At 58.9% G+C, this 111995-nt stretch carries 110 protein-coding genes and 2 pseudogenes (2 of these 112 only partly in view); 78 read left to right on the plus strand and 34 right to left on the minus strand.

What is annotated here, in order from left to right:
- The 11 genes from MSNKSG1_RS01290 to pdxJ all read left to right on the plus strand — a co-directional run.
- Positions 1-648, plus strand: partial view of a MucB/RseB C-terminal domain-containing protein gene (locus MSNKSG1_RS01290; protein ID WP_008937422.1) — the 3' portion only. Its footprint begins 375 nt before the window's first position; only the last 648 of its 1023 coding nucleotides appear in the window; its start codon lies off the left edge, out of view; its stop codon occupies positions 646-648.
- Positions 645-1094: a SoxR reducing system RseC family protein gene (locus MSNKSG1_RS01295; protein ID WP_008937423.1), complete on the plus strand. Its 450-nt coding sequence runs from the start codon at positions 645-647 to the stop codon at positions 1092-1094. Before MSNKSG1_RS01290 ends, MSNKSG1_RS01295 begins: the two co-directional genes overlap by 4 nt.
- A gap of 148 nt (positions 1095-1242) precedes the next feature.
- Positions 1243-2655 (plus strand): DegQ family serine endoprotease, encoded by a 1413-nt coding sequence (locus MSNKSG1_RS01300; RefSeq protein WP_040886539.1) that lies wholly within the window; start codon positions 1243-1245, stop codon positions 2653-2655.
- Positions 2656-2777: 122 nt separating this feature from the next.
- Positions 2778-5504 (plus strand): bifunctional diguanylate cyclase/phosphodiesterase, encoded by a 2727-nt coding sequence (locus tag MSNKSG1_RS19625; protein ID WP_008937425.1) that lies wholly within the window; start codon positions 2778-2780, stop codon positions 5502-5504.
- A gap of 105 nt (positions 5505-5609) precedes the next feature.
- A complete protein-coding gene (gene lepA / locus MSNKSG1_RS01310; RefSeq protein WP_008937426.1) occupies positions 5610-7412 on the plus strand; it encodes a translation elongation factor 4 in 1803 nt (600 codons plus the stop codon).
- A gap of 14 nt (positions 7413-7426) precedes the next feature.
- On the plus strand, positions 7427-8242 hold the full coding sequence (gene lepB, locus MSNKSG1_RS01315) for a signal peptidase I (RefSeq protein ID WP_008937427.1): 816 nt from the start codon (positions 7427-7429) through the stop codon (positions 8240-8242).
- 27 nt (positions 8243-8269) lie between these two features.
- Positions 8270-8659, plus strand: coding sequence for a DUF4845 domain-containing protein (locus tag MSNKSG1_RS01320; protein ID WP_008937428.1), 390 nt, complete (start codon positions 8270-8272; stop codon positions 8657-8659).
- Positions 8656-9345, plus strand: coding sequence for a ribonuclease III (gene rnc / locus MSNKSG1_RS01325; protein WP_008937429.1), 690 nt, complete (start codon positions 8656-8658; stop codon positions 9343-9345). Before MSNKSG1_RS01320 ends, rnc begins: the two co-directional genes overlap by 4 nt.
- Complete coding sequence (era, locus tag MSNKSG1_RS01330; RefSeq protein WP_008937430.1) at positions 9345-10262, plus strand: GTPase Era; 918 nt, start codon at positions 9345-9347, stop codon at positions 10260-10262. Before rnc ends, era begins: the two co-directional genes overlap by 1 nt.
- Positions 10263-10271: 9 nt before the next feature.
- Positions 10272-11000, plus strand: a complete 729-nt coding sequence (gene recO, locus MSNKSG1_RS01335) for a DNA repair protein RecO (RefSeq protein WP_008937431.1) — start codon at positions 10272-10274, stop codon at positions 10998-11000.
- Positions 10990-11724, plus strand: a complete 735-nt coding sequence (gene pdxJ / locus MSNKSG1_RS01340) for a pyridoxine 5'-phosphate synthase (protein WP_008937432.1) — start codon at positions 10990-10992, stop codon at positions 11722-11724. The genes recO and pdxJ overlap by 11 nt, the downstream gene beginning before the upstream one ends.
- Before the next feature lie 16 nt (positions 11725-11740).
- On the opposite strand, the gene MSNKSG1_RS01345 is transcribed toward pdxJ, so the two are convergent.
- The gene (locus MSNKSG1_RS01345) at positions 11741-14614 is read right to left on the minus strand and encodes an ATP-binding protein (RefSeq protein ID WP_008937433.1); all 2874 of its coding nucleotides are present in this window, start codon (positions 14612-14614) and stop codon (positions 11741-11743) included.
- 220 nt (positions 14615-14834) lie between these two features.
- Between MSNKSG1_RS01345 and cysM the strand changes: the two genes are divergently transcribed.
- The 5 genes from cysM (at position 14835) to MSNKSG1_RS01370 (ending at position 20745) form a co-directional block, all read left to right on the plus strand.
- Positions 14835-15728, plus strand: coding sequence for a cysteine synthase CysM (gene cysM, locus MSNKSG1_RS01350; RefSeq protein ID WP_008937434.1), 894 nt, complete (start codon positions 14835-14837; stop codon positions 15726-15728).
- A 24-nt stretch (positions 15729-15752) separates the two neighbouring features.
- Positions 15753-17102, plus strand: a complete 1350-nt coding sequence (rlmD, locus tag MSNKSG1_RS01355) for a 23S rRNA (uracil(1939)-C(5))-methyltransferase RlmD (protein WP_008937435.1) — start codon at positions 15753-15755, stop codon at positions 17100-17102.
- A 58-nt stretch (positions 17103-17160) separates the two neighbouring features.
- Positions 17161-19398 carry a GTP diphosphokinase gene (relA, locus tag MSNKSG1_RS01360; protein ID WP_008937436.1) on the plus strand — a complete coding sequence of 746 codons (2238 nt, stop codon included), beginning with the start codon at positions 17161-17163 and terminating at the stop codon, positions 19396-19398.
- A complete protein-coding gene (gene mazG / locus MSNKSG1_RS01365) occupies positions 19395-20264 on the plus strand; it encodes a nucleoside triphosphate pyrophosphohydrolase (RefSeq protein ID WP_008937437.1) in 870 nt (289 codons plus the stop codon). The genes relA and mazG overlap by 4 nt, the downstream gene beginning before the upstream one ends.
- A 136-nt stretch (positions 20265-20400) precedes the next feature.
- Positions 20401-20745 carry a hypothetical protein gene (locus MSNKSG1_RS01370; protein WP_008937438.1) on the plus strand — a complete coding sequence of 115 codons (345 nt, stop codon included), beginning with the start codon at positions 20401-20403 and terminating at the stop codon, positions 20743-20745.
- 66 nt (positions 20746-20811) lie between these two features.
- Here MSNKSG1_RS01370 and MSNKSG1_RS01375 read toward each other — a convergent pair whose 3' ends face one another.
- Complete coding sequence (locus MSNKSG1_RS01375; protein ID WP_008937439.1) at positions 20812-21045, minus strand: hypothetical protein; 234 nt, start codon at positions 21043-21045, stop codon at positions 20812-20814.
- A gap of 103 nt (positions 21046-21148) precedes the next feature.
- On the opposite strand from MSNKSG1_RS01375, the gene ppc reads away from it, so the two are divergent.
- From ppc to MSNKSG1_RS01405, 6 genes are all read left to right on the plus strand, one after another.
- Positions 21149-23794 carry a phosphoenolpyruvate carboxylase gene (gene ppc, locus MSNKSG1_RS01380; RefSeq protein WP_083870906.1) on the plus strand — a complete coding sequence of 882 codons (2646 nt, stop codon included), beginning with the start codon at positions 21149-21151 and terminating at the stop codon, positions 23792-23794.
- 48 nt (positions 23795-23842) lie between these two features.
- Positions 23843-25213, plus strand: a complete 1371-nt coding sequence (locus tag MSNKSG1_RS01385; RefSeq protein ID WP_008937441.1) for an HDOD domain-containing protein — start codon at positions 23843-23845, stop codon at positions 25211-25213.
- 204 nt (positions 25214-25417) lie between these two features.
- Positions 25418-26071 (plus strand): adenylate kinase, encoded by a 654-nt coding sequence (gene adk / locus MSNKSG1_RS01390; RefSeq protein WP_008937442.1) that lies wholly within the window; start codon positions 25418-25420, stop codon positions 26069-26071.
- Positions 26072-26099: 28 nt separating this feature from the next.
- Positions 26100-26798, plus strand: coding sequence for a tRNA (adenosine(37)-N6)-threonylcarbamoyltransferase complex dimerization subunit type 1 TsaB (tsaB, locus tag MSNKSG1_RS01395; RefSeq protein WP_008937443.1), 699 nt, complete (start codon positions 26100-26102; stop codon positions 26796-26798).
- A gap of 89 nt (positions 26799-26887) precedes the next feature.
- Entirely contained in the window at positions 26888-27256 is a 369-nt protein-coding gene (locus tag MSNKSG1_RS01400; protein WP_008937444.1) for a hypothetical protein, read from the plus strand.
- Positions 27256-28080, plus strand: a complete 825-nt coding sequence (locus MSNKSG1_RS01405) for a class I SAM-dependent methyltransferase (protein ID WP_008937445.1) — start codon at positions 27256-27258, stop codon at positions 28078-28080. Before MSNKSG1_RS01400 ends, MSNKSG1_RS01405 begins: the two co-directional genes overlap by 1 nt.
- A 5-nt stretch (positions 28081-28085) precedes the next feature.
- On the opposite strand, the gene plsB is transcribed toward MSNKSG1_RS01405, so the two are convergent.
- A complete protein-coding gene (gene plsB, locus MSNKSG1_RS01410; RefSeq protein ID WP_008937446.1) occupies positions 28086-30557 on the minus strand; it encodes a glycerol-3-phosphate 1-O-acyltransferase PlsB in 2472 nt (823 codons plus the stop codon).
- 141 nt (positions 30558-30698) lie between these two features.
- On the opposite strand from plsB, the gene nudC reads away from it, so the two are divergent.
- Together nudC and murI are read left to right on the plus strand one after the other, a co-directional pair.
- Positions 30699-31517, plus strand: coding sequence for an NAD(+) diphosphatase (gene nudC, locus MSNKSG1_RS01415; RefSeq protein ID WP_227497923.1), 819 nt, complete (start codon positions 30699-30701; stop codon positions 31515-31517).
- Positions 31518-31522: 5 nt separating this feature from the next.
- Complete coding sequence (murI, locus tag MSNKSG1_RS01420) at positions 31523-32365, plus strand: glutamate racemase (RefSeq protein WP_008937448.1); 843 nt, start codon at positions 31523-31525, stop codon at positions 32363-32365.
- Here murI and MSNKSG1_RS01425 read toward each other — a convergent pair.
- The 4 genes from MSNKSG1_RS01425 to MSNKSG1_RS01440 all read right to left on the minus strand — a co-directional run bounded on the left by MSNKSG1_RS01425 (position 32343) and on the right by MSNKSG1_RS01440 (position 38472).
- The gene (locus MSNKSG1_RS01425; protein WP_008937449.1) at positions 32343-33350 is read right to left on the minus strand and encodes a DUF2156 domain-containing protein; all 1008 of its coding nucleotides are present in this window, start codon (positions 33348-33350) and stop codon (positions 32343-32345) included. The genes murI and MSNKSG1_RS01425 overlap by 23 nt on opposite strands.
- Before the next feature lie 42 nt (positions 33351-33392).
- Complete coding sequence (locus MSNKSG1_RS01430) at positions 33393-34046, minus strand: class I SAM-dependent methyltransferase (RefSeq protein WP_008937450.1); 654 nt, start codon at positions 34044-34046, stop codon at positions 33393-33395.
- A 247-nt stretch (positions 34047-34293) separates the two neighbouring features.
- Positions 34294-36468, minus strand: coding sequence for an EAL domain-containing response regulator (locus tag MSNKSG1_RS01435; protein WP_008937451.1), 2175 nt, complete (start codon positions 36466-36468; stop codon positions 34294-34296).
- Between the two features lie 24 nt (positions 36469-36492).
- A complete protein-coding gene (locus MSNKSG1_RS01440; protein ID WP_008937452.1) occupies positions 36493-38472 on the minus strand; it encodes an HDOD domain-containing protein in 1980 nt (659 codons plus the stop codon).
- Between the two features lie 198 nt (positions 38473-38670).
- Here MSNKSG1_RS01440 and MSNKSG1_RS01445 point away from each other — a divergent pair, with 198 nt between their 5' ends.
- The 5 genes from MSNKSG1_RS01445 (at position 38671) to MSNKSG1_RS01465 (ending at position 45955) form a co-directional block, all read left to right on the plus strand.
- Positions 38671-39978 carry an AAA family ATPase gene (locus tag MSNKSG1_RS01445; protein ID WP_008937453.1) on the plus strand — a complete coding sequence of 436 codons (1308 nt, stop codon included), beginning with the start codon at positions 38671-38673 and terminating at the stop codon, positions 39976-39978.
- 179 nt (positions 39979-40157) lie between these two features.
- Positions 40158-41696 (plus strand): fatty acyl-CoA reductase, encoded by a 1539-nt coding sequence (locus tag MSNKSG1_RS01450; RefSeq protein ID WP_008937454.1) that lies wholly within the window; start codon positions 40158-40160, stop codon positions 41694-41696.
- A 285-nt stretch (positions 41697-41981) separates the two neighbouring features.
- Positions 41982-43931: an acetate--CoA ligase gene (acs, locus tag MSNKSG1_RS01455; RefSeq protein WP_008937455.1), complete on the plus strand. Its 1950-nt coding sequence runs from the start codon at positions 41982-41984 to the stop codon at positions 43929-43931.
- Positions 43932-43971: 40 nt separating this feature from the next.
- Positions 43972-44637 carry a response regulator transcription factor gene (locus MSNKSG1_RS01460; protein ID WP_008937456.1) on the plus strand — a complete coding sequence of 222 codons (666 nt, stop codon included), beginning with the start codon at positions 43972-43974 and terminating at the stop codon, positions 44635-44637.
- A gap of 232 nt (positions 44638-44869) precedes the next feature.
- On the plus strand, positions 44870-45955 hold the full coding sequence (locus MSNKSG1_RS01465; protein ID WP_008937457.1) for a fatty acid desaturase family protein: 1086 nt from the start codon (positions 44870-44872) through the stop codon (positions 45953-45955).
- 17 nt (positions 45956-45972) lie between these two features.
- Here MSNKSG1_RS01465 and MSNKSG1_RS01470 read toward each other — a convergent pair whose 3' ends face one another.
- Entirely contained in the window at positions 45973-46953 is a 981-nt protein-coding gene (locus MSNKSG1_RS01470) for a D-2-hydroxyacid dehydrogenase (protein WP_008937458.1), read from the minus strand.
- Positions 46954-47196: 243 nt separating this feature from the next.
- Here MSNKSG1_RS01470 and MSNKSG1_RS01475 point away from each other — a divergent pair, with 243 nt between their 5' ends.
- The 3 genes from MSNKSG1_RS01475 to MSNKSG1_RS01485 all read left to right on the plus strand — a co-directional run bounded on the left by MSNKSG1_RS01475 (position 47197) and on the right by MSNKSG1_RS01485 (position 49288).
- Entirely contained in the window at positions 47197-48423 is a 1227-nt protein-coding gene (locus MSNKSG1_RS01475) for a pyridoxal phosphate-dependent aminotransferase (RefSeq protein WP_008937459.1), read from the plus strand.
- A gap of 5 nt (positions 48424-48428) precedes the next feature.
- Positions 48429-48623 (plus strand): CPXCG motif-containing cysteine-rich protein, encoded by a 195-nt coding sequence (locus MSNKSG1_RS01480; RefSeq protein WP_008937460.1) that lies wholly within the window; start codon positions 48429-48431, stop codon positions 48621-48623.
- Positions 48624-48715: 92 nt separating this feature from the next.
- The gene (locus tag MSNKSG1_RS01485) at positions 48716-49288 is read left to right on the plus strand and encodes a DUF1439 domain-containing protein (RefSeq protein WP_008937461.1); all 573 of its coding nucleotides are present in this window, start codon (positions 48716-48718) and stop codon (positions 49286-49288) included.
- 51 nt (positions 49289-49339) lie between these two features.
- On the opposite strand, the gene MSNKSG1_RS01490 is transcribed toward MSNKSG1_RS01485, so the two are convergent.
- Positions 49340-50494 (minus strand): isocitrate/isopropylmalate dehydrogenase family protein, encoded by a 1155-nt coding sequence (locus MSNKSG1_RS01490; protein ID WP_008937462.1) that lies wholly within the window; start codon positions 50492-50494, stop codon positions 49340-49342.
- Positions 50495-50686: 192 nt separating this feature from the next.
- On the opposite strand from MSNKSG1_RS01490, the gene MSNKSG1_RS01495 reads away from it, so the two are divergent.
- Both MSNKSG1_RS01495 and MSNKSG1_RS01500 read left to right on the plus strand, forming a co-directional pair.
- Positions 50687-51451 (plus strand): EAL domain-containing protein, encoded by a 765-nt coding sequence (locus tag MSNKSG1_RS01495; RefSeq protein WP_008937463.1) that lies wholly within the window; start codon positions 50687-50689, stop codon positions 51449-51451.
- Between the two features lie 33 nt (positions 51452-51484).
- Positions 51485-51841, plus strand: a complete 357-nt coding sequence (locus MSNKSG1_RS01500; RefSeq protein WP_040886516.1) for a hypothetical protein — start codon at positions 51485-51487, stop codon at positions 51839-51841.
- On the opposite strand, the gene MSNKSG1_RS01505 is transcribed toward MSNKSG1_RS01500, so the two are convergent.
- On the minus strand, positions 51838-52731 hold the full coding sequence (locus MSNKSG1_RS01505; RefSeq protein ID WP_008937465.1) for a LysR family transcriptional regulator: 894 nt from the start codon (positions 52729-52731) through the stop codon (positions 51838-51840). The two genes, MSNKSG1_RS01500 and MSNKSG1_RS01505, sit on opposite strands and share 4 nt — an antisense overlap.
- A gap of 143 nt (positions 52732-52874) precedes the next feature.
- Between MSNKSG1_RS01505 and MSNKSG1_RS01510 the strand changes: the two genes are divergently transcribed.
- The 5 genes from MSNKSG1_RS01510 to MSNKSG1_RS01530 all read left to right on the plus strand — a co-directional run bounded on the left by MSNKSG1_RS01510 (position 52875) and on the right by MSNKSG1_RS01530 (position 57838).
- Positions 52875-54086, plus strand: coding sequence for an acyl-CoA dehydrogenase family protein (locus MSNKSG1_RS01510; RefSeq protein ID WP_008937466.1), 1212 nt, complete (start codon positions 52875-52877; stop codon positions 54084-54086).
- A gap of 358 nt (positions 54087-54444) precedes the next feature.
- A complete protein-coding gene (locus MSNKSG1_RS01515; protein ID WP_008937467.1) occupies positions 54445-55266 on the plus strand; it encodes an SDR family oxidoreductase in 822 nt (273 codons plus the stop codon).
- A gap of 30 nt (positions 55267-55296) precedes the next feature.
- Positions 55297-56361: a phosphotransferase family protein gene (locus MSNKSG1_RS01520; protein ID WP_008937468.1), complete on the plus strand. Its 1065-nt coding sequence runs from the start codon at positions 55297-55299 to the stop codon at positions 56359-56361.
- Positions 56361-57050, plus strand: coding sequence for a histidine phosphatase family protein (locus MSNKSG1_RS01525; protein WP_008937469.1), 690 nt, complete (start codon positions 56361-56363; stop codon positions 57048-57050). The genes MSNKSG1_RS01520 and MSNKSG1_RS01525 overlap by 1 nt, the downstream gene beginning before the upstream one ends.
- Positions 57051-57067: 17 nt before the next feature.
- A complete protein-coding gene (locus tag MSNKSG1_RS01530; protein WP_008937470.1) occupies positions 57068-57838 on the plus strand; it encodes an SDR family oxidoreductase in 771 nt (256 codons plus the stop codon).
- 213 nt (positions 57839-58051) lie between these two features.
- On the opposite strand, the pseudogene MSNKSG1_RS19360 reads toward MSNKSG1_RS01530, so the two are convergent.
- Positions 58052-58738, minus strand: a pseudogene (locus tag MSNKSG1_RS19360) (DUF6279 family lipoprotein); the annotation flags it as partial.
- A gap of 96 nt (positions 58739-58834) precedes the next feature.
- Between MSNKSG1_RS19360 and MSNKSG1_RS01540 the strand changes: the two are divergent.
- Positions 58835-60235, plus strand: a complete 1401-nt coding sequence (locus tag MSNKSG1_RS01540; RefSeq protein WP_008937472.1) for a DUF4397 domain-containing protein — start codon at positions 58835-58837, stop codon at positions 60233-60235.
- Between the two features lie 47 nt (positions 60236-60282).
- On the opposite strand, the gene dacB is transcribed toward MSNKSG1_RS01540, so the two are convergent.
- Entirely contained in the window at positions 60283-61851 is a 1569-nt protein-coding gene (gene dacB / locus MSNKSG1_RS01545) for a D-alanyl-D-alanine carboxypeptidase/D-alanyl-D-alanine endopeptidase (RefSeq protein ID WP_083870909.1), read from the minus strand.
- A gap of 307 nt (positions 61852-62158) precedes the next feature.
- On the opposite strand from dacB, the gene MSNKSG1_RS01550 reads away from it, so the two are divergent.
- From MSNKSG1_RS01550 to MSNKSG1_RS01565, 4 genes are read left to right on the plus strand one after another with little or no spacing between them, the layout of a single operon-like run.
- Entirely contained in the window at positions 62159-62638 is a 480-nt protein-coding gene (locus MSNKSG1_RS01550; protein WP_008937474.1) for a sterol desaturase family protein, read from the plus strand.
- A 32-nt stretch (positions 62639-62670) separates the two neighbouring features.
- Entirely contained in the window at positions 62671-63441 is a 771-nt protein-coding gene (locus MSNKSG1_RS01555; RefSeq protein WP_008937475.1) for a glutathione S-transferase N-terminal domain-containing protein, read from the plus strand.
- Positions 63442-63478: 37 nt separating this feature from the next.
- Complete coding sequence (locus MSNKSG1_RS01560; protein ID WP_008937476.1) at positions 63479-64411, plus strand: aldo/keto reductase; 933 nt, start codon at positions 63479-63481, stop codon at positions 64409-64411.
- A gap of 41 nt (positions 64412-64452) precedes the next feature.
- Positions 64453-65115 (plus strand): hypothetical protein, encoded by a 663-nt coding sequence (locus tag MSNKSG1_RS01565; RefSeq protein WP_008937477.1) that lies wholly within the window; start codon positions 64453-64455, stop codon positions 65113-65115.
- On the opposite strand, the gene dkgB is transcribed toward MSNKSG1_RS01565, so the two are convergent.
- Positions 65045-65854 (minus strand): 2,5-didehydrogluconate reductase DkgB, encoded by an 810-nt coding sequence (gene dkgB, locus MSNKSG1_RS01570; RefSeq protein WP_008937478.1) that lies wholly within the window; start codon positions 65852-65854, stop codon positions 65045-65047. The genes MSNKSG1_RS01565 and dkgB overlap by 71 nt on opposite strands.
- A gap of 125 nt (positions 65855-65979) precedes the next feature.
- Between dkgB and MSNKSG1_RS01575 the strand changes: the two genes are divergently transcribed.
- A complete protein-coding gene (locus tag MSNKSG1_RS01575; RefSeq protein WP_008937479.1) occupies positions 65980-66393 on the plus strand; it encodes a GFA family protein in 414 nt (137 codons plus the stop codon).
- A 2-nt stretch (positions 66394-66395) separates the two neighbouring features.
- Here MSNKSG1_RS01575 and MSNKSG1_RS01580 read toward each other — a convergent pair whose 3' ends face one another.
- Complete coding sequence (locus MSNKSG1_RS01580; protein WP_040886545.1) at positions 66396-67517, minus strand: PQQ-dependent sugar dehydrogenase; 1122 nt, start codon at positions 67515-67517, stop codon at positions 66396-66398.
- Positions 67518-67630: 113 nt separating this feature from the next.
- Complete coding sequence (locus tag MSNKSG1_RS01585; RefSeq protein WP_008937481.1) at positions 67631-68089, minus strand: YaiI/YqxD family protein; 459 nt, start codon at positions 68087-68089, stop codon at positions 67631-67633.
- Positions 68090-68355: 266 nt separating this feature from the next.
- Between MSNKSG1_RS01585 and MSNKSG1_RS01590 the strand changes: the two genes are divergently transcribed.
- The 3 genes from MSNKSG1_RS01590 (at position 68356) to MSNKSG1_RS01600 (ending at position 69891) form a co-directional block, all read left to right on the plus strand.
- Positions 68356-68937, plus strand: a complete 582-nt coding sequence (locus tag MSNKSG1_RS01590) for a histidine phosphatase family protein (protein WP_008937482.1) — start codon at positions 68356-68358, stop codon at positions 68935-68937.
- 61 nt (positions 68938-68998) lie between these two features.
- Complete coding sequence (locus MSNKSG1_RS01595; protein WP_008937483.1) at positions 68999-69337, plus strand: zinc ribbon domain-containing protein YjdM; 339 nt, start codon at positions 68999-69001, stop codon at positions 69335-69337.
- A gap of 38 nt (positions 69338-69375) precedes the next feature.
- The gene (locus MSNKSG1_RS01600; protein ID WP_008937484.1) at positions 69376-69891 is read left to right on the plus strand and encodes a phosphate-starvation-inducible PsiE family protein; all 516 of its coding nucleotides are present in this window, start codon (positions 69376-69378) and stop codon (positions 69889-69891) included.
- On the opposite strand, the gene MSNKSG1_RS01605 is transcribed toward MSNKSG1_RS01600, so the two are convergent.
- Positions 69873-70802: a DMT family transporter gene (locus MSNKSG1_RS01605; RefSeq protein ID WP_008937485.1), complete on the minus strand. Its 930-nt coding sequence runs from the start codon at positions 70800-70802 to the stop codon at positions 69873-69875. The genes MSNKSG1_RS01600 and MSNKSG1_RS01605 overlap by 19 nt on opposite strands.
- Positions 70803-70926: 124 nt before the next feature.
- Between MSNKSG1_RS01605 and MSNKSG1_RS01610 the strand changes: the two genes are divergently transcribed.
- The 4 genes from MSNKSG1_RS01610 to MSNKSG1_RS01625 all read left to right on the plus strand — a co-directional run bounded on the left by MSNKSG1_RS01610 (position 70927) and on the right by MSNKSG1_RS01625 (position 73576).
- Positions 70927-71823 carry a LysR family transcriptional regulator gene (locus MSNKSG1_RS01610; protein ID WP_008937486.1) on the plus strand — a complete coding sequence of 299 codons (897 nt, stop codon included), beginning with the start codon at positions 70927-70929 and terminating at the stop codon, positions 71821-71823.
- 126 nt (positions 71824-71949) lie between these two features.
- On the plus strand, positions 71950-72576 hold the full coding sequence (locus tag MSNKSG1_RS01615; protein WP_008937487.1) for an NAD(P)H-dependent oxidoreductase: 627 nt from the start codon (positions 71950-71952) through the stop codon (positions 72574-72576).
- A gap of 54 nt (positions 72577-72630) precedes the next feature.
- Entirely contained in the window at positions 72631-73338 is a 708-nt protein-coding gene (locus tag MSNKSG1_RS01620; protein WP_008937488.1) for an NAD(P)-dependent oxidoreductase, read from the plus strand.
- 4 nt (positions 73339-73342) lie between these two features.
- Entirely contained in the window at positions 73343-73576 is a 234-nt protein-coding gene (locus MSNKSG1_RS01625; RefSeq protein ID WP_008937489.1) for a hypothetical protein, read from the plus strand.
- Here the strand turns inward: MSNKSG1_RS01625 and MSNKSG1_RS01630 are convergent.
- Positions 73573-74394, minus strand: coding sequence for a M90 family metallopeptidase (locus MSNKSG1_RS01630; RefSeq protein ID WP_008937490.1), 822 nt, complete (start codon positions 74392-74394; stop codon positions 73573-73575). The two genes, MSNKSG1_RS01625 and MSNKSG1_RS01630, sit on opposite strands and share 4 nt — an antisense overlap.
- Before the next feature lie 121 nt (positions 74395-74515).
- Here MSNKSG1_RS01630 and MSNKSG1_RS01635 point away from each other — a divergent pair, with 121 nt between their 5' ends.
- Genes MSNKSG1_RS01635 through MSNKSG1_RS01645 form a run of 3 tightly spaced genes read left to right on the plus strand, consistent with a single transcriptional unit; the run spans position 74516 to position 76363 of the window.
- Positions 74516-74971, plus strand: a complete 456-nt coding sequence (locus MSNKSG1_RS01635) for a CopD family protein (protein ID WP_008937491.1) — start codon at positions 74516-74518, stop codon at positions 74969-74971.
- 39 nt (positions 74972-75010) lie between these two features.
- Entirely contained in the window at positions 75011-75475 is a 465-nt protein-coding gene (locus MSNKSG1_RS01640; protein WP_040886548.1) for a MaoC family dehydratase, read from the plus strand.
- Positions 75476-75511: 36 nt separating this feature from the next.
- The gene (locus MSNKSG1_RS01645) at positions 75512-76363 is read left to right on the plus strand and encodes a DUF6544 family protein (protein WP_008937493.1); all 852 of its coding nucleotides are present in this window, start codon (positions 75512-75514) and stop codon (positions 76361-76363) included.
- Here the strand turns inward: MSNKSG1_RS01645 and norR are convergent.
- Complete coding sequence (gene norR, locus MSNKSG1_RS01650) at positions 76350-77912, minus strand: nitric oxide reductase transcriptional regulator NorR (RefSeq protein ID WP_040886518.1); 1563 nt, start codon at positions 77910-77912, stop codon at positions 76350-76352. The genes MSNKSG1_RS01645 and norR overlap by 14 nt on opposite strands.
- Positions 77913-78063: 151 nt before the next feature.
- Here norR and hmpA point away from each other — a divergent pair, with 151 nt between their 5' ends.
- Positions 78064-79239: an NO-inducible flavohemoprotein gene (gene hmpA / locus MSNKSG1_RS01655; protein WP_008937495.1), complete on the plus strand. Its 1176-nt coding sequence runs from the start codon at positions 78064-78066 to the stop codon at positions 79237-79239.
- A 62-nt stretch (positions 79240-79301) separates the two neighbouring features.
- On the opposite strand, the gene MSNKSG1_RS01660 is transcribed toward hmpA, so the two are convergent.
- Both MSNKSG1_RS01660 and MSNKSG1_RS01665 read right to left on the minus strand, forming a co-directional pair.
- Positions 79302-79721, minus strand: a complete 420-nt coding sequence (locus MSNKSG1_RS01660; RefSeq protein ID WP_008937496.1) for a universal stress protein — start codon at positions 79719-79721, stop codon at positions 79302-79304.
- Between the two features lie 127 nt (positions 79722-79848).
- On the minus strand, positions 79849-83550 hold the full coding sequence (locus MSNKSG1_RS01665; protein WP_008937497.1) for a DUF1631 family protein: 3702 nt from the start codon (positions 83548-83550) through the stop codon (positions 79849-79851).
- 121 nt (positions 83551-83671) lie between these two features.
- Between MSNKSG1_RS01665 and MSNKSG1_RS01670 the strand changes: the two genes are divergently transcribed.
- Entirely contained in the window at positions 83672-84001 is a 330-nt protein-coding gene (locus tag MSNKSG1_RS01670) for an antibiotic biosynthesis monooxygenase family protein (protein WP_008937498.1), read from the plus strand.
- Here the strand turns inward: MSNKSG1_RS01670 and MSNKSG1_RS01675 are convergent.
- Positions 83928-84932: a ribonuclease Z gene (locus MSNKSG1_RS01675; RefSeq protein WP_008937499.1), complete on the minus strand. Its 1005-nt coding sequence runs from the start codon at positions 84930-84932 to the stop codon at positions 83928-83930. The genes MSNKSG1_RS01670 and MSNKSG1_RS01675 overlap by 74 nt on opposite strands.
- 59 nt (positions 84933-84991) lie before the next feature.
- Between MSNKSG1_RS01675 and MSNKSG1_RS01680 the strand changes: the two genes are divergently transcribed.
- Both MSNKSG1_RS01680 and MSNKSG1_RS01685 read left to right on the plus strand, forming a co-directional pair.
- Positions 84992-85846 (plus strand): crotonase/enoyl-CoA hydratase family protein, encoded by an 855-nt coding sequence (locus tag MSNKSG1_RS01680; RefSeq protein WP_008937500.1) that lies wholly within the window; start codon positions 84992-84994, stop codon positions 85844-85846.
- Between the two features lie 3 nt (positions 85847-85849).
- On the plus strand, positions 85850-86446 hold the full coding sequence (locus tag MSNKSG1_RS01685; protein ID WP_008937501.1) for a CPBP family intramembrane glutamic endopeptidase: 597 nt from the start codon (positions 85850-85852) through the stop codon (positions 86444-86446).
- A gap of 5 nt (positions 86447-86451) precedes the next feature.
- On the opposite strand, the gene MSNKSG1_RS01690 is transcribed toward MSNKSG1_RS01685, so the two are convergent.
- Together MSNKSG1_RS01690 and MSNKSG1_RS01695 are read right to left on the minus strand one after the other, a co-directional pair.
- Positions 86452-86856, minus strand: a complete 405-nt coding sequence (locus tag MSNKSG1_RS01690) for a DUF2721 domain-containing protein (protein WP_008937502.1) — start codon at positions 86854-86856, stop codon at positions 86452-86454.
- Between the two features lie 61 nt (positions 86857-86917).
- Positions 86918-87796, minus strand: a pseudogene (locus MSNKSG1_RS01695) (LysR family transcriptional regulator ArgP).
- Positions 87797-87884: 88 nt separating this feature from the next.
- Here MSNKSG1_RS01695 and MSNKSG1_RS01700 point away from each other — a divergent pair.
- Positions 87885-88490: a LysE/ArgO family amino acid transporter gene (locus MSNKSG1_RS01700; RefSeq protein WP_008937503.1), complete on the plus strand. Its 606-nt coding sequence runs from the start codon at positions 87885-87887 to the stop codon at positions 88488-88490.
- Between the two features lie 12 nt (positions 88491-88502).
- On the opposite strand, the gene MSNKSG1_RS01705 is transcribed toward MSNKSG1_RS01700, so the two are convergent.
- The 4 genes from MSNKSG1_RS01705 to MSNKSG1_RS01720 all read right to left on the minus strand — a co-directional run bounded on the left by MSNKSG1_RS01705 (position 88503) and on the right by MSNKSG1_RS01720 (position 91341).
- A complete protein-coding gene (locus MSNKSG1_RS01705; RefSeq protein ID WP_008937504.1) occupies positions 88503-88883 on the minus strand; it encodes a ribbon-helix-helix domain-containing protein in 381 nt (126 codons plus the stop codon).
- A 41-nt stretch (positions 88884-88924) separates the two neighbouring features.
- Positions 88925-89494 carry a DJ-1/PfpI family protein gene (locus MSNKSG1_RS01710; RefSeq protein ID WP_008937505.1) on the minus strand — a complete coding sequence of 190 codons (570 nt, stop codon included), beginning with the start codon at positions 89492-89494 and terminating at the stop codon, positions 88925-88927.
- A 99-nt stretch (positions 89495-89593) separates the two neighbouring features.
- The gene (locus MSNKSG1_RS01715) at positions 89594-90265 is read right to left on the minus strand and encodes an SOS response-associated peptidase (RefSeq protein WP_008937506.1); all 672 of its coding nucleotides are present in this window, start codon (positions 90263-90265) and stop codon (positions 89594-89596) included.
- On the minus strand, positions 90223-91341 hold the full coding sequence (locus MSNKSG1_RS01720; protein ID WP_051067752.1) for an alpha/beta hydrolase: 1119 nt from the start codon (positions 91339-91341) through the stop codon (positions 90223-90225). The genes MSNKSG1_RS01715 and MSNKSG1_RS01720 overlap by 43 nt, the downstream gene beginning before the upstream one ends.
- A gap of 94 nt (positions 91342-91435) precedes the next feature.
- Here MSNKSG1_RS01720 and MSNKSG1_RS01725 point away from each other — a divergent pair, with 94 nt between their 5' ends.
- The 10 genes from MSNKSG1_RS01725 (at position 91436) to MSNKSG1_RS01770 (ending at position 98955) form a co-directional block, all read left to right on the plus strand.
- Positions 91436-91753, plus strand: a complete 318-nt coding sequence (locus MSNKSG1_RS01725; protein WP_008937508.1) for a putative signal transducing protein — start codon at positions 91436-91438, stop codon at positions 91751-91753.
- Between the two features lie 42 nt (positions 91754-91795).
- Positions 91796-92467 (plus strand): SDR family oxidoreductase, encoded by a 672-nt coding sequence (locus MSNKSG1_RS01730; protein WP_008937509.1) that lies wholly within the window; start codon positions 91796-91798, stop codon positions 92465-92467.
- Positions 92464-93222 (plus strand): SDR family oxidoreductase, encoded by a 759-nt coding sequence (locus tag MSNKSG1_RS01735; RefSeq protein ID WP_008937510.1) that lies wholly within the window; start codon positions 92464-92466, stop codon positions 93220-93222. Before MSNKSG1_RS01730 ends, MSNKSG1_RS01735 begins: the two co-directional genes overlap by 4 nt.
- Before the next feature lie 5 nt (positions 93223-93227).
- Positions 93228-93794 (plus strand): RNA 2',3'-cyclic phosphodiesterase, encoded by a 567-nt coding sequence (thpR, locus tag MSNKSG1_RS01740; protein ID WP_008937511.1) that lies wholly within the window; start codon positions 93228-93230, stop codon positions 93792-93794.
- Positions 93795-93839: 45 nt separating this feature from the next.
- Positions 93840-95408: a bifunctional GNAT family N-acetyltransferase/carbon-nitrogen hydrolase family protein gene (locus MSNKSG1_RS01745; protein ID WP_008937512.1), complete on the plus strand. Its 1569-nt coding sequence runs from the start codon at positions 93840-93842 to the stop codon at positions 95406-95408.
- Between the two features lie 96 nt (positions 95409-95504).
- Positions 95505-95897, plus strand: a complete 393-nt coding sequence (locus tag MSNKSG1_RS01750; protein ID WP_040886519.1) for a hypothetical protein — start codon at positions 95505-95507, stop codon at positions 95895-95897.
- A gap of 17 nt (positions 95898-95914) precedes the next feature.
- Entirely contained in the window at positions 95915-96523 is a 609-nt protein-coding gene (locus MSNKSG1_RS01755; protein ID WP_008937514.1) for an ABC transporter ATP-binding protein, read from the plus strand.
- Positions 96510-97313, plus strand: a complete 804-nt coding sequence (locus tag MSNKSG1_RS01760; protein ID WP_008937515.1) for an ABC transporter permease — start codon at positions 96510-96512, stop codon at positions 97311-97313. The genes MSNKSG1_RS01755 and MSNKSG1_RS01760 overlap by 14 nt, the downstream gene beginning before the upstream one ends.
- An 8-nt stretch (positions 97314-97321) precedes the next feature.
- Positions 97322-98314: a CobW family GTP-binding protein gene (locus tag MSNKSG1_RS19560; RefSeq protein ID WP_008937516.1), complete on the plus strand. Its 993-nt coding sequence runs from the start codon at positions 97322-97324 to the stop codon at positions 98312-98314.
- On the plus strand, positions 98314-98955 hold the full coding sequence (locus tag MSNKSG1_RS01770; RefSeq protein WP_008937517.1) for a class I SAM-dependent methyltransferase: 642 nt from the start codon (positions 98314-98316) through the stop codon (positions 98953-98955). The genes MSNKSG1_RS19560 and MSNKSG1_RS01770 overlap by 1 nt, the downstream gene beginning before the upstream one ends.
- 22 nt (positions 98956-98977) lie before the next feature.
- Here MSNKSG1_RS01770 and MSNKSG1_RS01775 read toward each other — a convergent pair whose 3' ends face one another.
- Both MSNKSG1_RS01775 and MSNKSG1_RS01780 read right to left on the minus strand, forming a co-directional pair.
- A complete protein-coding gene (locus MSNKSG1_RS01775; RefSeq protein WP_008937518.1) occupies positions 98978-99961 on the minus strand; it encodes a PA2778 family cysteine peptidase in 984 nt (327 codons plus the stop codon).
- Positions 99962-99973: 12 nt separating this feature from the next.
- Entirely contained in the window at positions 99974-100375 is a 402-nt protein-coding gene (locus tag MSNKSG1_RS01780; protein ID WP_008937519.1) for a PA2779 family protein, read from the minus strand.
- A gap of 224 nt (positions 100376-100599) precedes the next feature.
- Between MSNKSG1_RS01780 and MSNKSG1_RS01785 the strand changes: the two genes are divergently transcribed.
- From MSNKSG1_RS01785 to MSNKSG1_RS01795, 3 genes are read left to right on the plus strand one after another with little or no spacing between them, the layout of a single operon-like run.
- Positions 100600-102246, plus strand: a complete 1647-nt coding sequence (locus MSNKSG1_RS01785; protein ID WP_040886520.1) for a serine/threonine-protein kinase — start codon at positions 100600-100602, stop codon at positions 102244-102246.
- Positions 102243-103001 (plus strand): PP2C family protein-serine/threonine phosphatase, encoded by a 759-nt coding sequence (locus tag MSNKSG1_RS01790; RefSeq protein ID WP_008937521.1) that lies wholly within the window; start codon positions 102243-102245, stop codon positions 102999-103001. Before MSNKSG1_RS01785 ends, MSNKSG1_RS01790 begins: the two co-directional genes overlap by 4 nt.
- Positions 103002-103011: 10 nt before the next feature.
- Positions 103012-103362 carry an FHA domain-containing protein gene (locus MSNKSG1_RS01795; protein ID WP_008937522.1) on the plus strand — a complete coding sequence of 117 codons (351 nt, stop codon included), beginning with the start codon at positions 103012-103014 and terminating at the stop codon, positions 103360-103362.
- A gap of 26 nt (positions 103363-103388) precedes the next feature.
- On the opposite strand, the gene MSNKSG1_RS01800 is transcribed toward MSNKSG1_RS01795, so the two are convergent.
- Positions 103389-104132 carry a glutamine amidotransferase gene (locus MSNKSG1_RS01800; protein ID WP_008937523.1) on the minus strand — a complete coding sequence of 248 codons (744 nt, stop codon included), beginning with the start codon at positions 104130-104132 and terminating at the stop codon, positions 103389-103391.
- Between the two features lie 143 nt (positions 104133-104275).
- Between MSNKSG1_RS01800 and MSNKSG1_RS01805 the strand changes: the two genes are divergently transcribed.
- On the plus strand, positions 104276-104881 hold the full coding sequence (locus MSNKSG1_RS01805) for a CAP domain-containing protein (protein ID WP_040886521.1): 606 nt from the start codon (positions 104276-104278) through the stop codon (positions 104879-104881).
- 57 nt (positions 104882-104938) lie between these two features.
- Here the strand turns inward: MSNKSG1_RS01805 and MSNKSG1_RS01810 are convergent, their stop codons facing one another.
- Positions 104939-105676, minus strand: a complete 738-nt coding sequence (locus tag MSNKSG1_RS01810) for a YebC/PmpR family DNA-binding transcriptional regulator (protein ID WP_008937525.1) — start codon at positions 105674-105676, stop codon at positions 104939-104941.
- A 240-nt stretch (positions 105677-105916) separates the two neighbouring features.
- Between MSNKSG1_RS01810 and MSNKSG1_RS01815 the strand changes: the two genes are divergently transcribed.
- On the plus strand, positions 105917-106366 hold the full coding sequence (locus MSNKSG1_RS01815) for a hypothetical protein (protein WP_008937526.1): 450 nt from the start codon (positions 105917-105919) through the stop codon (positions 106364-106366).
- A 39-nt stretch (positions 106367-106405) separates the two neighbouring features.
- Here MSNKSG1_RS01815 and MSNKSG1_RS01820 read toward each other — a convergent pair whose 3' ends face one another.
- The 3 genes from MSNKSG1_RS01820 to MSNKSG1_RS01830 form a co-directional block, all read right to left on the minus strand.
- Positions 106406-107206: an oxygen-binding di-iron domain-containing protein gene (locus tag MSNKSG1_RS01820; protein WP_008937527.1), complete on the minus strand. Its 801-nt coding sequence runs from the start codon at positions 107204-107206 to the stop codon at positions 106406-106408.
- 145 nt (positions 107207-107351) lie between these two features.
- Positions 107352-107780: an SRPBCC family protein gene (locus MSNKSG1_RS01825; protein WP_008937528.1), complete on the minus strand. Its 429-nt coding sequence runs from the start codon at positions 107778-107780 to the stop codon at positions 107352-107354.
- Positions 107781-107874: 94 nt separating this feature from the next.
- The gene (locus tag MSNKSG1_RS01830; protein ID WP_008937529.1) at positions 107875-108795 is read right to left on the minus strand and encodes an AraC family transcriptional regulator; all 921 of its coding nucleotides are present in this window, start codon (positions 108793-108795) and stop codon (positions 107875-107877) included.
- 116 nt (positions 108796-108911) lie between these two features.
- On the opposite strand from MSNKSG1_RS01830, the gene MSNKSG1_RS01835 reads away from it, so the two are divergent.
- From MSNKSG1_RS01835 to MSNKSG1_RS01845, 3 genes are all read left to right on the plus strand, one after another.
- On the plus strand, positions 108912-110405 hold the full coding sequence (locus MSNKSG1_RS01835; RefSeq protein ID WP_008937530.1) for a CoA-acylating methylmalonate-semialdehyde dehydrogenase: 1494 nt from the start codon (positions 108912-108914) through the stop codon (positions 110403-110405).
- 98 nt (positions 110406-110503) lie between these two features.
- On the plus strand, positions 110504-111670 hold the full coding sequence (locus tag MSNKSG1_RS01840) for an acyl-CoA dehydrogenase family protein (protein ID WP_008937531.1): 1167 nt from the start codon (positions 110504-110506) through the stop codon (positions 111668-111670).
- Between the two features lie 30 nt (positions 111671-111700).
- On the plus strand, positions 111701-111995 hold the beginning of the coding sequence (locus MSNKSG1_RS01845; protein ID WP_008937532.1) for an enoyl-CoA hydratase. It continues 485 nt past the right edge of the window; 295 of the gene's 780 nt are visible here — the first part of the coding sequence; the start codon lies at positions 111701-111703; the stop codon falls past the right edge of the window.

Genomic DNA, 111995 nt, shown 5'->3' on the forward strand with positions numbered 1-111995 from the left:
TTCAATCGGAAGTTCATGCCGGTCGGGCGCTGGTATGAAGCCCACATGATGGGACAGGATCGGGTCGCGGGCTACGATGCGGTTCGAATCGCGCTGACCGCGAAAGACAATAACCGGTACAGCTATCAGCTCTGGCTTGAAAAGCGCTCCGGATTGCTGGTCAAGAGTCAGGTTCAGGGGGCGTCCGGGCAGGTCCTGGAACATTTCCAGTTTACCAGTCTCGAGATCACGAATGATATTCACGATGACGAGTTCAAGATCAACACCGAGGGTCGGGAAATTTCCGGAAAGCTTGGGCCGGGTGGCGTCCGGGTCGGAGCGGAATCGAAGCACCGGCTGAACGACTGGGAACTGGGTTGGCGTCCTGCGGGATTCATCGCGTCTGCCATTCCCCAGGCGCCCAAGGGTCATGCGGTTGCATACTCCGATGGCCTGGCGACCTTTTCGGTATTTGTCGAGCCTGCCGGGCACCTCAAGATGCCTCAGGGCGCCTCCCGGATCGGCGCGACGACAGTCTACACACATGATCTGATGTCGGGCGGCAAACAGTTTCTGGTAACGGTTGTCGGGGAAATTCCTCCGGAAGCAGCGCGCAGGGTCGCGGAATCGGTTCGAATGCAGGACCGCACCCAGGCGGGGGCCTCATGATTACCGAAACCGGAAAAGTGATTGCCCTCAACGGGGACCGGGCCTGGGTGCAGACCATCAGTGCCAGTGCCTGCCAGCAGTGCTCAGCGCAAAAGGGTTGTGGTCAGAAAGCGCTGGCGCAGATGTCAGGGGGCAGGGCAAATCAGGTGCTGGTCGCCAACACCGTCAACGCGAAGGTTGGCGACGAGGTGACTCTCGGAATCGAAGAATCGGCCCTGCTGGGCGCTTCGGTCCTGGTCTACGCGGTTCCGATGGTTACGATGTTGTTAGCAACGATTGCCGGGCACAACCTGTCTGTCGGTCAGGATATCGGAGCCATTCTGGGTGCCGCAACGGGTCTGGGGGCGGGGTTGCTGGCTACGAGATTTTTGCAGGGTCGTCGCGGCGAGGCCTATGAGCCGAAGCTGTTGCGGGTGAATCATATCGCGTCTGTAACCTGTCTATAAATCCTACCGTTTTGTAAGTTGAAAACCCCTCATGCGACCTGAAGACTAGATTGACGAGCTCAAATAAAACAGGGGGTTGAACATGTCGAGAACACTGAACGAGGTATCCCGTCCTTTGCCGGCGCTCCGTCCGGACAAGGTTGTCGGGATGTTCCTCATGCTATCGGTAATGGTGGTGGTTTTCTGGAGTCAGAATGTTGCGGCCCGCAGCCTTCCGGATTTCACGGACCTTGTCGAAGAGAATTCCGATGCCGTGGTCAACATCAGTACCACCACAGAGCCCAAGCAGGGCAAGGCGGGTATGGGGCAGATGCCCTTCGACCAGGGCCAGCTTGATCAGATGCCTGAGTTTTTCAAGCGCTTCTTCCAGGGTCCCCAGTCACCCTTTGGCGGCGCGCCGGGCCATGCCCAGCCGCGTCGATCCATGGGATCGGGCTTTATCGTATCCAGCGATGGTTATGTGTTGACCAATAACCATGTGGTGGAGGGCGCTGATGAGATCATGGTCCGCCTCAGTGATCGTCGTGAACTGCCGGCCAAGTTGATCGGCACTGACCCCCGTTCAGACATCGCCGTACTGAAGATCGATGACGGAGACGATCTCCCCGTGGTCGATATCGGTAAGTCCAGGGACCTGAAAGTGGGCGAGTGGGTCTTTGCCATTGGTTCGCCCTTCGGCTTTGATCACACCGTGACAGCGGGCATTGTCAGTGCGCTGGGTCGCTCCCTGCCGACGGAAAACTATGTACCGTTTATCCAGACCGATGTTGCTATCAACCCCGGTAACTCCGGTGGTCCGCTGTTCAACATGGACGGTGAAGTCGTGGGTATCAATTCCCAGATCTATACCCGTTCCGGTGGTTTCATGGGTGTGTCTTTCTCGATTCCCATCGACGATGCCATCAATGTCTTTCACCAGATTCGGGACAAAGGAACCGTTTCCCGTGGCTGGCTGGGCGTCCTGATCCAGGAGGTCAATCGTGACCTGGCCGAGTCGTTTGGTCTGAAGCGTCCGCGTGGCGCGCTGGTTGCGGAGGTGATGGACGGATCGCCGGCGCAGAAGGCCGGTCTGCAGTCCGGGGATATCGTGCTCTCCTACGATGGCGAAGACATCCAGTTTTCCTCGGATCTACCGCCGATGGTTGGCCGGACGCCCGTCGGGGACACCGCCAAACTGAAAATTCTCCGTGGCGGCGAAGAGAAGACTCTGGAGGTGACGATTGGTCAGTTGCCCTCCCAGGACGAAGATCAGGCCCAGGCCGCGCCGGATACCAATAACGGCTCGTCGTCCGCACCACTGGGTTTGTCTGTTGAGCCGCTTCCTTCCGACATGGCCGATTCGCTCGGGCTCAAAGGCGGGGTCGTGGTAACCGGTATCAGCCGGGGGCCCGCGTTCAACGCCGGTATCCGTCCCCGGGATGTGATTACCGAGATCAATCGTCAGAAAATCAATTCCGTGAAGGACTTCGAGGACGTGGTCTCATCCCTGCCGAAAGGCAAGGCTGTCTCCGCCCGAGTGGTCCGTCAGGGGCGGGCGCTTTACCTTGTGATCAAGCCCTGATCTGACCCGGAAACGGAAGGATCCGTTCCAGCAAAGCCCCCTGAGGTGCGCAGACACCTCAGGGGGCTTTTGCTATACTTTTCCGACTCTGAGTGACTCGGCCACGGACTGGACCCAATCGAATGATGGACAAGAAGGATCTTTCCCTCCGCGAACTCCTGAAGTTTCGCAACGGCTGGCTTGCCTGGCTGATTTTTGCGGTCTCGGTGGCCGCCACCCTGATTCTCTGGCAGGTGTCGATTCGCCTGGTGGACGACCGCACCGAAGCCCGCTTCCGCTCACAATCCCTGCAACTGAAAACCGCAATTGAGGAACGGCTGCTCAACTACGAGCAGGTCCTGGCGGGCAGTGCCGGCCTGTTCTCTGTCGCTGGCGAGGTATCCCGGGATGAATGGCGGCAGTATGTCGACAAGGTGGACATCAATCGTTACTACCCGGGTATTCAGGGTATCGGGTTCGTCAAGCGGATCGGTGTCCGGCAAATGGCGGATCACATCGCCTCGGTCCGGGCCGAGGGCATTCACAACTATCTGGTCAATCCGCTGGGTGTCGGGCCTTACTATTACCCCATCGTCTACCTGGAACCCGGTACCGACCGCAATCGACGGGCGCTGGGCTATGATGCTTTCAGTGATCCGGTGCACCGCCGTGCCATGGAACACGCCAGGGATGAGGCCGTGCCTACGGTCACCGGCAAGGTCGTGCTGGTTCAGGAAGAGGTGGACGAGGATCAGGCCAGCTTCCTGATGTACTACCCCGTCTATCAGGGCGGAGTGGTGCCGGAAATCCGCGCGGAGCGAAGGATGATGCTCGCCGGGTACGTGTTCAGCGCGTTCCGGATGAACAACCTGATTGACGGAATTGTGGGGCTTATAGCGCCGTTTCTGGATGTCCGCATCTACGATGAAGGCGCTGTGAACCGGGACAACCTGATGTACGGCTCGAACCTGGGATCGCTGGACAATGATTTCAGTTTCGCCATGAGCCAGACCATCAGTCACGGCGGTCGTGACTGGCTGCTCCAAACCCGGTCCACTCCGGCTTTTGACTATCTCGCGTCCGATCCAAGGCCGCCCATTGTTCTGGGCAGCGGTCTGCTGGTCAGTGTGCTGTTGTTCCTGTTTGTACTTGCCATGATCCGATCCCGTCTGATGGCGCAGGTTACTGCTGGCCATTACCGGGCCATCACGGAGGGTGCCGCCAACGTAACGCTGGTGATGAACCGGGCAGGCAAGGCGCTTTACGCGAGTCCCTCAAGCTACGACATTCTCGGGTTTGACCCTGACAAGGTGTCTCAGCTCGACTTCCAGCAATTGGTGCACGGCGACGACTGGCCGGCCCTCGAACGGGGATTCAGGGATGCGGTTCGCTCGCCCGGCAAGCAGTTGCCCATGATTCGTGCCCGCATTCGGGACGCCGAGGGTCGGTGGCGGGATATGGAGGGCACCTTCACCGCCATGTTGTCGGTTCCGGGCGTAAACGGAGTTGTGCTCAGTCTTCGGGACCTGACCCAGCTCAAGGCGGCCCAGTCTGAACTGCATCGTCTTGCCTTCTATGATCCGTTGACCGGTCTGGCCAACCGCCAGTTGTTCCGTGACCGTCTCAATCACGTTGTGCGTCGGGCCCGTCGCAGTGGCGAATCGGCGGCGCTGATGTTCCTGGACCTCGACGGCTTCAAGCGGATCAACGATACCCTGGGGCACGATGCCGGAGACGCCCTGTTGAAACAGGTTGCCCAGTGGCTGGAGGGGTGTGTGCGCGAAGAGGATTCGGTTGCCCGGCTTGGTGGCGATGAATTCGTGGTCCTGCTGTCGAGAATCAGTGGGCCCGATGCCGCCGGCAAGGTTGCGGAAACCATCTTGAATCGTCTTTGCCAGAGAATCCGGCTGAACGATCATGAGGTGGGTGTGACGGTCAGCATCGGCATCACCATGGTGCCTCACGACAGCGAAGACGCCGGCGCCCTCATGAAATATGCCGACCTTGCCATGTATCGGGCCAAGGAAGTGGGCAGAAACACCTACCAGTTCTTCACGCCGGCCATGAATATCAAGGCCGCCCGTCGCCTGTTGCAGCAGGAAGAACTGTCCACTGCGTTGGCCGATGACCGGTTTGTCCTGCACTATCAGCCCAAGATCGATCTCTCCACCGAGCGGGTGATTGGGGTTGAGGCGTTCCTGAGATGGCACCATCCCGAAAAGGGCCTGGTCTCTGCCCAACAGTTTATTGGACTTGCCGAAGAAACCGGTCTGATTGTGCGCCTTGGCGAGGTGGCTCTGCGGCAGGCCTGTATTCAGGTCCAGGCCCTCGAGCGGGCAGGCTTTGAATCCCTGAAAATGGCCGTGAACCTGTCGGTTCGGCAGCTGACCGATCCGGGATTCCTGGATATGATCCGGCAGGTAATTACCGAAACCGGTGTCTCTCCGGAACGGCTCGAACTGGAAATGCCGGCCGAACTCCTGAACGAGGATCCCAGGATGCTCCGGGAGCTTCTGGTCTCCCTGAATGATCTCGGTGTCTGTCTGATTCTCGATGACTTCGGGACCGGCGCCTGTTCTCTGGTGGCTTTGCAACAATTGCCGCTGGACGTCATCAAGATCGACCACGGCTTTATCCGGGACATTCCCTACAACGTCAGCGCTACCGACGTGGCCTCCGCGGTGATTGCCCTGGCCCGGAAACTTCACCTGACCGTGGTGGCGGAAGGGGTCGAAACTCCCCAGCAGCTCCATTTCCTGAAATCCGCCGGTTGTGCCCAGTGTCAGGGCAATCTGTTCAGCTACCCATTGGATGAAGATGCGCTGATCGGCTTCCTGATTCGTCAGTATGAGCGACCGCTGATGTCCTGATCATGGCAATGGCGGTCGGTAACCGGTAAAATCACGCCGTTCCCGGATCCCGGTAGCGGCCCCTCCGGGCTCAATCCTTCGTCAATTAATGAGTAATCATCGTCTGTGACTGAACTGAGCCGAATCCGTAACTTTTCCATTATTGCCCACATCGACCATGGTAAATCCACGCTGGCAGATCGATTCATTCAGCTCTGCGGTGGACTCACCGATCGGGAGATGGCCGAGCAGGTCCTGGATTCCATGGACCTGGAGCGGGAACGCGGGATTACTATCAAGGCCCAGAGCGTCACGCTCAACTACCAGGCCCGGGATGGTGAGATTTACAAACTGAACTTCATCGACACTCCCGGTCACGTCGATTTTTCCTACGAAGTGTCGCGCTCCCTGTATGCCTGCGAGGGCGCTCTCCTGGTGGTTGATGCCGGGCAGGGCGTTGAAGCCCAGTCGGTTGCCAACTGCTACACCGCCATCGAACAGGGGCTGGAGGTGGTTCCAGTCCTGAACAAGATGGACCTGCCGCAGGCGGAGCCCGATCGGGTAGCGGCGGAAATCGAGGACATCATCGGGATCGAGGCCTCGGATGCCGTCCGCTGCAGCGCCAAGAGCGGTATGGGGGTCGAGGATGTTCTCGAGGATCTGATCCGCAAGATTCCGCCGCCCAAGGGAGACCGCAGTGCCCCGCTGCAGGCGCTGATCATCGATTCCTGGTTCGACAACTATCTTGGCGTGGTATCGCTGGTGCGAGTGATGGAAGGAACGCTCCGCAAAGGTGACAAGATCGTCATGAAGTCGACCGGCAAGGTATGGAACGCTGACAAGGTCGGGATCTTCAACCCCAAGCCGAAAGACACCGACGTTCTCGAGTCGGGTGATGTCGGGTTTGTGGTGGCCGGTATCAAGGATATCCATGGCGCACCGGTGGGCGACACCATTGTGCACCAGAAATTCGCCGAACAGACGCCGATGCTGCCGGGGTTCAAGAAAGTGAAGCCGCAGGTCTATGCCGGCCTGTTCCCGGTGAGCGCCGATGACTACGATGATTTCCGGGATGCCCTGGAGAAGCTGACGCTCAACGATGCGTCGCTGTTCTTTGAACCGGAGAATTCCGACGCCCTTGGTTTCGGTTTCCGGTGCGGTTTCCTGGGCATGTTGCATATGGAGATCATCCAGGAGCGTCTGGAGCGCGAGTACGACCTGGACCTGATCACCACGGCACCCACGGTAATCTACGAGGTGGTTACCAAACAGGGTGAGACCCTGTCGGTGGACAATCCGTCGAGGCTTCCGGATATTGGGTCCATCGAGGAGATGCGCGAGCCCATTGTGGAAGCGAACATTCTGGTCCCACAGGAACACCTCGGTAACGTGATTGCCCTGTGCGAAGAGAAGCGCGGTGTCCAGAAAAACATGCACTTCATGTCCACCCAGGTTCAGCTCACCTACGAGTTGCCGATGGCCGAAGTGGTGATGGATTTCTTCGATCGGATCAAGTCCGCGAGCCGCGGTTTTGCGTCTCTGGATTATCATTTCGTGCGTTTCCAGTCGGCGAACCTGGTACGGCTGGACGTGTTGATCAATGGTGACAGGGTCGATGCCCTGGCTCTGATCGTTCACAAAGAGCAGGCGCACTACAAGGGTCGCCAGCTGATCGACAAGATGAAAGAGCTGATTCCCCGGCAAATGTTCGATATCGCGATTCAGGCCGCGATTGGTAACCAGGTTGTGGCCCGGGTCACCGTGAAGGCGCTTCGCAAGAACGTCACTGCAAAATGTTACGGCGGCGATGTCAGCCGTAAGAAAAAACTCCTGCAGAAGCAGAAGGAAGGTAAAAAGCGCATGAAGCAGCTCGGAAATGTCGAAGTGCCTCAGGAAGCGTTTCTTGCCGTGTTACAAGTTGATAAATAACAGAAGGCTTCCGGATGGATATTGATTTTCCCCTGGTTCTGGTAGTTCTGACCTTTGCGACGGGTCTGATATGGCTGGCGGACAGGCTGTTCCTCCGGGAGCGTCGACTGGCAGCGGCAAAGGCGGACAGTGGCCAGGCTGCCAATGTGTCTGCAGATACGGCGGGCGCCGAGGAGGTAGAGGAACCGAAAGAACCCTACTTGGTTGATCTCAGCCGCTCCTTTTTCCCGGTATTGCTGATCGTGTTGGTGCTGCGCTCGTTCCTGGTGGAGCCTTTCCAGATTCCATCAGGCTCCATGTTGCCGACTCTGGAGGTGGGTGACTTCATCCTGGTCAACAAATACGCGTACGGCCTTCGTTTGCCGGTTATCGGCACCAAGATCATCCCGGTGGGTGAGCCCCAGCGCGGCGATATCATGGTCTTTCATTATCCCAAAGATGGCGAGACCAACTACATCAAGCGGGTGATCGGTCTTCCGGGTGATCATATCCGGTACAAGGACAAGCAGTTGTACATCAACGGCAAAAAGATCGAGCACACCTCCGTGGCGAGGTTACCGCCGGTGGAGCTGTTGCGGGAGGACCTTGACGGTGTCGAACACGATATCTTCCATAGCCTGGGATGGACCGGTGACCGGGGTGAGGGTGAGTGGACGGTTCCCGAAGGCCAGTATTTCATGATGGGCGATAACCGTGACAACAGTAATGACAGTCGTTACTGGGGATTCGTCCCGGAAGACATGATTGTCGGTAAGGCCTTTGCCATCTGGATGCACTGGAAATCAATCACCACGCTGCCATCCTTTGATCGTGTGGGCGGCATCGAGTAACTCGGACTATCCTGGAGTGAAATGACAATGACGAAAAACAATCTCTCCGCAATGGGGCGTCAGGGCGGTGCCTCGGCGATCACGGCTCTGGTGATGGTGCTGTTCTTTGGCAGCCTTTTGACCCTGGTGATCAAGCTTGGTCCGGTGTATCTGGACGATCTGACCATTCAGGAGGCGCTGGAGAGCCTTGACGGTACCGAGGGCCTGTCGAACATGGGGCCGGCACAGGTCAGAACCCTGATCAACAAGCGCCTGAGCGTGAACAGTATCCGGGGATTCGACGCCAAACAGATCTCGGTTGAGAAGAATGGAGAGTTTGTCGTTATCAAGGTCGATTACGAAGTCCGGAACAACATATTCAGCAACGTGGATACCGTGGTCCACTTCAAACACGAATACGAGATGAAGGGCAAGTGAGTTCTCAACCCGATCTGGATCAATTACAGCGGCGTATCGGTTACCAGTTCAAATCACCGGAGCGCCTGCTGCTGGCACTGACCCACCGGAGTTTCGGCAACCAGAATAACGAGCGACTTGAGTTTCTGGGAGACTCCATCGTCAACATGGTGATTGCCGAGTACCTCTACCTGAACTTCGAGAAAGCACGGGAAGGCCAGCTCAGCCGACTGAGGGCCCGTATGGTCAAAGGGGTGACGCTGGCGGAGATCGGACGGGAGTTCGACCTCGGGCGCTACCTGCGTCTGGGATCGGGTGAACTCAAAAGCGGCGGCTTCCGCAGAGAGTCGATTCTGGCCGATGCCGTGGAGTCGATCATTGGTGCCATCTATCTCGACAGTGATTTCCACACCTGCCGGGCTCAGGTCTTGCGCTGGTTTGAACAACGTCTGAAGAACCTGGATTTGCAGGATACCCAGAAGGATCCGAAAACCCGGCTTCAGGAATACCTTCAGTCCCGACAATTTCCCCTGCCGCGCTACGATGTGATTTCCGTGGACGGTGAGGCCCACAATCAAACATTCCACGTTTCCTGCGCGTTACCGTCCCTGGATCGCAAGACCACCGGTACCGGAAGCAGTCGTCGTATCGCCGAACAGCAGGCGGCACGCAATGCGCTCAAGGAACTGGGTGTGGAGAATTCCTGATGAATGACATTACCCGCCCGGAAAACCCGGACAGTCGATGCGGCTTCGTTGCGATTGTCGGCCGCCCGAACGTGGGCAAGTCGACGTTGCTCAACCACATCCTTGGTCAGAAGCTCAGCATTACCTCGAGGAAGCCGCAGACAACCCGCCATCAGGTTCTGGGCATCAAGACCGAAGGTCCGGTTCAGGCGATCTATGTGGATACGCCGGGAATGCACGAGGATGAGCCACGGGCGCTGAATCGCTATATGAACAAGGCGGCGTCTTCGGCGCTGATTGATGTCGATGTGGTGGTTTTCGTGGTCGACCAGATGGCTTGGACCACCGCCGATGAGCTCGTCCTGGAAAAGCTGTCCCGCCTGAAATGTCCGGTGATTCTGGCCGTCAACAAGGTCGACAAGATCGAGAACCGGGATGCGCTTCTGCCGCATCTCGACATGCTCTCGAAGAAGCGGGACTTTGCCGAGATCATTCCCCTGTCGGCACTCCGGGAAACCAATCTGGAACCGCTGGAACAGGCCGTCGGTCGTTATCTGCCGCAGAGCGTTCACTTTTATCCGGACGATCAGATCACCGATCGCAGCGAGCGGTTCATGGCATCCGAAATTGTCCGGGAAAAGATCACCCGACAACTGGGCGCAGAGTTGCCATATTCTGTCGCGGTTGAGATCGAGGAGTTCAAGCAGGAAGGCAAGACCCTGCACATCTCGGCGCTGATACTGGTTGAAAGGGAAGGCCAGAAAAAAATCATCATCGGCGACAAGGGCGAGCGTATGCGTCGGATAGGCCAGGAGGCCCGGACCGATATGGAGCGCCTGTTCGGTAGCAAGGTCATGCTCAAGCTCTGGGTCAAGGTCAAACGGGGTTGGGCCGATAGTGATCGAGCGCTCAAGAGCCTTGGTATGAGTGATTTCTGAGGCTCGACCATGAGGGAGCCTGAACAGCAGGAGCCCGCCTATGTTCTCCATCGCCGCGCCTGGCGGGAAACCAGCCTTTTGGTGGATGTTTTCACCCTGAATCGGGGCCGCATGACGCTGATTGCCCGCGGCGCGAACAGTGCCAAAAGCCCTCTGAAGGCGCAGCTTCAACCGTTTCAGCCATTGCTGCTCGACTGGACCGGCCGGGGAGATCTGAAAACCCTGACCCAGGTTGACGTTCGCCCGGGCCCGGAGCTCCGACGGACCCAGGCTCTCTACAGCGGCCTTTACCTCAATGAGCTTCTGCAGAAAATCCTGCCGCCGGCCGATCCGCACCCCACATTGTTTGCTGCGTATATCGATGCGATTGCCCGTTTGTCCGAGGGTGGCGCAATCGAGCCAGTCCTCAGACGATTCGAGCGAACGTTTGCCAGTGCTCTTGGCTATGATTTTGCCTGGGATCAGACCACGGACACTCGGGCACCGGTCGAGCCTGGCAACACCTATTGTTATGATCCGGAACAGGGTATTGTCTGTCAGCCTTGTCCCACCGTCCGGTTGCAAGGCCTGCCCGGCGAGACATTGCTGGCCATTGAGGCCGGTGATCTGGAAGCGCCGGATGCCCGGCGCGTGGCGAAAAAAGTCATGCGGGTTCTGATGGATTACCTGCTTCAGGGCAAGCCGCTGAACAGTCGGGCCCTATTCATGCATCTTCGGGGAGAAAACCATGAATCCTAGAGTACTGCTTGGGGTCAATATTGACCATGTCGCCACCCTTCGCCAGGCGCGGGGGACGCGATACCCGGATCCGGTGCAGGCCGCCATTATGGCGGAAGAAGCGGGCGCCGACGGTATCACGATTCATCCCCGGGAAGACCGGCGCCACATTCAGGACAGGGACGTACTGCTGCTGCGAGAAGTCCTGCAAACCAAAATGAACCTGGAAATGGCGGTCACCGATGCCATGCTGGCTTTTGCCGAGCAGGTACGCCCGGAGTGCGTATGCCTGGTACCGGAGAAGCGGGAAGAGCTTACGACAGAAGGTGGGCTTGACGTCGAAGGCCAGGAAACGCGGATTGCCAAGGCGTGTGAACGACTGAGAGCGATCGGAGCGGAGGTGTCGCTGTTCATTGATCCGGATCCGGCCCAGATTGATGCGGCGGTTCGTTGCGGGGCTCCGGTTGTCGAGTTGCATACCGGCGAGTATGCCGAAGCGAGAACCCCGGAGCAGGAAGACGCCGCGTTCGATACTCTGCTCAAGGCAGTCGCCCATGCCCGCAAGAAAGGGCTGGTGGTGAACGCCGGGCACGGCTTGCATTACCACAACACCGAACGTGTTGCCGCTATTGAAGGCGTCAACGAACTGAATATCGGCCATGCCATTATTGCCCGTGCCGTCTTCACGGGGCTGAAGGAGGCCGTGTCCGATATGAAAGCGATTCTGGAACGGGCGCGCCGCTGATTTCCCGTATTCCGCGTCAGGAGGTGGTTTCCTCCGGGTGGGGTTGCTCACGGAAGAGCTGTTGCCAGTCGGTCTGTTCGCTCCAGATCTGCAGGCGCTCGATGGCAGAGACGAGTTGATTCTTATGGGCCTCAATGTCAGCCGCGCCGCGTTTCAGTGCGGTTTCAAGCTGATTGGCGGCGCTCCTCAACTCGGGCACGCCACAGTACCGGGTGGCGCCGTGGAATTTGTGAACGCATTCCAGCAGAGGCTCCATCTCCTGCTCCGTCCAGAGCGCTTCGATCTTCTCCAGATCCGCAGGCAACTGCTCCAGCAGCATGCTGAATAGTTCTTCCGCCAGATCGGTTTTTCCCGCTGCAAGCTGGATGCTTTCTTCAACGCTGACGCAGTCTTTTTGCATCTTCCGGGTGGATGGGCGTAACACCCGCCTGGTGTCCCTCACCTCGGGAATCCGCTCGCCGGATCCGGATTCTCCCGGCTCGTAGCCGGTGGATTCACGAATGATGGCCGTCAGTTGACTGCTGCTGATCGGTTTTGCCATGTACCCGTCAAAACCTTGCTGCGCGAGTCGGTCCTGTTCGTCGGCCAGGGCGTGCGCCGTCAGGGCAATGATGTGGGTCCGGTGGTTGCCGGAGTCGAGCTCCCGGATCCGGGCTGTCGTCTCTACGCCGTCCATGCCGGGCATCTGAAGATCCATGAAGACCAGATCAAAGGGGGCCTGACGGGCCTTGCTCAAAGCTTCGAAGCCGTTGCAGGCCCCTTCCGCCTCAATCTGGCAGTCATGCAGAAGCGTCATGACGAGCTTCAGATTGGCCTCGTTATCGTCGACCGCCAGAACCCTCGGGACATTGTGTCGGAACGCCTGGATCGTCGATGGTGCCGGCCGCCCCGGAGCGCGTCCGCCCGTGTGAATGCCGTGGACGAGCAGCAGGAGCTCGTCGTACAGAGTGGCGCGACAGACCGGCTTGGTCAGATGGCCACTCGCCTGGCCGGACATGGCTGCATCGTGGGTTTCCAGTGTCGGCGTGAGCAACAGGGTCCGGCAGTCCCGATCGACTTCCAGGGTCCGGACAAGGTTGCCGTATTGGCTCGAGCTGAGCAGGTGCCGTGTGATGCCGATGATGGCAACGGCATAGCCGGCCTGGCTTTTCTGGGCTTCTTCGATCTGTTCCTGCATCGCTGCCGGCGAGGATGCTCGGTCGACCTCCATGCCCCAGTCGCGCAGCATATGCTCTACGGCCAGTCCCGTCGTTTTCTGTTGCTCGAGGTAGATCACCCGCTCACCCCGGAGCGCATCCCTTGGCGTCACCGCGTCGTTACTGGTCGACAGTTCCGAGTTGAGTGTGAACCAGAACGTGGAGCCTTTGCCCAGTTCGCTTTCAAGGCCGATCTTGCCACCCATTTCCTCGACCAGTCGCTTGGAGATCGCGAGCCCGAGTCCGGTTCCACCGTACTGGCGGGCAGTTGAGGCATCCGCCTGGCTGAAGGCGTTGAACAGGGATTGTTGCTGCGCCCGCGACAGGCCGACACCCGAATCGGTGATGCTGATGCGAAGGGTGACACGATTGTTTTCGGTGTCTTCTTCCTCAAGGCTGACTCGCAGGACAACCTCACCGGTCTGGGTAAACTTGATGGCATTGTTGACCAGATTGGTGATGACCTGTTTGACCCTCAGAGGGTCGCCCATCACGTTATCCGGAACATCGTTGTAAACCAGGGGGGCCAGGTCCAGATTCTTGGCGTGTGCCGCGGGAGCCAGCATCACCATCACTTCCTCGATAATATCCCGGAGCTGGAATGGCACCCGGTCGAGAATGAGTTTGCCGGCTTCGATCTTGGAGAAATCGAGGATGTCGTTGATGATCGTCAGAAGAATCTCGGACGATTTCCGGATGGTGTTCAGATGGTCCCGCTGTTGCCGTGGCAGCGGGCTCTTCAGAAGCAGTTCGGTGAAACCGATGATGCCGTTGAGGGGCGTGCGGATTTCATGGGACATGTTGGCCAGGAACTCGGACTTGATCCGGCTTGCCTCAAGCGCCTCTTTGCGCGCGAAATCCAGCTCGATGTTCTGGATCTCGATGGTTTCCAGCGTTTCACGCAGATCTTCCGTGGCCTGATCGATATTCTGCTGCATTTCAGCCTGGGCCTTGCTGAGCTCCGAGGCCATGTCATTCAGCCCGGATTCCAGCTGCTCGAATTCGGGCCCGGCGCCCGTGTAGACACGGGTATCGAGTTTGCCTTCCTTGAGTTTTGCCACCGCTTCGTTGAGTTCAAAAACCGGGTCGGTGAAGGCGCGGCTCAGGCGCAACGCAATGGCGAGGCTGACCAGAACACCGCCGAGCACCAGAAGCAGCGATATCAGCATCGCCTTGTAGGTCTCCTTTTCAGTCCGGACATGGGACATTTCCACGGAGACCCAGCCCAGCGGGTCTTTCCGATTGGCCATTGACTGGTGGAGATCCGGGTCCAGCATGGTTTCGATCATGAGATCCTGCAGGTAGACCGGGGTGATGAAGCGGGTACTGGTGCCGTCGGTGATCCGGGTAGCCTTGCCCGAAGGCAGGTCCGTGCCATCAGGAGACTCGGAACTGCCGGGGCCGGTATGCAGCAGACGTTTACTGTCACTACCGTAGAAGGTAATGGAGCGAACATCCTGCTCTTCCAGCAGGGCGTTGGAGAGGCTACTGAGCAGGCCGCGGTTCGCGGTGAAAAGACCATACTCGGAGGCAGAGGCCAGCTGGCGGGACAACGACTCGCCGCGATCACGGAGGAGGTGTTCGATGTTATTGACCCAGCTATAGGTAAAAAACAGACCGAGCACGACGGTTGTCAGAAGGGTGGGGACCAGGGTCACCACCAGAACTTTCTTGCGAATGCCCCAGCGCCGCATACCATTTTCCTGAAAATTGCCTGGCCCGCGATCAATCGCGGGGAAACTTCCCTGTCAGAATAGTTGATCCGGAACGCGTCGGCTGTGGTACCTGTCCCAGCGGGTCCGGAAATTTCAGCGTTTATAGCCCGCGGTCATGGATATAGCGAGAAGCCGTATTGGGATGACGCGACCATAACGCGTATGATTCGGACCCAAAAGTGTACCACAGGGTTTTGTTATGAATTTTCCCACCATTGAAGATTATGTTGGTCATACGCCGCTGGTCCGCCTGCAACGCCTGCCCGGGAACACGAGTAATGTGATTCTGGCCAAGCTGGAGGGCAACAACCCGGCGGGCTCGGTCAAGGATCGCCCTGCCATCAGCATGATCCAGGAAGCCGAGAAGCGTGGGGATATCAAACCGGGCGACACCCTGATTGAGGCAACCAGCGGCAACACCGGCATTGCACTGGCGATGGCCGCCGCTATCAAGGGGTATCGGATGGTCCTGATCATGCCGGAAAACATGAGCGAGGAGCGTCGGGCCTCGATGCGTGCCTACGGTGCAGAGATCGTCACCGTTACCCGTGAAGAGGGTATGGAAGCGGCGCGGGACCTGGCTCAGGCGATGGAAGCCGAGGGCAAGGGCAAGGTCCTGGACCAGTTCAGCAACCCGGATAACCCGCTGGCCCATTACCGGACGACTGGCCCGGAGATCTGGGAGCAAACGGACGGGCGAGTGACCCATTTTGTCAGTTCCATGGGGACGACCGGCACGATCATGGGTGTTTCCCGGTATCTGAAGGAACGCAATCCCGACATCCGGATCATAGGTCTTCAACCGAAAGAAGGCGCCTCAATTCCGGGTATACGACGGTGGCCTGAGGCCTATCTGCCGAAGATCTTCGATGCCACTCGCGTGGATCAGGTGCTCGATATCGGTCAGGAAGAAGCCGAGGACACCATGCGGGCGCTGGCCGCCCGCGAAGGGATTTTTTGCGGCGTGTCGTCGGGTGGTTCGATTGCAGCGGCACTGAAACTGTCCGAACAGGTTGAAAACGCAGTGATCGTGGCCATTATCTGTGATCGCGGCGACCGCTATCTGTCCACCGGTGTTTTTCCCGGCGCCTGAACCCCGTCATCGAGAGATTGCAGTATGAGTAGAAGACGCAGGAAGGTCCTGCCTAAAGAGCCCGTTCGTTGTGTCATCGAAACCCTGAGCCACGATGGACGCGGTATTGCCCGCAGCGATGGCAAAACCCAGTTTGTGGACGGCGCTCTGCCCGGTGAAACGGTCATGGCAAAAATGGTATCCACCCGTAGCCGGTTTGACGAGCTTCGTGCGCTTGAGGTTCTGGAATCTGCACCGGAACGGCAAGCGCCGCCCTGTGAATTTGCGGATCTGTGTGGTGGCTGCAGCCTGCAACACATGAGTGCGGACGCCCAGATAGGGTTCAAGGAAAACACCCTGAGAGAGCATTTTGCCCATTTCGGGGGCATTGAACCCGAAGCGTGGGTGCCTCCCATGCGTTCCGAGGCCAGTGTCGGTTATCGCCGCAAGGCCCGGTTGGGCGTTCGTTACGTCAAGGCCCGCGAGTCGGTACTGGTCGGGTTCCGTGAAAAGCGCAACAGCTTCCTGACGGACATCGATCACTGCGTGGTGATGGATCCCCGGATCGGGGAACGAATCCTGCCACTGCGGGAACTCCTCCACGGCATGGATGCGTTCGATCGTATCGCGCAGGTAGAAGTGGCTTGCGGGGATGACGTCGCCGCCATGGTGCTCCGGAACATGGACGATCTCAGTGATCGGGATCGCCAGGCCCTGATCGACTTTGGCAAGGCCCACGAATTGCATATCTACCTGCAGCCGAAAGGGCCGGATACGGTCCATCGAATCTGGCCGGCATCGGCTGGCCGTGCCGACGAGCGCCTGCACTACCGGCTGGAGGAATTCGACCTCACCATGGCATTTCATCCCATGGACTTTACGCAGGTCAATGCAGGGATCAATCGCAGCATGGTACACCGGGCCGTGGAATGGCTGGATGTTCAGCCCGGGGAAAGGGTGCTGGACCTGTTTTGTGGCCTGGGCAATTTCACGCTGCCCCTGGCGCGCCGCAGTGGCCAGGTGGTCGGAGTGGAAGGCGATGACGCCATGGTTGTCCGGGGCCGGGAAAACGCGGTTGCCAATGGTTTGCAGAACGTGACCTTCCACGGTGCAGATCTCCATGGCGACTTTACTGGCCAGAGCTGGGCGCGTGAGGGTTTTGACAAGGTGTTGATCGATCCTCCCCGATCCGGTGCGGAACAGATCTGTGAGCATCTGACGGCCTTCGGTGCCAGCCGGATTGTCTACGTGTCCTGCAACCCGGCAACCCTGGCGCGGGATGCGGGTGTGCTGGTGCGTAATGGCTATCGGCTGGTACGCGCAGGTGTGATGGATATGTTCCCTCACACGACGCATGTAGAGTCCATTGCCCTGTTCGAGCGGAGCGAGCGCTGAACGGGGATCGGCGCGGCCACGGATGGTCGCGGTAAAGAACGGTAACCAGAAGACCGCTATGGTAAAAGTTCGCGAAGATTATGCTGTAACCGGAGACGGCGAGGTAGACATCGAAAAGTGTGTCAGCCACATCGCCTCCCAAACCCACCTTGAGGACATAGATCAATTTCGTCGGGCCTGTGAGAAGGCTGCCGAGATCGATCTACAGGCGTTCCGGGAGGACCGCCTCTGGGCGCCCGGATCAAGCAGTTTCCGTATTGGTCTGGAAATGGCCCAGGTACTGGCCGAGCTGCATCTGGATCAGGCCAGTCTGGTGGCCGCGATGCTCTACCGCGCCGTCCGGGAAGAACGGGTCCCCCTGGAAACCATCCGCAAGGAATTTGGCGATGAAGTCGCCGGCCTGATCAATGGCGTCCAGCAAATGGCCGCCATCTCTTCCATTCATCATCCCCTCAAGGGCAATGTGCTGGGCCAGAGTGAGGGCCAGCTGGATAACGTTCGCAAGATGCTGGTTACCATGATCGACGACGTTCGCGTTGCCCTGATCAAACTGGCAGAACGGACCTGTGCGATCCGGGCGGTCAAGAATGCGCCCGAAGAAAAGCGCATGAGGGTGGCGAGGGAAGTGTTCGATATCTATGCTCCGCTCGCCCATCGGCTGGGGATCGGACATATCAAGTGGGAACTCGAGGATCTCTCGTTCCGCTACCTGCACGAATCCGCCTACAAGAAGATCGCCAAGCTGCTGGATGAAAAGCGCCTCGATCGGGAAGGCTACATCAAGCGGGTGATCGATACGCTCCAGACGGAATTGTCCGAGGCGGGCATTGCCGGCGAGCTGTCCGGCCGGGCGAAGCATATCTACAGCATCTGGCGGAAAATGCGGCGCAAGGGCATCGATTTTTCCCAGGTCTACGATGTAAGAGCGGTCCGCATTCTGGTGCCGGAGGTCCGGGATTGCTATGCCGCGCTGGGGATCGTCCACACGCTCTGGCGCCATATTCCCAACGAGTTTGACGATTACATCGCCAATCCCAAGGAAAACGGTTACCAGTCCCTTCATACCGCCGTGATCGGGCCGGAGGGCAAGGTCATGGAAGTCCAGATCCGTACCCACAAGATGCATGAGGAAGCCGAACTGGGTGTGTGTGCCCACTGGTTGTACAAGGGAACCGACAAGCACAACAAATCGACCGGGTACGATGCCAAGATCAACTGGCTGCGCCAGGTGCTGGACTGGCAGGAAGAGCTGGGGGATTTGTCCGGTCTGGCAGACCATCTCAAATCCGACGTGGCCTCGGACCGGGTCTACGTCTTCACACCGGAAGGGCATGTGGTCGATCTTCCTCAGGGAGCCACCCCGGTGGACTTCGCCTATCGGGTGCACACCGAGATCGGGCATGCCTGCCGGGGCGCCCGGGTCAACAGTCGAATCGTGCCGCTGACCTATCCCCTCAAGACCGGCGACCAGGTGTTCATCCTCACCTCCAATAACCAGGCGCCCAGCCGCGACTGGCTGAATCCGAGCCTGGGCTACATCCAGACTTCGCGGGCCCGGGCCAAGGTCACGCACTGGTTCAAGCAGCAGGATCGTGGCAGGAACGTTATCGATGGGCGGGCCATTCTCGAGGACGAGTTCAGGCGATTGTCGCTGTACGAGGTGGATCTGGATGAGTTGGCCCGCCGGGTCAACTACCACGGCTCGGAGGACATGTTCGCGGCTGTCGGAGCGGGAGACCTGCGCCCGACCCATGTGGCCAATGTGGCCCAGCAGATGCTTGAGCCGAAGACGGAACAGCTCGATCTGAAACTGACCAGCCAGCGCAAGAAGCCCTACGACACCGAGTCGGATATCCAGATACTCGGGGTGGGCAAGCTCAAGACCCAGGTCGCGAAATGCTGCAAGCCTCTGCCGGGAGATCCCATCGGCGGTTACATTACCGTCGGTCGCGGTGTCACCGTGCACCGGCTGGATTGCCTGACATTTCTGAATCTTCGCGAATTCGAACCGAACCGGATTATCGAGGTGAGCTGGGGTGGTGCGCCTGCAGCCGTCTATCCCGTGGACATCGAAATCGAGGCTTATGACCGTTCCGGACTCCTGAGAGACATTACCCAGGTGCTGTCTGCCTCGAAAAGTGATGTCCTGTCGCTCAATACGCTCAGCAACCGGAATGAGAATACGGCGACCATGAACGTCACCGTGGAAATCTCCAGTTTGGAGCAACTGGCCCGGTTGCTGGCGCAGATCCGGAATCTGCCCAATATCATCGACGTGAGGCGCAAACGCGGATGAGTTATTCGATTGACGATCTGAAGGTACTGATGGCCCGCCTGCGGGAGCCGGAGACCGGCTGCCCCTGGGACACGAAGCAGACCTACGCCACCATTGTGCCCCACACGATCGAGGAGGCCTACGAGGTTGCGGACGCCATCGACCGAGAGGATTATCCACACCTGAAAGACGAACTTGGTGACCTGCTGTTTCAGGTCATCTTCTACGCGCAGATGGGCCGCGAGGATGGCCATTTTGATTTTGACGGGGTGGTCGACCATCTCGTTCGCAAGCTGATCCGTCGGCACCCGCACGTCTTCCCGGAAGGTACTCTGGACAGCCGTATTGATCCGGACAATCGTCCTGACGAAGCCTGGATCAAGGAGAGCTGGGAGCGCATCAAGGCCGAGGAGCGCGCCGAGAAAGAGCAGGGCGACAGTGGCCCTCGATCCGAAATGCCCGCGAGTCGCCTGGATGGTATTGCCCGCACCTTGCCTGCCATGGCCCGAGCCGAAAAGCTTCAGCGACGGGCGGCCCGCCATGGGTTTGACTGGCCGGAGATTGCGCCGGTGTTCGATAAACTTCACGAGGAAATCGACGAATTGAAAGAGGCCTGGCAGGCCGCCCAGGCGGGGCATGGCGATCCCGATGATGTCGAGGACGAACTGGGTGACCTGCTGTTTGTCTGTGTCAACCTGGCACGTTTCATGAAGGTAAATCCGGAGCAGGCTCTCAAGCGCACCAACCACAAATTCGATGCCCGGTTCCGGGCCATCGAATCGGTACTGGCGCAAGAGGGCCGAAATATGGACGAGGAGCCTCTGGATGCACTGGATGCCGTGTGGCAAGCGGTGAAAGGGGTGGAGAAGACGAGCCGCAAAAAATGAGACCTGCTCTGCGGTAAGTACAATCCGTTACCAATTTTCCGGCCCCCGACAAGGAGGCTTCGTCTACACTTCCGGTATCGGACGCACTGCTGTTGTGCGCCGGACGCCATCAAGAAGATGCAGGAGTGAAGGCACTATGAAAATCAAAGATCTGGTCAATTACTGGGACAAGCATGCTCGGGGACGTTTGACCCGTGATGCCTATTTCATGGCGCTGTCTGACCAGCATCACAAGCGACTGGAAAAACTGGCGGCACTGTATCCGATGAAATCGTCGCAGGATCTGATGCGCGACCTTATTTCGGCATCCCTCGACGAGCTCGAAACCAGTTTTCCTTATGTGCAGGGCACGAAAGTGGTGGCGTACGATGAGGATGGGTTTGAGATTTACGAAGATCAGGGGCTGACTCCACGCTTCGTCAGCCTGAGTCAGAAGCACATCCAGCGTCTCAAGGCCCGCCAGATCGAATCGGTCGCCTGATTTCTCCTTCTTCCTGACCTGCCCGGTGTGGCTGTGTGCCACGCCGGTCGTCAGGCTGAGAGTACCTTACTTCTCTTTGTTCTCCAGCCGGTCCTTGATCGGGCTCTGACGAACCAGATCGTCCAGGGCTGCACCGATCATGTCATTCAGAATATCCGCTTCCGAACGGTCGGGATAAAGTTCCGCCAACGCTGCAACCCGGGCCGCATCCTCCAGCGGCAAGCGCAGGTTGTAGTCATGGGTGCGTTCTACGGCTTCTTTTTTCTGTTCCCAATGCTTGGGCAAATCGGTGACTTTCATGAGTACTCCTTGCTGCCATGGGCGGTTACGCCGATAGACTTCTTCAACTGATTCTTAGTATCGTAAGTTTACTTTGCCTCCGTCAATTCAAAAGGACGTTAATGTGACTGAGCTACATCCCGATCTGCGCGAAAACGTACGTATGCTGGGCGAGCTGCTGGGGCAGAACATCCAGCATTATCCTGGCCAGGACTGCTACGACCTGATCGAGGAGATACGGGCGGCTGCCAAGTCCGATCGCCGCCAGGAAAGCGGTTCCGGGCAACGACTGGTCAGCCTGCTCGGAAAGCTCAGCGACGACGAACTCCTGCCCGTGACGCGTGCATTCAATCAGTTCCTCAATCTGGCCAACCTGGCCGAGCAGTATCACGGTATCCGTCGGAAGCGGGGGCACCAGTCCGATCTGATGGTTGAGTCGTTTGCGGACGTATTCGACCGTTTGAAGACGGGCAAGGTGTCTCCGGAAGAGTTGCATCGCCGGGTGGCCGAACTTCGCATTGAATTCGTGTTGACGGCCCACCCGACGGAGGTGACCCGCCGGACGTTGATCATGAAATACGATGAAATGTCGGACTGTCTGGCGCAACTGGATCACGACGACCTCATGCCGGCGGAACGGGACGAGATCGTCGAACGTCTGTCGCGTCTGATCGCCGAAGCCTGGCGCACCGACGAGATTCGTCATGAGCGGCCGACCGCAGTGGACGAAGCCAAGTGGGGCTTTGCCGTGATCGAGAACAGTCTCTGGCAGGCCCTGCCCGATTTCCTGCGAAGCCTGGATCTGTCGTTGTCGGAAGCGACGGGGAAAGGATTGCCCCTGCAGGCCTCACCGGTCCGGATTGCCTCCTGGATGGGGGGCGATCGCGATGGCAATCCGAATGTCACCCATGACGTGACCCGCAAGGTATTCCTGCTGGGGCGCTGGATGGCTGCGGACCTCTTCCTGCGGGATATCCAGTCACTGCGGGCAGAGTTGTCGATGTGGCAGGCGAATGAGGAGCTTCGGGCCAGAGTGGGCGAGTCCCGGGAACCCTATCGACAGGTGCTGGCGGAACTCCGCGACCGACTGATACGTACCCGTGACTGGGCGGAGGCCAGCGTCAATGGCGAGCCGGCGGACGCTTCCGGGATTCTTTTCGAGAATGGCGATCTGACCGAACCACTCGAACTTTGCTATCGCTCGCTGATGGACTGTGGTCTTGAAACCATCGCCAATGGTCCGCTGCTGGATACCATCCGTCGCGCCCACACCTTCGGATTGCCACTGATTCGTCTGGATATCCGCCAGGAGGCGTCGAGACATGCCGAAGCGGTGGCGGAAATGGTGGATTACCTCGGAATGGGAGATTACCTGAGCTGGTCCGAGAAGGAACGGCAGGCCTTTCTGGTCCGGGAGCTCCAGGGGCGGCGACCACTGGTGCCACGTAACTGGGAACCGTCGGACTCGGTGCGGGAGGTTCTGGCCACCTGTGAAGTGGTGGCGGGGCAGACGCCGGAAGCCCTGGGATCCTATGTCATCTCGATGGCGAGTACGCCATCGGATGTTCTCAACGTGATCCTGTTGCTGCGCGAGGCGGGGATGAAATTCCCCATGCGTGTGGTGCCTTTATTCGAGACGCTGGACGATCTGACCGGGGCGCCCGATGCGATGGCGGCTCTTTATGAAGTGGAGTGGTATCGCGAGTACTGCCAGGGACGCCAGGAAGTAATGATCGGTTACTCGGATTCCTCCAAGGATGCCGGCCAGTTGATGGCGGCCTGGGCCCAGTATCAGGCCCAGGAAAAGCTGACGCATGTTGCCAATCAATACGGCGTTCACCTGACCCTGTTCCATGGCCGCGGCGGAACGGTTGGCCGCGGTGGTGGGCCCGCCAACCGGGCGATCCTTTCTCAGCCTCCGGGATCGGTGAACGGCAGTTTCCGGATTACCGAACAGGGTGAGATGATCCGGTTCAAGTTCGGATTGCCCCGATTGGCGGTGCAGAGCCTTACGCTCTATACCACGGCGGTGATTGAGGCGACGCTGGCACCACCTCCACAGCCGAATGACAGCTGGCGGGAAACCATGGACTGGCTGACCGAACGGTCACTCAAGGCCTATCGGGACGTGGTGCGTGATAATCCCGATTTCGTCCCCTATTTCCGCCAGGTGACGCCCGAACAGGCGCTTGGCAAGCTCGCTCTGGGGAGCCGGCCCGCCCGACGCAAACCCTCGGGCGGTGTGGAGAGCCTGCGGGCCATACCGTGGATTTTTGCCTGGACCCAGATGCGACTGATGCTGCCCAGCTGGCTTGGCAGTGACGTTGCGCTGGAGGACGCCGCGCGGGATAACCGCCTCCCGCTGATGCGTGAAATGATGCAGGGCTGGCCTTTCTTCCGCACCTATGTGGATATGCTCGAGATGGTTCTCGCCAAATCGGATCTGAGAATTGCCTCCTATTATGAGAAAATCCTTCTGGACGATGACCGTTTGCGAACCCTGGGAGAGAGCCTGAGGGAGAGACTTCAGGGCTGTATCCAGCGTCTCCTGGAGCTGAAAGAGCAAAAAGAATTGTTGGAGCAGGAACCGGTATTCGCCCACTCGATGCGGGTTCGCAATCCGTACACCGACCCTTTGCACTATCTTCAGGCGGAATTGCTCAAGCGAGACCGGGAGAGTGAGGGTAAAGGTGAGGTTCCGGAGATGGTCGAGCGTGCTCTGAAGGTAACCATGGCTGGCATTGCCGCCGGTATGCGAAACACTGGCTGACGGATTTATCGGCGTCTCGGACGCTCATTGAGGAAAAGGAGTATCAATTTGGCACTGGCGGCACGACTGGCGAATTTTTTCCAGAAAAAGGGCATCGATTACCGGGAATTGCCCATTGATCAGGTCCTCAACCTGGATGCCGCAGTGATGGCCTCCGGTCGTCCGCAGAATGAGTTCGTTCAGGCCACGCTGCTCATCGACATTGAGGGGGCCATGATGGCCATCCACCGGTTCGACAGCGCGCTTGATCTGGATGCAGTCCGGCAGTTGACCGGGCGGCGCCTCCAGCCACTGACAGCACGTCAGACCACGAGACTGTTTTCAGACTGCGACCCAGGGTTCGCTCCGCCGATCGGTTCGGCCTACGGGCTGAAGATGCTGATCGATGAGGATGTCCTGAACCTTGATCGTGCGGTATTCACCGCCGGCACGGACAACTCACTTGTCGAAGTGGACGGCCGAAGTCTTCGCCTGGCCCTTGCGGGCGCTCGCAAGGCCCAGCTCGTGATCCGGGGGCAGGGTAATGGTGACCGCAAGGCGCTCAGCCTCGACGAAGTGGCTGATAAGCTCCAGAAGTTATACCGTTTGCCTCCGATGCCGGCGCTGGCGCTGAGAATCCTTCGTCTGACCGCCAATACCGAGGCGACGGCCCGGGAGCTGGCCGAACTGATCGAATTCGATCCGAGCCTGACGGCCCAGATCATGCGCTACGCCCGCTCGGCATTGTTCAATTACCCGGGGCAGGTCAATTCAGTTCAGGAAGCGGTTACCCGTGTACTGGGTTTTGACAGGGTCGCCCATATCGCTCTCGGCATTGCGTCCGTGCGCGCCTTTGAGGTCCCGCGGCAGGGCATGCTGGGGATGGATGCATTCTGGCGTCATTCCCTTTACTGCGCGTTTGTCTGCCAGAGCCTCGCTGTCCGGTGCGACCTGGACAAAGGGCTCGCGTACCTGTGTGGCCTGTTGCACAACTTCGGCCTTCTGCTGGTCGGTCATCTGTTTCCGGCCGAGTTCGACGAACTCAATCAGTTACGTGAGGCCAATCCGGAGGCCAGTATGCATTCGCTGGAGCAACAGGTCTTCGGCCGGGCTGACAGTCAGGAGATTCTTGCGGTCGGCCATGGTGCGATTGGCGGAATCCTCCATCGACTCTGGCAGCTTCCGGATCCGGTCATCAAGTCCGCCGGAATGCACCAGCACCCCGGCTATCACGGTGAGCACGAACGTTACGTGCTGGTCGTGCAACTGGCCAATGCCCTTCTCAAACCCCGTGGGATCGGTGATGAATTCAACCCGGACGACGTTCCGTCCCTGCTTGAGGCGCTTGGATTCGATGCCGGAATCCTGGACGGGCTTGAACAGGAAGTTGACCGGGTCGCTCCTGAGCTGGATGCCCTCGCAACCTCTCTTTCCGCCTGACGCCCATCCTGCTGCGACGCCCTCGGGCCGTTCCGTTCTTGCTCCATGATACGGAGGTCGACTTTCTATGGGGCGACTGAGTTCGTATAATGCGGCCTCGTCGCGTTTCCCCGGCAACCGCCCAGGGCGTGAGAGGCTGTCGCAAAGGCACGGGTTTTTGCCGCAGCTTTTCAAATGATAAAGAAGACAATGGGAGCACAACGTATGCGAATCATCATGTTAGGCGCGCCGGGCGCGGGCAAGGGGACTCAGGCCCAGTTCATCACCGAACGGTTTGATATTCCCCAGATCTCCACCGGTGACATGTTGCGGGCCGCGGTGAAATCCGGTTCCGAACTGGGTAACCAGGTGAAAGAAGTCATGGCGTCCGGTGGTCTGGTGTCAGACGACATCATCATTGCCCTGATCGAGGAGCGTATCCAGCAGCCTGACTGTAAGAACGGTTTCCTGCTCGACGGCTTCCCGCGCACCATTCCCCAGGCTGAAGCACTGAAAGACCAGGGCATCGCCATCGATTATGTCGTCGAGATCGCGGTCGATGACGAGGAGATCGTCAGCCGCCTGTCTGGTCGTCGCGTGCATGAGGGCAGTGGCCGGATCTACCACGTCAAATACGATCCTCCCAAGGTTGAAGGCAAGGACGATGAAACCGGCGAGCCTCTGGTTCAGCGCGAAGACGACCAGGAAGAGACGGTTCGCAAGCGCCTGAAAATCTACCATGAGCAGACCGCTCCCCTGGTCGGTTTCTACCAGCAGTGGGCGGAGAAAGATGCCGCTGCGGCGCCCAAGTATGTTCGCGTCGAGGGCGTTGGCAGTCTGGACAGCATCCGGGACGAAATTCTGTCCCGTCTGAAGTAATCGGATACGGCGATCGGGCTGGGCTCTTGTGAAACTTCTCGCACTGGATACCTCATCGGAGGGCTGCTCTGCAGCCCTGTTGGTTGACGGAGAATTGACCGAGCGTTTCGAGGTTGCGCCCCGTGGGCACACCCGTCTGCTCATGCCAATGGTGCGGTCGTTACTGTCCGGGCAAGGCCTGGCGCCAGTCGATCTGGACGCTCTGGCGTTTGCCTGTGGTCCGGGCTCCTTCACCGGGCTGCGGATTGCCACCGGCGTGGTCCAGGGGATGGCCTGGGGTCTTGAGCTCCCGGTGGTTCCGGTCTCTTCCCTGGAAGCGGTGGCATTTGGCGCCATTGAGGCATTTGATGCCCCGGAAGGCGACGCGATTGCGGTGGCGTTCGATGCGCGTATGGGGGAAGTGTACTGGGGCTGTTACGAGATCCGGCGAGGCTTCCCGAGACTTATGGGTAAAGAACGCGTTTGCCCCCCGTCGGCGGTTCGCCTTGAAGGTGATTCCGGGCGGTGGCTGGGTGCCGGACCGGGCTGGCAATTCCGCAGTGATATGCCCTCCGATGTGACGGAGCAGATGGCGATGGTCGAACCGGATTTGCTGCTCCGGGCGAGTTGGGTGGCCCGTCTGGCCGAAAGCGCCCTGGCGGATGGCCGAACCGTACCGGCCAGTCAGGCCCAGCCCGTTTACATCCGGGACGAGGTAGCCTGGAAAAAACTTCCCGGCCGGGCCTGAGTACCCGGGTTGGTCAACACGCTTTCAATCCTGCCCGCTTTCTTTCATACTCGGCTAATCTTTGATCATTCGTTGAGCGGTGTTTTTCAATGATTGGCGGTATCAGCCCCGGTAATCAATCTCTCTACCAGAACGGTAACAATAGCCCCGTCCGGGAACGGACCGAGGGTGCCCGTGCACCGGCGGCCTCGCCGGATGCCAACTCGCAAGCCGTTCGTCAGAACCTGGCCGACAACGGGCGACGGTCCACGTCAGAACCCACGGCTCCGGGCAGTGATAATCTGGCCCGTCGGGTAGAGGCCCGGCGGGCTGCCGAAGACACTCGTCTGGAGCGCTTTCAGGCCAACGAACTGCCACTTCCAACCGCGAAGGCTCTCTCCACATTTGCCGGTGTCGCTGCAGCTGGCCAGGATTCGGGTGCTGCGAGCTCACTCGCCGGCATTGATATTATCGTCTGATGACCTCCCGATCCGTATCTTCGCGCCGGACGATTCCGTCCCTGATCGTCGGTCGCAGTCCCCTTGGTGATGCCCTGAAAGCCCGGGATTTAAGTGAACGTCTTGGCATCCCGGATCGTGGCGTACTTCGACCGAAGGATGTTACCGACGTCCCCCTTGTTATTTACCTGGATGAGGCGGGCGTCTGTCTGCAGGTGACGGGTAAAGGGGCGCCAGGGCCGGTCCGTGCCGAGTTTGTGTCGGGCAAAATGGGGTATCGACGGGAACACGGTGGCGGTGCAGGGCAGTTGGTCGCTCGCGCGGTCGGTTTGCAGAAAAGCCGCGCTCGACCGGCGGTGCTGGATGCCACGGCGGGCCTTGGGCAGGATGCTTTCGTGTTGGCCGGGCTTGGCTGTGACGTCACTCTGTTCGAACGCAATCCGGTTATTCACGCTCTGTTGGAGGATGGCCTGGATCGCGCCCGGCTGAATACCGATTGCGCGCCCATCGTTGCGCGGATGCATCTGGCGGAAGGGAGCAGTAGCGACTGGATGCGGCAGAGGGAACCCGGGTCCGTGGACATCGTCTATCTGGACCCCATGTTCCCGCACCGAGACAAGTCGGCCCGCGTCAAAAAGGAAATGGAAGTCTTTCGCCAGGTGGTGGGCGAGGATCCGGATGCTGAAGAATTGTTGTCGGCTGCCCTCGCGGTTGCCACCTATCGAGTCGTGGTGAAGCGCCCGCGCAAGGCTCCGCCCATTCCGGGACCGGAGCCCAGTACCCGGATTGAAGGCAAGAGCAGTCGTTACGACATTTACGCCATCAAGGCCCTTCCTGACGCCTGAGCCGTTCAGGCGCCCATCATGGTGACCTGCTGGATGGCCTGGCGCTTTTCCACGCTCAGGACCAGTCTTGCGTCCTCGGCCACCTCTTCCAGCCCCTCACCGTAGCTGATCAGGCCGTTTTCGTCGGTGGTGATAACGCCGTTCTTCTGCATGTTCGCGATGAAATTGCGGAACAGGCTCTTGTCGAAAAATTCCGGGGCATTCAGCCCGAACAGGATCGACATACGCTCTGCCAGCAGTGTGCTCTGCTCTTCCAGTTCGCTCGCGCTGATCTTGCCCGAGCCGTATTTTCTCAGTATCCCGAGGGCAATGTGATAGCGCTCCAGCGTCTGGATGATGAAGCGGGACAGGATGCGCAGGCGGAGCATGGCTTCGGTCCCTTCCTCCGGTCGGCCAATCCGGTCGTCTTCCAGGGTTGTCAGGAGACCAAGGTCGACCAATACATCGATCCACTGGTTAATGATCCCGTCAATTTCCTCCATGGAGTATTTCAGGAACAGCTCCGATTGCAGGTAGGGATAAGCGACACTGGTCAGGAACACGATCTTGTCCCGGCGCAGCGAATCCTTGTTCTCGAACAGGCTCGCGATCAGCGAGGGCAGGGCAAACAGATGCTGGATGTTGTTCCGGTAGTAGGTCATCAGGATGGCATTGCTGCCCTCCAGGGCAATGATGTCCCCCAGCTTCTGCGGCTGGCGAGTGATCAGTCCCATGGATTCACAGTAGGCAATCCAGTCTTTGCCCGAGCCCTCCGGAAGGGTCACTGTCTCGGCGTAGGGGAAGGTGGTGAGCAGCCGGGCGTACTGGTCCATCAGTCGGATCAATTGCCCTTCGTCCATGGCGAGGCGCTCTGTACCCAGAAGCACCGTGGCGGTCATGCCGATCGGATTCACGGCCACGGAGGCGTTGATGTTGGCTGCGACCCGCTGCGCGAGTACGTCCACCGCATCTGTGAGCCAGGCGGGCCGGTATTCCGCGTCGTACGCCTCATCACGCCAGCTGTCATGAACGGTGTCCAGGACCTGGGCCAGCGGGATTGCATCGCCGAAGTTGACAGCCACCCGACCGAATGAATTGGTCAGCTTGCGAACGGTCTTGGCCAGTCCGAACACGCTCTCTTTCTGTTTCTTCTTGCCCCGGAGTTCGCCCAGGTAGGAGCGACCTTCCATGACTTTCTCATAGCCGAAATAAACCGGCACAAAAACGATGGGTTTGCGATGATCACGAAGGAAGCTCCGGACCGTCATCGACAGCATTCCCGGCCGGGGTTGCAGCATGCGTCCGGTGCGGCTGCGCCCACCTTCTATGAAGTATTCCACTGAATAGCCCCGGGAAAACATCACGTGCATGTATTCGTTGAAGACGGTCGCATAGAGGGGGTTGTCCCGGAACGAGCGACGCATGAAAAACGCGCCGCCGCGTCGCAGAATCGGCCCGACGATCGGCATGTTCAGGTTGATGCCTGCGGCAATGTGTGGCGGCATCAGTCCGTTCTTGTAGAGCACGTAGGACAACAGCAGATAGTCGATGTGCGAACGGTGACAGGGCACATAGACCACCGCGTTATCCTGCGCGACCTCCTTCACTTCCTGGATGTTGTTCACCGCGATACCGTTGTAGATCCGGTTCCAGAGCCAGGAGAGCACCACTTCCAGAAAACGGATGGTCACGATGGACATGCTGGCGGCGATTTCGTCCGCGTATTTATAGGCTTTACCGCGTACCTTCTCGGGCGGAATGTCGTCTTTTGCCGCGGTTTCCCGGATGGCTTCTTTCACTGCCTGGGTCCTGACCAGCCCCTCCACCAGTGTTCGCCGGTGGGACAGATCCGGGCCGAGCACCGCCTGCCGAACGCGGCGGAAATGGGTTCGCAACAGGCGAGCCAGCTTCCGGTTGGCTCGCTCCTCGCTGTGCCGGTACTCATCAATGACCTGCTTCAGGGACAGCGGCTGGTTGAACTGAACGTAGGTATTCCGTCCATGCACCATGATGATCAGAAACTTCTGCAGGCGCCCGGCCACAGACCAGGTGTCGGATAGCAGCAGCTTCACCAGGGATTTTTCCTTGTCCGGGGACCGCCCCCAGAACAGGGATACCGGCACGATCTGCACATCCTGTTCAGGATGCTCCAGTCCATAGCGCACGAGGGCCTGGAATTCGTTGGTGGGAACCGGTGTCTGCCGGCCGCCGCTGAACAGACCGCCAATCCGGCGATAGAGAAAAAAGAACGAATGAGCGGGACCGTTCTTGACCGGCAGTGCTTCGCTGGCACCGGGCAAATGGGCTCGAATTACCTCCTGCTCCAGAACCAGGCGGCTGGAGAGGGAACTGTACTGGAGCACGTAGCAGACCGGCTTTTCCGGATCGAGGCCCAGGGTCTCGGCGCTGTTACCACTGACATCCGTCCGGACCCACAAGAACAGAATCTTGCGAAAAATGGTCAGGATCAGGCTGCGAAAGCCCTGGTAAAGTCGCATAAGGTGTCGCTCCGGTGACTGAAAACAGGCGCTAAGTTTACTTGGTTGGGCTTTGGGCGGAAAGTCGCCGGATCATTCTTGGCACTCCCTGCAATGTGGTACATTGCCGTTCTGTTTCAACGAAAAAGACGTTCACCGCCGATGAGCACTTCAGACTGGAATCCGGGCTGGACCACCGAACCGCCCGACCACACTGCGCGTTTTCTGCTGGTTTCCGGCTCGGATATCGTCAAGCCCCGGAATGGCTGGCTCCATGCCGGAGAACAGACCCGACTTCAGGACCTGTCTACCGGCCCGGTATCGCTGGGAACGTCGGGCGAGCGACCGCTTTATGTAGCAGAGATTTCAGAGTTGCCGCCGGAGGCTGAGCCGGTCAGTCTGAGGGAAGCCCTGCTGGCGGGCGAGGAGGCTCCAGCTGCCCTTTTGAGTACCGGGCTCCAGGTGCTTCAGTGGTGGCGGGATCACCGCTACTGTGGGCGTTGCGGTCAGGAAACCGGGCTTCACGCACGGGAGCGGGCAAAATGGTGTGACGCCTGCGGTATCCCATGGTACCCGAGAATTGCACCCTGTGTGATCGTTGTGATCCGCAAGCAGGATCGATTCCTGCTGGCGAAGAACGCGCGGGTGAAGCGACACTTCTACAGCCTGATTGCGGGATTCGTGGAAGCGGGAGAAACCCTTGAAGAAGCGGTCGCCAGGGAGGTGTTGGAGGAGACAGGCCTGACGGTGAACAACATCCGGTATCAGGGATCCCAGCCCTGGCCTTTTCCTCATCAGCTCATGGTCGGTTTCTTTGCGGATTACGTCGATGGCAGCTTGGTGCTTCAGGAGGACGAGCTGTCGGACGCAGGCTGGTTTGCGCCCGGTGATACGCCGCCCATACCGCCGGAGACCACCATTGCCGGTCGCCTGATTCAGGCAATGGAGCGCGAAATCGCTGGTGACGTGAGCGCCGGGTGACGTCCATGTCCAGAATCCTGGTATTTGACTCCGGCGTGGGTGGGTTGAGCGTTGCCGACTGTATCCACCGCGAGCTCCCCGCAGCCCGGCTCGTCTATCTGGCCGACACGGCCGGTTTCCCCTATGGCAGCCAGCCCGAGGCCGTGGTTATCGAGCGTTGCACATCGCTGATTCTCAAGGCCCTGGCCGAGACGCCCTGCGATGTCGTGGTGGTGGCCTGCAATACCGCGAGTACGGTGGTGTTGCCTCGTCTGCGGGAGTTGGTGCGGGTGCCGGTGGTGGGTGTTGTGCCCGCAATCAAGCCTGCCTCAAAATTGACCGTCAATGGCCGAGTGGGCGTGCTGGCAACACCGGCGACCATTCGACGACCCTATCTGGCCCGCCTGATCGACAGTTTTGCACCGTACTGTCAGGTGGAGCTGCTCGGCCATCCCGGTCTGGTCCGCTGGGCAGAGGATCTGGTGCGAGGCCAGCCGGTGCCTCGGGATGAACTCGCGGAGGCCATTGAGCCTCTGCTTCTGGCCGGTGTTGATACGGTGGTTCTGGGCTGCACTCACTATCCGCTTCTGCGTTCGGACCTGGAGGCTGTGATGCCCGGGGTTCGATACTGGGTGGACTCGGGGGACGCCATTGCCCGCCGGGTTCACTATCTGCTGAAAGAATCGGGGATAGAAACCGGACCGGGTTCCCCCGGTTCCGATGAGCCACCGGTCTCACGCGTGTTGCTTTCCGGTGCGTTGCCCGACGGTTTGCTGACTTTCATGGCGTCGATCGACCTGGTTGCAAGCCAGGCCGATCAACATTGGGGGGGACTGGCAGACCCGGTCAGAGCAGCCGGGTCAGTTTGAACATGGCGAGGAATTCCAGCGCGGGAATGGCCCGCCGGTGGCAGCAGTAGGTCTTGAAGGTCTCGCCACGGAACCGGGACTTGGTGAATTCCAGCCCCTTGAAATTATAAAGAAAGTTGCCTTTCTCGTAGATCAGGTGGAGAAGGCGTTTCAGCAGGCCGCTTTCCTGATGTTCTGTTGTTCGATCCAGCGACAGTGGAATGAGTCCAAGATCGAGATAGGGCACGCCTTCGGCCTTGAACACGTCCATGGCGTGGGCCATGAGCGTGTAGAAGATGCCCTGACGGAACTCGGCATTGGCCCTGGAAATATTCGGAACATAACTGATGATCTCATTGTTCCGGTAGATCGGGTCGAAGTAGATGAAACCCACCGCCTTTCCGTTTTCATAGGCATAGAAATGGCGCTCATTCTCCCGATACTCCATCTCCATGGGCCGGATCAGAAAGCGGATCTCATTGCTCTTGCATTTTCTCGTCCGGATCCAGGCCTCGGAGATCTCCCGGGTGTGGTCATCGCTGAAGCGCTCCTTGACGGTAATCCCTTTTTTCTCGGCCTGGTTCAGTGCGGTCCGGAGGATCTGTTTTTTCTTGCCCGAGAGATTCCATTTTCGCAGATCGATCCGCGACTCACTGCCAAACTGCGTGCCGTACATGCCGAACCTGAGATGCAGGAAATCCACCACTGAACGGGATACCTGGATATAACTGGCGTTGGGGAAGCGCTGGTGGAACCGTTCAAGCATGACGGCAAAGTTCTCGGGGGCACACACCGGATCTGAAAGCACAAAGGTGCCGCCCCATTTGCGCATGTAGGCGATGTAACCGATGCCGGGCAAATCGAAATATTGCATGCCCGGCTGCAGGGTGGAGAAGGACTGCGAGTGGGTTCCGTGCTTTTTAAGGAACGCGACGCGCTCGGCAAAGCTGAAGTTGCCGCTCTCCAGGACCCTGAGGCTGTCCAGTGCAAGAATCTGATCCGTCATATCTATGCTCCCGGTTTCTTTTTGTTGGCGGAGAACGCTGGGTTAGGCCTGCTTGCGCCCGAGGATGGACCAATAGCAATCCATGTTGAGCAGCTTGAAGTGCTTCTTGTCGGTCACCTTCAGTCCCAGACGCTGCATGTGTTCGGGGTAGTTATAGATCTTGTGGAATGCGTTATTGGCGAACAGCCAGAACACGAAGACCGCCATGTACCAGTACAGTTTCTTGAACAGGCGGGAGAGCAGGTTGCCCGTCGGGTAGCAGAAATCGCCGACGACAACTCGGGCGTCGGCCTTGCCGAGGCGGATCAGGTGTTCCAGGACCCGGACCATCATGTCCTCGTCGAAGACGTTCAGGAAAAAGTTGGCAATGACCATGTCGTACTGCTCGAACTCGTCGACTTTCATGATGTCGCTGTGAATACGGCGGATGGTCAGGTGGGGAGCTTCCTTCTCCTGAGCTTCCCCAAATTTCCGCAGCATGGTTTCTGACAGATCGACGACAGTCACGTCGGCGCCCAGTTCGGCCGCACGGATGGCATCACGACCGTGTCCGACGCCGGCGAACAGGATTCGGTCACCGGGTTGCACTGTCTCCACATCCAGCATTGCGGTCTTGCACCGGTGAATGTTCTTTCCGCTGTAGAGGTTGCTCAGGAGGTCGTAGACCGGGCCAATGTATTTGTACTTGTCGCGCATGATCACTGCTGCCTGTTCCTAGTCCTTTGTTGCCGAACCCTTGTTGTCGTTCTGAGCTGCCTCTGATCGATGAGAGCAGGGACGGCCGGTTGGGTTTCGACGCCTTGTGGTTAGGAGATTAAGAGACAGGTGGGGGGAATTATGTGCAGTACTGCGCATTTCCGGATACACAGCGTAACGTAACGCTACACTTTGCAAACCGGGTCATGCTTTTAATTCTGACTGTCAGACAATCGAAAATGGAGTATCAGAAGGACACGGCTTCTGCGTTTGGATTGCAGAGTGTCTGACTGATTTCGTTGGCCGGCCGTGCGGGTCCGTAGAAAAAGCCCTGCACCTGGTGGCAGCCGAGGCTTCGCAGGTATTCCAGCTGCTCGTCGGTTTCCACGCCCTCAGCCACGATCTCCAGCTTCAGGCCGTGGGCCATCGCCACAATGGCGTTAACGATACAGGCGCCGTCCTCTCCGCCTCGGATGGCCTTGACGAAAGACTGGTCCACCTTGAGGGTGTGGATAGGCAGCCTGTGGAGGTAGTTCAGGGAGGAATATCCGGTGCCGAAATCGTCAATGGCGATGCGTACACCGAGGGTGGCAAGTTCACGCAGCTTCTGGCTGATCTGCTCCAGGTCGTTCATGATCACGTTTTCCGTGATCTCGATTTCGAGGTTCTTCGCCGGAAAGCCGTGTGCCGTGACTCGCTGCATGAGCGTTTCCACGAAGCGGGGATGCTCCACCTGGACCGGGGAAAGGTTGACGGCCAGCCGCAGATCCGGATTGCCCTCGCGTATCCATTGGCCGACATCCTTGCAGGCCTGGTCCATGACATGCTCACTGACCTGGCTGATCAGCCGGGTTTCTTCTGCCAGTGGCAGGAAATCCCGCGGATAGAGCAGGCCGCGCTCCGGGTGCTGCCAGCGAACCAGCGCTTCGAGTCCGACAACCCGGTTGGTGGTCGAGCAGACCTGGGGCTGGTAGAACACCTTCAGTTCATTGCGTTCCAGGGCCAGTCGCAGATCGCGCTCGAGGTTGAGCCTGTGAACACTGTCAATGCTCATGCTTTCGGAGAAGAAACGGTAACCGTCCTTGCCACGTGCTTTGACATGGTACATCGCGATGTCGGCATTCTGGATCAGCTGATCCATGCTTTCACCCGCCTCCGGGTAAATGGCAATGCCAATGCTGACACCCACGAAGACTTCGTGTTCACCCAGTTGGAACGGCGCGCGCAGAGCCTTGATCAGTTTCTTGGAGATCTGCCGGGCGTCATCGTGGCTGTGGATCGAGGGCAGTAACAGCGTGAATTCATCCCCACCAAACCGGGAGAGGGTATCGCCTTTGCGTATGCATTTTTCGAGACGCTGGGTGACCGCCTGCAGCAGGCGATCGCCCATCGCATGGCCGAGGGTGTCGTTGATGACCTTGAAGCGGTCAAGGTCCAGAAACATGACGGCCAGTTTCTGGTGGTTTCGGCGAGCATGGGTGATCGCCAGTTCCAGCCGGTCCTTGAACAGAGCCCGGTTCGGAAGCCGGGTCAGAAGGTCGTGGTAGGCCTGGAAGTTGATAAAGGCTTCCGCTTCTTTCCGCTCGGTTACGTCTCTGGCCGTACCGTAGTAGCGGGCGGTCTTGCCATTGGTTCGTCCCCGGGTATCCTGGCTTTGGGGCCAGGTCTGAGGATCGATGGGGAACGCGGTGATTTCAAAGTGCCGGGTCGCTCGACGGCTGCCACGGGTTTTCAGGCGGACTTCCAGTGTTCGCGGATTGTCCGCCGTAATATTCGGGCCCTTCAGAGCATAGGTACCCCTTGCCACGTCCCGATCGTCCAGTATGTGCCGGAAATGATGCCCGCACAGTTCCGAGGGCTGGTAGCCGAGAAGGGCCTCCACTTTGCTGTTGACGAAACAGAAGTGGCCATCCTCGTCGAGCATGAAGACAATGTCCGGGGAGCTGTTGACGATATATCGGTGCAGGGCCTCGGACTTTTCGAGGCGCATCTGTACGTGTTCGTGGGCCTTCAGCAGTGACTGTTTGCCAATCACACTGCTGACGGTCGTCAGGAGTTCATCCGGATCAAAGGGCTTCCGGATATAGTCCAGTGCCCCCCGCCGCAATGCCCGGCTGACGGCGGCAAAGGAACTTTCGCCACTGACAACGATGGTGCCGCAATCCGGCTGTTTGTCGCTGAGGTAGGCCATCACGTCGAAGCCGTCCACTTCCGGCATTCGTAGATCCAGCAGGGCGAGATCAAAAGACATCTGATCGATGATTGAGCAGGCGTGCCGCCCGCCGGCCGCTTCGGTCACTTCGTAGCCCTCGCCACGGAGCAGGGTGGCCAGGCTGTTGAGCAGGCGAGGTTCGTCATCGACAACGAGTAACCTTGCCGGAAATCCGTGACTGCTTGTAAGACCAGTATGTTCAGGTGTCATCGGTCTGCGTCCATTGTTTCGTCGTCAGTCTTCTTCGTTCTTATTGTCACTCGCGGCCGGGAACAGGATTCGGAACGTCGTGCCATCCGCCCCTGTCCGACAAGCGATGATGCCCTCCATGTCATCAACGAGTTGCTTCACAATGCTCAGGCCCAAACCGCTGTGGCCCTCTCCCTTTGTGGTTTTTACCGGTGAAAACAGTTGTTTCCCCACTGCTTCCGGGATGCCGGGACCGGTATCCGAAATTTCCAGCTCTACCCAGGTACGCTGATTCTGCCATACCGGGGCCGAGGTGCCGATTGTCACCTTGCCCCCTGATTCCGGCAAGGCTTCCACGGCGTTGCGGACCAGATTGATGACGACCTGCCTCACCGCCGAAGCATGCCCGGCAATCTGTGTCGAGTTTCTGGCCAGCCTTAGCTCCAGTTGTCGCTCCTCCAAGCTGAACAGCGTATCACCCAGAATCCGGTCCAGACTCTCGATTTCACCGTTCAGTGAGACGGGTTCGGCCGAGTCTTGAAGGGATCCGGACTGGCTCATCTGAACCAACAGATCACCGGCGCGATCCAACTCTTCCCGAATGATATCCAGCTCCTGCTGAACGTCCGAGTCGGCGAGGCGGTTGCGAAGCTGGTGTATGTACTGGCGAATGATGGTCAGCGGATTGCTGACCTCGTGTACCTGTTTACGAAGTTGGTCGCGATGAATCTGATCCCGCAGGGTCTCCTCCAGCGTTGGACCGGTCAGGGAGAGTCGGCTCTCCAGCGTCTGGCCGACCTGTCGGGTAAACAGCCGGGCAAGCTCCAGAGTGGTCGCCTGATGCGATTCGTCGGTGCCAAGTGCGAAAATGCCCGGACACTCTTTGCCGGCGTTGACGGGGATGGCCAGCAACGAAGGCGCGTGCAGAAGGGACATGAGCTGGCGGTCCAGCACCGTAGGCGTACGCCCCTCCAGACTGACAGGCTCGCCCAGATGAAATGCCTCGGTCAGAACGCTGCCGCCGGGCTTGGCGGAGATGGCCAGTTCAGGCAGTTCGCCGATGGTACCGGATAACAGCACCAGCAGCTCTTCCGAATGACCAAAACAGAGTGCCGGGCAGCCTGTTACCAGAGTCAGGCTGTTGACCGTTTCGGCGAGCACGTCGTCTGGCTCGGCGCTGAGATCGGCCATACTGAGGGCCTGGCTGGCGATTGCTTCGCGCAAAATGGTCTGTTTAAGCTTGAGCGTTGCACTGTCACCGTTGTAACTTGCATCCGTGGGGATGCCGAGCGAAGCTGCAACTCCGGAGACTTCGTGACCAATGCGCCGGCTGATTTCGCGGGTCAGCTCTTCGTTCAGTCCCAGAATAGTACTGGCGGCGGATACCCCGCTGGCATCGGAGAGCGCCAGCCGGGTTGAGAGGCTGATAATCTTTACCAGATGGCCGGCGTCACGCAGTTCCGAGGGCAGCGCCTGCTGATAGCGCATGGCGTCCGCGGCCATTGGGCCCAGCCCCCAGGCGGTCGCAAGATCGGCAGCGATGTCCGCCTGGTGGGTAAAATAATGCTGCTTGGCTTCGGCGGTGGGCGTTTTGATGGCAATCAGCTCGCCGATGTTGTGGATCATCCCCAGCAGAAAGGCTTCATCAGGGTCTGGGTAGCTGGTGAGTGTCGCGAGGGCCCGTGCCGTAAGTGCCGTCGTCAGGGAGTGGCGCCAGAAATCCCGAAGCTGTTGCCACTCATCGGCGCCGAGCTCGAAGAGCAGTTGCCGCAGGGCTGCGGTCAGGACCAGTGTGTGGAAGCGGCGGGTTCCCAATCGGAGCAGCGCCTGGTCAACGGAGCGAATGTGAGTGGCGGGCCCGTAAAGCGCGGAGTTTGCGAGTGCAAGGATGCGGGCAACGAGTGCCGTATCTGAAGAAACAATATCGCTGATGGTTCGATAATTGGCGTCGTCATGGCAGGCCTCAAGCGCCCGCAGGGTAACCTCCGGGAGACTCGGTAGCTGTAGATCGGTTGCTATATTCATAGACCCGCCAAACCCTGAACGTCGAATCCTGACGCTTTGTTCATTCTTATAGTCCAATGGAGCTTAGACAATAATCGCAGATTATTAAACGGTTATTGATGCTTTTTTAAGCAGTGTATTATCTGTTCTGTGATATGTGTAGAATTTTTACAGGTTAAGCTTATATGCTTCGTTTATCCAGGGATGTGACCTGCTCAGATGACACTCGGTAAGCACAATTCGCACCAGACCCGCACCATCGTGATCACCGGTGGCAAAGGCGGAGTCGGCAAAACATCGGTGGCTTTGAATCTTGCGCTGACACTGGCGCGTCAGGGTAAACGTGTTTTGTTACTGGATGGCGACACCGATCTGGCCAACGTCAGTATCATGATCGGCCTGTACCCGAGGCAAACGCTCGCGAATGTGATCACCGGTGAATGTCGCCTGGAAGACACCTTGCTGGAAGCGGATCACGGTCTGCATATTGTGCCGGGCGCGTCCGGGGTCCAGGAGTGCCTGGATATGACCCCCCAGGACAGCATGCGTCTGCTTCGTGGGCTGGGGCAGCTCGAAAAGCGTTACGATTATGTCATAACAGACACTCCGGCAGGGTTGCAGGCAGCGTCGTTACATATGATTGCGGCCGCAGAACTGGCCTGCGTGGTGGTGACGCCGGATCCGGCGTCACTCACCGATGCGTTTTCTCTGATCAAGGTGCTCAAGAGGCGCGGCTACCGGCGGCGACCAAGCATCCTGGTGAATATGGCCCAGGGGGCAAGCCAGGCCCGATCGGTATTCCAGCGTCTGGATTCTGCGGCCCAGAGACACCTCGGGGACGGGCTTCATTATCTCGGAGCGGTCTGGCGCGATGAAACGCTCAGGCAGTCCGTACTCAACCAGCATCCGGTTGCATTGCTTCCGGCCTCCGATCCCTCGTGCCGACAATTCCATACCCTCGTGGACATGCTCGATGTGAGGCTGGCCCAGTTGCCGCCCAGAAAGGCCGGCCTGGCCGCCTACTGGCATTCGGTCAGTCGGCGCCAGAGCGCCGGGAAAACGGGTGAAAAAGCGGCTGAGGCCCCTTCGGCGGCGCCGGTGCCTGCCCGCGATCGGTGTCAAAAGGCGATTACTGAACTCGAATCGGCGTTGAACGAATCAGCCGGCGATCCGATGCTTCGTTATGACGCATTCAACCGCCTGTTTGCACTACTGGGGCGCACGCTCGACGCCGATGCCATCGAAATCATCCAGACCGGTCTGGCGGCGATGCCCTGGGAAACACTAGAGCCTGAGCGGCGTCTTCAGCTGGCTGAGCATTTGCGACATCTTGCCGAGCAGGTGGTACCGCGGGCCGATCGCAGCCTGCGTCCGGTAGACAGCGTGGCTAATGATGAGCCGGTTTACGATCGGGTCAGTTTTGGCGAGCAGGACCGTCTGGTGAGGGTCCTGAAAGAGCAGCCTGCTGACATTTCCCTGGATCAGCTGCTGCGCTCGCTCTCCCTCAAGGATCGGAACGGCTCCTGAGAGTCGAAGGGTTAATTTTCTGTATTTGCAGTTTTGTATCGTAATTTTGCAGTGTGTCACCACTCTGTCACGAGAATTGTGCAAGTATTGAGCACATCCAAGTTCATCGTGGCCCGCAATATGCAACGTCTCTGGTGACACCCGGATGCCCCCGGTTCTGACAGAGAAGGAGTTCTCCCATGGCAACATCGCAAGATACCCCCGCCGCACCAGCTTCTCAGGTGCTTGAAACACTTCGCGGCAAACAGGTCCTGGTTACCGGGACGACCGGCTTCCTTGGCAAAGTTGTGCTTGAGAAGCTGATGCGCGCAGTGCCGGACATTGGCGGTATTCATCTGCTGATACGTGGGAACAAGCGGCATCCGGATGCTCGCACCCGTTTTATGAACGAAATCGTAACCTCGTCCGTGTTCGAGCGTATGCGCGAAGAGGATCTGGAGGGATTCGAGGCGTTTGTTGAGGAGAAAGTGCATTGTGTCACCGGTGAAGTGACCGAGCCGGCATTCGGTCTGACCGAAAAGGCGTTTGGCGCCTTGGCGGATCAGCTCGATGCGGTCATCAACTCGGCGGCGAGTGTCAATTTCCGCGAAGAGCTGGACAAGGCTCTGGCCATTAATACCCTGTGTCTCGACAACATCGCTGAGCTGGCGCGTCAGAATGACCGGTTGGCGGTTGTCCAGGTCTCCACCTGCTATGTGAACGGGATGAACTCCGGTCAGGTATCGGAATCGATCATCAAGCCGGCCGGTGAATCGATACCTCAGAATCCGGAAGGTTATTATGAAACCTCGGACCTGATCCGACTGTTGCAGGACAAGATTGCCGATGTTCGGGCCCGATACTCCGGCAAAGCACTGGAGAAAAAGCTGGTAGAGCTGGGTATTCGTGAAGCCAACCGCTACGGCTGGAGCGACACCTACACGTTCACCAAATGGCTCGGCGAGCAACTTCTGATGGGGGCCCTGAGCGGGCGTGCGTTGACAATTCTGCGTCCGTCCATCATCGAGAGTGCCCTTGAAGAGCCTGCGCCCGGCTGGATTGAAGGCGTAAAGGTCGCTGATGCCATCATCCTCGCCTACGCCCGCGAGAAAGTGACCATCTTCCCGGGCAAGCGGTCCGGCATCATCGATGTCATTCCTGTGGACCTGGTCGCCAACTCGATCATTCTGTCGGTATCCGAGGCGCTTGCCGAGGCACCGGCGCATCGCATCTACCAGTGTTGCAGCGGGAGTTCCAATCCGGTCTCGCTTGGCGAGTTCATTGATCACCTGCTTGCGGAAGCAAAAGCCAATTACGCCAGCTACGATCAGCTGTTCTACCGTCAGCCGAGCAAGCCGTTCGTGGCCATCAACCGGAAGCTGTTCGATACATTGGTGAGCGGTGTTCGGATCCCTCTGAGCGTGACCGATCGGGTTCTGAAAATGCTTGGCCATAGCCGCGAGCTGAAAATACTGAGAAACCTTGATACGACCCGTTCGCTGGCCACCATCTTCGGTTTCTACACGGCGCCGGATTATATTTTCCGGAACGACGGACTGATTGCCCTGTCGGGCCGAATGGGCGAGCTGGATCAGATGTTGTTCCCGGTGGATGCCCGGCAGGTTGACTGGTCGACCTACCTCCGCAAGATCCACCTGGCGGGTCTGAACCGATATGCTTTGAAGGAGCGCAAACTCCATAGTCTTCGTGGCCGCGGGACCCAGAAAAAAGCGGCCTGAATCCTTCCGGGCTGGCCCTCGTGGCCAGCCCTTCCTCCCTTGCGAATCCCCGCGTCCAAACTATGCTTGTTTATGCGTTAGTTGTCTGATTTTTCCGTCTGTTTCTTGCAGTTTGTCGTCTGTTTGCGGTCAAAAGTGCTGGCACATTAGGACGTTAGTCTAATTCAATGAGTGGTGACACACGTGTTGAACTACCACTATCCGTCGTCAGGGCTGGAGAGGCCCGATCGCTCTGTTTCCAAATACCGACAATGACAACAGACTCTAACTGAAAGGGGGAGCACAATGACGCATAAGCAGGTATATCCGGTAGCACCGGACGTCGCCAAACGGGCGCTGGTCACTCGTGAACAATACGAGGAAATGTACCGGCAATCCGTGGAAGACCCGGATACCTTCTGGGGTGAGCACGGCAAGCGGATTGACTGGATCAAGCCGTTCACCAAGGTCAAGAACACGACGTACGACTACAACAATCTTTCCATCAAGTGGTTCGAAGATGGTGTTTTGAACGCTTCAGCCAACTGTCTTGACCGTCATCTGAAGGATCGCGGTGACCAGACCGCAATCATCTTCGAAGGTGATGAGCCCTCGGAATCCCGGACTGTCACCTATCGCGAGCTCTACGAAGAAACCTGTAAGTTCGCCAACGTCCTGAAGGGACTGGGTGTCAAAAAGGGTGATGTCGTCACCATCTACATGCCGATGATCGTTGAGACCGCCGTTGCCATGTTGGCGTGTGCGCGGATCGGCGCGATCCATTCGGTTGTGTTCGGTGGCTTTTCTCCGGAAGCGCTGGCCGCGAGAATCGTCAACGGCAAATCACGTTATGTGATTACGGCGGATGAGGGTGTTCGTGGTGGTCGCACCATTCCCCTCAAGAAAAACGTGGATTCAGCGCTCAAGCACGAAGACTCCGCCAACGTCGACAAGGTTGTGGTGGTTACCCGCACAGGTAATGACCAGGTACCCTGGAACGACGGCCGGGACGAGCGTTACGAAGATCTGATGAAGTCTGCCTCTGCCGAGTGCGAACCCGAGCCGATGAACGCGGAAGATCCGCTGTTCATGCTGTACACCTCCGGCTCTACCGGTACTCCCAAAGGTGTGCTTCACACCACCGGTGGGTATATGGTCTATACCTCGATGACCCACCAGTACGTGTTTGATTATCATGATGGCGATGTCTACTGGTGTACCGCCGACTTCGGCTGGGTAACGGGCCACAGCTACATCCTTTACGGTCCGCTGGCCAATGGTGCGGTCACGCTGCTGTTCGAAGGTGTGCCCAACTATCCGGACAGCTCCCGCATGGGACAGGTTGTCGATAAGCATAACGTGAACATTCTGTATACTGCGCCGACCGCCATCCGCGCCCTGATGGCTCAGGGTGACCACGTTATGGACGGCACTACCCGTGAGAGCCTGCGGGTTCTTGGCTCCGTGGGTGAGCCCATCAACCCGGAAGCATGGGAGTGGTACCACCGGGTGATCGGCAACAGCAAGTGTCCCATTGTGGACACCTGGTGGCAGACCGAGACCGGTGGCATCCTGATTTCTCCGTTGCCCGGTGCGGTGGACTTGAAGCCGGGTTCGGCCACTCTGCCGTTCTTCGGTGTCCAGCCGGCGCTGGTGGATAACGATGGCAACATCCTGGAAGGCAAGACCGAGGGTAACCTGGTTATCCTGGACAGCTGGCCTGGCCAGATGCGCACCATCTACGGCGACCATGAGCGTTTCGCGCAGACCTACTTCAGCACTTACAAGGGCATGTACTTTACCGGCGACGGGGCCCGTCGGGACGAGGACGGCTATTACTGGATTACCGGCCGGGTCGACGACGTACTGAACGTGTCCGGCCACCGTCTGGGTACGGCCGAGGTCGAGAGTGCCCTGGTCGCCCACGACAAGGTGGCTGAAGCTGCGGTTGTGGGTTATCCGCACGATATCAAGGGGCAGGGCATCTATGTCTATGTCACCCTGGTACAGGGCGAGGAGCCCAGTGATGAGCTCAAGAAAGAGTTGGTTCAGTGGGTCCGTAAGGAGATTGGCCCGATTGCCTCGCCGGACGTGATCCAGTGGGCGCCTGGACTGCCGAAGACCCGTTCTGGCAAGATTATGCGCCGGATTTTGCGTAAGATTGCTGCCAACGAGCACGATCAGCTGGGAGATACGTCCACTCTGGCTGATCCGGGAGTTGTCGATGAGCTGATCAGCAGTCGGGTGTTCAAGTAACGCCGGCTGGTCGGCCAGTAACCTGTGAGGAATCTGTTGAATGACACAAACAATTATCGTCGCTGATGATCACCCGCTGTTTCGTGCAGCATTGAAGCAGGCGGTCAGTCAGGCGGTGCCGGATGCTGAAACGGTCGAAGTTGACAGCATCAAATCACTGCAAGCGGCGGTGGAGTCCCATCCGGATGCAGATCTGGTTCTCCTGGATCTCAATATGCCGGGTGCCCACGGCTTCTCCGGGCTCGTGTTCATGCGCGGGCAATATCCCGGGCTGCCCGTTGTGGTTGTGTCAGGTTCCGAGGAATTGCAGGTGATGCGTCGCTCGATCGACTACGGCGCATCCGGCTTTATTCCCAAGTCGGCGCCACTGCCCACGATTACAGAGGCTATTCAGGCAGTCCTGGAAGGGGATGTCTGGCTGCCGGATGGGGTGGCTGAGAAGATCGAGCGAATGCAATCCGAAGCGACGGATTTCTCTGAACGGCTGGCGTCCCTGACGCCGCAGCAGTTCCGGGTGCTTGGCATGCTGGCCGAGGGGCTTCTGAACAAACAGATCGCCTATGATCTGGACGTGTCGGAAGCAACCATCAAGGCGCACATCACAGCCGTGTTCCGAAAGCTTGGAGTTCGCAATCGGACCCAGGCGGTGATTGCGATTCAGCAGATGGAGATTGACCCGTCGGATCAGTCGCTTTCGGGCAGTTGACGAACCATTGATTGATGGACGCGAAAAAGGAGCCTTCGGGCTCCTTTTTTTTGGTTCCGGCTCCGGGTATCTCCCTTTAAATATGGAACGAGTGTACCGATCGTGAACACTGGTAATGAAAAATACATCTTCATGCCGTTGTTATAGGCGTTTTCATGATGTATTTTCAGCTCACAAGTGTACGCCCAAAAATGAAATGGCGTTGAAGCGATCGATCGGACAAAGGTGAGAAATGAACGCAATCGCAAGGCCGGACTCGGCAAGCGACCCGGTATTTGGTAAACCGGACGAACGGGAACTCAGGGATCGTATGAAGCGGGATTTGCCTGCGGATACGTTCAAGGCGCAGACCTGGCGTGTGGTCTGGTTTCTTCCCATGCAGTTGATTAACTGGGGAGGCATCGCGGCCATTCTGGTTCTGGATTTGCCCTGGTATGCGAATATGGGGCTGGCGCTGTTGGTTGGGCATACCCTCGGTTGCCAGGGATTGCTGGCTCACGAAGTGCTGCACGGCGCACTCGGCATGAGCCGTCGATGGCAGAACCTGTTTGGTTGGCTGGGATTCGGTCCGTTTCTCGTGCCGCCCGAGTTCTGGCGGAAGTGGCACAACGTGGTACACCACGGCAACACCAATGCCGGGGACGTGGATCCTGACAGCTTCGGAACATTGCGTCGCTACCGGACGGATCCGAAGCAGAAAAAGTTCACACGGCTCGCGCCCGGCGGAGGTGCCTGGTACAGCTACCTGTTTCTGACCTATTCGTTTACCTTCCATGCCCAACTGGTGCTGTGGTTCCAGGCGAGGCGACGGAAACAGTTCAAAGGGTTTGATCGCAAGAAGGCCATCCGTCAGTCGGTTGTCTGTCTTGCCCTGTGGGTGGCACTGGCGGTGATTTCAGGCCCGCTCGCTGTGTTTACGGTGATTGTTCCGTTCATGGCGGCCAACGCCCTGGCCCAGGCCTATATCCTCACCAATCACTTTCTCCGGCCGCAGACGCCAACCAACAATCCCCTGGACAATTCCATGAGCCTGCGAACGCTTCCGGTTCTGGACCGGCTGCATTTCCGCTTCAGCCATCATGTGGAGCATCACTTCTTTCCCAAGATGCCTTCGACCATGGCGCCCAGGGTGAGGCAGTGGCTGGAAACCCACGAAGGGGACCGTTACATGGCGATGCCTCACGGCAGGGCGCTCGCCATGCTCTATTCCACGCCCAGGGTCTACAAGACGCCAACACAACTGGTGGATCCCAACAATCCGCAGCGGGTTTTTGACCTCCTGCCGCTGCAGGCTGAGTACGCTGCTTCCAATCGGTGAGCCCTTGCCGGCAGCGACTAGCTGCCGGCGTAGCCCAGCTTCTTGTTCACCAGGTTGAACAGGTCCCGACCGGAGTGCCAGAGGTCGAAGTTCTCGAGGAACTGATCGGTCAGGGCCCGTTTCCAGCCGATGAAATCACCGGCCATGTGCGCGGTCATGATCACGTTGTCCCTGTCCCAGAGCGGATGATCTTCCGGCAGCGGCTCTTCCTCGAACACATCAAGGGCGGCGCCGGCAATTTCTTTCGCATCGAGGGCGGCGATCAGGTCGTCGGTTTTGACGATGGGGCCGCGGCCGATATTGATCAGGCGCGCGCTGGTTCGCATGGCCTTGAAGGCCCGCTGGTCGAACAGTCCCTCGGTCTGCGGGGTCAACGGGGCGGCGATGACGACGTAATCAAAGTGTTCCAGTTGCTGGAACAGCTGGTTGTTGCCATGAACCGCCACGAAATCCGGGTCATCGTGCCGGGGCGTCCTGGCGATGCCGTGGGGATGGAGCCCGATAGCGCTGGTCAGGCGGGCAATCTGACGGCCGATGGAGCCGGCGCCGACCACCAGCACCTGTTTTCCTTCCGCGCGCTCGGTGTCCCTGTGTTTCCATTCGTGCCGCTCCTGCAGTCGGACGGAATTGGGAAAGTCCTTGGCGAACATCAGGATGGTACAGAGTACATACTCGGCGATGGTTCGGTCGAAGATGCCGCGCGCATTGGTGACGACCACATCACTGTCGATCAGTGCCGGAAACATAAGTGCATCCACCCCTGCGCTGGTGGCATGAATCCACTGCAACCGATCGGCAGCCGGCCAGGCAGCCTCGAACGCCTCGGTGCGAAAGTCGGTCACCATCATTACGTCGGTTCCGGGCAGTGTCTGCCGAAGCGTTTCTTCGTCGCACGCAAACCGGACTTCCGCCCTTGCCCTGACTGCATCCATGCCCGGGGGTTCCTGTTCGCCGGGTGCAGTCAAAACCGTGATCACTGGTTGGTTCTGCTGAGTCATTGGGCCTCCGCCTGGTTATCCGTGAGTGAAGCGCGTCCTGATGGATGCAACATTTATGTATACCAGTCTGGTTGCCGCCGGTGAGTCGGTCAACCTGGGCAAATTTCGGGCCCGCCATGGCGGGGATTGAGGCCGTACTTCTACCTACCAGATGTTTGGGGTGTTTTGCCTTGTATGGCCTGTTGTTCCTGACTAACCTGCATGAGTAGACATTTTTTCATATCCCGTTGCCAGGAGGTGGTTATGGCAGAAGCGCCCAACAGAGAAACCGGTCAGGCCAAGCCGCGCAAGGTGAAGTATCGTAAGGCAAAGGCCAGTTTTAACCCTGCCATGCAGGCGATTCCGGTTTCGGGAATCCGTCGACTCGTGAATATGGCGTCGTCGATGAAAGACGTCATCCACCTGTCCATTGGTCAACCGGATCTGCCAACGCCCAAGCACATCATCGACGCTTACGTGGATGCTTTGAATGCGGGGCAGACGGGATACACGATGGATGCGGGTCTGCCGGAACTGTTGGTTGCTCTGCGGGACTATTACGGGCGCCGCTACAACCGAAAGCTCACCCGTGACAACATCCTCATCACCAGTGGTGCCACCGAGGCGATGTATCTGGCGCTGTCTGCCACTGCGGCGCCCGGCCGGCAGTTCATCGTGACCGACCCCTCTTTCCTTCTTTATGCGCCGCTGATACGGATGAACGGCGGCGAAGTGAAATACGTGCCCACTCGTGCGGAGAACAACCACCAGCTGGATCCGGACGAGGTAATCCGGGCCATGGGGTCCCGTACTTTCGCGCTGGTTCTGAACAACCCCAATAACCCCACCGGGGCTGTGTATCCGCGCAGCACCGTCGAAACGATCCTGTCCGAGTGCGCCTATCGCGGGATTCAGGTCTACGCCGATGAAGTCTACGACCATCTGATCTTTGACGACGATGACTTCGCCAGCGTCCTGAACTGTTCCATGGACCTGGACAACATCATGTGCATCAGCAGCTTCTCCAAGACCTACAGCATGGCCGGTCTCCGTGTCGGATGGGTGATTTCAAGCCAGGCGGCGATCAAATCCCTTCGCCGTTACCATATGTTCACCACGTCCGTTGCCAATACGCCCGCGCAGTTTGCCGGTGTTGCGGCGCTGACCGGCGACCAGCAGTGCGTCACCGACATGGTGGATATCTATCGCGAGCGTCGGGACAAGACGGTCGAGTTGATCGAACAGACGCCCTACATGACCGGGTACAAGCCGGGCGGTGCGTTTTTCGCGTTCCCGGACCTGCCGCCTCATGTGGATGGGTCGGACCTGGCGTTGCGGATGCTCAAGGAGACAGGGGTCTGCGTGGTTCCCGGGGATGCCTTCGGTGAAGCCTGCACCAATGCGCTGCGCATCAGCTTTTCCACAACCTGTGAAAAGCTCGATCAGGCATTCGACCGGATTATCCCCTGGATGGCCAAACAACAGTTCTGAGGTGCATGGTGTCGGCGCTGGAATCCGTACTTGTCCAATGTCCCTACTGCTGGGAAACACTGGATGTCAGTGTCGACCCTTCCGTTGCGGATCAGGAGTATGTCGAGGACTGCCAGGTGTGTTGTCAACCGATCCTGATTCACGTGACCTTTGATGAGACACTGACTCCCCATGTGGAAGCCCGGGCTGAAAACGAGTGATTTCGGGCCTTCTCTCAGTCTTTTAATCTCAATGCAGTTGCCCCGGCCATGGCAGAGGCGCAGGATATAGGCATCCCAGGAAGGAGCTTCTGATGAAAATCCAATGCCGGCCAGTGTTCTGGCTGATGATCACGGCCGTGGCGTTGCTGGCCTCCGGTTGTGCCAGCATGTCACCTTATTCGATCTCCGAAGCGGAGTTGGAGCAGCACCTCAAGGGCGTTGTGGCCGACTATGACCGGGAGCAACTGCAAAGCGGTTCTCCGCTGAGTCTGAGTCTTGATGACGCCGATATCACCCTTGGCCCGGACGGGCGCAACGTGGCGGTGATCGACGTGCGAGGCCAGATTGCACTCAATGCCCTCATGGCGAAACTGCCAGTGGATATTGCCCTGAAAGTGGAGGGCGCTCCCTATTACGACAGCAAGGAAAAGGCGATCTATATCCGTCGGCTCCAGTTGCTGGAGAGCAGTATCGATTCGCCGTTCTTCAAGGGTGATCTGGCGCCAGTCACCGACACGGTTATGCGGGTTGTGGCGCAGATGCTCGAAACCATGCCGGTCTATCGTCTTGACGAGACCAAGCTGGCGCAACGAATGTTCGGTATGGTCCCGATGGATGTTCGTGTGGCTCCCGGGCGGCTGGAATTTGTCATGGCGGACAAGTAACGGCGAAGCCGTTCAAGGATTAAAAAAAGGCGGCCTCTCAGGCCGCCTTTGTCAGTCTCCCAGACGTTTACAGATGGCATCGCCAATCTCGCGGGTCCCCCGCTGAGTGCCGGCATTTTCCGCAAGATCCGCGGCCACGGCATCGAATAACTCCTTGGCGGCAGAGGCGAGGGTCGGATCTTTACGACTCAGCCAGTCCAGCATCCGCGCGGTGGTGAACAGCATGGCGGTCGGGTCAGCAAGACCCTGGCCGGCGATGTCCGGAGCGCTGCCATGGGTTGGTTCGAACATGGACGGCATATCCGGATCGGTCGGGTTCAGGTTGCACGAAGGTGCCACCCCCATTCCACCTGAAAGCACCGCGGCCAGATCGGTGAGAATGTCGCCCTGGAGGTTGCTGGCCACCACGACATCGAACGCCCAGGGACTCTGGACGAATTTCATGCACGCTGCATCCACGAGTTCATGATGGGTGGCCACATCCGGATACTCTTCCGCGATTTCCTCGAAGACCTCGGTATACATATCGCCCCAGTAGCGCAGGGCGTTGCGCTTGGTAATGACACAGACCTGGCTCTCCCGGGTGCTGCCGTCCAGGGTTCGGAAACTGCGTGTGTTACCTTCCTTGGCCCGTTGTTCCGCCCGGCGGCGGGCCTGCTCGAAACCGTAACGAATGATGCGATCCGTTGCCTTGCGGGTAAAAACCTCCATTTGTGTTGCCACTTCATCGGGGGTTCCTTTCCGCAGTCGACCGCCCTGACTGACATACTCGCCTTCGCTGTTTTCGCGGATCACCAGCATGTCGATGTCTTTGGCGCGTTCATCCGCCAGATACTGCCGGGCGCCGGGAAGGAGTCGGGCCGGGCGCTCACACACCCACTGGTCGAAGTTCTTGCGCATGTCGAGCAGCGGTGCCAGCGAGATGCTGTCCGGTAACAGGTAGCGGCCAGGGTCGTCCACCGGTCCCGGATCGCCCAGCGCACCGAGCAGGATGGCATCGTACTGCTGCAATTGCTCAAGCGCGTCTGCCGGCCAGGATTCACCATGCTCCTCATGCCAGGCGTGAGAGGGCCACGGGAAGCGTTTCCATTCCAGTGCCAGTCCGTGCTTTGATCGCAGAACTTCAAGGCAACGCACAGACTCCGCCACCACTTCCGGGCCGATACCGTCGCCGGGGGTCACGGCAATGCGGGTTGGTTGCACCATTCCGGAGACTCCTTTTTAGATTGGGTGCGTATAAACAACAAAATCAGTGTAGTCACGTGGCGCGGGGTTGCCACCGTTTGACATCGTTTGACGCATACGTGGTTTTACCAAGGAGGGGGCTGCCGTTATAGTGGGGTAAAAATGAATGCCAGATGCCATAATTTCGTCTCGCGAGAGACTGCTGGAGTTGAAGTGAACCAACCTGCTGTATTGTTTGACGAATCCCACTGTGATCAATGTGCCTGCGGGGAAGGGTTGGATTTTTCCTTCAGCTTTGCCTTCCAGCCGATCGTCGATGCGGTCAACAAAACCGTGTTTGCCCATGAGGCGCTGGTTCGGGGGCCTGAAGGCGAGGGGGCCATGTCGGTTCTTTCCCGGGTCAACGAGAAAAACCGGTATTCCTTCGATCAGATCTGCCGGGTGAAGGCCGTCAAGCTGGCATCGCGGCTCGGGATGGAGTCGATGCTGAGTATCAACTTCATGCCCAATGCGGTCTATCAGGCCGAGTATTGCATCCGGACGACGCTGGCCGCCGCCAAGACCTACAATTTTGATACCCGTAAAATCATCTTTGAACTCACAGAGAATGAGAATCTGTCCTCCGTCGAACACCTCGTGTCGATTATCGAGGCCTATCAGGAGATGGGGTTCAGCACTGCCATTGACGACTTTGGTGCGGGCTATTCCCGCTATAAAATCATGATGGCCAGTCCTCCGGACTTGCTGAAACTTGATATGGGACTTGTCCGCAATGTCCACGAAGAGCCGAATAAGCAGGCGGTAGTCGCCGGCATCATCAGCATGATGGAACGGCTGGGCGGTCGAATCATCGCCGAGGGCGTGGAAACCAAGGAAGAGTATTTCTGGCTGCGCTCACAGGGAATCGATCTCTATCAGGGGTTCCTGTTCGCCAAACCGGGCTTTGAAACACTGCCCGACGTGAACTTTCCAGACTGAATGACCTAACCATCACCAATTTCGGGGCCTCACGTGTTATACCGGATTATTACAGTCATCGGAGCACTGGTCTTTGTGGTGGCGCTGTTCGCGCTGATCTGGTTTTTCTGTCGGAAATTCCTGGAACACCACGGCGTGACGGATCAGGTGTCTGACCGGGCCACGGTTCTGGCCACATGGACGTTTGCGGGTGTGAGCGTGGGCCTTGTATTCGTCGTGGTCGGCGCATTTGTGCTTGGCCCCTGGGCGTTCTACCGCACGCTCCGGGGGCATGGCGTGAATATTTCCGACGCCGCCGCCATCTGGTGGGGCTTCGGGATCGTACTCGCCTCCCTGAGCCTAACTGCCGCCGGCTTCTTCGGTTTTCTGGTTGCTGTCGGAGCCTACTAACTCACCGCCTTGAGCTGATCCCGGAACCACACCAGCGCCGGTTCCTTCTCATAGGGTTTGTGCCAGTAGAGATGCACATCCAGTGCAGGCAGGTCTGCGGGTGGGTCCATGATCTCGATACCAGACCGTTCCGCAATAATACGGGCGTAGGTTTCCGGCATGGTCAGCAGCAGGTTGGTGTCCTCGACCACCCTGCACGCCGCGAAGTAATGCTGACACCGGAGGCGGATGTTGCGGCGAACCCCCAGCCGGGACAGCTCGAAATCCTCGATGCCCGGTCCTTCCGTGCGCGACGACACCAATACGTGCTTTGCTGCCAGATAATCCGCCATGTTGAGGCCATTCTGGATCAGGGGGTGCTCCCGTCTTGCCAGAACCACCAGGCGATCCCGGCGCAGGAGTTCATGACTGGTCTGGTTACTGACCGGCAGCAGCACATCGACCGCAAAATCGAGCTTGCCGGCCGCCAGTTGGGTTTCCATATCCCGACGGGGAATGCGCTGGGAGACAATTTCGAGTTCGGGATAGCCGTTCAGTCTTTCCATCAGGCGTGGCAGGAACGTCGATTCGAGGACATCCCGCAAACCCAGGGAATAGGTTTTCCGGTGAGTGGCAGGATCAAAGGCATGAAACTGATTCACGGCGCTTTGTATCTGCGTCAGCCCCGGCCTCATTGATTCCAGGAACCGGCGAGCCAGGGGCGTGGGCACCATCTGATTGCCCTGCCGGGTGAACAGCGGGTCGTTAAAGTGTTCCCGAAGCCTGGAGAGCGAGTGGCTCACGGCCGGTTGGGTGAGATGCAATGCCTTTGCCGCACGGGTCAGACTGCCCTCCCGGTAAATGGTGTCGAACACGTGCAGAAGATTCAGGTCCAGGCGATTCAGAGCCATAATCAAGATCCGTTTACCAAATAAGCCCACGTAATGATAAAGGATAAGAATAATTCAGTCGCGTAATAGTTTGCTCAACCCTAGACTGAAATCATCGCGCGAACGAACGCGCTGGTGATTTCCGAGTGAACGAGGATCAGTCAATGGATTTCAACATTTCCGACAAGGGTCAGGATTACCTCAACCGTGTGAAGCAGTTCATGAAGGAGGAGATCTATCCTGTCGAAGAGCAGTACCACAAAGAACTGGCTGCTCAGGACGACCGATGGGTAGTACTGCCGATCATCCGGGAACTGAAAGAAAAGGCGAAGGCCCAGGGCCTCTGGAACATGTTCTTTCCCGACGACAAGTACGGATGCGGCCTGCTCAACTCCGACTATGCCCTGATTGCTGAAGAAACCGGTCGCAGTTTCATTGCCCCGGAAATCTTCAACTGCAATGCCCCGGACACCGGCAATATGGAAGTGTTGATCCACTATGGCTCAGAGGAGCAGAAGGCAGAATGGCTTCCCCGACTGCTCAGTGGTGAGATCCGCTCGGCTTTCTGCATGACCGAACCGGGCGTTGCGTCCTCCGACGCGACGAACATGGAAGCGACGGCTGTCGTTGACGGTGACGAAGTGGTCCTGAACGGGCGCAAATGGTGGAGCACCGGCATCGGTCATCCCGATTGCAAGGTCGGTATCTTCATGGGCCTGACAGATCCGGATGCCCACAAACATCGCCGCCATTCCATGGTGTTGGTGCCGCTGGACAGCCCGGGTGTGAAAATCGAACGGATGCTGCCGGTATTTGGGGCCTACGATGAGCCGTACGGTCACGGTGAGGTAGTCTTCGATAATGTCCGGCTCCCCAAGAGTGCGTTCATCGCAGGCCCTGGCCGAGGGTTTGAAATTGCCCAGGGACGCCTGGGCCCGGGACGTGTTCACCACTGCATGCGAGCCATTGGCGCCGCCGAGCGTACCCTGGAGTTGCTGATCAATCGTGCAACCACGCGGGAAGCGTTTGGTCGTCCTATCGCCAAGCTGGGCGGCAACCCGGACATCATCGCCAATGCCCGGATGGCCATTGAGCAGGCGCGGCTTCTGACCCTCAAGTGTGCCTGGGCGCTGGATACCAAAGGCATTATGGGGGCCTTGCAGGAGGTATCGATGATCAAGGCGGTGGTGCCGTCGATGTTGCAGAAGATCGTCGATGATGCAATCCAGATCCACGGCGGCGCCGGTGTCAGCGATGATGACTTCGCACTGACCCAGTTGTTTGCCTATGCTCGGGTGTTGCGACTGGCGGATGGACCGGACGAAGTTCATCGGGCTATGGTGGCTCGGCTGGAGCTTCGGAAGTATAAATCCTGAGCCGAGTTACAGGCAGGTAGTCTGGTGCCGGGGAGTAGGTGGGATACAGGATCTGAAACACGCTCCTTCGGCACGTCCGTGTGACGCTTGGGCTCCGCCATCCATGGCTCCGCACAGTTTCAGAAAGCGTAGCCCACCTGCTCCCTCCAACGCTTGGAGCTGGATTCTCTGAAAGATTACTGGAGGGTCTGGGAGTTGCTTCCGGGTTGGCCTGCCAAAACTGTGCGGAGCCATGGATGGCGGAGCCCAAGCGCCCATGGATGGCCGAAGGAGCGGGTTTTGGCAGGCCAACCCGGAAGCAGCTCTTACTCCGTATCAAAAAGAACACAAACTCCAAACTTAATGGAGAGGAACAACGATGACACAGAGAATTTTTATCACGGGCGGCGCCTCTGGCCTCGGCCGGGCCATTGCATTGCGTTACGCCAAAGAGGGCGCGCGGGTCTGTATCGGGGATATCAGCCCGGAGCAGGGCGTTGCTGTTGAACAGGAGATCAACAACGCCGGTGGTGAAGGCTATTTTGTCGAATGCGACGTACGCCGTCTGACCGACTTCGAGAAGGTCCGGGACGACCTGGCCCAGAAGTGGGGCGGTGTGGACGTGGTTGTGAACAACGCTGGCGTGGCGTCGGCAGGCTCCATCGAAGATACCACCATGGCCGACTGGGAATGGATTCTGGATATCAACGTGCTGGGCGTCGTGCGTGGCTGTAAGGCCTTTACGCCACTGTTCAAGCAGCAGGGCGCCGGTGCCTTCGTGAACATTGCTTCCATGGCCGGCCTGATGCTGGCACCGTTGATGGACAGCTACAACGTATCCAAGGCAGGTGTGATTGCCCTGTCCGAAACCATCAGCCAGGAACTCAGGGACTCCGGCATCCACGTCAGCTGCGTATGCCCAGCCTTCTTCCAGACCAACCTGACAAGTACCATGCGGTCGGATATTCCCGGCATCCAGCAGAACGTCAACAAACTCATGAAACGTTCCAGCATCACCGCCGACGACGTTGCCGAGGACATTTTTCGGAGCGTGAAAGACAAGAGCTTCTGGGTACTGCCGCACGCCAAAGAACGACGCATGTGGGTTCTCAAACGCCATGCACCCTGGGCGTTTGACTGGCTGATGCATCAGGAAAGCAAGCGCTGGATGAGCAAGATGGGTGGCAAGGCCAACGCCTGACTGGCCCTGACAGACCACAGGAGAGAGTGAATGACACAGATCGATCAGGCCGTGGACATCCGCGAAGGTGAGGAGCTGGATGTTGCTGCGGTAGACCGTTTCATGAAACAGGCCATTCCCGACCTTGAGGGTTCGCCTTCTATCAAGCAGTACCCGGGCGGGGCTTCCAACCTGACGTATCAGGTGGATTACGGGGAGCGCTCCTACGTTCTCCGGCGACCGCCCTTCGGCAAGATTGCCAAGTCTGCCCACGACATGCTGCGCGAAGCCCGCGTGATGCAGGCACTGAAGCCTGTTTACCCCTATGTGCCGAACATCGTTGCAACCTGTGACGACCATGACGTTCTGGGCTGCGATTTCTACGTTATGGAGCGATTGAAGGGCATCATTCTTCGGCAGGACTTCCCCGGGGATTTCGAGTTGAGCGAGGCGGACACCCGCAAGCTCTGTCTGAACGTGATCGACAAACTGGTGGATCTGCATCGTGTGGATGCTCATGCCGCTGGGCTCGACAAGCTCGGCAAGGGTGCAGGCTACGTGCAGCGTCAGATCGGTGGCTGGAGTGACCGCTTCCGGAAGGCGCGTACCGACGACGTTGGCGATTTCGAGGCAGTCATGGGATGGCTCCATGACAAGATGCCGGAAGACATTGCCCAGGTCGTGATCCATAACGATTTCCGCTTCGACAACGTGGTCCTTAACCCGGACAACCCGTTTGAGGTGATCGGCGTTCTGGACTGGGAAATGGCCACCATCGGCGACCCGCTGATGGATCTGGGCAACAGTCTGGCGTACTGGATCGAGGCCGACGATGAAGGGCCCTTCCAGATGCTCCGGCGCCAGCCTACCCATCGCCCCGGTATGCTGACCCGGAAGGAAGTGGTCGACTACTACATGGAACGATCGGGTTTCAGGGCGGATAACTTCGATTTCTATGAAATCTACGGCCTGTTCCGGCTGGCTGTCATCGTTCAGCAAATCTACTACCGCTACTACCACGGCCAGACCAGTGACAAACGGTTTGCGGCCTTCGGCCATGCTGCCAATTATCTGGAAAAGCGGTGCCAGCGGCTGATCAGCGAGAGCACTCTGTAATGGCAACGGTGTATCTCATCCGGCACGGACAGGCGAGCTTTGGCAAGGACAATTACGATCAGCTTTCACCAAGAGGCTGGGAGCAGGGGCAGGTGCTGGGGCGCTGGCTGGCGGGCAAAGTAACTCCGTCAGCGGTGTTTGGCGGCGATATGGAGCGTCATCGGGAGACCGTCGAAGCCATCGCGTCGGGATTCGGTCAGAGCCTCCCGGACATGCAGGTGGTGGAGGGACTCAACGAATTTGACCATATGCAGGTGGTTGAACGCCTGAAACCCGAGTGGGCGGACCGGCAGGTCATGGCCCGCGATATGGCCGCTTTCCCGAAACCCGCCCGGGCGTTCCAGCAGGTGTTCGAGAAGGCGATGGCGCGCTGGATCGGCGGTGAATACGACGCCGAATATTCGGAAACCTGGAATGCGTTCCAGCATCGTGTCGTGACCGCGCTTGAGGAACTGATCCGCTACGCCGATGGCGGGGATATGCTGGTTTCGACCTCTGGCGGGCCCATTGCCGTTATCGCCCAGCATGTACTGGGGCTGTCTGATGAGAAGGCGCTGGCGGTGAACAATGTCATCGCCAACACCAGCGTCTCGCGTCTGCTGTACTCCGGCAGTCGTCGCAGCCTTGCAGTATTCAATAATTACAGCCACCTGGAAGCGGAAGACCCCGCCCTGGTGACATTTCGATAAAACCTTGAGAGGAATCCATGACGACCAAGAACCTGTTTGATCTTTCCGGGAAGGTGGCGCTGGTTACCGGCGCAAGCCGTGGTATCGGTGAAAGTATTGCACGTACGCTGGCTCATTACGGTGCCCACGTCATCGTCAGCAGCCGCAAGATCGACGGTTGCGAAAAAGTGGCATCCGGAATTCGTGACGAAGGTGGCAGTGCCGAGGCCTATGCCTGCCATATTGGCGAGATGGACCAGATTGAAGCCATCTGGGATCACATCGGGAAAGAGCACGGCAAGCTGGACATCCTGGTCAACAATGCGGCGGCGAACCCGTATTTCGGGCCGATCGAGGATACCGATGTGGCCGCCTACCAGAAGACCGTCGATGTGAATATTCGCGGCTACTTTTTCATGTGTGCCCGTGGTGCCCAGATGATGAAGAAGAATGGCGGTGGGTCGATTGTTAACGTGGCCTCAGTTAACGGTGTCAATCCCGGCCATTTCCAGGGCATCTACTCTGTGACCAAGGCGGCGGTTATCTCCATGACCAAGTCCTTCGCCATGGAACTGGGCCAGCAGAACGTGCGCGTGAACGCCTTGCTGCCCGGACTCACCGACACCAAATTCGCCAGCGCCCTCACCACCAACGATGCGATCAAGAAGCAGGCGATGGCTCATATCCCGATGAAACGGGTGGCGGATCCGGACGAGATGGCCGGAACGGTGCTTTACCTGGTCTCGAACGCGTCCAGTTACACCACCGGTGCCTGTATCAATGTGGACGGCGGTTACCTGACGGTCTGATCGGCAGGTAAGTTCCTGAACGTCTCCCCGGAGCTCCGTGGCCTTCTCTTCCAGGTGTGCAAAGTGCGACGGAGCGCCGGCCTTGATCACGTCATGAATGAGCCCGGTTATCGCTGACTGGCTCTCCCGCATCATCGTCTGGTAAGCGGTTCCTCGGAACTCGTCCGGGTGCGTCAGGAGATAGCGGACGCGCCTGTCAAAATCCGGGGAATCGCGATTTTCCAGCAGTCTGAGCAGCGCCAGCTGCCAGTTGCGTCGTCCCTCAAGCCAGATTTCCGTCTGGCGTCCCCGATTTTCCGACCAGGCCAGAACCCGTTTCTGTTGCCTGGCATTCAGGGGGCCCAGCCAGGTTTCAATGCGCTCCATGGTCCGTTCGGCCCGGGCACGGGCCTGGTCATCCGAAGAGCCCTGAAGATACGTCTCCTCCATTTCCCGGTGTTTGTTCGCCATATTTCGGCTCAACTCGGCCACCTGCTCATCACTGAGCGAGGCCAGTAGATTGCTGGCAATCGGTTCAGCCTGCGCCAGAAGATCGGGAAGAAACGCGAACAGTCGCTGCAGGTGATCGTCAATGCCTGCCTGATCAAGCTCGCCGGAACGCGTGTCACTGATGATTCGGTCCAGCCAACGCTGGTAGCGCGGGAGTTCAGAGCTGCAGTGCCATTGGCGCAACTCGTCGAGATCCCGGGAAAGCTGTTGTTCCTGTCGGTCTGTCAGGCTCACATAGTCCTCGACCCACCATTTTACTCCCCAGTCAGCGTAGCGGTAGGCCATGCGGGTTGAGCTGCAGGCCGCAATGGAGAGCAGCGACAGGATCAGAAGTGCGACCTGCAGGCAGCGGCTGGCTGTAGCGAGTGTTGGGCTCATAAATGTTTTTTTCGATCCGGATTTTTCATTCATCCGTAGATAGCTTTGTGCATATTTCAGGATGTGAACATATGCACTATGAAACCAAATAGCCTGATCTACAACCTCTACGATCGAGGATGAGTGACAATGAAGACCAACTTTATTTTGCCTTTAGTGGCGGCCAGTAGTGTGTTGTTGGCCGGTTGTTTCGGTGGGGACAGTAATTCCAAGACAAGCGTTCGTGTCGTCCATGCGTCCTCGGACGCGCCTGCGGTGAACGTGGGGGTCGACGGTGACACGGTTGTTTCCGGAGCAGACTACAAGCAGGCAGCGGTTCTGAAACCGGATGCCGGCACGACGTCTATCGCGGTTGACGGAATTCTTCCGGGTGGCAATACCACCACGGTGATTGATACCGATGCCTCGCTGCGATTTGATATCAGGTACGATGTGATTGCAGTCGGCAAGGTCGGAGACCAGACCATAGAACCTCTGATCCTGACAGATGATGGGGCCCGCGACAGCGAAGACAGCGTGCGTTTGCGGGTTGCGCACCTGTCGCCTGACGCCCAGGATGCCGTCGGGGGGCCGGTAGAGGTCTATCTGACCGCGGCCGGTGATCCGCTCCCTGCCGAGGCCTCATTCAGTTTCTCTTTCAAGGAGAGCGTCGGACCTATTGAAGTACCTGCCGGTGATTATCAGGTTCGGGTTGCCATTCCCGGTAATCCGCCGACCGTGGTATTCAACAGTGGCAGGTTGCCCCTGTCTGCCGGCAGCGACCTGCTGATCGGAGCGGTCGATAACACCGTGTTCGGGTCTGCTCCGATCAGTTTGTTGGTGGTCAACGGCAGTAATACAACGGAAATTCTTGACGCTGACACCGATGCTGGCGTTCGCGCGGTTCATAATTCTGCCAGCCCGACCCCGGCCGTGGACATCTATCTGAATGAGGATCCCGACGGCACTCCCGCCGCCTCCAATATCGCCTTTGGCGAGACTGTGCCGACCGCTGCAACCACCGGCGCCTATGTCCCGCTGAGCACCGGCGACAACCGGATTGTCGTGACCGCAACCACTGTAACCAGCTCCTCGGTGATCGATGCCACCCTGGATTTTGCGAACGGTGATATCAGGACGGTGGTTGCGGCCGGCACGCTGGCTGACGGAATCGATGCGCTGGTCTTCAATGATAACAACCGTCGAATTGCGACCGAGGCCCGCCTTCGGGTTATCCATGGCGCGGTGGAGGCACCGAGCGTTGATGTGTTCGTGGTCCCGACAGCATCAGGTGGTGCGGGCGCAACCCTGATCGGGAATTCGACGCCGGTGTTGGACAATTTCGCCTATGGAACCGACTCCGGTTACCTGGGTGTTGCCGAAGGTGACTATGTGGTCTTTATCACGTCGGACGATGGCGCGACCGAGCTGTACAAGTCGCCGAGCCTTGCCCTGGATGCCGGTGGTGTCTATACCGCGGTTGCCCGCAAGAATGACGCCGGGGGCAGCGTTGCGACAGTCACCCTGCTGGATGACTTTGTGGCGCCGTAACGGGGAATGAGCGCGAACGACAAGGCCCCGGCAATGCCGGGGCTTTTTCATTGAATGGCTGTATTGACGTTGTCTGCACTTGCCTGCGAGATCGCTGTGCCAGTCGGTGGGCGGTAATGAAGCGAATACAGCACCCGGTCCAGGACCGCCTGACCGTTCCAGGCCGGATCGTTATTGACCATGCCCACGATAGCCCAGGTGGTGTTGTTCTCATCCCGGGCAAAGCCGGCAATGGAGCGGACATTTTCCAGGAAACCCGTCTTGATGCGGCCCTCGCCAACCAGGCCGGTATTTCTCAGGCGGCGGGCCATGGTGCCGTCCATGGCGATGATTGGCATGGAGGTCATCAGATCGGCAGCGTAGCGGCTGTTCCAGGCATGCCGGAGTATCTGGACCTCCTGACGGGCCGTGATGCGGCCATGGCGACTCAGGCCGGCCCCATTATCGATGACGAGCCCCTGGGTCTTGATGCCTTTATTTTCCAGCCAGTCGTGAATCACCCGGATGCCGGCTACGCGATCGTCCTGCTCGTCGTCCTTCCGGTTCTCAGCTCCGATGGTCAGCAGCATCTGCCGTGCCATGACGTTGCTGCTCCACTTGTTGATGTCACGGACCATCGTTACCAGATCCGGGGAGCTGGTTTTGAGGATCAGCCTGGCGTCCTCTGGCGTCATTCCTGTCATGCTGGCGCCGGTGATGGTGACGCCCGTATCCGCCAGGACCGAACGGATCAGGGACGCGGTGTACTGCTCGTGGGGCAGCAGCGACAGATAGGTAGTGGTTCGGCATCCCTTGGGCAAACTGCCGGTCACACGAACGGTAACCTGCATGTTATCCCCGAACACCGGAGTCCAGTCGAACTGGTGGCGTCCCGGGCAGGGGCCTTCCGGAGCGGACGTGACGCGGTTGTCGATGCGAACATCCTCAAGCCTCGGCGTGCTCCACGCCTGAGTACCCCGTTCATCCGCCCGCACCTGAAAGTGCAGAAGGTTCAGGTTGGTGAGATAGGCTGAAGGCTCAACCAGGAACGGTGCATAGGGGTTGTCGCCATTGTCATCGAATTGAGGGCTGTCGTCGTTCAGACGGAAGTAGCTGCCATCAAGTACCAGGTGGCCGTCGATTTTGGTGATGCCCATATCGTGCAGTTCGTGGAGTGTGGACCACAACCGCTCAATGGTCAGCTTCGGGTCGCCACCGAAGCGGACATACAGATTACCGTTCAGGGTATCGCCAACCATCTTGCCATCGGTCAAGAAATCGGTATCCCAACGGTGTGTCGGGCCCAGGATTTCGAGCGCAGCATAGGTTGTGACCAGCTTCATGATGGAGCCGGGGCTCCTGGGTTCGTCAGCGTTTACGTACTGCTCGATGCCCGGACCATTCAGCGGAATGGCGGCGACGCTCAGGGCCTCGTCGCTGTGCAGGGATTTGGCCGCGTAGTCGCGTACTTCCTTGCTCCATAAGCGAGTGGGAATGGCATCGTTTCCCGGTGCCGCCAGGGCCGTGGTTGCGAATGCGGCAACCAGAGCGACAGTGCCCGTTGATCGGATAAAACGGCGAATCGATTGCGGCACACGTGTTTGCCTGTACCTGCGTCGCGGAAGCCTGGAGTCCATGATGCCTGCCCTTTACGTTCTTATCCTTCAACCATAGCTGATACCGACGAAATCTACTATGCAGAAAAGCTCTACATGACGTTAAAAAATGCCAGTAGGGTCGTTGTTTGTATTGGGTTTTTGTGACAGCTTGTAAGTCGTCTTTGGAAAACAGTGGGTTAGGTGGGTCAAGTCGGGATGGTTCCTCTCAATGGCCCGATGTGCAAATGTGACGAGGTTTGTACCGGCATTTGAGTCATGGAATTCCAGACGGAATCGTCGTCTCCTGTAGAGGTCTCCAAGTCGAGAACAACAACAGGAGGACACCATGATCGGTATTCCCATAGGCCTGCTGACTGCCAACGCAGTGGAATGGGTCTTTCACAAGCATATACTTCACAACCGGGGCCGTAATCGGGACAGTTTCTGGTCGTTCCATTGGCACGACCATCACCGCAATGTCCGCAGGAATGGCTTCGTTGACGAAGACTACCGGAATCCGCCCCTGACCTGGAACGCGCAGACCAAGGAGGTGGCTGCACTGGTTGCCGGCGCCGCCGCTGTGACGCCTCTTTTACCGGTCGCTCCCTTCTTCGTGGGAACCCTGTATTACAGTGCCTGGAATTATTACCGGGTGCATAAACGATCCCATCTGGATCCCGACTGGGCCCGGGAAAACCTGCCATGGCACTACGATCACCACATGGGGCCGAACCCCAATGCCAACTGGTGCGTGACCAGGCCCTGGTTTGACCAGATCATGGGGACCCGGGAGCCAATGAATGATCGGAGATTGTTGGCACAATAGATATCATTCGATCCAACCAACAAGGAAACCCTATGCTGAATGCGTTAAGGCACAACCTCAATGTGCTTGAGTCGGTTGCAACGTCCTCCTTCACCGCCTGGCGCGGTTGCCTGGTCGTCTCGGCGGCAGAACAGCCGGAAAAACCAATCATCCTGTATGACATGGAAGCCTGTCCTTACTGTCGCCGGGTTCGCGAGGTGCTGACCGCATTACACCTGGATGTCGAGATCCGGCCGTGTCCCAAGGATGGTCGGGTATTCCGGCCGGAAGCCGAGGCTGTTGGTGGAAAGCAGCAGTTTCCGCTGTTGGTGGACGAGAACACCGGGACGGTCCTTTACGAGTCCGGGGATATCGTCGAGTACCTTTTCCGTCAGTACGCCCATTGCCCGGTGCCGGGCTATTACGCTGCCAAAGTCTGGCAGCCGGCCCTGAGTTCGATCGGTTCTGCCGCCAGTGAGTTGCGAGGCCTGCACGCGACACCCGGAAAACGGCCGACGCAGGGACTGCATTTGTGGAGCTTCGAGGGGAGCCCTTTCTCTCGGCTGGTGCGGGAAAAACTCTGCGAACTGGAGATTCCGTACACGCTGCACAACATCGGCAAGGAGCACTGGACTGAAATCGGGCCCGCCAAACAGCGTATCAAGCCCGGGCAATACAGGCCGATACCGGGCGGCAAGCGGGATGCCTTCTTTCAACAGCACGGCCGGGTTCAGGTTCCCTACCTGGAAGATCCCAACACCGGCACGTCCATGTTTGAATCTGCACGTATATTGAAGTACCTGGAGGAACAATACGGCAGCTGACGCTGTCACTAACCGCAGGCACGCGGGAGGAACCACGATGGTTAGGTTGTCAAGGCGAAGATTCCTGATTGGAGCCGGCCTGGGCAGCCTGGCGCTGGTGTCTTCCCCGCTGCTGGCGGGAAAGGTGGCGGCTCCCGGCGACGCGCCTCAGGCCCGCCCGATTCCTTCCACGGGCGAACATCTTCCCGCCATCGGCATGGGCACCTGGATTACTTTCAATGTTGGTAGTGACCAGCGGTTGGTCGACCAGCGCACGCGTGTTCTGGAGACGTTCCTGGAGCGTGGTGGCTCAGTCATTGACTGCTCGCCCATGTATGGCAGTTCGGCAGACGTTGTCGGTGCCGCTCTGGAAACACTTGATGCGCGTGATCGGATTTTCGCCGCTTCCAAGATATGGACCGGCGATGGTTCAGAGACCCGTGAGCAGGCGGCCAGCTCTGCGCGGCGATGGGGAATTCCGCGATTTGACCTGCTGCAGGTCCATAATCTGCTTTCCTGGCAGGAACATCTGGCTACGCTGAAAGACATGAAGGCCAGAGGCGACGTTCGCTATCTGGGTATCACGACCTCACACGGTCGGCGCCACGACGAACTCGCCCGTGTGATCGAGACGGAAGATCTCGATTTTGTGCAGCTTACCTACAACGTTCTGGACCGCGAAGCCGAGAAGCGCCTTTTGCCGCTGGCCCATGAACGGGGAGTTGCGGTGATCGTGAACCGGCCATTCCAGGGCGGTTCCCTGTTTCGACGTTTCCAGTCCGAGCCTTTGCCCAACTGGGCTGGTGAGGCCGGTATAGAAACCTGGGCGGCGTTTTTCCTGAAATTCATCATCTCTCATCCGGCAGTGACCTGCGCGATTCCCGCAACGACGCGAATAGACCATATGCGGGAAAACATGGCCGCCATGTATGGCACTCTTCCGGACGCCGGCCAGCGCAGGATGATGGCCGAGTATGTGAGGCAATTGTGAGTGGGGCGAGCTGGCTGAGCTACTCACTGCAGGACTTTGTCATGTTCGGCCCTGAGGTGTTGCTCAGGCTGTTCATCCGGATCAACGAAGCGGTCTGGCCGTGGCAGTCATTGTGGTTGGTGGCGGGGCTATTGTTGCCGTGGCTGGCCCGTCAGTCCGCCGAATGGCCGAGGCGGATGGCCATGGCGCTGGCGGGCCTCGCATGGATCGGCTGCGGTTACCTGTTCATGGTGCGCTATTACGGCCCTGTGAACACGCCGGCGACCTGGTTTGGTTGGGCCTTTGTGTTCCAGGGATTGCTGCTGCTGATGCTGAGGGGGAGGGCGCTTCCGGTTCCGCTGGGTTTATCACTGGCGGTTGCCGGATGGTTGGTCATCCTGGTGTTGCCCTGGCTGGCTGTGCTGCAATCGGGGGACGTCAGGGCGCTGGCGCTGTTCGGCATGGCGCCAGGAGTAACGGTTGCGGCTACGGTGCTGCTGTTTGCCCGTCAACCGCTACTGCTGCGCTGGTTTCTGTTGCTGGTGCCTCTTGCCTGGAGCCTGTTCAGTGCCCTCACATACTGGTCTCTGGGCACCTACTGGCTCCTGGGTTTTCCGGTGGCGGCGCTGGTTATTCTCGTCGTAGCGTTACGGGTCAGTCCCAGTCCGGTGCAAAGCCGGGATCTGCGATCCGCTCGCCCCGATCCAGAGCGTCGATTGCCTTGATGTCTTCGTCGCTCAGCTCGATCTCGAGTGCGTCCAGATTCGCCTTCTGGTGGGCCGGACGCGTGGAAGACGGTATTGGCACAATGCCCCGCGAGGCAACCCAGGCAATTGCAATCTGGGCCAGGGTGGCATTGTGGTTCTCCGCGATGCGTTGCAGGGTCTCGTCTTCCATGACCTTGCCGACCGCCAGGGGCATGTAGCCGGTCACCGTGATGCCCAGTTTCCGGGCGTGGTCCACAACCTTCCGGTTGGCGAGGAACGGGTGAACCTCCACCTGATTGGTGAAGATGCTGGTGTCGCCCAGTATGCGCTTTGCCTCGTCCATCTGGGCACACGTGAAGTTGGAGATGCCGATGTGCTCCGCGAGTCCCTCACGCTGGGCGTCTTTCAACGCGCCCAGATATTCTTCCATTGGCACTTCATCGCCCGGCGAAGGCCAGTGAATCAGAGCCAGATCCACGTGGTCGGTTTTGAGGCGGTCCAGGCTGCCCTGGAGACTGTTGATCAGATCACTGGCGTGGAGCTTGTCGTGCCAGATCTTGGTGGTCAGAAAAATCTCCCGGCGCGGAATTCCGCTGGAGGTGATGCCATCACCCACGGCCGCCTCGTTGTCGTACATCTGTGCGGTATCAATGTGGCGATAGCCCAGTGACAGGGCGCTCTTGACGGCATCCCGGGCATCATTGCCCTTGAGTCGGAACGTGCCCATACCGATTTTCGGAAGTGTGGTAAACGACATGCTCTCCTCCTGAAATCAATGTGTAGGTACTGAACTGATGGTGTGGCACTGGTTCTTCAAGGGGCCCCCCGGTATCATCGCGCCTGTCGAACCATGATGAATCCAGATAGTCGGGGTACGAACCCATGCTGACCGGCCAGTGCCTGTGCGGTGATATTACCTTTGAATACGACGGCCCCCTGGGACCGATTGCTCTGTGTCACTGCAGCCAGTGTCGACGGGCACACGGCAGCGCCTTTTCCGCCAGTGCGCCGGTCCAGCGCGTCCGTCTCCGGTTTCTCTCCGGCGAGGAACGGATCACCGAATTCGAATCACGCCCTGGCAAATACCGCGCATTCTGCTCCCGCTGTGGCAGCCAGCTGTATAGCCGGGTCGACGCTATCCCGGGTATTCTGAGGTTGCGGGTTGGCGTGATTAACGAACCACTGGGTAAACCGCCGGCGCAACATGCATTCGTCGCGTCCAAGTCCGACTGGTTCGAGATCACCGATAGCATACCCCAATACGAGAAGACGGACAGAACCAACGATCCGCACTGACATCAGCCCTCCGGCAGGATCCGATACACCTTGCCGTTGGGCGAGTCGGTCAGCAGCCATAGCCCGCCATCCGGCCCCATTCGCACATCCCGGATGCGCTCCCCGAGTTCTGTCAGCAGATCCTCTTCTTCGGTCACACGGCCTTGCGCCAATTCGAGTCTGACCAGCTTGCGCGCTTTGAGCGCTCCCACGAAAAGATCGCCCTGCCATTGCGGAAACGACTTTCCGGTATAGAACGCCATGCCCGAGGGCGCGATGGAAGGTACCCAGTAATGCAGTGGCTGAGCCATGCCTTCCTTGTGGGTATAGGGCGTGATGGGGACGCCGGAATAGTCGATGCCGTAGGTGATCTCCGGCCAGCCATAATTGGTGCCGGCACGAAGTATATTGATCTCGTCGCCACCCCTCGGGCCATGTTCGTGGGTCCAGATTTCGCCTGTGACAGGGTGAATCGTCATACCCTGGATATTGCGGTTGCCATAGGTGAACAGGGTTGCCCTGGCATCATCGCGAGCCAGGAATGGATTCCCGGGAGCGGGTTCGCCGTTAATGGTAATCCGGTGGACACCGCCCGCGTCGTCTGCGAGGTCCTGGGCCCGGTCCCGGGTTCCCCGGTCGCCAACCGCGATATACAGAAGGCCCTCCCGATCAAACGCCATTCTCCCGGCGAAGTGGTGGGAGGTACCGGCGCGGGGCAGGGCTTCGAAAATGACCTGCACGTCGTTCAGGCCACGATCGCCAAGTCTGGCACGGGCTACCCGTGTCGTCATGCCTTCCCCGGATCGGTGGGCATAACTCAGGAACAGGCTCTGATTGCTGGCGAACTCCGGGTGTAGCACGATATCCAGCAGCCCACCCTGCCCGGAGACCACCAGATCCGGCAGTCCGGTCAGCGATGCCGGATCCAGCACGCCATCGCGGATCCGCCGAAGCCGGCCGGCACGTTCCGTGACCAGTACGTCGCCATTGGGCAGGAAGGCCAGACTCCAGGGGTGAGCCAGGCCTGTCGCTACGGTTTCAAGCTGAAAATCCGTCTCGTCCGACGAAAACGACGGATTGGCTTCCGCCCCGAAAGATAACATCAGGGCACCGCCGCACAGTGCCAGTTTGCGCAAAGTTCTCATGGAAACCTCCGACCGGGGACCTGCCCCGATAATCAGCATAGCAGCCGGAAGCCTTCATGGTTGTTTCGCGCTCATTCGCCCGGATGATTTTCGGCCAGCTCCGGATCTTCGGGTCACCGGCCGGGCCTGGTGTTTCGCTGTAGCCAGCGGTCGAGCTGGTCGGCGAATTCCTTGCGGTCTCCCTGGCTGAAAGGAGCCGGGCCACCCGTGACCTGGCCCGCGTTGCGCATTTCCTCCATGAAATTGCGCATGGCGAGCCGTTGTCGGATGTTTTCCCTGGTGAAGGCCTGACCTCTGGGGTTGAAAACATCCGCACCTTTTTCGATGGCTTCGGCGGCCAGTGGAATGTCCTGGGTAATCACAAGATCCCCTTTGCTCATCTGGTCCATGATTTCATTGTCGGCGACGTCGAAGCCGTGAGGGACCTGCCGGCGGCTGATGTAGGGGCTGGGTGGCAGGTTGATGGCGTGATTGGCGATGAAGGTGGTCTGGATCTGCCAGCGGGTGGCGGCGCGACAGAGGATTTCCCGGATGGGGACGGGGCAGGCGTCGGCGTCGACCCAGATAGGCATTTGGTGTTCCTTCAGTTTTGGTTTCAGTTACCTAGAGTTTAACCATTCTACGATTGAGCCTGTTAGTCGTCAGCCGCGTATTTCTCTGTAGCCTGCGATGGTCGGAGCAGGGCGGCTCTGGGGTGAGCCTCCCAAAAACCGCTACAAGCACATCCCTGTGCGCTTGTTTCAGGCCATCCCTGGCCTTCAACATTTTTGGGAGGCTCACCCCAGAGCCGCCTTAGACCTCAAGATAACTCCGAAACTGAAGGAGGGGGCACATTATCATGATCAGGAAACTGGTTCTTGGCCTTACTTTCAGCATTATTGGCTTCGCGGTTGCTGTGAATGCCGCGGCGAGCGATGGTAATGCAGTCGCCTGGCAGGCACTGCGGGACGGCGAGGCCATACTCATCCTCCGGCACGCACTGGCTCCCGGAACAGGCGATCCCGCCAATTTCACATTGAATGACTGCAGCACCCAACGGAATCTGAACGAAACCGGTCGGGAACAGGCGCGTTCGTGGAAGCCGTTCCTGGCAGAACATGGCATCGAGGAGGCGCGGGTGTATACCAGCCAGTGGTGCCGCACGCGGGATACGGCCATGGAGATGGAGGTGGGGAGCGTTTCGGACATGCCGTCACTGAATTCTTTTTTCCAGAATCGTGGAGACCGACTGGCCCAGACCCGGGCGACGATTGCGCAGGTGAACGCTTTGGGGCCGGGCTTGCCGGTGGTTCTGGTGTCGCATCAGGTGAATATCACGGCGCTGGCGGGCATCTATCCGTCGTCGAATGAGGGTGTGATTCTGGCACTGCCATTGTCGGATGAGCCTTCGGTACTGGCACGGGTGACCCCGGGACGTTAGCGGAACCGGGGCTTGGGTTTCTGGTATAATCCGGTTCTCATCCAATTAACAGGAAATGATAATGTCCCAGCTTCCTCCCTGTCCCGAGTGCAATTCCGAGTACACCTATGAAGACGGTGTGCAGTTGGTGTGTCCCGAGTGTGGGCACGAGTGGTCCGAGGCCGAACAGGCAGACGCCGAGGCGGGCAAGGTGATTCGTGATGCCAATGGCAATGAACTCCAGGACGGAGATACGGTCACTGTCATCAAGGACCTGAAGGTAAAGGGCTCCAGTTCGGTGGTGAAGGTTGGCACCAAGGTAAAGAACATTCGCCTGGTCGAGGGCGATCACGACATTGATTGCAAGATTGATGGGATTGGTGCTATGAAGCTGAAATCGGAGTTTGTCAAAAAGGCCTGATCCGGCCGTAAGGATCGGCAGCCCAATGGGAGGGACGCATGCCAGAGAAGAATGACGGTGAGCCAGCGGCTTCAGCTTCTTCCGATGACAAGCACGAGTTGCACCAGGAGCTGCCGATTGATTTCCCCGATCCGTTTTTCCGGGGGCTCCATCGTATCATCCGCTTTGCGATTCGGGTTCTCGCGGTTTTGATGGTCGCCGTGATTCTCTGGGGCGTGGGGGATGTCATCTACATCATCTACGATCGTTTGCTGGCGCCTCCGCACTTTCTGCTGAACATCAACGATATTTTCTACACCTTTGGCGCTTTCATGGCGGTGCTGATTGCTGTGGAAATTTTCATCAATATCCGCCTGTACCTGGGTACCAATATTTTTCCGGTTCAGCTGGTTGTTGCTACCGCACTGATGGCCATTGCCCGGAAGGTCATTGTGCTCGATTTCAATACACTGACGCCGATGTACCTGATTGGTATTGCGGCGACCACACTGGCCCTCGGTATCAGCTACTGGCTGCTCCGGCAGCGCAATGGCGCTCAGGAGTGGGAAGATTGAGGGCCTGCTTTTCCTCGAGCCCTGTTACTGATTCTCAGGCCAATCACGACCGCCAGCACGCCCAGCCAGATGCTGGCCGGGTATTGTTCCCCGAATCCGACGATGCCAATAATCAGGCCGAACAGGGCGGCCACTGTGCCAAGCTGACTGTAGAAAACCGGTGTGGCGCGTTTCTGGATTTCGAAGGAACACAGATAGGCCAGTGCGGTTAGCAGTCCCTGCAGTAAAACCACTTTCATCAGGTGCGGGCTAAAATCCCCTGACAGGAGCGGTGTGTTCGTGATTTGCGCAAACACACCGAGTAACAGGGCGCAGGCAAGAAGTGTCCCGGCTGCGAGAGTCATCGGCGAGGTGGTGCCGGGCCATGCCACGGAGCGGTAGATATTACCGACCGATAGGACAACAGGAATCAGCAGGCCCAACGCGTACCAATGCCCGGGCGATTGGCCCATTTCCGCGTGGCGTTGGATGATGATCCACGCACAGGCCAACACCGCAATCGACAACCCCGCCAGCCTCCGCCAATTGCTTTTTTCCAGTCCCAGGGCTGCCGCCATCAAAAACGTGAATATCGGCGGAAGGGCATACATGATGCCGGTGAATCCGGTGCCCAGCCTGGTAACAAGGTAGAAGGCTGTGACATTCGGTATGGCAATGCCTGCAAGGCCGCTGATCAGGAAATACATTATCAGAGGCGTCCGGATCATTGATCTGAGCGAACGGGTCCTTGCCAGTAAGAGCAGCCCGGCGATCAGCGTCTGCCAGTATGCGTATGTGACGGCAGGCATCCCCTGGGCTGTCACCGTCCTGGAAAGCGCCAGCATCAAGGCAATCAGGAAACCGTTGGCCAGCAGTAAGCACCAGAGTGTGGTCTGGCGGGATTTGGCGAGTCTTGGGAAAGGGAGCGTCATGGTTACCTGCCCGGGCGCGTTGATCGAAAAAGTCTGTCCGGAAGTGTGCACGACGGAAATGGATTGATAATCGGATGGAACCGAACAATACTGATTCCGGATTGGAAGCAATCAGGAGAGAGGATTGGCCACGGACAAGCTGGTTGCCATGAGGATTTTTCGGAGAGTCGCTGAGTTGGGAAGTTTCACCAGGGCTGCCGACGATCTTGAGATCACCGCTGCGACCGTCAGCAAGCACATCGCATTTCTGGAAAGGGATATTGAAACCCGGTTGATCAATCGCACCACCCGTCGCATGAATCTGACCGATGCGGGGATGGTCTTTCTGGAGCGCACCCAGGCTTTACTGGATGGCCTTGAAGACGCAGAACTGGAAGCCAGGGGGCTTCAGTCGGAATTGCGTGGATCGATACGGATCAACGTGCCCATGTCGTTCGGTCTGACCCACATCACTGAGGCCATCGACGACTTTCTGCGGAAACACCCGAAAATCCGGATCGACGTGCAGTTCAATGACCGGGTGGTGGATCTGGTGGAGCAGGGTGTTGATATCGCGATACGGGTGCGAAACCAACTCTCGGATTCAAGTTTGCGCGCCAGACCGCTCCGACAATCCCGAAACGTTGTCTGCGCTTCGCCAGACTACCTGGTAAATGCTCCGGACATTGCCTCACCGGCGGATCTCGCCCAGCACAATTGTCTGGTGTATGCGCTTCATGACCGGCCCAATCAATGGGAGCTGGGAGAAGAAACGGTAGTGGTGAGCGGAAACTACCGAACGGACAGCAGTCTCGCCATCCGCCAGAGCCTGCTGAGTGGTCTTGGCGTGGGATTGTTACCGCGATTTCTCGTTCAGCAGGATATTGATAGCCAGAGACTGATTCCGTTACTTACCGAATACCCTCCCAAGAGCTACACCATATTTGCGTTGTTCCCGCCCGGGCGGATGCAGTCAAGTAAAGTCAGAATGCTGGTGGAACACCTGGATGAGTACCTGGGAAGCCGGCCCTACTGGGAGTGAACGGCCATCGATCCCGGCCTGCGGTCAGTGATTGTTTCCGGATCTGAAAAAGTCTCCTTCTTTCCGCATGGTTTTACAGGGTTGTGCGATTTCATAGATTGGCATCTCCAACATCGGAGATTGTTTATGAACATACAGGCAGCCCTGGACTGGCGATATGCCGTCCGGGAATTTTCACCCGAGAAACTCGACAGCCAAACCGTTGATGCGCTCATTGGCGCAACGCGCAAGAGTGCTTCTTCCTATGGCCTGCAACCCTATCGGCTGATCGTGATTGAATCCGAATCGGTACGGAAGAATCTGTTGCCCCATTCCTATGGTCAGCAGAAAGTGCTGGATTGTTCCCATCTTGTCGTTCTGGCCGCCCAGACGGAGATCGGAGATGTCACGGTCGATCGCTATGTCGATCAGTATATGGAGGTCAGAAGGGTGCCCTATGACGATATCGCCGGTTATGCCGAGCACATGAAGAAGGCCCTGGCCGGGAAGGCGAGCCGGGAAAAACGGGAATGGGCGCATCAGCAGGTGTATATTGCACTCGGGACCCTGTTGACGGCCGCCGCCGTGCTCAGAATTGACAGTTGTCCGATGACCGGCTTCGATCATCGGGCCTATGACCGGGTCTTGGGATTGACCGAGTTGGGACTTGAGACCTCGGCGATCGTGGCTCTGGGACGTCGAAGTCCCCGGGATCTCAGCGCCAGTCTGGCCAAGGTGCGGTTCGATGACGCTGACATGGTCATTCGGTTGTAAGCAGTACCGCAGGCCGGGTTCCGAACGGGAAGCAGACAGAAGGGAATCACCATAATGAAGGTTTGTATTGTCGGTGCCTCCGGGAAACTGGGTAAATACATGGTTCGGCAGGCGTTGGAAAAGGGATATGAGGTGGTCGGCGTCTGTCGCGAACAGAGTGTGGGCAAGCTGGATGAATTCCGGGGTCGCTTGACCCTGGTGCCCGGAGCGACCAATGACCGGGAGGTCATCCGTCGCGCAGTCGCCGGTTGCGATGGTGTATTAACCGTGCTGGTGCCCTGGGGTGTCGAGCAATACGCGACCGGCACCGCCCAGGCCGTTCTGGATTACGCGGAACCTGGCGCGCGACTGGTGTTCTCGTGTGGGTGGCACATCAGCCGTGATGGCAAGGATGTCTACTCCTGGACGTTCCGGGCCTTCCTGAGGATCTTCGGTTGGGTGGCGCGGGCAACGCGCTTTGCCGACCTGAGTGACCAGGAGGAAGCCTGCCGCCGGGTGTTTGCCAGCGAGACCCGATGGACGGTGGTTCGCGGCAGCGATCTTGAAGAGGGCGACAGTCAGGGGCTGCCGGTCTGGAGCCGCCATGTGGGAGATCCGATCCTTGAAAGTAACCGGACGCGCCGTGTGGATTTTGCTTTGTTTATGGTGGACACCCTGGAAAACGACCAACTGATTCATGAAGCGCCGGCCATCGTCGGTTGCCAGACGGCCTCGGCCCTGGCCCACGGTGCCTCATGCCCTGCCGGACAAGGGAGCAACTGAATCTGTGAAAGATCATCACCTTGATGCCGTTCTGGAAGCCATCCCCGATGTCCGGGACGGTCTGACCCGAACGGAGCGGATCATTCTCTACGTGCTGAACGAGACCCAGAAAGAGCTCAATGGTCGTAACGTACCGACGGTCATGCTGTACGGACGGGTGCTGGAGTACGTGAACATCAGTGAAGAGGAACTGCACCTTTATCTGGACCGGCTGGGTGTCAAAGGCGATGGCCGCTAACGGGCGTTGAGCGGATCAAGCCGGTAATAGTCTCTCAGTGCTTCGTACACGTTTGCCTGCTCCCTGTGCAGGTGGTCCGGTTGCTGGAAAAAGGCTTCGGTGAGCACCGCGAAAAACTCGGCCGGTTCGGTGGCGCCATATGGGTCGAGCCACGGTTTGTGGTGGTGCTCAATGGTGTTCTGAAGGTTCTCATAGGCCCGGCTCATGGTCTGTTGCCAATGCCGGGCCTGTTCCCCGCTCAGTGGCGGCGCGCCATCAGCCGAACCGTCCAGGTAGTCCAGCTGGTGGGCGAACTCGTGGAGGATCACGTTGTGGGGGCTGTGGTGGTTGTTAGCCGCCTGCTCGCACTGGCTCCATGCCAGGACCACCTGACCATGGCTTGACGCCTCTCCGGCCCGGATTTCCTCGCTTTCGTGAACGATCATGCCATGCTCCCAGGCGTGCCTTACGCGATACACATCCGGATACACCAGAATGCTCCGGATATCATCGTAATAGGAGAAAGGGCGCGTCAGGATGAGCAGGCAGGCATGGCCTGCGACCGTCAGACGAACCCGCTCGTCCACATCGAATCCGCCACAGCCATAAAACTCTTTCTCGGACAGAAACAGCTGCACCCGTTGTTCAAACGGTTCACGCTGTTCCGGGCGCAACCGGCTGTAGTAGGGCACCTGCTCTCTGAGGAGTGTGCGCCAGCGTTCGGGAAATGCCTGTTCGAGTTCCCGGTTCCGGCGCCAGCTACGGTAGAAAAACAGATAGAACACGGATGCCGCGATCAGAACGATGGAAAAAAGGGCAAAGGTCAGGGCTGAGGACATAACGTTCCTGTTCACACACGGCGGTTTGTGGAATGATCATACCGGAATCCACGATCTCCGGCAGGAACGGGTGTGCCGTCTGTCGGATCAAATTTGTTGAAAAACCATTGGGAGTTGCTTGATGAGCCTTGCAATCGCACTGCACGTTCTGTCCGCCGTGATCTGGGTGGGCGGTATGTTTTACGCCTACATGGCCATGCGACCGGCGGTGGTGGAAGTGATCGATGCGTCCCAGAGAGGCGTGCTGTGGTGTCACACCCTGTCCCGGTTCTTCAAATGGGTCTGGCTGGCGATCGTTCTGTTGCTGGTCACGGGCTACTGGATGATCTTCAACTTTTTCGGCGGCATGGCTGGCGCTGGCTGGCACATTCACGCCATGCAGGGGCTGGGCATTGTCATGATGCTGCTGTTCTTCCATGTCTATTTTGCGCCTTTCAGCCGCTTGAAAAAGGCCGTGGCCAATCAGGATCCGCAGGAAGGTGCTCGCCAGGTCGGCCAGATCCGAAAGCTTGTGGCTGTTAACCTGGTTCTTGGCCTGATTGTTGTTGTGATTGGTGCCGCAGGTCGCTATCTGTAGGCCTCGCCGCCACACCCATCGCACCGGGGCAGACCATTGATCTCTGACATCCGAAAGCGAGCCGGTTCCGGGCTGAAAACAGGGGATTCGTTCACCATTTCCCGGACGTTCACCGAGCAGGACACGCTGGCATTTGGCGATGTCAGTCAGGACCGGAACCCGGTGCATTACAGCGATGAATTTGCCAGGATGAAGCAGATGCGGGGCCGTATCTGTCACGGATTGCTGGTGGGTGGCATGATCACCGAAGTGGGTGGCGAGATTGGCTGGCTGGCGTCCGGAATGAACTTCCGTTTCCGGCGTCCGGTCTATTTCGGTGACACGATTGCCTGCGTCTTCACGATTACCGACGTGGATGAGCGCAACCGGGCGCGGGCGGAAGCGGTTCTGTCGAACCAGCATGGTGAGACGGTCATAGAAGCTTGGCTCACGGGCATCCTGCCAGGTGCCACAGAGCGACAATGGCTGTCAGCCACTGACCGGGATCGGGAAGAAGGCAACTGATTTTCGGATTCCTATTCGTTTCGCACAGGGAATGTCATGCTGGAACTCATTCTCCTCTGCTTTCTGCTCCTACTCCTGAGCGTATCCGGAGGGCTCGCTGCGTTGCGGTTTGCCGAGCGGCGCTCTGAAGCCCGCGCTGTCTGCGAACTGGCCAAAGCACAGCCGAGGGATCCGGCCCGGTTTGATCCGGCCATGGTTTCGCATCTTCCGGAGCCCGCTCGACGCTATTTCCTCTATACGATCAAACCGGGGACGCGACTGTTCACCGTTGCCAGCCTCACCATGACCGGGAAATTCGGCATGGGCAGCCGGGATAAACCCGACTACCTGACCATGTCTGCACGACAGATCCTCTCAATGCCGACCGGATTCCTCTGGGCTATGAACGCCCGCCGGGGGCTGATGAGGATTTCCGGATCGGACAGCGACCGTTGGACCCGATTCTGGCTCATGGGTTTGCTGCCGGTAGCGCGCATGGGGGGCACGGCTGATCACGCTCTGTCGGCGTTCGGTCGATACGTGGGGGAGGCGGTGTTCTGGACGCCTGCCGCCGTGCTACCCGGACCGAACGTCCAATGGGAGCTGGTGGATGTCGATACCGCACGGGTGACCGTCCGCCACCAGGGGCTTTCCCAGTCGGTGGATGTCACCGTGGCGCCGGATGGCCAGCCCATGCAGGTCCGGTTTGATCGCTGGAGCAATGCCAACCCGGAGCGATCGTATCGCTGGCAGCCGTTTGGCGGTTACCTGTCGGCCTTCAGGGAAGTTGAAGGGTTCCGGCTTCCCCATCATGTCGAGGCCGGGAATTTCTTCGGGACGGACCGGTATTTTCCGTTCTTTGTAGCGGATGTCCGGGAAATTCGCTTTCATCCGCTCATCGATGAGTAAGCCCGAGCCGTCGTATCAGGCGGCTGAAATTCCCCCGGTCGACACCCAGGGCCCTTGCGGCGGCGGCCTGGTTGCCATCGTTTCGGGCCATTGCCTCGCGAATCATATTGATCTGGAACTGATCAGTCGCTTCCCTCAGGGAGAGATTGCCAATACCCGGTGCTTGGCTGGAGGAGGGTGGCGGCGCTTCTGGTTGAAGTCTGTCACTTGCCCCGAGATCCAACGTGCTCCGGGTGATCGTGAGGACGGCCGCGTCATCCCTGGATGTTGCGGCGGCTCGTGTCCGGAGAACCGATCGGCTGATCAGGTGCTCCAGCTCCCTGACATTGCCTGGCCAGTCATAGGCCATGAGGGCCTGTTGCGCCGTTGATGAGAGCCGGATCCCCTGGAGGCCGAACCGGCGCCGGTTCTGTTCCAGGAAATGCCCGGCCAGGATCAGGACGTCCCGTTCCCTGTTTCGCAGGGGAGGGACATCAATCGGATAAACCCCGAGCCTGTGGTACAGATCTGCGCGGAAGCGCCCATTCGCCACGGCCCTCTTCAGATCCCGGTTAGTGGCGGCAATGATGCGGACGTCCAGCTGAAGGAACGCATCGCTGCCAACCCTCTGGATTTCTCCACTCTGTAGTGCCCGGAGAAGTTTCGGTTGTGCAGACATCGGCAGCTCGCCGATCTCATCCAGAAACAGCGTCCCGCCATGGGCCAGTTCGAACTTGCCGGCCCGGTCCGAGGTTGCGTCTGAAAAGGCGCCTTTGGCGTGGCCGAAAAGCTCGCTTTCCACCAGGTTTTCGGGCAAAGCGGCACAGTTGACGTAAACAATCGGCTTCGCGTGTCGTCGGGAGAGGTGATGAATCTGGCGTGCAACCAGTTCCTTTCCCACCCCGGTTTCGCCGGTAATCAGGACGGTCAGATCTGAATCGGCAACCACCCGTGTCTCGCGGCGAACGGTTTCGATGGCGGCGCTGCGGCCCAGCATTTCGTGTTTCACCTGCTCCGCCACCAGGGTTCTGGCGACCATCTGCTCGCGTTCCGCACGGGCCTTCAGGGTATCAATCAGGTTGGCGATCCGGATGGTCGCCTCCGCCAGCCGCATGAAGGTTCGCAGGCGAATGGGATCAAGATCGTTGAAGGTATCGGGTTGCAGTGCATCCAGGGTCATCACACCCCAGGGTACGTCGTCCAGGTAGAGGGAGAGGCCAAGACAGTCGTGCACATGGATGGCGCCTTCGAGGTTCTCCACCAGGCCGTCGTAGGGGTCGGGCAGGTCGGAATCCGCCGGGAAGCGGACCGGTTCCCGGCTGAGCAGAATGCGGGCCAGCCGGGGATGGTCTTCCACCTCGAAGCGACGTCCGAGGGTGTCGTCGCTGAGTCCGGACACCGCCAGAGGCCGGAGCTGCTGTCCCTCCAGGCGGAGCAGGGCAGCGGCATCGCAGGGAAACGCTCGTCTCAGCGCCTGTAGCAGGCGAGCGTAACGTTGTCTTGGCGGCATATCCCGGGACAGGTCGGCAAGAATTCCGAGGACCATCTCGGTAAAGGAAGGTGTTGTCATAAAAACATCGAGGTTGTCTAAAAGACACGATTCAGGGTGTTGTCACGGTAACATCTTCACTATCGAAAATAACTTAAATCAAGGACTTGGAGATGGCATAGATCATGCCTACCCGGTGGCGCGTTGTTTTTATCACTCAAAGGAGACGCGAATGCTGTCACCCGAAAGCCGGTCCATTATTGATGCCACCCTGCCCGCCGTGGAGGCCCACGCCAACGACATTACCGATGTGTTCTACCCGTTGATGTTCGAGCGCTATCCGGAGGTGAAAGCCTACTTCAACCAGACCCATCAGGCCGAAGGGACCCAGCGCCGGGCGCTGGCCAATGCGGTCGTTGCGTATGCCCGCAACCTGGACCGCCTTGAAGCGCTTGGTGATGCGGTATCCCTGATCGTCAACAAACATGTGTCACTGAACATTCAGCCGGAGCACTATCCCATCGTCGGTGAATGTCTGCTGGCGGCCGTCAAACAGGTCCTGGGCGATGCCGCCACCGAGGAGGTGCTGGCAGCCTGGGGCGAGGCTTACCAGCAACTGGCGGATATTCTGATCTCGGCCGAGGAAGGGCGCTATCAGGAGAATGAAGCCAAACAGGGCGGTTGGCGTGGCGAGCGCACTTTTGTTCTTGCCCGCAAGGTTGCTGAGAGCGAGGAGATCGTCTCGTTCTATTTCGAGCCTGCGGATGGCGGCTCCGTGGCCGATTTCCAGCCAGGTCAGTACATCGGTCTGGTGCTCGAGATCGACGGCCAGCAGGTGCGTCGCAACTACTCACTGTCGAACCGCCCGGGGCGCCCGTACTACCGGATCAGCGTAAAGCGAGAGCCTGACGGCGTGGCGTCCAACTTCCTGCATGATCGTCTGAATGAGGGGGACCGGGTGCAGATGACCGCGCCTGCCGGTGATTTCGTATTGAAAGACAGCGAGCGGCCACTGGTTCTGCTCAGCGGTGGTGTGGGCATAACCCCGACCCTGGCCATGCTGGAACCGGCACTGGAACTCGGTCGCGAAGTGCACTTCCTGCACGGTGCCCGTAACAGCAAGGTTCAGGCTTTCCGGGACAGGCTCGCCGAGCTTGAGCAGGCTCACGACAATCTGCGGGTGACCGTCTGCTACAGCGATCCGCTGCCGGACGACGCGAACCAGACAACCGGCTTCTTCGACAGGGATCGTCTGGCCAGCCTGCTGCCGGAGGATCGTAACGTGGACGTGTATTTCCTGGGGCCCAGGCCGTTCATGCAGGCCTGCTTCCAGAATCTGAACGAGCTGGCTATTCCTCCCCGTCAGATTCACTATGAGTTCTTCGGACCGCTGCAGTCCCTGAGCTGATTGAAGAGCCCGCCTGGCACACCCGGAAAGGTGTGCCAGGCGTGGAGCCGGAGGGGCCTGACTTAACGTACGACAAACACGGACACATCGCTGTGCTTGACGATGTTGGCGCCGTTCGAGCGCAGCAGGTGGAGCCAGTCGCCGATGCCCGGCGGGTGAGAGGCCATGATGACCAGGTCGGCACCAGTGTCCTTGATCGCATCCAGAAGCTTGTCATCCAGCTCGACTGCGGTATCCGCCGAATGCAGCACCTTTGCTTCGGTCTTGATGCCGTGGGCCTTACCTTGCTCCTGGGCAAACTCATCCATTTTCGACGCCAGCTCTTCCGGGCTGTGCGCCGCAGCGCCCGGAGGCGTGTTGGTGACTGTCACGTAGCAGAGTTTGGCGCCGTAATGCCTGGCCATATCAATGGCGGTATCGAGCGCCTTCGGCATTTTGTCCAGGTGTGACAAATCCACGGGGACCAGAATCTTGTGGTACATGATTCGCTTCCTCCCTGACTGGTTAAGAACATGAAAAATGTCGCTTGTTCTTTCAGCGTGGCATTGGAAGGCCACTTCTGCCAAGGTTTTCTGCGGTTCCGTTGATCTCACACAACCGGTGCGCGCTTCAGTGCTGGCCTGGTTTTGGCGTCAGGTTGCTCAGCGGTCGTGGTTTTGCAATGCCGAAGCCCTGGGCATAGTCCACCTGGATCTCCCGCAGCGTGTCCATGATTTCCATGTCCTCGACGTACTCGGCAATGGTTTCGACATCCAGGAAGTGGCCCAGTTCGTTGATGGAGCGAACGAGCGCGTAATTGGTGAGATTGGAGGCGATGTCCCGAATGAAGGTGCCGTCGATCTTGATGTAGTCCACCGGCAATTTGTGCAGGTAGGCATAGGAGGAAAGGCCGGTACCGAAATCATCCAGAGCAAACCGGCAGTTCAGGCGTTTCAGTTCGCGCATGAAATCCGCCGCGAAGTGAAGATTGGCGACGGCCGCGGTTTCGGTGACTTCAAAGCAGAGTTTGCCGGCCAGATCGGCATTGGCTTTCAGGCTGGATTCCAGGCCCAGCATGAAAGTGTCGTTGCTCAGGGATTTTCCGGACAGGTTGACGTTCAGCGTGTCGATGCCTTGCAATGTTTCCGGATTCTGACGCATCCAGGCGAGCACTTCGTTGACCACCCAGAGATCCACCTTGGTGCTTCGGTGAAACTGCTCCGCCGCCTCGATGTAACCCTGCGGTGATATTTCAACACCGTTGCTGTCCTTCAGGCCCAGCAGCAGTTCGTACTTCCGGCCGGCCGCCGGATCGGTGCTCACCGGAACGATGGGTTGCGCCCGGAGATACAGATTTCCCTCCTGCAGCGAGCGGTCGATCTCGGATACCCATCGGGTCATGGTTTTATCGGCAGCTGCGGATGTGGTGTGTCTGGCGACTTCAATCCGGTTACCGCCTGGGTGCTTGGCAGATTTAACGGCCAGGCTGCCCTGATTGAGCAGGTCTCCGGCGTCAACGCTGTTGTCGCCGATGGGCAGCAGGGCGATCGATACCGTCGCACTGAACCGGTTACCGTTGTGGTCGAAGTCGAACTGTTCGAAATCCCTCCGGATGGATTCGGCCAGGTCGAGACTGCCGTCCAGGGAAAGCTCTTCCAGGAGCAGGGCAAACTCGTTGCCGCCGATACGGCCAACGGCGGTATCGCCAAAGGTGTCGCGGCTGCGTCCAATGAGGTATTTGCCGGTTCTCCTGAGCGTATTGTCCCCGGCACTGGCTCCGTAGGAGGCATTGATAACGCTGAATTCGTCAATGTCGACGATCATCAGGGTGTGTGGGGCATCGTTGTTCCGGGCATTGAGCAGGAGCTGCAGCCGCTTTTCGAAATCATGACGGTGCAGGCAGCCGGTGAGCGCATCGTGGATGACCTGGGCGTTCAGTTTCTTGTAGACGTCTTCAACAATGTGAAAGAGGCGTTGTTCCACGTATGAAGGCGGCTGTTCGTCAATCAGCCAGGCTTCACCGGCCGCCAGCTTTGCAGCGAATTCGGGAAGGTCATAACCGGTCTCGGTCATCCCCTTCGGGGAGAGGAAAACGAATCTCAGTGCGTCCTCATTGCTCCATATCAGGCGCATCCGGCGCGGCTCGCCGCCATCGGACGTCAGCTCGACCCAGTCGCCGACCTTTAATCCCCGCGCTCTCTGAGCCCAGCGAGTGTCTTGTGCAGTCTGCGGCATGATGTCCAGTGGCACCGTATCACTGCCGCCGTAATGGTCCAGCCGGACCAGTGTCACCGGTTCCGTACCGGATAACTGTTTTTCCAGATCCGCCAGAATACTCTGGGTGCCGGTCGTCATGCCCCCGGTTGCCAGTTCCCGTTCAATGTATCGGAGCATGACGCCGCTCTCGAGGTCCTGGGCCACAGTGTGGTCCCCGGACTGCGTCTCGGTGGGGGCAAGCCAGTCCTGAAGCTGTTCGACGGTCTCCCGCAGGGCCTGGAAGTGCTGGCTGTCGCGGCCATCGCGAAGTGCGGAAAGGACCATGACCTGTTCCCAGCCTGAGCCAAGAAGGTTCAGCAGTACCTCCGGCACCTGCCCTCCGCCGAGCGTCTCGTTCAGTCGGCGCTGCACGTCTTGCCGGGTTTTACGGAGGCGCTCCTTGCCGTCGAGGGTTTGTGCCAGACGTTCCGAATTGCGCAGAAATGACTGGTTCTGCTGGTGAACCAGCCCTTTGAGCCGGGACTCTGCTTTCTGGAACGTCGGCGACTCCGGGTCGCTCACATCGGTCAGATCTTCAAGAATACTGACCAGTGTGCTTTCCAGCCGTTTGGCGGTGCCGCGGTCCGTCAGACAGAGTTCCGAGAGTGCGTTCAGCATTTCACGGGCTGGATGCTGCTCATCATCCAGCAGGTCAGTGCTGGACAGCAGGGACTCGAAGATCGGAACCTGCAATCGTGTGAGCTGTTCACGGACTGATGGTGCCAGCTCGTTGTGGTCTCTGATCGGGTCAAACAGTGTATCGACAATCCTGGCTTTGCTGCGGGTTGCGTGATCCAGATGGCCCTTCAGGTCGGGGTCGTCGCTGACCAACTCTTCCAGAACCTTGCTCAGGCCGTTGTCCGGCTCCATAAGCCGCTGGGTCAGTTGCTGTCGTCTGGCCCGGATGGTTTTCTGGAAGGCCAGGGGATTGACCGATGCAGAGCCCCGGGGCCGTTCCGGATCGTGAGTCATTTCCAGCAGTTCAAGAACATTGCTACCTGAGCCGATGCCGTTGGCAGGCCTTGCATGTTGCTCCGGAGAGGACGGCGCCTTCTCCGGTGCCTGCGATGGCGGGGGTGCTTTTTGCTCGTTCCTTGATTCACGGAGTGACCAGTTTGGTGGCATCTGGTCGAGCGAGAGAAACCGGAACCCGGCTCGGTTGAGGTCTCCAATGAGAGAGGTTATCGCGGCCGGCCAAAGGTCCGCCAGAGCATCCTCAAACGCTGCATACAGAAGTCTGCGGCCGTCTCCGCCGAGGCGCAGCCTGTCGATGGTGTATTGAAGGCACTGACAGAGAGCCAGGGGCGACAGTGGATTGGTCCGGTCGTCGAGATCGACGCCGAACACCTGGCCCAGCAATTGATGGAGAGCGAACAGCTCATTGTGGTAAGCCTGGTCAAAGCGCCTGGCTACCATTTGCAGATCCAGCCAGTCCTCGAATACGTGCTGCTGTATCAGCTCGAGTTGCTGGCTTTCCTCGCCATCCGGAGTACTTGTCTCGAGCACCAGGGTGTTGGCCCGGAACCGACCGACAAAATCCTCGGCGATCCGCGGCTGCCGGCTCTGCAGAATGAAACGCATATCCTTGAGACGGGTGATTTCGCGAAGCTCGGCCGCTGCCTCCTGCTCGGTTTCGATGGCTGCGAGGGCAGTTTCCACGAATTCCGGAATCAGTCTCCCCAGAAGCCGGTCGCAGTGCTTTCGGTAGAGGGATCGGGTGGCCTTTATCGTTGAGGCGTCATTCAGTCGGGGAACCCCTGTCCCGGTTGTGACGGTCTGCTCCGCGATGTCGGTGTCGGATTCGTGCTGGAACCGGAAAGACGGGCCGGACAACGCTTCGATGCGACCCCGGAGTCGAACAGCACGGCCTTCCACTGCATCCTCGGGAAACAGGTACAGGTGTGCGTTGGTTTCACGGTGCGTTGAAAGATGGTCGGCGACGGCCGGAGAACGCAGGTTCTCGACGACGCATTCCAGCGTTGAAGATGCTAGGGTCAACGAATGCAGCGTACAGCCGGTTGGTATCAGTCCGGGCGTGACGAGAAGGGCATCCTGATGTCTGGTGTCGTGTTGCAAACCGGTTTACCGCCTTCCTGAGCAGCTGAAATTTGGACTCTTTGAATCTAGTTTCAGTCTTTTAATTTGGCAAAAAAGCGGCGGATTGTACACCTATAAAGGCGACATATGTGAGGTGTCTATGAAATTCATTTTTGAAGTTCGGATCAGGGAAGGATATACCGCGGAAGACTATGCCGAGGCCTGGGTGCGCGCCAGCGAGCTGATTCAACAGGCCCCGGGAGCACGGGGAACCGAGCTCCACCGGAAAATTGGTGAGCCGGGTGTACTCATCGCAATTGCCTCCTGGGAGAGCAAGGCGGCGCGGGACGCCATGGAAGCGCATAAGGACCCCAGGATCACGGAAATCATCCGCAGCGCGGCGCCGTTCGTGGAGATCACTCCGCTCGGGGAGTTCGAGGATCCTGAGTGGGTGGTGATGCCACCGCCTCAAGGGTCAGATCGCGATTGAGCCGGTAGGTGGCGAGATCCCGGGCAAGGATCAGCTGGCCGCGGTAACGCTCTCTGGCTTCCAATTCAATCTCGTCGATATTGGGGTAGGCACCCCGGCTTAACTGGTAGCGGGAACTGAAATGGGTCAGTACAAGGTGGGCGAGCCCGGCATTCTCTGCAAACCGGGCAACGCTTGGGGCGGAGCTGTGCTGGGGCCAGGGTCCCACCTTGTCCGCAATGGCCTGGGTATAGGTGGCTTCGTGAATCAGGACCTGAGCGTCGGTACAGAGCGTTTTCAGCAGATCCGGTGTGTCGTTGTCGCCGCCTACGACAATCTTCCTCGCGGGTCGAGTGACCGTGGTATAGGTGTCACTGCGAACCACCCGTCCATCCTCGAGGAGGGCATCCCGTCCCCTCTGTAACTCGCCCCAGACCGGTCCCGGTTCAATGCCATCGGCTTCCAGTCTGTCGGTCAGCAGTTGCCGCTCCCGATTTTTCTCGGTAAACGCGAAAGCCCGGCACGAGACGCGGTGGGAGAGCGCCGTGGCACTGACAGCGATGGCCTCGTCTTCCCATTGGAAATCCGGAGCTTCTGAGTCGATGTATTTGAGCTCGTAACTCAGACTCGAGTCACTGTTGGCCAGGGCCGTTTCCACGAAGTCCCTGACCGGCCTTGGGGCAACCAGGAACAGTGGTTCGGAACGGCCCAGCATGGAGGCGCTGGTGAGCAGCCCCGGCAGACCAAACGTGTGATCGCCATGGCAGTGGGTGATGAAAATGGCCTGAAGCTTCATCACCGAATGGCGGGTATGCAGCAGCCTGTGCTGGGTGCCCTCGCCGCAATCAACGAGATACCAGTGCCGGGGCTTGCCGTGCATCAGTGCCAGTCCGGTCACATTCCGGGCTTTTGTCGGGGTGCCGGCGGAGGTTCCGAGGAAGGTGAATTCCATGAGCTGCCTTTTCGGGGTAACGTATGGGCACTCGTTAAAACGAACCAAGGAGTCGTGTCTTGTCTGAGCTAGCCCACTACGAGAGTTTCAATGTTGAGGTAAAGGACTACATCGCCCATGTGCAGTTTAGCCGGCCTGAAGCCCTGAACACCATGAATAAGGCGTTCTGGCTGGAGCTGCCCCGGTGCATGCAGGACATTGAGGCGAACACTGATGCGAGGGTGATCGTCATCTCCTCCACTGGCAAGCATTTTTCCGCCGGCATGGATCTGGGCGTCTTCACCGATCCGAAATCCGTTCCCATGAGCGGCGATCCGGGGCGCATGGCCGAGAACCTGCGTCGTGTCGTACTCCAGCTTCAGGATACGTTGACCTCCCTGGAGCGGGTCCGTTTGCCGGTACTCGCAGCGGTTCACGGCGGCTGCATTGGTGGTGCGCTGGATCTGGTATGTGCCGCCGACAGCCGTTACTGCACCAGCGATGCCTACTTCACCATCAAGGAAACCGAGCTGGGTATGACCGCGGATGTGGGTACCCTGCAGCGTCTTCCGAAACTCATGCCCGAAGGCGTCGTGAGGGAGCTGGCCTACACCGGCCGTAAGTTCGGGGCGGATGAGGCTCATCGGCTCGGATTCGTCAATTCCGTCTATGACAGTCAGGAAGCGATGATTGAGGGCGTGATGGCCATTGCCGCGCAGATCGCCGCCAACTCGCCGCTGGCGGTCACCGGCTGCAAGGAAATGATCCACTTCTCCCGGGATCACTCGGTGGAGGACAGCCTCAAGTACATGGCCACCTGGCAGTCCGGTATGTTCCGTCCGACCGACATGATGAAGAGCTTCCAGGCGAAGGCGCAAAAGCAGACACCGGAGTACGATGACCTGTTTCCGGTAAAAGACCTGTTCAGCCAGTAAGGTATGCGCCGAAGACGCAGTTCATCCATCTCGACCCGGGCCGCCCTGGTGTTTCAGGGCGGTATCGGTGTCGTGGGTCTGATCGCCATATGGCTGATTGATATTCCCGTTCAGTGGCAGGGTCTTGGCGGTCTGGAGGTGCTTCTGTATGGCGGGCTCGGCGCCGTCGCCACCTACCTGGCGTTGCTGTTAATCACCCAGATACCCGGGTTGTTTCCCGACAACCTGGATCGCCAGATGCAGGGGCTGTACAACTTTGCTCGCAGTTTTCCCTGGCCTGTCCTGGTCGCCCTGTCCGTGCTCGCGGGCGTTGGCGAGGAACTGCTGTTCCGGGGGGCGGCCCAGGGATGGCTGGTCCAGCACACGGACCCCTGGACGGCGGTGATTGCCGCATCGGTGCTGTTTGGCCTGGTGCACTACGTGTCGTTTACGTATTTTCTGGTGGCCACGGGGCTCGGCCTGGTGCTGGGTACCGGCTATCAGCTTTCCGGCAGTCTGGGGCTCGTCATGCTCTGGCACGCCCTGTATGACATGCTCGCACTGTATTGCCTGCTGCGTTTTCCTCACTGGTTTGGCGTCAAGTTGTCCGGCCCACGCTGAGCCTGTTATTGCCGGCTCGCGCCTTTCCTCGCCTCGAAACTGGACAGTTCCACGTTAATGGCATTGGTGGAAATCTGGATTTCGTAGAGTGAATAAAGCAGTGACAGGGAAAGCAGAACCAGGCTGATGCCAAACGCCACGATGCCGGGCATTTCAAACCCCAGAAACAGCAGGAACATCGACATGGTGCACAGGAAAAAACTGAGCACACCGAAGGCCTGCATACGCTTGGTGAGGACGATCCGTTTGCGCAACATTCCGATCTGACGCGCAATCAGGGTGTGATCTTCTTCCGAATCCATCTGCTTCAGTTGCCGGATCAGCTGCGCGAGTACCAGGAATCGGTTGGTATAGGCCAGCAATAGCAGGGAAATGGCGGGGAAAAGCAGGGCAGGGGTTGTCAGGTCCAAAAGATCGTCCTTTCGAGTGTGTTGTGGCGTTGCTGATCATGTTGGTCGGGGATAAACCGTCTCAGGATGGCACGAGACGGTTTCCGGAGACCAGCGTCTGGGTCAGGCGGTCCATGGCGCCTCCGCTGTGACGCCAGAAGTGCCAGTAAAGTTGTACCTCAAGGTGCTTGCCGGGCGCGATGCCCGCCAGAATGCCTGCCTTCAGTTCCGTCTGCACCTGGATTTCCGGGATCATTCCATAGCCCATGCCTGCCGTCGCCAGTTTTACAAAGCCTTCGGAGGACGGGCAAAGGTGATGGGGGAACGGGCCAAGGAAGCCAGACTGGGCCAGAAAACGATGCTGCAACTGATCGTTGGGGCCGAACACAATGGCCGGCGCTTCCCGGAGCGCGTGGTCGGTTAAGCCATCGGGAAAGAAGCGATTGATATACGCCGGGGTCGCCAGCGGCAGATAGGTCATGGAGCCCATGGGCACGCAGCGGGCACCCGCCACCGGTTGCGGACTGCTGCACAGGCAGGCGGCGACATCGCCTTCGCGCATCCGGCGCAGACCGATATCCTGGTCTTCAATGACCAGATCCAGCAGCAATCCCTCCTCCCGGCAGAATTCACCGATGGCGTTCGCCCACTAGGTCGCCAGGCTGTCCGCGTTCAGGGCGATACGCAGCCTGGCAGAGGGTTGGTCGAGGGTCGGCAGAGATCTGGCCAGATCCCGCTCCAGTAACTGCACCTGCTGCACGTGGTTGAGCAGCCGTTGCCCGGCTGGTGTGGCTTTCAGGGCCGGGCTGCGAACGAGTACTGGTTGCCCGAGCCGGATCTCCAGTGTCCGGATTCTCTGGGAAATGGCGGACTGGCTGAGCCCCAGGGAATCCCCGGCACGCTCGAAACCTCCGCACTCGACCACGGTCGCCAATGCCTCGAGCAGCTTGTAATCGATCATAAGTAAATCTGATGCAATATAACGAGTATGAATTTCAAGTATAGCGGCGCCCGGGTATGCTTGCGTCAGTTTTCTGAGGAGAGTGAGCGTGCTTGAAAGCTATCTGACCGGACTGGTGGTGTGCGGTGGCATTATCGTCGCGATCGGTGCCCAGAACGCCTATGTACTGAGCCAGGCCATTCGCCGGGAACACCACTGGTGGTCTGCCGGTTTGTGCATGGCCTCCGATGTAATCCTGTTTACCCTGGGCATGTTCGGGGTCAGTGCCGCGCTGATGGCCATGCCCCAGGCGCTCGCACTCTTGCGGTGGCTGGGGGTGGTGTTCCTTGGTTGGCTGGCGCTTCAGGCCCTGGTCAGGGCCGGTCGTGGCCGGGCCGCTCTGGAGGCCGGTGAGGTCACCCGCCGGAGCCTGAAAGGTGTGCTGTTTACGACACTGGCCGTCACCCTTCTCAATCCACAGGTGTACCTGGACACTCTGCTGCTGATTCCGGCCGTGGGGGCTCAACAGGACGATGCACCCAGTTTTGTCGCGGGGGCCAGCAGCGCTTCGATTCTCTGGTTTGGTGCACTCGCCTGGGGGGGATCGGCCCTGGCCCCGATACTGTCACGGCCGATGGCCTGGCGAGTCATTGATGCCCTGATTGGCGTTATCATGGCAGTGATTGCCATTCAGCTTGCGGTTGGAGGGCTCTGAGCGGGGCCTCGGCTAGTGTGTCGACTTGCCGGTCCTGGCCATTGGCAGTCCACCATCCGGCGTTTTCTCCAGAATCCGTTCGGCGTCCAGGGCGGCAATGGGCACACGGGTATCGCGGGGGATGTCTCCACTGAGCTGAAGCGCCAGGTACCGCATGGCACAGACTCTCAGGAACGAGGTGAAGTTGCCGAGATCGTGCCCGGCATCGATGGATTCGTGGTAAAGCCGGGTGATCATTTGCGGAAGGTTCATGCCATCCCGGTGTGCCAGCTCTTCCAGTACCTGCCAGAACGCGTTTTCCATCCGGACGCTGGTCACCATGCCATCGATCCGTAAGGAATGAGTCTTGCTGCTCCACAGGTCCGGGCTGGCACTGATGAAGAGCTTGCACACGGGATATCCCTCCTTACGCCAGGTGTGCTGGCACTGGCCGATCAGCGATCGAGCAGTTTGAAGAACTGGGAAAGCCAGGCCGGATGGGCAGGCCATGCCGGCGCCGTTACCAGATTACCATCGGTGACCGCCTGATCAACATCGATTCCGGCAAAGCGGCCGCCTGCCAGTTCCACCTCTGGCTGGCAGGCCGGATAGGCCGAGCATTTGCGGTCTTTGAGTACATTTGCCGCCGCGAGGATCTGCGCGCCGTGACAAATCGCGGCCACCGGTTTATCGGTCTCGAAGAAATGACGCACCATGCTCTGGACCTGCTCGTTCAGGCGCAGGTATTCCGGAGCGCGGCCACCCGGAATCAGCAGGGCATCATAGTCCGCCGGATCCGTCGACGCGAAATCGGCATTCAGCGCGAAGCGATGGCCCGGCTTTTCGGTGTAGGTCTGGTCGCCCTCGAAATCGTGGATGGCGGTCGCCACCGTATCTCCGGCCTTTTTGTCCGGGCATACGGCATGGACGGTATGGCCAACGGCCTGCAGGGCCTGGAACGGGACCATGGTTTCATAGTCTTCGGTGAAGTCACCGGTGATCATCAGGATTTTCTTGCCACTCATGCTGTTCTCCCTGTCGTTATCGGAACACGCTTTTGGAAGTGCTTCGTCCAGACTCAAGAAGGTAGCAGCACCGGGCAAAGGGTGGGTAGTAAAGGGTTACTACCCGGCTCGGCGAAGGATCTCGGGGCTATCATGGCGCGGATTGTTGACGTCGGTCGAAACCGGAAATGCTTCAAGTTGTGCCGCGGGTAACCGCTGTGTTGCCCTCCGGATGTCCTCCCGGTCGGTCAGCTCCGGGTTCAGCCACTGTTTGAGGCTGCCCGGGTCCAGCACCACCGGTTGCCGTTCATGGATGTGTCTGAGATCGCCATGGGCTGGCTCGGTGATGATGGCGCAGGTGCTGGTCTCATCGCCCTCTCTTGGCGTCCACAGACCGGCAAAAAAGATCAGCGCATTCTGCTCGGGATCCTTCGGTGTCACGTAGTAGGGCGTTTTCCCATCCCGGGTTACCTGCCACTCGAACCAGCCGTTGGCGGGGATCAGGCAGCGGTGATGGGAGAACGCCTCCCGGAAGTACCGGGAACGTGCGACGGTTTCCGCACGGGCATTGATGGGAGCGGGCGCTTTGTCTCCGGCCCAGGCAGGTCGGAATCCCCAGTGGGAGTGGGCCATCACCGGCGAACCATTCAGGCTCATCCGGATCATGGCGATACCGCCGCCTGGCGTAATGTTGTAGCGGGCCTCGAAGTGACCATCCACCTCCATACCCTCCGGAAAATACCGGGCGATCAGGCTGTCGGGCGGGGTGTAGAAGCTGAATCGTCCACACATGGGGCTGTCTGCTCGGTTCTATGGGACTCCAGGTCTTCGAGAAACGCCTGGATATCCTCGAAGGCATCGTTGGCTTCGGGGAGAAGGTCGGTAAAAATATGCCAGACATGGACCATGCCCGGCCAGGTATGGAGTGTCACTTTCGAGCCTTCTGAAGCGGCTTTGGCGGCATACCGCCGGGCATTATCCAGCAGCATCTCGGACGCGCTCACGTGTATCAGCGTGGGCGGGAGATTCGCGAGGCTGCCCCGCAACGGCGAGGCGACCGGATTGGTGGGCGACACCCGGAAGGCGGCCAGCGTGCCCCACCAGATAACGGGCAAGGGAACTTTGGCCAGCCCGCCAAACACCGGCCCAAGCAGCGGATCCGTCTGGATATTGTCCCGGTTGCTCGGCGCAGTCAGGGTCAGGTCGGTCGATGGGGACAGGGCCACGGCAGCGTCCGCCTGCCGGATACCATTGTCGCGGACCCAGGCAAGCAGTCCCAGGGTGTGGCTGCCGCCGGCAGAGTCGCCGGCCACTACGACAAAGTCGGCTCGTTCGTGGCCATCGGGACCGTTGTCGAGCATCCAGGTGTAGGCTTTCCGACAGTCCCGGACGCCATCCATATAACGGTGCTCCGGCATCAGGCGGTAGTCCACGGCGAACACGGCGGCATTGGCCAGACGCGAGAATGCATCGGTGATGGCCCGGTGACTCCGGGGGCTCCCGGCGGCCCAGGCACCGCCATGGATGTAGAGCACCCGGCGGCGTGAATCCACGCCCGGCGCCAGGACCCATTCGCCGCGGGGCTCGTCGTTGTGCCGGAATTCCGAAGCCAGTGTAATGCCTTCGCTGAGCCCATCCATATGGCGGCGCAAAGCCATCAGCCTGGCCTTGCCTTTAAGGCCTCGCGAGGCCTCGCCCAGCTCTCGAAGGCGACCGAGTACCTGTTGGTGTCCGTCGTTGGGTGTGGCTTCGCGAACCGGGTAATCGGTACTGTCCAGGTGGGACAGATCCTCGGTACGAAACAGCAGAGCCGTAGCGGCGATCACCATGAGCACGAGTGCCAGCAGCAGGACAGCAATCCAGAGCATCATTCTTCCGTATCCAGTTTTAGGGGCTATGCTGAAATCATAACCGCGTCGCTTCACAAGCGCTGCCCCTGAATGTCACAGAAGGAGTGGAGCTTTGCAAATTGCTTACCGGGCCAGGGATATCACCGAGGCCCACATCGTGGCGGGTTTTCTTGAGGCCCATGGCATCGAGACACACGTTGGTGGCCACTATCTGCAGGGCGCCCTGGGTGAGATTGGCACGGCCGGTTTCAGCAACGTCCACGTCGCCGATGATGATTTCTACCGCGCCCGGGAACTGGTCCTTGAATATGAGGGGGATCGCCCCACAAGTAGAATCACAACAGCCAGGGAGGACAAGCCGGACCGTTACGCCCGCTGGTTCCTGTTGGCACTCATCGTGATTGTCTGGCTCCTGATCCGCATGGATTGAAACTGCGAACGCATCAACCTGAATCTGAAAACGGAGGGAAGCATGTCCATATCCGGTGTGGTAGTTGTGACCGGTGCAAACCGGGGCGTGGGGCTGGAATTGGCCCGTCATTACGCCCGCGAGGGGTGCGAGGTGGTTGGCGTTTGCCGGCAGTCCTCCGAGGAACTCAATGAGATAGCGGCCCAGGTGATTGAAGGCGTGGATGTCACCACCGACTCCGGCATCGAGACGCTGCTTGCCGGATTGTCCGGAAAAACCGTCGGGTTGCTGATCAACAATGCCGGTCTCCTGCAGGACGAAGAGCTGGGGTCGATTGACTTCGATTCGATCCGTAAGCAGATGGAAATCAACGCCTACGCACCGCTGCGGGTGGCCGAGGCACTCGTGCCCCAGATGGGGGAGGGCGGCAAGATCGCCAACATCACCAGTCGGATGGGTTCCATCGCCGATAACGACTCCGGCGGTCGCTACGGTTACCGGGCGTCGAAAGCCGCGCTGAATGCCTTTGGCCGATCCCTGGCCATGGATCTCAGGCCACGGGGCATCGCCGTGGCCCAGCTTCATCCCGGCTACGTGAAGACCCGCATGGTCAATTTCGGAGGCCTGATCACGCCCGAGGAATCGGCCAAAGGGCTGGCCGCACGCATTGAAAACCTTTCCCTGGAAAACACCGGTTCCTTCTGGCACAGCAACGGCGAGGCGTTACCGTGGTGAACGAATCCGGGGAACTGATACTGATTACCGGCGGCGCCCGCGGCATTGGCCGCGGGCTGGTGAAGCATTTTGCCGACCGGGACCGGTTCGTGGTGTTCTGCGACACAGACCGGGAGCAGGGCGAGGCGTTGCAGGAAGCCTGCGGCGAGAACGTCAGGTTTGTCTACGCGGATGTGTCTCAGGAGGAAGACGTCAGGGCCCTGCTGCGGGCCACCCTTGCCTGGAAAGGCCGCCTGAACGGTGTGATCAATAACGCTGGCATTGCCGACCCGGAAACAGGGCCCATCGAATCGCTGTCGCTGGCGGACTGGCAACGGCGACTGGATGTGAATCTCACCGGCCCGTTCCTGGTCACCAAACACGCTGTGCCCCATCTGCGTCAGAGTCGGGGCAGCATCGTCAACATGGCGTCGACGCGAGCGCTTCAGTCGGAACCGGATACCGAAGCCTATGCGGCCACCAAGGGCGGTATTGTGGCCCTGACACACGCGCTGGCGATGAGTCTGGGGCCGGACATCCGGGTGAACAGCATCAGTCCGGGGTGGATTGATACCCGGGCCTGGCAGCGGGAGTCGGAGCCGGTCTCGCCTTTATCGGCTGCCGATCACCAACAACATCCCGCTGGTCGTGTCGGGGAACCCCGTGACATTGCCGGGCTGGCGGAATTTCTGCTGTCGGACGCGGCCGCCTTCATTACCGGCCAGAATATCGTGGCGGATGGTGGTATGACCCGAAAAATGATCTATCAGGACTGACGCTCGTGCGCCGGGTGTTTTTTGGTCTTGAGGTGCCGTTTTCGGTCAAACAGCGGCTTCTGGCTGTGCAAACGGATATTAATGGAGCGCGCTGGCAGGGCCGGCACCAGCTGCACCTCACACTGGCGTTTATCGGCAGTGTGGATGACGCGGGCCTGGAGACTCTTCGTCGAGCCGCCTGCAGGGTAACGGCACCCGCCTTCGAACTGAGAGTTCAGGGGCTGGGAGTGTTCGGAAAGCCGGACCATCCCCGTAACCTCTGGGCGGGGATTAGCCCAGAGCATCCGGTGATCGAACTCCACGAACGGCTGACTGACAGCCTGTCCGGCGCGGGATTCGCCCAGGAGAAGCGCCGATTCCGGCCGCACATTACCGTGTCGCGTTTTCGAAGGAATGCCGGCTCGGTCGCCTCCCTGCTCGACGCCCATGGAAGCACCGGTTTTGGTGCCATGGCAGTGACCGAATTCGTGCTCTACGAGAGTACGCAGGGCGCCGGTGGGTCAGTATATACCGTGCTTGATCGCTTTCCCCTCACGCCCTCGCTTGACGAAACCGATCCCTCCGGCCAATGATGATCGCATACCGGTGCGCCTGCCGGAGCCTGTCTTGAGGTTCGTATGTGTCCACCTTTTTCCGATCCGGATCAACGCCTGTTCGTCCGCAATGCCACCCTTGCCGATATTCCGGGCATCATTGACCTGAGCCGGCGGGTTTATGAAGGGACCGGCATGTATGGCTACACCAAAGGTCCGCTCACCGGGCAGATCAACACCTTCCCGGAAGGGCAGTTCGTCGCGATGCTTGGCGATACGGTGGTGGGTTACTGCGCCACGTTCCGGATCGGTGGTGAGGTTGCCCTGTTACGTCACGATTGGACGTCCATCACCGGCAATGGCTATGCCTCCCGGCATGACCCGGAGGGGGACTGGCTCTATGGGATGGAAGTGTGTGTGGATCCCGAATGCCGGGGCTACCGTATTGGTGAGCGCCTGTACAACGAGCGCAAGCAGTTGTGCCAGCGCTTGAACCTGCAAGGGGTGGTGTTTGCCGGGCGTCTGCCGACCCTGCGCCAGCGGCTTAAGAAGTTCGGCTCCATCGAAGCCTACGTGGAAGCGATCAAGGCCAAGGAACAGAGGGATCCGGTCCTGTCGTTCCAGTTGCACCAGGGGTTCGAGGTCCACGATATCATTCCCCATTACCTGGATGCGGATCACGACTCCATGGGGTACGGCATTCATCTTGTCTGGCGCAATCCGAAAGTCCCCCAGAACGGCGATGCCGGCAAACGCAAGCGTTACGGCCAGCGAATTCCGGATACGGTGCGTATCGGGACCGTTCAGTACCAGCAGCGGCCGGTGGCATCGTTTGATGAGTTTGCCGAAATCGTCCGGTATTTCGTGGACGTGGTGGCGACCTACAAGGGCGACTTCGTGGTGTTTCCGGAACTGTTTACGCTCCAGTTGCTGTCCATCGAAGCCCGGAAGGGCAGCCCGGCAGAGACGTTTGCGGCGGTGGCCCACTATGCCGACCGGTACCGGGAACTCATGCGGGACCTGGCACTACGCCACAATATCAATATCGTCGCGGGCTCCACGCCGGTCCGTGAGGACGATGGCACCATCCGCAACATGGCCCACGTCTTTCTCCGCGATGGTCAGGTGTTCACCCAGCCAAAAATCCATCCCACACCTAATGAAGCCTACTGGTGGAACGTTCGGGGCGGCAACCGGGTCAATGCCATCGATACCGACTGCGGCCCCATTGGCGTTCTGATCTGTTATGACGCGGAATTCCCGGAGCTGGCCCGGCACCTGGTTGATCAGGGTGTCAGTATTCTGTTCGTGCCTTTCTGCACGGATGAGCGCCAGAGTTACCTGAGGGTCCGTTATTGCTGCCAGGCCCGGGCGGTGGAGAACCAGATCTATGTCGTGCTCTCCGGCAACGTGGGGAACCTGCCCAACGTGCCCAACATGGAAATCCAGTACGGCCAGAGCTGTATCCTCACACCCTGTGATTTTCCCTTTGCCCGGGATGGTATTGCCGCCGATACGGAAGCGAACGTTGAAACCGTGGCGTTTGCCGACCTCAGGCCGGAAACCCTGATCACCGCAAGGAACAGTGGAACGGTGAAAAACCTGCAGGACCGCCGGCACGATCTCTATTCCGTCAACTGGCGCGGGGAGTGAGGCCTGACTGGTACTTGAACCCTGTCTCTGCCATATTGTTGCCGATCTCCAGTTTTCGGCCGGTGGGCTATTAAAAACAATGAATTAAGAGGGTTCATGGAAAAGACTCGAATGACGATTGTCGCGGTGACAGGCATCGCGCTGTTTTTCCTCGCCAATTATCTCTGCCGCTTCCTGCTGGGGTTCACCGGCTTTCTGGCGACGCTGATCATTGCGGCTGCCATTGCTGCCTACATGGGGTTTTCCGTGATCCGGGTACTGCAGCGGATGCCGTCGCCGGCCGAGAAATCCCGTTTGCTCTGGCTCTATGGTGGCTTTCTGGGGGCGTTGTTTCTCGCATTCACGGTCTGGCTGTTCATGGGGGAAGGTTACGACAGTGTGGTTCTCGCCACCCTTTTCCTGCATTACCTGCCATATCCGGCACTTGCCCACCTGTTTCTGTCCGACGGTGTTCTGGAACGCTTTCCGGGGCGGAAAAACCGGAACTGAGCTGCAGGGGGCCCATTTTGAGCAGGCTTCGACTGGCACAAGTCGCCATTGGCAATCTTCGGGATGTGTCCCTTGAGGTGGCCGATGGCGAGGTTGTCTGCCTCTCCGGTGCCTCCGGGAGTGGCAAGAGTCGGTTGCTTCGGGCAACGGCCGATCTCGAACCTCACGAGGGTGACGTCTTTATCGGTCAGGATGAGCAGGGCAGCATGCCCGGCCATGCGTGGCGCAGACGGGTTATGCTGGTGCCTGCAGACAGCCAGTGGTGGTTCGACGACGTTGGCGCTCACTTCCCGTCCCGGGCCCGTGAAACCGTTCCGGAGTGCCTTGGCCTTGGTCCGGATGTGATGCAATGGCCGGTTGGTCGTTTGTCCTCCGGAGAACGTCAGCGCCTGGCACTCTGGCGCGCGCTGTCGATGGCGCCGGAAGCCCTGTTGCTTGACGAGCCTACCGCCAACCTGGATGACACCATGACCCGTGCGGTGGAAGACTGGTTGCTGGAGGAAACCCGGAATCGGTCACTGGCGGTACTCTGGGTTGCCCATGATCGTTCTCAGATCGGACGGGTGGCCCGTCGCCATTATCGTATCCACGGATCCGTGCTGGAGCTGGCCGATGGAAGTGATTGACCTGGCCTGGTGGAAGTTGGTGCTTGCCGCGCTGCTTATCCTTGCACTGGCGGGCGTGAGCCTGTTGGCGCGATTGGGGATAACACGCAGCCTGTTGGTGGCCAGTGCCCGCACCGGTATACAACTGACCCTGATCGGCCTTGTGCTGGAGGCTTTGTTCGCTTCCGGCCGGCTGTACTGGGTTGCCTTGCTGGCCACCGTCATGCTGCTGGTCGCCGGCCGGGAGGTTATGGCCCGACAGCAGCGACGACTTCGGGGGCCCTGGGCGTTCGGGCTGGGCACCGGTGCCATGTTCGTGTCCTCGTTTTCGGTGACGATTCTGGCCCTGACCGTGGTCATCGGCCCGTCGCCCTGGTACGAACCCCAGTATTCGATTCCCCTGCTGGGGATGATGCTGGGCAATACCATGACCGGGGTGGCCCTGAGCCTGGACCGGCTGAACGATGCCGTATGGCGACAGCGTGCGGTGATCGAAAACCGGTTGATGCTCGGGCAGCCCTGGCGAGAGGCGGTCGAGGACATCCGTCGGGATGCCATGCGCAGTGGTATGATGCCTTCCATTAACGCCATGGCTGCTGCCGGTATTGTCAGCCTGCCCGGGATGATGACCGGCCAGATCCTGGCCGGTTCGCCGCCCTCCGTTGCCGTGAAATACCAGATCCTGGTCATGCTGATTATTACGGCCGGCACCGGGTTTGGTGCCCTCATGGCGGTGTCGTGGGGCAGTCGGCGTCTGTTTGATGAGCGCGAACGGCTGAGGCTGGAGCGCCTGGTGAAAACGAGCGGCTGAGGTCCACGATGTCCCAACACTCCCGAGCCATTCCGACCAACCTGATCCTGGGCTTCCTTGGTGTCGGCAAGACCACCGCGATCCTCGATCTGCTCCGGCACAAGCCCGAGGGCGAGACCTGGGCGGTGCTGGTCAACGAGTTTGGTGAAGTCGGTATCGATGGTGCCCTGCTCCAGAACCAGGGCGCTGTTATCAGGGAGGTGCCGGGCGGTTGCATGTGCTGTGTTGCGGGGCTGCCGATGCAGGTGGGGCTGAATCAGCTGATCCGTGCCGCCCGGCCCGACAGATTGCTGATCGAGCCGACCGGTCTGGGGCATCCCGCGCGCATTCTCGAGACACTCACGGAAGACACCTACCGGGACACGCTGTCCATCGGGCCGGTCATCACGCTGGTGGATCCGCGAAAGCTTGAGGATCCCCGTGCTCTGGACAATGTTCAGTTCCTGGATCAGATCGCCGCCGCTGATATCCTGGTGGCCAATAAAACGGATCTGTGTACGCACGAACAGCTTCGTCACTTCGACGAATGGGTCGCATCCCGGGGACAGACTGAGAGACCGGTCTTTCACACCAGCCACGGGAAACTCTCCCCGGACTGGCTGAACGGTCAGAGTCAGTTCTTTGCCGTCAGTAGCCCAGGCGCCCATCACGATCATGGATCGGTGCCGGCCCCGGAGCCCTCGGCGGATATCAACGAAGAACCCTGGCAGTGTGTAACCAGTCGGGGGCAGGGCCATGCCAGCATTGGCTGGCGCATTCACCCCGAATTGATGTTCAGCGAAAGTGCCCTGTTGTCCCTGGCCATGGACGATCGCGTGGTCCGCTTCAAGGCGGTCGTTCACACAACCGAGGGCTGGCGCGCCATGAACGTGGTTGAGGGCGCTATGACCGTGGTGCCGGCGGAGCCGGGAGATCTCAACCGTATCGAACTGATTGCGCCCGGCCAGCTGGACGCGGCGGAGTTGGATGTGCGGATTCGCGCCGCCGCAGGGCTGGATTGATGCCGCTGTTATGTCCGGTGTGTGAGCAGGGGCAACTGACGCCGTTTTGTGAGGTCGGTGCGCACGCCTACCTCCGATGCAGCGTCTGTGAGGCGACCGTGATGGCACCAGAGTCGCGGCTGTCGCCGGAGCAGGAGAAACAGGTTTACCAGCTCCATGACAACGACGTGGAGGATCCGGGCTACCGGCGCTTTCTGTCAAAGCTCTTCGAGCCACTGGTCGAGCGGTTACCGGCTGGAGCTGCGGGACTGGATTTTGGTTGCGGGCCCGGCCCGGCACTGGCACGGATGCTGGCTGCTGAAGGGTTTTCGATGGCGCTCTTCGATCCTTTTTTCTATGACGATGAGTCGGTACTTGAGAGCACTTACGATTTCGTTACCTGCACCGAGGTGGTCGAACATCTGCATCAACCTGCCAGGGTATTCCGGCAGCTAGAGGGACTCCTTAAGCCCGGTGGCTGGCTGGGTGTCATGACCTGTTTCCAGACCGACGATAACCGTTTCGCAAACTGGCATTATCGCCGGGATCCGACCCACGTGGTGTTCTATCGGGAGCGCACGTTCGCCTGGCTGGCCGAACGATTTGGCTGGCAGATGGAAGTGCCGAGAAAGGACGTCGTGCTGTTTCGAAAGCCCCGTTGAAGGACCTCGCCGTTATAGCGCTTTAACGTGGCGGTGTCGGGCAGGCGGGCAGGGTGGGGCAGTTGTCGGATGTCCCGGATGATTCTCCGTCGAGCCCTGTGTCGTCAAATGTGTTGGGCGCCAGTGCCTGGGCGCAGTCCAGAGCGTCTTTTGCGCCGCTGGGACAGTTGGCCTTGTCGAGGGCGAATGCCAGGTTATTCCAGCCTTCCGGGCGTTTCGGGAAGTGCTGGACTGCCTGGAAGAAGCCGGAAACCGCGCCGGTCCAGTCTCCTTCGCTGAAACGAAGGTTTCCCAGAGCCATCCAGGCGGCAAATTCGTCGGGCCAGGTGTCGGTGGCGAGCACGTAAGCTTTGTCCGCAGCAGCGATGTGGCCGGTCGCCTCAAGGTCGTGTGCCGCTCTCAGGTAGGACAGGGGCTTTGCCGTAGCGGGCAGGGTGTCCGGCGGCAGTATGACAACCGCCCAGCCATCCGCCCGTTGCCAGGTGGCGGAAAACGTCTCGTACGCCATCGCATAGTGCTGCCGGGTATCGGTATTGAGGATCACGGTCTTGTCATGGCTGTTGAACCCGACGACCACCGCAAAATGCCATTGTGGCCACCAGTCGAAGAGCAGATTCTGCATCACAAGAACCGGGTGCCCCTGGGTAACTTCGGCAAATACCGCTTTCAGGTCGTTGTCGATCGGATAGACCACCATGTCGTGGGCGCGGGCCGTCGCGACCATCTCCACCTGCAACGATCCGGTCCGTTCCGGAATGTAGACCAGATCCTTGAGTTGCTCCGGGGTGGTATCCAGCCCCTGGGCATTCAGCATCATGGCCAGAGAGGCGGGACCGCACTGGTATTTTTCCTGTGGGTAAAAGGGGACATCGCCGAGCAGCTCGGACGACTGCTGGTCACCCGTTGAAGGCTGGAGATCGGGCCAGGGTGGCGCTGTGGCGCAACCAGCAAGCAGGACCACCGTGAATAACGCGGTGATCCTGCAAGCGAGCTTCAGGTAGTGCATTGATACCTGTGATCAGCGGACACAGTGTACGAACGAGAACACGTTGGTCGCACAGAGCATATCGGTAATGATAAAGACCAGCAGGAACAGAACGATGATGCCAACGACGCCTTCACCCGCTGGCGCTTCGGCGAGTTGCTGATTGAAATCCGCCAGTTCCGCAGGCGTCAGGTTCTGGATGCGTTCCGCAACGCGGTCCTTGCTGACGCCCATCTGGGCGAGCTTGTCCTGCACTTCCTGCTTGTCCAGCATGCTCATCAGCTGCTGGCGGTCGACACTGGCCTGCTGCTGTTGAATGATCTCGGCAGTCCCGACCATCCGGGCCTGGGCGCTTGTCGAGAAAGTAGTGGCAAAGGCCAGCATGACAGCCATCACCATGGAAACCTGCTTCAGATAACTGCGGATCTTGGACATTTCAGGCTCCTTCTTTCATTTTTTCGATGAGTGACAAGGTCTTACTATAGCACGTCATTTTCCGTGGCCGGGTTCCATCCGATTTTCGGGGATTCACCGGTTGTTTTCAGCGTGACTCTGATCTCACGTGAACAAACCCTTACAAAAAACGCCTCTTTTCATATATCGGTTTGCGGTCAGCCTTTCTAAACTTGTCAGATCAATTGTTTACGTTGAAGTTACCTGTGAATCCGTCATCCAGTCTGATATCCAGTATTTTCAGTCTTCGTTCGCTCGTGGTGGCTATTGCCGCAGTCTTCGCCGTGGCCGGCGATCAGATACCGATGGTCAGCTGGCTGGACCGGCTGCTGCTGAATGTGCTCGGCTCCAGCGAGGGGGCGGAATGGGGCGCGATTGCCCTCGACCAATGGCAGTCGGTCCTGGCAGAGCGCGGTCTCGCCCAGCCGGCCTGGGGCCACCTTTCGGTTCAGGGCGGGCTTGTCTTTGCTGCCGCCTATCTGGTGTTCGCCGTGCCCGCGATGGGGGCAGCGGTGGCGCTTCCGGTGACGCTCCTTCTGGGCGGTGGCCTGGTGGTGTTGCAGGCGGCAATGATGTTTTACCACAGTCTCTGGTTGCCGTTGGGCGAGATCAACACCCTGCTGGTTGTGGGATACGTTGTGATGCTGTTCTGGCTTCAGCCCCACCGTCGGATTCGCGCACTCACCGACAATGTCCTTGATGCGCGATTGAAGCTCGGACAACTCTTGCTGAGCCAGGGGCAGACCGACGAGGCGCTGGCAACCCTGAGGTGGTGTCCCGAGAGTGAAGATACCCTCGAGCTGCGTTACCAGATAGCGCTGCAACAGGAACGTAAGCGCCAGTACGACAAGGCCCTGCAAACCTACCTCGAAATCAATGATCGCAAGCGTAAATTCCGCGATGTGCCGGACCGCCTGGAGGCGCTACAAAAAGTTGCGGGGGAGGCCACGGTGGTTCACACCGGCGGGTTTGAGGCCACGCGGACCCTGGTGATGCCGGATCAGGCGGTAAGTCGGCCGACACTGGGCCGGTATGAAATCGTCCGGGAACTGGGCAGGGGAGCCATGGGGGTCGTTTACCTGGGCACAGATCCGAAAATTTCCCGAACGGTTGCCATCAAGACCCTGAGTTACCAGAGCTTTGACGGCAAGGAACTGCAGGAACTCAAGGGGCGGTTTTTCCGCGAGGCCGAGGCGGCAGGGCGCCTGAACCATCCCGCGATCGTGACCGTCTATGATGTCGGCGAGGAAGCCGACCTTGCCTATATTGCCATGGATTACGCCGAGGGCCGGCCGCTGAGTGACTTTGGCCGGGCCGGGCGGCTGCTTCCCCTGGGAACGGTCCTGGAGGTAATGGCGAGAGTCGCCGATGCGCTGGCGTATGCCCATGAGCAGAAGATTGTTCACCGCGACATAAAACCGGGCAACATTATCTACAACCCGGACACGGGCGGGATCAAGATCACCGATTTCGGCATTGCCAAGATCACCGATGATTCGGTGACCCGAACAGGCAGTGTCATGGGAAGTCCTCTGTACATGTCGCCGGAGCAGCTGAAGGGCCAGAAGGTAACGGGTGCTTCGGATATCTACAGCCTGGGGGTGACGCTGTTCAAGCTGGTGACCGGGGAAACACCTTACCAGGGCGATACCCTGGCCAACCTGACCTACCAGATTCTGAACAAGCGGCCGCGCAGTGCCCGATCCATCAACGCTGACCTTTCGAACGGTGTGGTGCGTCTGATCAACAAGTCGATTCAGCGTGAGCCAGACAAACGGTTCGGATCAGCCTCTGAAATGGCCGAGGCCTTGCGGCGCCTGGCCGCCCGGGAAGGCAGGGAGGTTGCGTCATGATCGAGCTGGATATCGCCGGGCTGTCCCATACCGGGCGGGTGCGTCGCACAAACCAGGACCGGATTGCCTGGGAATCCAGTCCGTCCGGCGAACAGGCATTGCTGGTGCTGGCGGATGGTATGGGCGGGCACCAGGGCGGTGAAATCGCCAGCAACCTTGCCGTGAATGCCGCTATGGAAGCCCTGACACCGTGTCTTTCGGCCTCGGTGGATCCGGCATCTCCGGATTTTGTGCGCGAGCGCCTTGATGCGGCGTTTTTGCTCGCCGCGGAACGTGTCCGCGAAGGGCAGATCTCGGAGCCGGAGCTGGCAAAAATGGGGTCGACCCTTGTGGTGGTTTGGAGCATCGGCGCGACTGCGTTCATCGCTCATGTGGGTGATTCCCGTTGCTACCTGTTTGGTGCCGACCAGCTGCAATGCCTGACCCGGGATGACACGGTCGTTCAGAACATGATCGAGGATGGCAGTATTACCGAAGAGGAGGCGCCCCGGGTTCCTTTCCGGAACGTACTCACCCGGGCGATCGGCGCCTCCGACGATGCCACCCCGAGCTTCCGTACCCAGATTCTGGCGCCCGGAGACGGCCTCCTGTTATGTTCGGACGGCTTGCCCGAAGCCGTTCCGGAGTCGGAATGGTTGGGACTGGTAGACGACCGGCAAGACGCGCAGGAGCGGGTGGATGCACTGTTGGATCAGAGTCTGGACAACGGTGCCGGAGACAATGTCTCCATGATTCTGTTGATGTTGAAGAACTGAGGAACTGAAAATGGCTTCGCTTTCCCAATTGGTGGACAACGTTGTGGTCAACACCTTTGAGCTGCAGCAGCCGGTGATTCGCATCGGACGACGACCGGACAACAACATCTGTATTGATGAGATTTCCGTGAGCGGTCAGCACGCGGTGATCGAGGTTGTCCCGAATGCCTATCTCGAGGGCACCGTGGATTTTTATATCGTGGACAGCAACAGCACCAACGGCACGTTCGTCAACGATCTCCGGGTGGAAGGCCGGCAGCGCCTGAACAGCAACGACATGATCCGCATCGGCTGGAACGAATTCCGGTTCATCGACGAGGAAGAGAATGCGCTGGAGAAGACCGCCTACATTCTGGATTGAGCGGGCGGTCCTGACGATTTCAGTATTCAGTCTTTTTTCATTTGAAGAACCAGGTCTGAGAATTGCTGCAGCAAGCCGCTCGCTTCCGGGGCAGGGGCAAGCTCTGCCTTCAACCGGTCGATGTCCAGTCCTTCCCTGGTCAGCTCCGGAGACTGGACGTCCAGATAGGCGCCCATAATGGCCTCGGTGAATTCCGGATGAAACTGTACGCCCCAGGCACACTGACCGATCCGGAATGCCTGATGGGGCTCGAAGGCCGATCTGGCCAGCAATACAGCTTCCGGTGGCAGGCGAAGCACCGATTGGCGATGGGTGAGCTGGGCCGGAAACGTCCTGGGCAGGTTGGCAAACAGCGGGTCCAGATCCGAGGCGGCAAGCCGTTCCACCTGCTTGGTTCCGGTTTCCCGGCCATCGGGGTGGTAGCCGACCTCTCCCCCGAACGCATGGGCCAGGAGCTGGTGTCCATAGCAGACTCCCAGTAAAGGCACGCATTCCGCGACGGCCTGGGCCAGCCAGTCCGCCGTGGCTTCACTCCAGGACTCGCGATCACTGACCATGGCCGGGGAGCCGGTCACGACGATGCCATCCCAGTTGCCGGGAGCGTCCGGAGTTTCGCCCGCTGCGACATCGACCACCGTGATGTCGAGGTTCCCGGAAAGTGCCCGGATGAACCACGCTTCGAAATCCCCGAAACGCGATTTTATGTCCGGGTAAGTTGTACCGGTTTTGATGACCGCAACACGCGGATCCTTCTTGGTGTTCAGTGTCATTAGGATTTGATCCAGGCAGTTTTTTTCATTCTACAGTCATTGTGTAAGTGATTGTATATTCGGAGATCTGATCGCAATTTTGAATCGTTTTATCCCGTACTTTTCATAGCCTACCTTCACGCTTCTCCAGTATGGGATCGAATATGTCAGCCAGGAATGTCCGGATCGTGTTTTGCGTCGTCGCAGCAGCTGCATTGGCGGGCTGTGGCGGGGGTGGTGGTTCCGGTGCCGATACCCAGTCGTCGTCCTCTGCGGTTTCCGATGAAGTTCAGTCGAATACGACCAACAAGGCCCACCCGACCACGATCATGGTCGATGGCTGTGCCGTCGAGGAATACCAGGCGGCAATGCTGGAGTATGTGAACGCCGCTCGCAGCAAGGCCCGGTCTTGTGGCAGCGAAGACTTCCCGCCCGCTCCTCCGGTGCAGTACAGCTGCGCCATTCAGGGTGCTGCCACCGAGCACAGCCAAGACATGGCGACGAACAACTTTTTCAGCCACACGGGTTCAGATGGACTTCGGGTGGGTGACCGGGTGACGGCAACCGGATACGACTGGTCTGTCGTTGGAGAGAATATTGCGGCCGGGTACGATCAGGTAGATGGTGTGATGAAAGCCTGGCTGGAGAGTCCGGGACACTGCCGTAACATCATGGACGCACGATTCCAGGAATTTGCGGTGAAGCGGGTGGACACCACCACCGCCGACTACCCGAACTACTGGACTCAGGTTTTTGCCGATCCCCGCTAATCGACGTTCCCCGGGACGGCCAGACACAGTGCCATCCCGGGGAAGCGGTCACCGCATTCAGGCCTCGCTGGTCGACTCGGCAACTTCCGCGTTGTGGAAAACGTTCTGGACATCATCAAGATCGTTCAGCATGTCGAGGAACTTCTCGAACAGGGCAACGTCGTCGCCTTCCACCGGTGTGGTGGTCTTGGGCAGGAACTGAATTTCATCAACGTCGAATTCGATGCCTTCGAACGCGCTCTCCAGGGCCTGTTTGGCTTTCGCGTATTCGGTGTTGGGCGTGAACACCGTAATGCGACCCTCTTCGTTCTCAATGTCCGTTACGTCCACATCTGCATCCATCAGGGCTTCCAGCACGGCTTCTTCGTCCTGGCCCTGGAACGCAAAAATGGCGCAATGGTCGAACATGTGAGCGACGGCGCCCGGCGTCCCGATCTTGCATTTGGTCTTGGTGAATGCAAGGCGTACGTCGCCAAACGTCCGATTCGGATTGTCTGTCAGACAGTCGACGATCACCATGCAGTTACCCGGGCCATAACCCTCGTAGCGTGCGGGGGAATAGTCCTCGCCGGCTCCGCCTTTGGCCTTGTCGAGCGCCTTTTCGATTACGTGAGCGGGAACCTGGTCTTTTTTCGCCCGGTCGATCAGGCCTCGCAGTGACAGGTTGGCCTGGGGATCGACGCCGCCGGACTTGGCGCACATATAGATCTCGCGCCCGTATTTGCTGTAAACCTTGGTTTTCGCCGCAGCCGTCTTGGCCATGGATTCTTTGCGGTTCTGGTAGGCTCTGCCCATCTGACCTGCCTCTTATAGCTGTTCTGTAAAAGCGGGGATTTTACTCAACAAAACGTTCCGGGGACAGTTCCTGGGTTGGATTAAGGATTTTTTATTCCGCACAAAAGTTGATCAGGAGCAGGTTCTGGCTATTCTCGTGGAATTAGGATTTTCTCAGTGACGCGAAGTGGCTGGACGGTCATTTCGCAGGTTCGCGCAGTTCCCGTAGCCGGGGATTTTCGGGCTGATGAGGATGTCATTATGAAAGTTCTGAACGGATTTTTTTCAGCGGTGCTGGTGATGGCGCTGAGTGTGCCTGTAACCGCGGTGTATGCCCAGGACCAGGACCAGGACCGTTTGCAGGATCGCGACCAGACCATGGATCAGATGCGGGACCAGATGCGGGATCGTGATGGCCAGCCGATTGCAGGCTACAACCTGATGACCGAGCAGGAGCGACAGCAGTTCCGGGACAGGATGCGGTCAATGAATTCGATGGAAGAGCGCCAGGCCTTCCGGCAGCAGCATCATGAACAGATGATGGAACGAGCGCGGGCCCGGGGCGTTGAACTGGAAAAATTGCCGCCGACGGCAGCCGGCCAGCCCAAAGGTAACGTTAAGGGCAAGGGCATGGGTGGCGGTATGGGCAATGACGCCATGGGGGGCGGCCAGCCCTGGAAACAGAAGTCCTCGGGCGGTGGCAATAAGTAAGAACGGTGCGGCAGCCACACGGCTGCCGCCGTATCCGCGTTAAATAAAGTCGGTCGGTGGCATGTAGTTGTCTTCGGACATCAGGTCGATGCCGCAGGGGACATCCGATACCCAGCTCAGAAAACGGTCGACCATGGCCGGCCCTTCAAACCGCTTTCCGTGTTGCGGCACGATCATGTCAACGTCCAGATTACGAACCATGTTTGCCCAGAGCTTGCAGACCTTGCGGGACGCAATATAGCGCTTGTGAAAGCCGATCATGCTCGGGATGTGGCGATCAAAATCCTGCACCGGCAGGTGGTCGTCCGGTCCGCCCATAGAGGCTCCAAGATCGCCGGAGAAGAGAATCTTCGACACCGGGTCATAGAACTGGAGGTTGCCGACCGAATGCATGAAATGGGCAGGCAGGCAGCTGAGGTAGGAGTCGCCGAACGGTACCCGGGCGCCGGCATCGGGGATGCTGACAATTCGGTCGTAGACGCTACCGCTTAGCTGGTTGGTGACATAACTGGACACCAGGTGCGGAAGGAAACGTGACCACAGCCGGGATGTCACGATTTTTGCCCGTGTGTGCACGATCCAGCGGTCAATGGCACCGATGATGTCCGGATCCTGGTGGGAGGCAAATACGTAGTCCATATCCCGAATATTCATGTACCGGGATGCGGCGACGGACAGGGGGGTATAGGTGAGATCGCCACCCGGATCGATCAGCGCCTCATGTTTACCGTCAACGACGAGAAACTGGTTGGACTGGACGCCCTCTCCCGTAACCAGGGAATCGAACATCAGGCATTTGTGGTGTCCGTTATCAAACAGGACGATGGGTTCGGCTGCCATTTTGGTCTCCCGCAAGCGTGATTGCCCGGCAACGTAGCCGGATATTGCAAACAGGGCGGGAGATTACAGAATCGGTATCGGCAGCCGGTTGCCTCAAATCAATTCTCTGACATTCATCAAGTAACGATTTGTTGCCCGGCCTGGTTCAGGCTAGTTTGGGTACACGCTTGATTCCCCTGCGAATTCCCTGCTCAAGGGCAGAGGAGACCACCTTGCCGGTAAAGGGGATGATATCCTCGAAACTGATGGTATATTTCACGCGGGTCTTGCCGTCCCGGGTATCTTCGAACCAGATCCGACCGTGATGATGACGGATCGGGCTCATGCTGGTCAGGCTGTATTCGATCAGAGAGTCAGGCTCGAAGCTCAGGACGGTTTCTTCAATTCCGATCGGGCCAATGCCGATCTTGCGGACCGACCCTATGCCATTGGGATCGGCCTGGTCGCTGTCACGGATCCGTTTTACCGGGGCCCCAAGAAGCTGGCCGAATCTCTGGTGATCGGCGAACAGGGCGAACACTTTCCGTCGGGGTACATCGAAGGTTTCATCAATTTCAATCGTATACCGGGCCATGAGAATCACTCTTGTTATCTTTGGGAATCCCCAAGCCTACCCTGTGTTCGCCGGCAACAAAAGGTAAAAGCCGGTGGCGGCGATACTCTGGCCCTCAGTGACGGGGTGTGTGTCGATAGTCCCGGGGTGACTGGCCCATGACCTTCTTGAACAGCCTGGAAAAATAGTAGGCATCGTCGTAGCCGAGCCGTCGGCTGATGTCGGCGAAGCTGAGATCCGAGGTGTCCAGCATCTGGCAGGCGCGCTCCACTTTCAGGTGGAGGAAATGCTGAATCGGCGAGGTGCCGGTCTGCTCCCGGTAGCGGGTGGCGAAGTGGGCCGGGGAGAGTCCCGCCAGTTCCGCGAGCTGTTCCAGGGTGATGCGCTCATCCAGGTGTTCGCGCATGTAATTGTGGATGGTATCCAGTTCGGCCCGGCGCTCGTGGCTGGTTTCGTCGGCGTTGAGCGGAACGGCGGCCAGGAGCTGTCGCAGCCGGTTGGCGGCATGAATCAGCCCGCGTGCCCGGAAGCCGGTCTGGCGGACGGACAGCAGCCCGTTGAAATCGACCAGCAGTCTTGGCTGGCGACCGAGATGTCGGATCCGGTTACTGCCATCAAATCCCATGTAGTTTCGGAAATCCTCTGCCAGAGGACCGGTGTAATGCACCCAGTGGATGCTCCATGGATTGTCCGGGTCGGCGGTGTAGCGGTGGTTGGCCCCCGCAGGGAGCAAAAGCAGGTCTCCGGCTTCCACGGTATGGGGCTCGCCGAGCACATTCAGGAAGGCCTTGCCATCCGTGCAATAAATCAAAAGATTGTCTCGGTGATGCTCCCGGTGCATGTGATGTCCGGCGGCCTTGCGGTAATGGCCGAACGCCAGCGGGTACAGCTCCCGCGTCAACGGATGATCGGCCATCAGGCGGACAATGGGATCGGGCACCACATACCGAATGCTGTCGGGAGGTACCGGCCACTGGGAGGTTTGGGTGCTTGCGGTGTTCTTCTGCCAATCGCTCATCGAAAAATAGTCCATCATGGGCGAAATTTAGTCAATCACTCTTTGCGACTGCGCGTGCTAGTCTTTTTTCAATCGTGGCTGGAACCCCCGGGTTGCAGCTGGCTTCCCTCATAACAACAAACAGGGATTTCACTATGAAAAAAGTACCTCTTTACCTCGCCGGTGAATTTGTCCAGAGCCATACCAAGGACTGGATCGACGTCACCGATCCGGCCACCAATGATGTGATTGCCCAGGCTCCCTGCACCACCCATGCGGAAATGGAGCAGGCCATCAAATACGCGAGCGAAACCTTCAAAACCTGGAAAGAAGTGCCGGTCTCCGAGCGCGCCCGGGTCATGCTTCGCTATCAGGCCTTGCTGAAAGAACATCACGACGAAATTGCCGAAATCCTGTCCCAGGAGACCGGCAAGACGTTTGAAGACGCCAAGGGCGATGTCTGGCGCGGTATCGAAGTGGTTGAGCACGCCGCCAACGTGGCATCCCTGATGATGGGCGAGACTGTTGAAAACGTGGCCCGCCAGGTGGACACCCATTCCTGGATCCAGCCGCTGGGCGTATGCGCCGGTATCACCCCGTTCAACTTCCCGGCCATGATTCCGCTGTGGATGTTCCCGATGGCGATTGCCTGCGGTAACACCTTTATCCTGAAGCCCTCCGAGCAGGATCCCCTGACACCGATGCGCCTGGCCGAACTGTTCGAGCACGCTGGCGCACCGAAGGGCGTTCTTCAGGTGGTTCACGGTGGCAAGGAGCAGGTGGATACCCTGCTGACCGACCCGGCCATCAAGGCGGTTTCTTTTGTCGGCTCCGTACCTGTCGGGCGCTATATCTACGAGACTGGCACCCGTCATATGAAGCGTGTCCAGAGCTTCGCCGGCGCCAAGAACCACATGGTGATCATGCCGGATGCCGACAAGCAGCAGGTTATCAATGCCCTGGTCGGTGCCTCTGTAGGTGCGGCCGGTCAACGTTGCATGGCGATTTCCGTGGCGGTATTCGTCGGTGAAGCCCAGCAGTGGATTCCGGAACTGAAGGAAGCCATGGCCAAGGCCCGTCCGGGTGCATGGGACGATTCCGGCGCCAGCTATGGCCCGATCATCAGTGCCAAGGCCAAGGATCGCATCGAGTCGCTGATCGCCACCGGTGAGGCCCAGGGGGCCAAACTGCTGCTCGACGGTCGTGGATGCACGGTTGAAGGTCTGCCGAATGGCAATTGGGTGGGTCCGACCCTGTTCAGCGACGTCACCCCGGAGATGGACATCTACAAAGAGGAAATCTTTGGTCCGGTACTGTCCTGCGTGAATGTGGACCATCTGGCGGATGCGATTGAACTGATCAACCAGAGCCCATACGGTAACGGCACCTCCATCTTTACGAACTCCGGTGGTGCGGCCCGTCGCTTCCAGCACGACATCGACGTGGGTCAGGTCGGGGTTAACATTCCCATTCCTGTGCCCCTGCCGTTCTTCTCTTTCACCGGATGGAAGGGGTCCTTCTACGGCGACCAGCATGCCTACGGCAAGCAGGCGGTGCGTTTCTACACTGAAACCAAGACGGTCACGTCCCGCTGGTTCGACACCGAAGGTACTTCCGCGGAAGCCAACTTCTCCATCCAGCTTCGTTAACAGCGTTGAGGGTGAGACCTTGGGCCGGTCGTCAGGCCGGCCCCTTCTTTTTTGGCTGAACGGCCACCCTCGAAATACGAATCGACAGGAGCCCGGTAGTGGACTTTGACCTGACTGATGATCAGAAGGCGTTCCGGGATGCCGCACGCGCCTTCGCCGAGAAATCCATGGCGCCCCATGCCGCCCAGTGGGACGAGGAACATATTTTTCCCGTCGACGTGATGAAAGAGGCGGGCGAAATGGGTTTCATGGGCCTGTACACCCCCGAAGCCCTCGGCGGGATGGGGCTCAGCCGTCTGGACACCTCGGTCATTGTGGAAGAGCTGGCAGCGGCCTGCCCCTCCACAGCGGCCTTTATCACCATTCACAACATGGCCACCTGGATGGTTGCGAGTTTTGCTTCGGAAGAACTCCGGCAGGACATCGTGCCGAGTCTCGCCAGTGGCGAAAAGCTTGCTTCCTATTGCCTGACCGAGCCGGGTGCGGGTTCCGACGCTGCCAGCCTCCGGACCCGTGCGGTCCGTGATGGCGACAGTTATGTCATCAATGGCAGCAAGATGTTCATCTCCGGCGCCGGCAGCACCGATATTCTGGTTCTGATGGCTCGTACCGGTGATCCGGACAGCGGCGCCAGAGGCATCTCCACGTTCGTGATTCCGGCCGATGCCGAGGGCATCTCCTATGGCAAGAACGAAGAGAAGATGGGATGGCACAGCCAGCCCACCCGCCTGGTCAGCCTGGAAGATGTCCGGATTCCGGCGGGCAATCGCGTGGGGGAGGAAGGTGACGGCTTCGCCATTGCCATGAAAGGCCTGGACGGAGGGCGGCTGAACATCGCTACCTGTTCCCTCGGCGGTGCCCAGGCGGCACTGTTGCGTGCCCGCAATTACCTGCACGAGCGGGAACAGTTCGGGAAGCCGCTGGCGGCTTTCCAGGCGCTGCAATTCAAACTGGCCGATATGGCGACCAACCTGGTCGCGGCGCGGCAAATGGTACGCCTTGGCGCCTTCAAACTGGACAAAGGTGACCCGGAGGCCACGCTTCATTGCGCGATGGCCAAGCGGTTTGCCACGGATGCCTGTTTCGATGTGGTCAACGAGGCGCTGCAACTGCACGGCGGCTACGGGTACATTCGCGAGTATCCCCTGGAGCGCTATCTCCGGGATCTGCGGGTTCACCAGATTCTTGAAGGCACCAACGAAATCATGCGTGTGATCGTGGCTCGCCGCCTGCTACAGGACGGTGTGGTCGAGGCCATCCAATAACAATGTAACACCGCAAACAGGAGATAACAGATGAGCGATCCCATTCAGCTCGAAAAACGTGGACACATTGCGGTTCTGACCATGAATAACCCGCCGGCCAACACCTGGACGGCAGATTCCCTGAACCTTCTGATCGAGATCGTCGAGAACCTCAACGCGGACAAAGACATCTTTGCCCTGGTTCTGACCGGGCAAGGTGAGAAATTTTTCTCCGCCGGGGCGGATCTGAAAGCCTTTGCGGATGGCGACAAGGCTAACGCCAATTATCTGGGGCAGCTTTTCGGTCAGGCCTTTTCGGCGCTGACGGCTTTCCGGGGTGTTTCCA

Source organism: Marinobacter santoriniensis NKSG1, from assembly GCF_000347775.1.
Lineage (GTDB): Bacteria > Pseudomonadota > Gammaproteobacteria > Pseudomonadales > Oleiphilaceae > Marinobacter > Marinobacter santoriniensis.

Coding starts and splice junctions, on each gene's coding strand:
- MSNKSG1_RS01295 (WP_008937423.1), top strand. CDS start 645: ATGATTACCGAAACCGGAAAAGTGATTGCCCTCAACGGGGACCGGGCC.
- MSNKSG1_RS01300 (WP_040886539.1), top strand. CDS start 1,243: ATGTTCCTCATGCTATCGGTAATGGTGGTGGTTTTCTGGAGTCAGAAT.
- MSNKSG1_RS19625 (WP_008937425.1), top strand. CDS start 2,778: ATGATGGACAAGAAGGATCTTTCCCTCCGCGAACTCCTGAAGTTTCGC.
- lepB (WP_008937427.1), top strand. CDS start 7,427: ATGGATATTGATTTTCCCCTGGTTCTGGTAGTTCTGACCTTTGCGACG.
- MSNKSG1_RS01320 (WP_008937428.1), top strand. CDS start 8,270: ATGACGAAAAACAATCTCTCCGCAATGGGGCGTCAGGGCGGTGCCTCG.
- era (WP_008937430.1), top strand. CDS start 9,345: ATGAATGACATTACCCGCCCGGAAAACCCGGACAGTCGATGCGGCTTC.
- recO (WP_008937431.1), top strand. CDS start 10,272: ATGAGGGAGCCTGAACAGCAGGAGCCCGCCTATGTTCTCCATCGCCGC.
- pdxJ (WP_008937432.1), top strand. CDS start 10,990: ATGAATCCTAGAGTACTGCTTGGGGTCAATATTGACCATGTCGCCACC.
- MSNKSG1_RS01345 (WP_008937433.1), bottom strand. CDS start 14,614: ATGCGGCGCTGGGGCATTCGCAAGAAAGTTCTGGTGGTGACCCTGGTC.
- cysM (WP_008937434.1), top strand. CDS start 14,835: ATGAATTTTCCCACCATTGAAGATTATGTTGGTCATACGCCGCTGGTC.
- rlmD (WP_008937435.1), top strand. CDS start 15,753: ATGAGTAGAAGACGCAGGAAGGTCCTGCCTAAAGAGCCCGTTCGTTGT.
- relA (WP_008937436.1), top strand. CDS start 17,161: ATGGTAAAAGTTCGCGAAGATTATGCTGTAACCGGAGACGGCGAGGTA.
- mazG (WP_008937437.1), top strand. CDS start 19,395: ATGAGTTATTCGATTGACGATCTGAAGGTACTGATGGCCCGCCTGCGG.
- MSNKSG1_RS01370 (WP_008937438.1), top strand. CDS start 20,401: ATGAAAATCAAAGATCTGGTCAATTACTGGGACAAGCATGCTCGGGGA.
- MSNKSG1_RS01375 (WP_008937439.1), bottom strand. CDS start 21,045: ATGAAAGTCACCGATTTGCCCAAGCATTGGGAACAGAAAAAAGAAGCC.
- adk (WP_008937442.1), top strand. CDS start 25,418: ATGCGAATCATCATGTTAGGCGCGCCGGGCGCGGGCAAGGGGACTCAG.
- MSNKSG1_RS01400 (WP_008937444.1), top strand. CDS start 26,888: ATGATTGGCGGTATCAGCCCCGGTAATCAATCTCTCTACCAGAACGGT.
- MSNKSG1_RS01405 (WP_008937445.1), top strand. CDS start 27,256: ATGACCTCCCGATCCGTATCTTCGCGCCGGACGATTCCGTCCCTGATC.
- plsB (WP_008937446.1), bottom strand. CDS start 30,557: ATGCGACTTTACCAGGGCTTTCGCAGCCTGATCCTGACCATTTTTCGC.
- nudC (WP_227497923.1), top strand. CDS start 30,699: ATGAGCACTTCAGACTGGAATCCGGGCTGGACCACCGAACCGCCCGAC.
- murI (WP_008937448.1), top strand. CDS start 31,523: ATGTCCAGAATCCTGGTATTTGACTCCGGCGTGGGTGGGTTGAGCGTT.
- MSNKSG1_RS01425 (WP_008937449.1), bottom strand. CDS start 33,350: ATGACGGATCAGATTCTTGCACTGGACAGCCTCAGGGTCCTGGAGAGC.
- MSNKSG1_RS01430 (WP_008937450.1), bottom strand. CDS start 34,046: ATGCGCGACAAGTACAAATACATTGGCCCGGTCTACGACCTCCTGAGC.
- MSNKSG1_RS01435 (WP_008937451.1), bottom strand. CDS start 36,468: ATGACACCTGAACATACTGGTCTTACAAGCAGTCACGGATTTCCGGCA.
- MSNKSG1_RS01440 (WP_008937452.1), bottom strand. CDS start 38,472: ATGAATATAGCAACCGATCTACAGCTACCGAGTCTCCCGGAGGTTACC.
- MSNKSG1_RS01445 (WP_008937453.1), top strand. CDS start 38,671: ATGACACTCGGTAAGCACAATTCGCACCAGACCCGCACCATCGTGATC.
- MSNKSG1_RS01450 (WP_008937454.1), top strand. CDS start 40,158: ATGGCAACATCGCAAGATACCCCCGCCGCACCAGCTTCTCAGGTGCTT.
- acs (WP_008937455.1), top strand. CDS start 41,982: ATGACGCATAAGCAGGTATATCCGGTAGCACCGGACGTCGCCAAACGG.
- MSNKSG1_RS01460 (WP_008937456.1), top strand. CDS start 43,972: ATGACACAAACAATTATCGTCGCTGATGATCACCCGCTGTTTCGTGCA.
- MSNKSG1_RS01465 (WP_008937457.1), top strand. CDS start 44,870: ATGAACGCAATCGCAAGGCCGGACTCGGCAAGCGACCCGGTATTTGGT.
- MSNKSG1_RS01470 (WP_008937458.1), bottom strand. CDS start 46,953: ATGACTCAGCAGAACCAACCAGTGATCACGGTTTTGACTGCACCCGGC.
- MSNKSG1_RS01475 (WP_008937459.1), top strand. CDS start 47,197: ATGGCAGAAGCGCCCAACAGAGAAACCGGTCAGGCCAAGCCGCGCAAG.
- MSNKSG1_RS01480 (WP_008937460.1), top strand. CDS start 48,429: ATGGTGTCGGCGCTGGAATCCGTACTTGTCCAATGTCCCTACTGCTGG.
- MSNKSG1_RS01485 (WP_008937461.1), top strand. CDS start 48,716: ATGAAAATCCAATGCCGGCCAGTGTTCTGGCTGATGATCACGGCCGTG.
- MSNKSG1_RS01490 (WP_008937462.1), bottom strand. CDS start 50,494: ATGGTGCAACCAACCCGCATTGCCGTGACCCCCGGCGACGGTATCGGC.
- MSNKSG1_RS01505 (WP_008937465.1), bottom strand. CDS start 52,731: ATGGCTCTGAATCGCCTGGACCTGAATCTTCTGCACGTGTTCGACACC.
- MSNKSG1_RS01510 (WP_008937466.1), top strand. CDS start 52,875: ATGGATTTCAACATTTCCGACAAGGGTCAGGATTACCTCAACCGTGTG.
- MSNKSG1_RS01515 (WP_008937467.1), top strand. CDS start 54,445: ATGACACAGAGAATTTTTATCACGGGCGGCGCCTCTGGCCTCGGCCGG.
- MSNKSG1_RS01520 (WP_008937468.1), top strand. CDS start 55,297: ATGACACAGATCGATCAGGCCGTGGACATCCGCGAAGGTGAGGAGCTG.
- MSNKSG1_RS01525 (WP_008937469.1), top strand. CDS start 56,361: ATGGCAACGGTGTATCTCATCCGGCACGGACAGGCGAGCTTTGGCAAG.
- MSNKSG1_RS01530 (WP_008937470.1), top strand. CDS start 57,068: ATGACGACCAAGAACCTGTTTGATCTTTCCGGGAAGGTGGCGCTGGTT.
- MSNKSG1_RS01540 (WP_008937472.1), top strand. CDS start 58,835: ATGAAGACCAACTTTATTTTGCCTTTAGTGGCGGCCAGTAGTGTGTTG.
- dacB (WP_083870909.1), bottom strand. CDS start 61,851: ATGGACTCCAGGCTTCCGCGACGCAGGTACAGGCAAACACGTGTGCCG.
- MSNKSG1_RS01550 (WP_008937474.1), top strand. CDS start 62,159: ATGATCGGTATTCCCATAGGCCTGCTGACTGCCAACGCAGTGGAATGG.
- MSNKSG1_RS01555 (WP_008937475.1), top strand. CDS start 62,671: ATGCTGAATGCGTTAAGGCACAACCTCAATGTGCTTGAGTCGGTTGCA.
- MSNKSG1_RS01560 (WP_008937476.1), top strand. CDS start 63,479: ATGGTTAGGTTGTCAAGGCGAAGATTCCTGATTGGAGCCGGCCTGGGC.
- MSNKSG1_RS01565 (WP_008937477.1), top strand. CDS start 64,453: ATGTTCGGCCCTGAGGTGTTGCTCAGGCTGTTCATCCGGATCAACGAA.
- dkgB (WP_008937478.1), bottom strand. CDS start 65,854: ATGTCGTTTACCACACTTCCGAAAATCGGTATGGGCACGTTCCGACTC.
- MSNKSG1_RS01575 (WP_008937479.1), top strand. CDS start 65,980: ATGCTGACCGGCCAGTGCCTGTGCGGTGATATTACCTTTGAATACGAC.
- MSNKSG1_RS01580 (WP_040886545.1), bottom strand. CDS start 67,517: ATGAGAACTTTGCGCAAACTGGCACTGTGCGGCGGTGCCCTGATGTTA.
- MSNKSG1_RS01585 (WP_008937481.1), bottom strand. CDS start 68,089: ATGCCTATCTGGGTCGACGCCGACGCCTGCCCCGTCCCCATCCGGGAA.
- MSNKSG1_RS01590 (WP_008937482.1), top strand. CDS start 68,356: ATGATCAGGAAACTGGTTCTTGGCCTTACTTTCAGCATTATTGGCTTC.
- MSNKSG1_RS01595 (WP_008937483.1), top strand. CDS start 68,999: ATGTCCCAGCTTCCTCCCTGTCCCGAGTGCAATTCCGAGTACACCTAT.
- MSNKSG1_RS01600 (WP_008937484.1), top strand. CDS start 69,376: ATGCCAGAGAAGAATGACGGTGAGCCAGCGGCTTCAGCTTCTTCCGAT.
- MSNKSG1_RS01605 (WP_008937485.1), bottom strand. CDS start 70,802: ATGACGCTCCCTTTCCCAAGACTCGCCAAATCCCGCCAGACCACACTC.
- MSNKSG1_RS01615 (WP_008937487.1), top strand. CDS start 71,950: ATGAACATACAGGCAGCCCTGGACTGGCGATATGCCGTCCGGGAATTT.
- MSNKSG1_RS01620 (WP_008937488.1), top strand. CDS start 72,631: ATGAAGGTTTGTATTGTCGGTGCCTCCGGGAAACTGGGTAAATACATG.
- MSNKSG1_RS01630 (WP_008937490.1), bottom strand. CDS start 74,394: ATGTCCTCAGCCCTGACCTTTGCCCTTTTTTCCATCGTTCTGATCGCG.
- MSNKSG1_RS01635 (WP_008937491.1), top strand. CDS start 74,516: ATGAGCCTTGCAATCGCACTGCACGTTCTGTCCGCCGTGATCTGGGTG.
- MSNKSG1_RS01645 (WP_008937493.1), top strand. CDS start 75,512: ATGCTGGAACTCATTCTCCTCTGCTTTCTGCTCCTACTCCTGAGCGTA.
- norR (WP_040886518.1), bottom strand. CDS start 77,912: ATGACAACACCTTCCTTTACCGAGATGGTCCTCGGAATTCTTGCCGAC.
- hmpA (WP_008937495.1), top strand. CDS start 78,064: ATGCTGTCACCCGAAAGCCGGTCCATTATTGATGCCACCCTGCCCGCC.
- MSNKSG1_RS01660 (WP_008937496.1), bottom strand. CDS start 79,721: ATGTACCACAAGATTCTGGTCCCCGTGGATTTGTCACACCTGGACAAA.
- MSNKSG1_RS01670 (WP_008937498.1), top strand. CDS start 83,672: ATGAAATTCATTTTTGAAGTTCGGATCAGGGAAGGATATACCGCGGAA.
- MSNKSG1_RS01675 (WP_008937499.1), bottom strand. CDS start 84,932: ATGGAATTCACCTTCCTCGGAACCTCCGCCGGCACCCCGACAAAAGCC.
- MSNKSG1_RS01685 (WP_008937501.1), top strand. CDS start 85,850: ATGCGCCGAAGACGCAGTTCATCCATCTCGACCCGGGCCGCCCTGGTG.
- MSNKSG1_RS01710 (WP_008937505.1), bottom strand. CDS start 89,494: ATGAGTGGCAAGAAAATCCTGATGATCACCGGTGACTTCACCGAAGAC.
- MSNKSG1_RS01715 (WP_008937506.1), bottom strand. CDS start 90,265: ATGTGTGGACGATTCAGCTTCTACACCCCGCCCGACAGCCTGATCGCC.
- MSNKSG1_RS01720 (WP_051067752.1), bottom strand. CDS start 91,341: ATGCTCTGGATTGCTGTCCTGCTGCTGGCACTCGTGCTCATGGTGATC.
- MSNKSG1_RS01730 (WP_008937509.1), top strand. CDS start 91,796: ATGTCCATATCCGGTGTGGTAGTTGTGACCGGTGCAAACCGGGGCGTG.
- MSNKSG1_RS01745 (WP_008937512.1), top strand. CDS start 93,840: ATGTGTCCACCTTTTTCCGATCCGGATCAACGCCTGTTCGTCCGCAAT.
- MSNKSG1_RS01750 (WP_040886519.1), top strand. CDS start 95,505: ATGGAAAAGACTCGAATGACGATTGTCGCGGTGACAGGCATCGCGCTG.
- MSNKSG1_RS01760 (WP_008937515.1), top strand. CDS start 96,510: ATGGAAGTGATTGACCTGGCCTGGTGGAAGTTGGTGCTTGCCGCGCTG.
- MSNKSG1_RS19560 (WP_008937516.1), top strand. CDS start 97,322: ATGTCCCAACACTCCCGAGCCATTCCGACCAACCTGATCCTGGGCTTC.
- MSNKSG1_RS01770 (WP_008937517.1), top strand. CDS start 98,314: ATGCCGCTGTTATGTCCGGTGTGTGAGCAGGGGCAACTGACGCCGTTT.
- MSNKSG1_RS01775 (WP_008937518.1), bottom strand. CDS start 99,961: ATGCACTACCTGAAGCTCGCTTGCAGGATCACCGCGTTATTCACGGTG.
- MSNKSG1_RS01780 (WP_008937519.1), bottom strand. CDS start 100,375: ATGTCCAAGATCCGCAGTTATCTGAAGCAGGTTTCCATGGTGATGGCT.
- MSNKSG1_RS01790 (WP_008937521.1), top strand. CDS start 102,243: ATGATCGAGCTGGATATCGCCGGGCTGTCCCATACCGGGCGGGTGCGT.
- MSNKSG1_RS01795 (WP_008937522.1), top strand. CDS start 103,012: ATGGCTTCGCTTTCCCAATTGGTGGACAACGTTGTGGTCAACACCTTT.
- MSNKSG1_RS01800 (WP_008937523.1), bottom strand. CDS start 104,132: ATGACACTGAACACCAAGAAGGATCCGCGTGTTGCGGTCATCAAAACC.
- MSNKSG1_RS01805 (WP_040886521.1), top strand. CDS start 104,276: ATGTCAGCCAGGAATGTCCGGATCGTGTTTTGCGTCGTCGCAGCAGCT.
- MSNKSG1_RS01810 (WP_008937525.1), bottom strand. CDS start 105,676: ATGGGCAGAGCCTACCAGAACCGCAAAGAATCCATGGCCAAGACGGCT.
- MSNKSG1_RS01815 (WP_008937526.1), top strand. CDS start 105,917: ATGAAAGTTCTGAACGGATTTTTTTCAGCGGTGCTGGTGATGGCGCTG.
- MSNKSG1_RS01820 (WP_008937527.1), bottom strand. CDS start 107,206: ATGGCAGCCGAACCCATCGTCCTGTTTGATAACGGACACCACAAATGC.
- MSNKSG1_RS01825 (WP_008937528.1), bottom strand. CDS start 107,780: ATGGCCCGGTATACGATTGAAATTGATGAAACCTTCGATGTACCCCGA.
- MSNKSG1_RS01830 (WP_008937529.1), bottom strand. CDS start 108,795: ATGATGGACTATTTTTCGATGAGCGATTGGCAGAAGAACACCGCAAGC.
- MSNKSG1_RS01835 (WP_008937530.1), top strand. CDS start 108,912: ATGAAAAAAGTACCTCTTTACCTCGCCGGTGAATTTGTCCAGAGCCAT.